The organism is Priestia megaterium (assembly GCF_009497655.1).
Taxonomy (GTDB): domain Bacteria; phylum Bacillota; class Bacilli; order Bacillales; family Bacillaceae_H; genus Priestia; species Priestia zanthoxyli.
This window is the reverse complement of sequence record NZ_CP023317.1, coordinates 1,509,906-1,625,248: the sequence shown is the minus strand read 5'-3', so window position 1 is coordinate 1,625,248 and position 115,343 is coordinate 1,509,906. Positions and strand designations below refer to the sequence as shown.

Sequence of the window (115,343 nt, the reverse complement as noted above, 5' to 3'; positions counted from 1 at the left end):
CCTCAGCTTTAATAATAAAACGATGTTGTTCTACGTCGAAAAACCCTTGAGACTGTATAATTTGATGGATATTATACAATCCGCCGATATGTGTTTCTATATCAAAATTAGGAACTTGCCAAGGAATTGCATTTAGATAAAAAACTAGCGCCCCGATATCATAAAATCTCTGCACAGGAAACTCTTCCTTGCAAAAGATGATGTTAAAAGAACTTTGTTGGAGCTCTTCTATTGCTTTCTTTAAATTCCAATTACAAAACTCTTTATTTATCGGAACCCCTATACATTCATTGATTCGTGAACAGTCTGACCCTCCCACTTGCTGAGTGAAAAACGTGCCTCCCTTAGACAAAATCCTTCTCACTTCAGAAGCACAAAAAGCTTCGTGCTGGTTCAAAATTAAATCAAATGTACCATCTTTAAACGGTAGATTCTCGTTTTCAGTTCGTTCAACAACTGTGACACCAAATGGCTCTAACCGTTTTTTAGCGATTGGAACGTTAGGTTTGTATCCTTCGGTAGCATACATAACGCGAGGAAAAGGTTGTAACAAAGATAAAAACTCTCCTCCTCCTGTTCCCATATCTAAAGCAGCATTAGAGTTTTGAATAAGGCGAAAAGCTTCACTTCCATATGACCACGAAAGCATATCACTATCCATACGACCAGTACGAGTAATAATAGAAAAATCCCATCCAGTAAAATCAACATTTGTATTGTTTACAGCCTTTAAAAAATGTTTGTCCGTTACCATGTTAAAATCCTCCTTTTAATAATCAGTCAGCATTAATCATCTATCCTAAACTAGTAAAAGGCGGGCCACGAACATACAGGCAGCGTTGTTATGTTTCATGTGCTAACGTATTCACACTAACCGCTCCTTTATTAAAATTACGTATGATTCATTTGTTTGTCCATTCATATGTAATATCGGGTAGTTTCTCTTCGTTTTCACATCCTCTTTTTATAATACTGAAGCCGTGTTTCTCGTAAAACCTTTGGGCGTTTTTATTTCGTTCAAATGTACGTAATATTAATTTTCCATTTGATTCTGTCTTGGCTCTTTCGAGTAAAAGCTGTCCAATTCCTCCTCTTTGATAATTTACATCAACGTACAGCTGGCTAATTTCGTCAGCCTTATAAGCAACCATTCCTACTATTTGTTCATCTATTAACGCTAATTCAACTTTATAGTGTGCTGACAATATATGATTTAAAAAATAAACATGACGGTCAAAACTGTGCATTTCCTTTTGTCCAATCGCTTTTTCTTTACTATCTCTCCACATTTTTACCGTTGCCTCAGCAAATTGAGGATGATAGTGAACAATATCAACATTAAGGTGGGCCATATATTCTCCTCCCTTATCTTTCATCGTGCTATACGTATTTTTAATAACGTAATAACGATGTCTAGATATTCCCTGCATGTAGTTGAAGCCTGTCAAAATCTTGTTTTAATAAAGAATATATATACAAATCGTCAAATTTCCCACACGTAAATTCATAGCTTCTTAATAAGCCTTCTTTTATAAAACCGTGTTTTTTTATTAATTTTTGTGAAGCAGCATTAGCAGGCTCTATCAAAGCTTCGATTCTCCGCAAATTAAAATGTGTAAACCCATATTTTATGACCGCGCCCAATGCCTCATTAGCAATTCCATTTCCCCAGTAGTCTCTGGCTAATTCATAACCAATTTCCGTACGGTAATGGTCATGAACTCGATTAAGAAACCCGCAGCTGCCAATAATGTCGTCTTGTTCTTTAAGAGTAATGCCCCATCTTATTCCAGATTCTTTGTTTAAGATTGATTTATACCATGAAATCTCATTTAAAGCATCTTCAACCGCTGTAAAAGGCTCTAAACCGTAGTGCTTCATTACTTCTTTATCGGATAGGTATTTTAAAATATTGCTTGCGTCTTCTGCTACAATTTCCCTTAGTACAAGTCTTTTTGTTTTAATTATGGGAAAATGATGTGACACCTGTAATTCCCTCCTCTTATCCATTCATTAACTGGACGGATCTTTTCTCACAGCTTTATCTAATTTAAATAACGGTTAGTAAAAAAGTTCTTTTATTATTAGTGAATTCCTTTTTTAGTCATAAATATTTGTCGAAAAACAAGCAAAAAAGCACGCGATTCTTCATTTCTAAATCAGAACCGTCATTTATTTTGTATTTGTTCGTTTTAAAAATTAAAGGAATAAAAGGTAGAAATGAAGAATTCTTCACCAACTAGTCTAAATGAAAAGAATAAGGAGAACGATATGAAACTGTATGGGGATTTTGAAAAAGAAGATTGGCTAAACGTATTAAAGCTATCAGAAAAAGAGCTGCCTAATGCATTCATTATTCATGGTGAGTGGGGATTTGAAGATAATATAAGCTTATGGAAAGAGATTTTATCTACTGATGTTCATATGCCTAAATGGAACACGGTAATAGGTAAGTTCAAAAACAGAAATATAGGATTTGCGAATGTGTATGGCAGTCCGATGGCGTCAAACATCGTACATCAATTTGCTGGCAGCGGAACCGACTTATTTATTCAAACGGGATATTTTGGAGGCTTATCTTCCACTGTACAATATGGAGATATCTTAATTGTATCTGCAGCACAAATGCAAGACGGCGTATCACACTGGTATTTACCAGAACAAACGCTTGTAGAAGCTGACAAAGAGTTAGTGGAAACCGCCTGTAGGTATTGTGAACAAAAAGGCTACAGCTATATAAAAGGACATGTGGTTAGTATGGGTGCCATGCTTATTGAGACGCATGATATGGTAAAAGAATGGTCGCTTGCAGATTTTCTCGGGGTGGATATGGAAACAGCTACCACTTTAGCTATTGCTCATAAATTCAACAAACGCGCCGTGGGCTTATTAAATTTATCAGACCACCTTCTTCACGGCGATACTCTTTATTCGTATACAAAGGACAGAGAGTTAATAGAAAGTGAAACTGATAAAGCCATTCGCGATGTGGCTCTTTATTTGAGTAGTAAATTCTAATAGCGTGCTGTCTTATAAAAAATTTTGTATTATTGATATGAGTAAAATCTATTTGGAGTAGAATGCTCAGTTATACTATTGTTTTTAGAAGTATAGCTTTATATGACTCTGAAGAAATGGGGTAGACTAAAAAAGATAACCACTTATAAAAGCGATTATCTTCTGGCTGCTTGAAAGTATAAAAATGAATCTTATAATAAATATACGAATTTTTCTGCACTGTAAATGCGACAGTCATTGTGAATTAAGAAGCATGCAGCACCTTCTGCTCCTTTTTTCCTTTTTCTTTAATTAGTAAGACACCTAACAACCCCATCATTGAAAACAAAATGGGAATCATAAAAGCATAATGATAGCCCACGTGCAGCGAGCGTTCAGGGAATAAATCAAGGACATTTCCGAAAATACTAGGCAATAATACGGCGCTTAAAAAGCCTCCCATATTAGCAAAACCTGATACAACTCCTACTTCTTTTACTGAAAAAGATTGGCGTACTACGGCAAATGTCAAAGCGCTTGCGCCGTTTCCAAATCCGATGATAAAAAGTAAAATAACGACTAGCATGAATGAAGGTTTCACTCCCGTTAATAATAATCCTGTCCAGCTAAGCACCACAATAAGATGGACGAGTGAATAGATTTTTTTAATGGAGTTTAACCTGCTTGATATCCAGCTAATTAAAGGTCCGCCAATCATAGCGCCAAACAAACCATACATAATAAGCTGACTTGCATCAGCGCGAGATAAATGAAACACATTCATGCCATAAGGAACTCCCCAAGAGCCAATAAAACCTACATATGTACCTACTACACCAAAATGACAAAGAAATGTTGCCCATGCTTGACGAGTCGTCATTACCCTTTTTAGGATCGCCCATACGCTTTCTTGAGTCTTAACAGAGGCTTTATTTGCTTTAGCATCATCTACAAATAATCGTTTAGGTTTTACGACTAAAACGACATAAAGCAAATAAGATACCGCGATTAAAACTAGACCTATACTAAGAAAAGGAACTCTCCAGCCTGAAAGTGAAATCCACATAGATAAAGGTACAGTAGCTGATAATGAACCTACACTTCCTACCAGCCCAATTAAACCTAACAGCTTTACAAACTCATTTCCCTTGAACCACTGACTTAAAATTAACACTAAATTGACAAAAATCATGGAGTCTCCGGTACCGACTAGCAAACGAGAGAAAATTAACACATATTCGTTGGGAGATGTGCTGTAGATAAGGCTTCCTATTCCGGTTAAAAGCGATCCGATGATAAGAAATCGATTTGGACCGTACCGGTCAGAAAGTAAACCAACAGGAATCTGAAGGCCTGCATAGGCTAAAAATTGTATACTCGTCATCAATCCTATAACGGATGCTGAAACGTGAAAATCTTTCATTAACTGCTCGGTAATAAGTCCAGGGGCTGTTCGTTGACTGACAATCAAATAATACGCTAATAAAGCGGTTCCAAAAACCACCCATCTATAACTACTTTCCTGCTTGTTCATTTTGATAGATCCTCTCATGTATAATTTTTTCTGCGTAGAAATGCTGGTGGAAAACGTTTAAGAGATGAAGATATTGATAGAATGAAGGTCTGTTTGATAAATAGGTCGCTATTGCGGACAGCTCTTCTTTTTATCCTTGTTTTTCCTTTCTATTATAATTTTAAGTTTTTAAAGGTTATTTTTCAATGAGGTATGGACTTTTAAAATATATCCTTTACTATTTCCCTTTCACTATTAGGCATCCAAGTTAGAGTTCTTCTTGTCATTTTTGGTTATAAAGCAATTTAATAAGAACCCATAAAGAACCTATATCACCCGTGTTTTTTTCAAAAGACCTCTTTTTTCACAGCTTTTCAGCTGTTTAATAAGTTGGTATAAAACTTGCATGTTCATCTATGAACACTTACTAAAGGAGGAGAACTTTATGAAAAAAGTTAAACGCAAGAAAAGTATTAAAAAGCAGGTCATTACTGGTGCTGTTCTCGCAGCATCTCTTTTACTGCCCATTTCAGCTTCTGCTGCATCTGCACCTTATACACTTTATCAAGTCGGAAGTACTGCAGACAAAGCGACTAGTACAAGCTTTGGACAAGTCTATATGGGTGGAAGCATCGATGTAGATGAAGCGTTCAAATGGATGATTCAAAAGGCAAACGGCGGAGATTTCTTAGTTATAAGAGCGACGGGTACTGATGCCTATAACTCTTATATCTACGACCTAGCAAAAAGCATAGGTAAGCCTCTTAACTCTGTTAGCACAATTGTCGTCGATGATTTAATAAGAGCAGGTTCAGACTCTTCTTTAATAGATAAGATTAACAAAGCAGAAGGCATCTTTTTTGCTGGAGGCAATCAAGCTGATTATGTAGATTTTTTAGAAGGGTCTCCCGCTCTTACAGCATTAAATAATCGTATTAATCAAGGCATTCCTTTTGGAGGAACAAGTGCTGGTACTATGATTCAAGGGGATCACATTTACGACTCTATCTCAGCAGGCTCTACAACTTTAGATTCTAAAACAGCGCTAAACAATCCTTATAGTTCTCTTATTTCCTTTACAGATTATTTGATTCAAACACCTCATAACAACAACATTCAAACAGACACCCATTTTGAACAACGAGATAGAATGGGACGCTTTTTAACCTTTCTTGCACGTAATATTAAAGATGGAGAAGAAACTGGAACAAGCGCAAAAGGGATTGCTGTTAATGAACAGTCAGCACTGTTGGTAGAAAAAGATGGTTCAGCTAAGGTCGTAACACAGCGGGGCTCTACAAATGCAGCTGTTTATCTAGCTAAAACGAATATGGCTCCTACCACTTGTGCAAGCGGCCAGCCGCTGACGTTTAATAATATTTCTATCTATAAATTATTTAATGGCAGCACTTTTAATCTTTCCACTTGGACAGGTTCTGGAGGATTAGCTTATACTTTAAACGTAAACAGCGGTGTTATTACTTCTTCTACAGGAAAAGTTTACGGCGGAAATCAGCCGTAAACGGTAAATGAATAAGAAAAGGGAAGCTTGATCAGTAAAGTTTCCCTTCCTTACGCACATCAAGGATTGATTAAATGCTGTTTTGTTTTTAAATGATATAGATAATGCAGTCCTTTTTCTGTTATTTTTGTTCCTGCTCTGCCTCTGCGTTTTATAATATACTCTTTTTCTTCTAGTAGATCCAAACGATTTCTCACCTGCTGTTCTGTAAGAGTAAAGCCTTTTAAATGCTGCGTAATCCACTTTCTGCTTGCTGCTTTTCCTGTATCATTACACTGTTTTATCGTTTCTAACAGGGCACGATTTTCTTGAAGTTCGATTAAGTCAACCGATTCATTTTCAACTTCATACAAAGAATGATCTTCTTTTTGACTACTAAGCCTATACTCTACGTCTTTTGCTTTCACTTCGTTGTCATCGCAGACGGTAAGTAAATACTCAATTACGCCTTTTAATTCTCTTATATTTCCTAACCATTCATGTTCGATAAGCAGCTTCATCGCTTCTGGATGGATATGCGTCCACGTTTTCGATTTGGACATAAAATGATGAATCAGTAAAGGAATATCGGTTCTTCTATATCTTAAAGGAGGAATCGTTAAAGATAATACATGTAAACGATAGTACAGATCTTCTCGAAACAGACCTTCTTTCATTTTATGTAGTAAATTATTGTGAGTGGCTGCTATGATTCTTACATTAATCGGAATGACTCTTGTACCTCCTACCCGCCTAATTTCTTTTTCTTGAAGCACCCTTAAAAGCTGAGTTTGTAAACGCGGGCTGATATCACCAATTTCATCTAGAAAGATTGTACCTTTATCAGCGCTCTCAAACAGCCCTTTTTTGCCGCCTTTCTGCGCTCCTGTAAAGCTGGCTTCTTCGTACCCAAACAGCTCACTTTCTAGTAATGTATCGGTCATGGCACTGCAATTTACGGCAAGAAACGGTCCATTTTTACGTGTAGAATGATTGTGGATAGCCTGAGCAAACAGCTCTTTTCCTGTACCGGTTTCTCCTTGAATCAAAATAGGATACTCAGTGGCAGCCATTTTCCGGGAAATTTCAATCGTTTTAAGCAAAGCTGGGTGTTCTCCTATAATATCTTGATAGTTATACTTAGCAGAAAATCCGTTTTTTCTAAGTTCTGACTGCGCTTTTCCTTCTATTTCAACAGCTTGATTAACACTTTTAAACGTTGCTACAGTAGTATTGCTTTTCTCAATCATCGACTTATAGATAACCATTTCGTACCCATTTATGTTAAAGTACTGACTTTTCTCATCGGACGATATAATAAACTCCACAAGGCCTTTGTTAGAAATTACGCTTTGAATCTCATGATCTATAGCATCGGAAGAAGCTAGCTGGAACAGTGATTCTAACCTTTTATTGAATAACGTAATTTTTCTATTAAAATCCACGGCAAGAATACCATCTTCTACTACGTTTACAATACTCTTTACATGAAGGTGAAGTTCTTTCATTTTCCCTTCTGCTTCTATTAGTTTTTTTTGCAGCACAATGATGTTTCGCAAATAGCGATCCCAAATAATTGAATGATTAGACTGATTAAAACCGAATGATTTTATAAGTTCAAAAATGGTCGCCATGTCAAAAAGTCTAACGCCTATATCAATTACATGCTTTACGTATGGGGGACACAAGTGAACCTCACCTGGAGAAACTGCAATTTCAACACCTTCGTAATAGGTCTTTTGCTTTTTAAAAGGGATAAACTGAACATGATTAATGCCTACTTGATAAAGAGATTCTATTAATTTAAGAGTTTCTTTATCGTCATCATTTACAATTAATACTTTTGTATGGGCAGGGATTTTCAGTAATTCATTTATATGCTTATGATGAATTGTTCTATTTCCTACAATTTCATGTGCATGCTGAACGTCTAATCTGTTCTTCATTTCATGATATATACTCTCTGATGAATAAAGAACAACATCTCCATCAATTTTTCTTGGTAATTCTTCATCAATTGCAAAGCATTCAATAAAAATATAATCGCCTAGCAACTCTTTTAATTGATTGTGTAAAATGATTCTAGTTTGCTTGCTTCCTGTTATTAAAACTAATTTCTTTTTCATCGTATGGACACCTTTCTACAGGCCTTTAACTTGACTTGCCTTCAGAGATTAGTCTTGGAATACTATACCTATCATTTTATACTTTGCTGTGCATTTCATCTAGCGGACGTTTGTCCCTTTTGTAAATAAAAATAAGTAGAAAAAAGCGCCTCCACTTTAATGGGTGGAGGCACGATATGCTAAAGTGCTAGATGCATTGAATTACTTTTTTCTCATTTAATGTCTACGTTTATTGGTTTGATATCTAAGGCTACTTTCACAATAGAGTAATCGTCTTTTTGACCGTCGGTATAAGCCCAATAGCCATTGCTTTCAGGGCTTTTTCTGAAGGTAAGCTCAAAACCTTTGCCTTGGTTAAACGCATAGCTCTTTATTTCTTTGCTCTGAGCGTTATCGATAAGATCGCAAGCTAAAAATTTCCTTAATACACCGTGCGGAGAGAAAAGACCCGTGTTTGGCCCAACCTTTTCACTGTAGTATTCATTTTTTCTAGTAGATGTTTTAGCTGGGTTTATGACGATTTCTTTTGTTGTGATATTTACTTTATCACCTGGCGTAATACAAGAGATAAGAATATTTTTGTAATCACTCGGAAATTTGTCATTTGCCTGTACCTTTGCTAAGTCAACTAGCGTAATACCGCCTCTTCCAACAACTTCTATTTGTTTTTCTTTATTGTTTACCACCATAGCAGTATCTTCATCGATGCCGTAAGAAAGCTGATTTTTATTTCCTTTTTCATATGCTGTTGCAATAAGGCGTCCCAGTCTTGCTTTGTTGTCAAAATGCTGATCTACCAGACCGTATTGAAAAAAACCAAGGCCTTTTTCCAAATAAGCAGGACCGCCTTCTTGCTGAGTCATATCATCGTATGTGTCTGTAAATCCGTACGAAAGAGCTCCGTAGCTATCTCCGCCAGCGAGCATAGTATTACTCATAATCGCCGCTCCGGCACTCGTACCGCCAAGTACTGCCCCGTTTTTATACGTATGCCATATGGCTTGTAAAACTTTTGAGTCCGAACCATTTTCATTCCGCAACGAGCCCGTAATCAAGGTTTGATCTCCTCCTACAAACCAAATGCCTGTTAGCCCTTTAACTTTTTGCGCTAGTTTATCACTGTTCATATTTGTTTTCCAAGTCAACTCATCTTCAGAAGTTCCTTTAAAGTCGTGGTTTGAAATAGGTAAAATCTCTATATTTTCTGCCTTCACTCCGTATTTAACTAAATCACTTTTAAACTGATTAGAGGAGTCGAACTTAGTACTCGCTGCAGGAACAATCCCTATTTTGGCCTGCTTTCCTCCTGCAAGAGTAATAAACTTGCTATACACGCTTGAATTACTGCTTCCAAGCGCTCCTCCTGCAATTAAGAGGTTACCTTTAATCTCGTCGTATACAGGACTTTCAGGTGAAGAAAAAGTAGGTTTTTTATACGTTAAACTAGTTTTTTTATCCGGTTGAAATTTGACGGTTTTAGGTGTAATGTCCATTCTTACATTTACAATGGAATAATCATCTTTTTGTCCATCAGTATACCGCCAGTAGCCGTTTGTGTCATTATCCTTTTGGAAAGCAATTTCGTATCCAGACCCTTTACTGTCATAAACATAGCTGTTAGCAGATTTCATTGATTTATTATCAACGAAAGAATATGATAAATAAGCCTTTAATCTTCCATACGGTGTAAAAACACCCGTAGCAGGCAGTGCGTTAAAGGAATAATATTCAAACCCCTTCGTTTCTACTTTATCGTTTGGAAATTCAAATGATTTTAAATGATAGTTAATTTTATCTCCAGGAGATAAGTAACTGACTTTTATGTTCTCTAAGCCTGAACGCACTTTTTGCTTAGATATAAGCTTAGCTTGGCTCATATCTAATACAGCTACTCCGCTTCTTCCAACGACTTCAACCTTTTGATCTTTATTGTTAACGACCATAGCAGTATCTTCGTCTACACCGTATGCAAAGTTTTTTTCTTTGTCGCGTTCAGCATTATACGCAGCTACTGCAAGTCGCCCAAGTCGTGCTCGTTCATCCATATGCTGATCAATTATGCCGTGTTGGAAAAATCCCAACCCTTTTTGAACTGATAGAGGCTCGTATTCTTTCTTATTGTGTTGGTTTTCGTTTACATGTTTATTTTCCTTGTTTCCTATACTTTCTTTTAAAGCTCCTAGACTGTCTCCTCCTGTAATCATGACGTCACTCATAATTGCAGCTCCTGCACTTGTACCTCCGATAACTGCTCCCTTACGATATATATCCCAGATAGCTTTTAACGCTTCAGAATCGTTTCCATTATTTTGACGAAGGGAATCCACAATTTTTGTTTGGTCTCCTCCAACAAACCAAACTGCCGTTAGTCCTTTAATCGTACGGGATAACTTCTTGTCGTTCACTTGATTCTTCCAAGTCGATTCATCTTTTTGTGTGTCAGAAAAATCGTGATTGGAAACGGGAAGAATTTGAATAGAATCTGAGTTTACTCCGTATTTCACGAGGTCTTTCTTAAACTTTTCAGAAGACTGCAGCGTTGTGCTAGCAGCTGGAATAATCCCTACCTTGGCTTTTTCTTTTCCCCCAGCAAGCAAGAGAAATTTTTCATATATATCTTGATTGGATGTTCCTACACCTCCGCCTGCAATAACAAGGCTGCCTTTAATGCCTTCAGTATTTTCTTGTGCTTTTGCAAGCAGGGGTGTACTCAACGAAGAAAGTAATGTAAAGCTGATGAGACATGAAACCAGTTTCTTTTTCATTTGAAAGATCCTTTCCACGCAAATTTTAATACCCTTCTCTAATTAGCTCGTATCCTTTCCGCGATACTTTTGATAAATGATATCTAAAACCTGTTATTCAAACGTTCCTTTCACAACAGGGACACCGTCTTTTACCATTACTTTACCTTGAGCAAAAACCGTTTTAATTGTTAGCGTCTCTTTGTCTAAAAGGACTAAATCTGCATCTTTTCCGGGTTGAATATGCCCTTTATTGGACAGTTTTAATACTTTGGCAGGATTAGAAGTAATGACTTGAAGAGCTGTTTCTAACGGTACTGATTCCTCTAATACTGCATCTCGTACTTCTTGAAATAAAGAAGACACTTTTCCAACTTGAAGACCTTTATAATCTCCGTTATCATCAAAAAACGGCAGGCTCGCGTTTCCATCGGATGAAAACGTAATGCTGTCAATCGCCACTTTCTCTTCCAGCATGATGCGTAACCCTTTGCTGCACTTAACTTCGCCTTCTTCTAAAAAGTGAGGGATCGTACTAGTCGTAAAATCTACGTAGCCGCCTCGCTTTGCAAATTGAGTTCCTTCTTTAAACAGCTCTTCATTTCTATTAATATGTGTAGGGTGAAACTGACGAATTGGCAGGTCTGTTTTATCTACGATTTGATTCAATAAAGATAATTTTCGTTCTCCGTCTCCTACGTGAATCTCTAATATTCCGGCTTTCCCTGATAAAATCCCTCCATTGCGGGCAGCGGAAGCCACCTTCACCAGTTCTTCAAATGTCGGTTCAGAAGAGCGGTGGTCGGAAATGGCAATTTCACCTACTCCGATAATTTTATCAATTAAAATAAGATCTTCTTCAATGCTATTAGTTAACGTTTTTACCGGTATTTGATAGGAACCTGTGTGAATGAAGCAGCTGATCCCTTCTTCTTCTAACCCTCTTGCTTTGGCCAGAAGGTTTTCCATTCTTCTTGTTGTACCGTCTGTTCCAAGTACACCTACAATAGTTGTAACACCGGCAGTCGTTGCATCGGTTAACATTAGTTCAGGAGTGCGTGTTTTATATCCACCTTCTCCTCCTCCGCCAATAATATGAACATGTGAGTCAATGAAGCCTGGAGCTATAATGTGATTAGCGGCATCTACAACACCAATAGGAATGGACGTATTTACATGATCAATACAATCTTTTATAAGGATGATTTTGCTGTCTGCAAGCAATATATCTTTTTTTCCTAAGTGCTGTGGTGCATATACTTCTGCGTTTTTGATTAAGGTTAACAACATCTATTCCTCCTAGTAAGCTCAACTTACAAATTACATTTTTCTATCTCTTAAAATGGTCCGTAATTGATAAAATAAGCAATCACAACGGCTATTAGACCAATCACATATTGAATAAGGACTAGCGGAAGCACCCATTTCGCCCACTTTGTCCATGAAATCCCCGCAATTGCTAAACCAGCCATCAACGTTCCAGCCGTCGGGAAAATAATGTTTCCGATGCCGTCTGCAAAAGAAAAAGATAATACTGCCGTTTGTCGCGTAATATCAAGCAAATCTGCAAGAGGCGTCATGATTGGCATCGTCAGCATCGCATGACCCGTTCCAGATGCTAAAATAAGATGAATCAGCGCTTGGAAGTTGTAGATTCCGATGACGCTTAAATATCCCGGAATATGTTGAATCGCTCCAGATACTTGATGAAGCATAGGGTCTACAATATGACCTTCATTTAAAACAACAAGAACTGCGCGAGAAACTCCGATAACAAGCGCTCCTCCAACTAGCGCTGCTGCCCCGTTTGTAAACGACTTAACCGTATTTTCAACAGAGAGCCTTCCAATAATCCCAATCACCACTGTCAAAATCACAAACAGAGAGGCAATTTCAGTAATGTACCACTTATACTTAATAACGCCAAAAGCAAGAATTACATAGTTAACAAGAAATGCTGCCATAATCCATTTATGCTTTCTAGTTAACTTCGCATCAGAATTTAAAAGTTTATGTGCATTAGTTATGCTGTATTTTCCGTATGTTCCTATAGAAGGACTTCTTTTCACTTTCATCGCATATCGGTAGACAAACCATACTGAAACAGCATAAACAACTACGAATAAGATGAGACGAAAGCCCATTCCAGAAAACATAGGAAGCTCTGCTACTCCTTGTGCAACACCTACTGTAAATGGATTCATAACGGCCGTAGTAAAACCAGCCGATGCGCCAATTAAAACAATAGCAGTCCCTGTTAATGCATCGAATCCAAGAGCAAGTGCCAGCGGAATTAAAAGAGGAATATAAGCTAGCGTTTCTTCCGCCATCCCCATTAAAGAACCGCCTACCGCAAAAAATAGCATCATAACAGGAATTAATAATTTTTCTCTAGTAGCAAGCTTTTTAGCCATCGTTGTAATCAATACATCTACTGTCCCCGTAGCGCTTAGTACACCAAAGAAACCGCCGATAATTAATACAAAAAAGATAATGTCGGCTCCTTCTACCATTCCTGTATGTATCGCTTTGACCATATCAAAGAATCCAACAGGTGTAGAACCAATCCATTTAAACGACTGAGGATCTACCGTTGTTCGTCCGTCTACTTCTACACGTGCGTATTCTCCGGCTGGCAAGATATACGTTAAAATAGTAGCAATCACAAGAAAGCCTAACAATAAAGCAAAAACGTTTATTTTTCTCTCTTTTTTCCGTACCTGATTTAATGAACTCATTTCCTTTTGCGGTTCACTCATTCTTCTTCTCCCCTTCATTGTGAAATAGTAACTTTAAACAGACATCTCGTTCTTTAAAAGCAGCTTCCTTATCTGCAGCTACACATTGCTCCTTTCTCTTGTGTTCTTCACATATAGTACAAGCAATTTTCGTGCCAACGTATAACCGTTTAATTTTCTGAATTATGATATAATTAAAATGTGTTTTAGGTGTTAATTGGGTGTTTTTTAAAATTTAATAACGCCAATTAAGAAGCTAGTTGATAGAAAATCTGGAGCATGAAACCATTAGCTAGTTCTTTTTTTAAAAAGCAGCAAAACGAAAGATAAAAGAATTTAATCTATAGACATAAAAAAATACTACACTCAAATGGCTGGCTGAAAAACATGCGGATCGTAAACTTACAGAAGTGGCTGCTACAGTAGAACACGCACTTTATCAAACGCTCCAAGATGAAGTGAAAACGAAAGATTTAGGCGGACATGTCTCTACATCGGAGTTTACAGAAGCTATTTTAGAGAAAATAAAATCCACGCAAAATTAACAGCAATTTATCCATTCTATAGAGGTGATCATAATGAAAAAAAGAAAGATTATTATGGACTGTGATCCAGGTCATGATGATGCCATTGCAATTATTTTAGCTGCCGCACGACCGGAATTAGATATTTTAGCGATTACAACTGTTTCAGGAAACGCAGAAATTGAAAAAACGACGGTGAATGCTTTGAAAGTGTGTGACTTGGTATCGTTACATAACGTGATTGTTTCAAAAGGAGCAAGCGAACCAATGAATGATGCGCAGACGTGAAAACGCGCCTAGTATACACGGAGATTCAGGATTAGACGGTCGTGAGTTCCCGGCTCTCTCTCGCAGCTGGAGCGAAGAACACGGAGTAGATACTATTATACGAATGGTCAAAGAGTCAGAAGATCCCGTTACGCTTTTGCCTACCGGTCCTTTAACGAACATTGCCTTAGCTTTAATGAAAGCTCCAGAAATTAAAGAAAACATTGGAGAGATTATCCTTATGGGCGGTGGAACCTTCGGGAACTGGACGCCAACGGCTGAGTTTAATATTTGGGCAGACCCAGAAGCGGCTAAAAAAGTGTTCGATAGCGGCATCCCACTCGTAGTAATGGGGTTAGATATTACGCATCAAGCCGTTGCAACAGATGACGTTATTAACCAAGTCATGAACATCGATAATAACGTAGCAAAAAAGGTCGGGGAATTATTAGCATTTTTTAAATCTGCCTATAAAGAAACCTTTGGATTTAATGGCCCTCCTGTTCACGATGTATTGACCGTCGCTTATTGTGTAGCTCCAGAACTATTTACGCTAAAAGAAGTTAATATTGTAGTAGAAACACGCGGAGAATACACGTCTGGAACAACTTCAGTTGATTTGCTTGGAGTCACAGGGAGGAAACCCAATGCTAAATTCGGTTTAACTCTTGATGTAGACGGATTTTGGAATTTAATGATTGAGGCTCTCAAAACATATTCAGCTTCGTAATGTTCATCTAGAAGATAAATTTTATAGAGGCAGCACCAGAACGTCGAGTTCACAACTTGCTGGTGCTGTCTTACGTTTATTCATACTATCTAGCTGTTTTTTTCGCTTTTTGATTGAGCATTAAAGTAATGATTGAAGCAACAATCACACCTGTAATCAAGCAGTTGGATATATCTTTATAAATTACTCCCATTACTGTCCCGCCTATAACACCTACACTAATGAGTGAAATCCGTTCTCTTTGGTTCATAATTTATCCCTCCATCTTTTTTAACAAAATATTTAATTTATGAAGAGCAAACTGCAGGTCTATTTGCTCTTCTTCATTTAATTTGGAGATATTTGTATTGAAATTACTATAAATCCCTCTCCATTTTTCTTCTTGAATATTTTTTCCTTTAGACGTTAATGAGACTAAAACTGCACGCTTATCTCGCGGATCAGGCATTTTGATTAAATATCCTTCATTTTCTAATTCACTGATAACATTCGTTAACTGTTGTTTGGCAATATTTAATCCATTACTAATTTCCTTAATATTCAAATCTCTTTTTTTCATATACATGAATTCAACTACGTGATTTTGTAAATGTGTTAATTTCACTTCATTCTTGTTTAAGTTCTTGAAGTTTTCAAATAAAACCGGTATTAAAGCGATATATTCCTTAGCCAGTTTTTCCTCCATAAGATACTCACCTTCTTTAGTAAATATATTATTACTAATTTTAAATAAAAACAATATAAATAGTTGATTTTAGTAAAAATATATTTACTAAAACCCATACACACTTCTAAAGTTATGTTATCTCGCTCTAAAAAAAAGTTTATTAATCCTATGTAAGCAGCTATTTAACGATAAAAAAAGCAAGGAAGTATACTCCCTTACTTTCTGTTTACAACTCCCGTTAAAAAATTCAAAAATACATGTACGCCTGCTTTTACAGTTATTTCTCTTACATCACGCAGCGGATCTAGACAAACGATATCCATTGCTTGAACAAGCGGATGACTCCCAGCCGTGTATACCGCTTCAAACAATTCCTCCGTTCTCATTCCCCCTGTGGTTCCTGCTGGAACTCCAGGTGCGTAAGCAATATCTAACACGTCCATATCAACGGTTAAATAGATCATGTCTACTTCTTTGCTCAGCTGTTTTAGTACTTCTTTCACCGTATGAGTTACTCCCGCTTTTCTTGCTTGCAGTAGCGTTACATAATGAACGCCTTTGCTATCCGCATATTCCTTTAACGATTTTGAGTTGTAAAACCCGTGAAGCCCAATATTCCATACATGAGTTGCATCAATTGTGTTGCTTTCAATTAAATTTCGTATGGGTGTTCCGTTAGAAGGGCCATTGTCTTCTAAGCTTCGTAAGTCAAAGTGCGTATCAAACTGTAAAATTCCTATTTTCTGTTCGGGATGTGACTCTTTCCATCCTTTTACTAACATAGCTGTAATGGAGTGGTCTCCTCCGAGCATAACAGGCAGCGCATGCGGATGACATTTCCGCATAGACATCATCGCTTCTTTTATATACTGATGAGACTTCTCTATATCCGTTACGTGCTGTTTGACGTCACCTAAATCCAACACTGACAAGGAAGTCAAATCCGTATCATACTCAATATGATACGGATTAAAGGATTTCCAGATTTTCCTCATGGCCATTGGCGTCTCACTGGCTCCAGAAGCGCTAATGGAGGATCTTGAAAGAGGCACGCCCAAAACCGTAATATCTATCGATGTAAAGTCGACTTTGCACCCATCTTCAACTGTCTGAATCCAATCACTTACTTTTGGGTCAGAAGTACTTTGACGCTGCCAGCAAAAAGGCGGTCGATCAAGCTGTGGGTACGGATAGTTCATGTAAAACACCGCCTTCAACCACAACTTTCCCATCTTTTAATACCGTGTCTACAAGATTTACGGCATAGTTATACTGCAGCGTTTGGTAATTGGGCGCATCAAATAGCACTAAATCGGCTTTTTTACCTACTTCAATACTTCCGATTTGATCCCCTTTGCCAATGGCATGAGCCGCGTTGATCGTACAGGCTGTTAAAACTTCTGCGGGCGTCATTTTCATCGTTAAACAAGCTAAATTCATAATAAACGGCAGCGATTCCGTAGGAGAAGACCCTGGGTTTCGATCTGTAGACAAAGCAACCGGTACCCCTGCTTCGATCATTTTTCTAGCACGCGCCGGCTCTTCCATTAAAAAGAATGCAGTACCCGGCAATAGAACGGCTATAACTCCGCTTTCAGCCATTTGCTTAATTCCTTGATCCGATGCTTTTAATAAATGATCCGCAGACACAGCTCCCACTTTAGCCGCTAATTCTGCCCCGCCAAAAGACACAATTTCATCGGCGTGGATTTTAGGTTTTAGTCCGTATGCTTTTCCAGCTTGTAAAATACGCTCTGACTGTTCAACTGTAAACACACCTTCTTCACAAAATACATCACAAAACTCCGCTAGCTCTTCTTTTGCAACAATTGGTATCATTTCTTCGATAACAAAACGAACAAACTCATCTTCCTTTCCTTTGTACTCAGCTGGCACCGCATGAGCTCCCATAAAGGTTGAAACAACATCTACTGGATGCTGTTCATTCAGTTTCTTCGCTACTTTTAATTGTTTGATTTCATCTTTAAGATTTAAACCGTACCCGCTTTTGGCTTCGACAGTTGTAACTCCGTACTGCAGAAATTTATTTAAACGTTTTGTAGATTGCTTGATTAGCTCCTCTTCTGTTGCTTGTCGTGTACTAACGGTTGTTTGTAAAATTCCTCCTCCCGCTTTTAATATATCAATATACTTTGCCCCGTTTAAGCGCATTTCTAATTCTTTTTCACGACTGCCGCCAAACACAAGGTGAGTGTGGGGATCAATTAACCCAGGCGTTACGATTTTTCCTTCGGCATCAATTATATTAATAGGTTCATGGATATGCTCAAGGTATTCCCGCGCTTTGACGTCAGGCCCAACAAATACAATTTTTCCATTTTTAACGAGTACGCTGCCATTTTCAATGATTCCTAGATCTGACATTTCTTCCTCTCGTCTAGGCTGACTTCCACCTTTAACCGTAATGACTTGTTCAGCGCATTTGATATACGTAATAGTCATACGTATCCCTCCTTTTTTATTCATGTAACGCGGGAATTTGTATCCCTTTTTCTTTTGCAGTTTGAATGGCCTTATCATAGCCGGCGTCTACATGACGAACAACACCCATGCCAGGATCTGTTGTTAAAACACGTTCTAGACGTTTAGCGGCATCTTCCGTCCCGTCTGCTACTACAACCATTCCAGCGTGCAGAGAATACCCCATACCTACTCCTCCTCCGTGGTGAACGGATACCCAGCTTGCGCCTGCTGCCGTATTGACTAATGCATTTAAAATAGGCCAGTCTGCTACTGCATCACTGCCATCTTTCATTGCTTCAGTTTCACGATTTGGCGAAGCCACGGAACCGGCATCTAGATGATCTCTGCCAATAACGATAGGCGCTGACAGCTCTCCGTTTGCTACCATGTCATTAATAATTTTTCCAAAGCGCGCTCTTTCTCCGTAGCCTAGCCAGCAAATACGAGCCGGCAATCCTTGAAACTCAATTTTTTCTCTCGCCATTTTAATCCAGTTGCAAAGATGCGTATTATCCGAAAACTCACGTAAAATGACTTCATCTGTTTTATAAATATCTTCTGGGTTTCCTGACAAAGCGACCCACCTGAACGGTCCTTTTCCTTCACAGAACTGCGGACGGATGTACGCTGGGACAAATCCCGGGAAATCAAATGCATTCGCGACACCTTCATCGAGCGCCACTTGGCGAATATTATTGCCATAGTCAAAAGCAACCGCGCCTTTTCTTTGCATCTCTAACATGGCTTGAACGTGAATAGCCATACTTGCTTTTGATTGTTTTATATATTCATTTGGATTTGTATTCCGCAATTTTTCTCCTTCTGCTAAGCTGACTCCAATCGGCAAATATCCGTTAAGCGGATCATGTGCCGATGTTTGATCTGTCACAATATCTGGGATAAATCCTCGCTTTATCATTTCAGGCAAAATCTCGGCTGCATTTCCAACTAATCCAATGGACAGCGCTTTGCCCAATCTTTTTGCATCTTCAGCTAACGTGATTGCATCAGCTACACTTTCGACTACCGTATCGCAATACTTTGTTTCGATACGTTTTTCAATACGCGTGCGATCAACATCAATTCCAATGACAACGCCGCCTGCCATCGTAACGGCTAACGGTTGTGCACCTCCCATTCCTCCTAATCCAGCTGTTAACGTAATGGTTCCTTTCAAAGTTCCGTTAAAATGCTGGTTGGCACACTCAGCAAATGTTTCATACGTTCCTTGAACAATGCCTTGGCTTCCGATATAAATCCAGCTTCCTGCAGTCATTTGCCCGTACATCATTAACCCTTTTTTATCGAGCTCATGGAACGTCTCCCAATTCGCAAAAGCAGGAACAAGATTTGAATTTGCTAATAAAACACGCGGCGCATCACTGTGCGTTTTAAAAACCGCAACCGGCTTGCCGGACTGTATGAGAAGCGTTTCATCTTCTTCTAATTCTTTTAACGTATCTACAATACGATCGAACGCCTCCCAGTTACGGGCTGCTTTTCCGATCCCTCCGTATACGACTAACTTTTCCGGATGCTCTGCTACTTCGGAATCTAAATTGTTTAGAAGCATGCGAAGAGCGGCTTCTTGTACCCAGCCTTTTGTCGTTAGTTCTGTTCCACGAGGTGCTTTTATTCCACTTTGTTTTGTCTCCATTTCGTTTTCCTCCTCTATAAAAATGAAAAACTGTTAAACTAACTTTTTATTACAGTGCTAGTTCATAATTCGTATCTTGCACAAAAGTTTTGAAATCAGCTGCTAACGCCTCAATATCACGTGAGAAAATTCGATCTTTCATAATGGTTGGTACGGTTTTTCTAATTCTTGAATAAATTTTTCTTGTTTCTGAAGCAAGTTTATCCACTCCTTGAATATCGGCTGCTTGAGCCGCACAAATTGCTTCGATTGATAGAACTCTTCTTGTATTTTGGATAATTTGATAAGCATGACGTGCAGCAGTCGTTCCCATGCTGACATGGTCTTCTTGATTCGCTGAAGATGGGATAGAATCAACACTTGATGGATGCGCTAATACTTTATTTTCGGAAACTAATGAAGCCGCAGCGTATTGAGTAATCATGAGCCCGGACTCTAGACCTGGATCTGCACTTAAAAATGCGGGCAGCCCGCTAAGCTGAGGGTTTACTATTCGTTCAATGCGCCGTTCAGAAATATTCCCAAGCTCCGCCATTGCAATTCCTAGAAAATCCATAGCAAACGCAATGGGCTGCCCGTGAAAATTCCCTCCAGAAATTACTTTGCCGCTGTCAGCAAAGATGAGCGGGTTATCAGTTGCTGAATTAATCTCAATTAACAGCTTTTCTTTTACATAATTTAAAACTTGATAAATAGCACCATGAACTTGAGGAATGCAGCGCAGTGAATAAGCATCTTGCACTCTTATTTGACCTTGAGAAGTAGTTAATTGACTGCCTTCTAAGTACGAAAGAATTCGGGCAGCTACCTGCTGTTGTTCCGGGTAAGGTCTTACTGCATGTGACTCAGGCATGAATGCTTCTACAATACCTTGCAGACCTTCTAATGTCAGTGCTGCAATTCCGTCAGCAAGATCAGCGAGCTTTTGAGCTTCAAGGTACGAAACTACTCCTACAGCCGTCATTGCCTGAGTGCCGTTGATCAAAGCTAGCCCTTCTTTTGCCTGTAATTGTATAGGTTCAAGCCCTGCTAGCTTTAAAGCATCTTCTCCTTGCATTCGCTGACCATTATATACAGCTTCTCCTTCTCCAACTAGCAGCAGCGCTAGATGTGATAACGGGGCTAAGTCACCGCTAGCTCCAAGCGAACCTTGACTCGGGATAACCGGTACTACGTTTTGATTTAAGCAATCGATAAGAAGCTGCAAGGTTTCCAGTCGTATTCCGGAATACCCTTTAGCTAATGCGTTCGCTCGTAAAAGCAGCATGACTCTGCTTACTTCTAACGAAAATGGCTCTCCTAGTCCGCAGGCATGACTGCGAATCAGGTTAATCTGCAGATCAGCTAAGTCTGTTTTTGAAATAACCATATCACTAAACTTTCCAAATCCCGTATTCACTCCGTAAATTACGTTGTTGTTCGTAATGCTCTCTTCAACTAACGTTCTGCTTTTTTGTATATGTTCAACTGCGTGATCGCTAATTTTCACGGAGTATCCTTGGTAAATAACTTTGTAAATTTGGTCGAACGTCAGTGAATTTCCATCAATTTGAATAAACATCATACCCGCTCCCTTGTTAAACTGTAGACTGCCTTTTCTTTTTGAACACAAAAAGGGGCTATATCAAAGAGGAAATAAGCTCCTTTTGATATAGCCCCCTATAAACCAACCTACTTACACTATGGGCTTTTATTAATAATCAGTATTTCACTTATACATACAATCGCTAAATGACTAAATCACTATACACTTTAAGCTGTACAACTTAAAGCAACTAGGGTACCTACACTAAGTATTACGCTGAATTAATCATTTGTCAATTATTATTTAAGAAAATTTTAAATAATCTGAAATAAAATCGTTATTTCTTATAGCAGCGATGATTCACGGCTGCACAATTTTATTTTTTAAACGTTATCGGACGTTCATGTCGCTTGGGTGCGGACCTTTGCGGCGGTTGCTGTTTAATCCATTAATCTCTGCCATATCATCAGCAGTAAGTTCAAAATCAAACACGTTAAAGTTTTCTTCTATTCTAGACGGTGTAACTGACTTAGGAATGACAATTGTGTTGTTCTGTAAGTGCCAGCGCAATACAACTTGAGCCGGAGTTTTGCTATGTACTTCAGCAATTTTTTGAATAACCTCGTCTTGTAACACTTCTCCTCCTTGATCAAGAGGGCTCCATGCTTCCACGAAAATATTATGTTTGGCGCAAAACTCTTTTAATTCATTTTGAGCAAGATACGGATGGCACTCAATTTGGTTTAAAACAGGCGTTACGTCACATTCATTTAACAAGCGCTCCAAATGCTCAATTTCAAAGTTGCAGACGCCAATTGCTTTTACTTTGCCATCGTGATAAAGCTTTTCTAATGCTTTATACGTCTCCACATACTCATCATATTGAGGAGTAGGCCAGTGAATCAAATATAAATCCACATAATCAAGTCCTAATCGTTCTAGGCTTTCATCAAACGCACGTAGTGCATTTTCATAGCCTTGGTCGCTGTTCCAAACTTTTGTTGTAATAAACAGCTCTTCCCGAGGAACAGAAGATTCTTTAATCGCTTGACCTACTCCTTCTTCATTTTTATAAATCATAGCTGTGTCGATAGAGGTATATCCAACTTCAATTGCTTTTGACACTGCAGCTGCTGCTTTGTTATCTTCTACTTGCCATACGCCAAATCCAAGCTGAGGCATTTTTAAGCCGTTGTTTAATGTGACAATATTCATTTTACATGTCTCCTTTTTTGTTAAAAAGTTCAAAGTTTTAATGATGGTGCCAGCCGATCAGCATAGCAACCTGGCCCATTATAATGCCGACTGGGATTCCTACAATCATGGCTCCAAATCGAAATTTAAAAGACCATGCCCGCGGTACAAGGGAAAACAAATAAATCATACTCATCGTTGCCATGCATGTACTGCTAAAGAAACTGACGATAGTGTGTAAATTTGGCATTCCTTCTCCTCATTTCACTAGAACATTTGCGCCTTTTCAATTTCATCATTTATCTTTTGTTCTAATGCCTATGTTTTCGCAGCCGACATAGTTACATTCGTCAAAGGGTTCCGTAATCCTGCTTCAATCAGCTAAAAATACTTTACCTACGTAACTTTTTTAATTAAAACGAATATGTGCTTTTAACTGAGAAGTTGTGTATAATTTCCGTATATACAAAATAATAAGAATTTTTTATTTCAAAGAGAAACTGTACATCCTCTGTAAGGCAATCATACATATTTGCAAGAGTTAACGAAAGGAATGGATATAAAAATGGCGATTGAAAGAGTAAAAGCATATTTTAAACAATATGGCATGGAGAATCGAATTATTGAAATGGATGAGTCCAGTGCTACTGTAGAACTGGCAGCGCAAGCTTTAAAATGTGAGCCGCAACGGATCGCAAAAAGTCTTTCTTTTAACGCAGAAGGAACCGTTCTATTAATTGTGGCAGCAGGAGATGCGAAAATTGATAATCGAAAATATAAAGAAGAGTTCGGAACCAAAGCAAAAATGCTTGGAGCAAGTGAAGTAGAAACGCTGATTGGTCATGCCGTAGGCGGAGTATGCCCATTTGCCGTTAATGAAGGTGTTCACGTGTATCTAGATGAATCTCTGAAACGTTTTGTTACCGTTTTCCCTGCCTGTGGAAGTGGAAATAGTGCAATTGAATTAACAATACCCGAACTAGAAGAATTTTCGAAATGCTTAAAATGGGTTGATGTGTGCAAAGGATGGAATGAATAACTTAGGTAAATTAAGGTACAGATATACATAAAATAAATCAATCAGTACGCCAATAAGCTGAAACAGTTTTTTGTTTCAGCTCATTGGCGTACCTAAACGAATTTATGAAACAGCTTAACCCAACCTAGGTAAGAAACCCCTAAGAGAAATACAAAAAGAAATAGTAAAGGAATGTTCCTAGGGATAAAAAGCCAGCCGTCTAACGTATTCCACAGAAATTCACTTTTATTTGCTTTTCTCATCATTTTCACCTCAAGCAGATTTACTATTTTGTATTCAAAAATTCTTTTACATAGTTATATACAGTATCTTCAACTTATGACCTTTTTTCAAGAAAAACGTGCACGAAAAATGGACTGAATCTGAATCTTCTTAATGTATACCTGTTATGTACTCATTCATCGTCTTAGTTTCATCTGTAAAAAAGAAGAAGCCTACATGTTTAGATGCAGGCTTCTTCTCGTTGATTCAGTCTTTCCTTTGTTTGCCTAGTCAGGCCCTTTCGTTACGTATATCGGTTCATAACCAAAGTGCCTTGCGTGAGATACGGATATCTACTTTCAATTTGCGGTAATACATTTGCTGAAGTCGCTGTTAAGCCTTTCAAAACTAATCAGTCCCTTCAAACGCTAAGTATTTAACCTTTCACAACAACCATTTGCATGATAGCTGCTGTACTATATGTGTACCCCGTATTTATATAGTAAAACCTAAAAAAACAATTTTTTATTACATGTAATTTTCTAGACTTTATAGCAAAGAAAAGTTAGATAGTATAGGTGAAAGAAGCACGACAGCCATTAGCGCTCTACTGTTCAGATTCACGCATTCAAAGAAAAAATCTGAACTTGAAATTCAAAAAATTATTTAATGTATGGTTTCATCAATTTTTTGAAATGCATCTTCAAGTGAAGTATATCCATTTGTTTCTCCTTCGTTACCTTGAAGAGTCCATTCTTGCTTTTCGACTGCTAATTTTCCGTCTTTATCTTTTAGATAAGGTCTGTTAACCATAAACACATGATCATTCTTTTTTACTGTGTAGCCAAGATAATAGTGATTACCTTCTCCTTCCTCTTCATATACGGAGACGCCTTGAAGGTTATATTTGTTTAAAATGTCATCCATATGATGAGTCAGTTCACTTACAATCGCTTCTCTTCCTACATATTCCACATTTCATACCCCTTTTCATTTCGATTTATACTTAGCATTCCCTTGAGCATATTCAATTACACTATCTTTCAAACGTTGTATGAACAAAGCAAGTCGATATAATAGTCATTCATTACATAGTAATAAAAAAGCTACCTCACTATAATGCAACGAAAAAACATTGCTAAGTGAAGTAGCTTTTTTGTTACCGAAATCTACAGAGAAACTTGATTATAGTTCAGTTAAAATAATCGGTTCACCGTTTGTTACAACAATCGTATGTTCACATTGTGCTACAAGACTATTATCAGGTGTAACAAACGTCCAGCCGTCGTCTCCGCGTTCAATGATATGATCAGCCTTCATAGAGATAAACGGCTCTACAGCAATAACAAGACCTTTTTTCAAGAGGGCTTTATCCATTGGATCATAATAGTTTAAAATGTGGTTAGGAGCGTCATGCAAGCTGCGGCCAACACCATGACCCGTTAAGTTTTCAATAACAGCATATCCGTTTTGGTGTGCAAAGTTAGAAACAGCACGACCAATTTGATTTTGTTTTGAACCAGCTTTTACTTTTTTCATAGCTGCCCAAAATGCATCTACTGCAGCTTGACACAGCTTTTCTTTTTCTTCGTCTTGCCCAATAACAAATGAAATACCCGTATCCGAATAATAGCCATCAAGTACTGCGGATACATCCACATTTACTAAATCGCCATCTTTTAATACGCGGTCTCCCGGAATACCGTGAGCCACTTCTTCGTTGACACTAATGCACGTTACACCTGGGAAATTATATTCTTTTTCAGGTGCAGAAATAGCACCGTGTTCATCTAATATTTTTTTACCGATCATATCAAGCTCTTTTGTTGTCATACCTGCTTTTGCTTGTTTTTTCATTTCTTCGCGCGCAAGTGCAACGATACGTCCAATTTTGCGTAAACTTTCTAAATCCTGTTCGTTACCAATAATCATAAAAAAACACTTTCCTTCCTCGAAATATATATCCTATCCGATTTTATCATATTTTTATGAGGATTTTTCAAAAGACCTTTTAAGAACTAAAATGTACGATTAATTAGACTAGTAAGATATTTATCATATGTAAAAATCCTCTTCATTAACCTATGAAATTCAAAAAAGCATGCTACTTCACCGCAGCATACTTTTTTATGTTATATAAAAGCTGCCTTAGTACACGGCAGCTTTCACAATTCCTTAATCCACTGTTTCAAATTTCACTTCATTAAACAAACTAGTAGAATTCCACACGTTCAGCCCAGCATAACCTTCTGAAAAGGTAGGGTCCATTGTATCGATCACCAGCTTGCCATCGAGATAAACTTGAATGTGTTCTCCTTCAGCCATCACTTTTAGATGGTAATCCGTATTTGGTTTTAAATCCAGCTTTCCCCCATCGTCGTAAATAATGAGATCCTTTCCTATTCTGTCTCTAAACGCAATGAGCTTTATTTGATTATTCAGCACATCTACATTCGCAGCATAAGCATTGTTTGCCTGTTCATCCGAACGGAATACTAGCGCTCCTGCTCCTGTAGAATTTGAAACAGAATCGTCTAACACCTTTATTTTTGCCTCATATGTGAAATTTTTTGCTTCTTTTGATGATAAGGTAAAGGAATCTTCTTTGCTTCGTCCTTGTTTTCCGTTAATCGTATCGGCCCATAGTCCGCTAATATTCTTCCATTCAGATAAGTTTGTATCAACAGGACTTTTATTCCAAATAGATTTTAACGGATACATCTTAAGAGAATTTAATTTTACAGCCCCTCCTTTGCTGTAAAGCTTTATTTTATTGCTTGAAAGCGTTGGAAAGAGCTGGTCTGTTATTACTGCAGTGCCGTCATTGCCAAATACTTCTACAGACGACTGGTCTACAAACATATGAAGCTTAACCTTTCCGGCTTTTGGAAGCATGGGAGCAGAGTGTTTGCCTTTCACATTTTCACCAAAATCAAAACTTCCAGAGTTTGTTCGGTCAACAAATAATTGCTGCTTGTTTACGTTATAGCTGACTTTTGTATTTTCGCTGCCTTCTTTTTGAATTTGAAAACCAAATTCTTGTGCATCCGTATTTGAAACATCGAATTCTGCAATAATTTCATATTTGTTTTCCTGTATGCCTGACAGAAGATTTTTGTTTTCAGTAACCATCAGATTCTTCAACACCTTTTTTTCTTGCTTATTGCGAATTGAATCAATTGAAACAGGTATTTGTTTTAAACGAAGCCCTTTTGCTGTGTTGGTGAGTTCTATTTTTCTTGGGATTGACATAGAGCTTCTCCAAGTAGTAGTTGGAGTATTGTTGGCATATTGCCAGTTGCTCATCCAGCCTAGCCAATACTTTTCTCCGTTATCTCCTTCAACACCGCTCCAATCTACAGCAGCATAAAAGTCGGCACCATAATCTGTCCAAAGCACTTCCTCTGGCGGGTTTTCATTTTTAAATGTTTTTCCGTCAAAATCACCAACAAAGTACTGCATACCTGAACCTCCAGCTGCCGCTCCATCATTGATACTGACTTGCAGTACCCATTTTTTCTTCGTTCTGTCTCCATCAACCGGCAGTTCGAGTAAAGTAGGACATTCCCAAATTCCTCCGTTGCTTCCGTGAGTTGAATTCACCCATTCTCCTGACACTGTGTTCCAATCTGAAAGCTCTCCGCCTTCTCTTTGTTTAGCTTCCTCTGGTTCTTTTGCTACACTGTCTACTTTCTCCGGCATTTTTTCTGTATTGAATACATTCACATCATCTAGATTAATATGCCCCCATCCTCCTACAGCTTGATCAACGGCTTTAATGTACAGTACTTCTCCTATATACTTAGAAGCATCCCACACGTAGCGCTGGTACTTTTCATCTGCAAACTTTGTATTCGCTTGACGAATCAATTCTTTATCGTCGGATGCCCGGACTAAGGCTACATAGCGGTTTGTGGGGTCGTTTCCGCCTCCCATTAACAAATTAATTTCACCTGAACCGCTCAATTTAAAATAAGACGAATGTAATTCTCCAGTGGCATTATCGCCATCTTGCTTATCAGAAAAACCCCATAAATGATACTTTCCTTTTTGTTCAAAAAGACCGCTCCAATTTGCGGTTGCATCCGTTACATGATCGTTTGTGAATGCATTTCCCTTTATCGTTTTCCAGCCGGTGAGATCTCCTGTTTCAAAACTTTTATTTTTAATTTCTTTTTCATCTGTATCAATAAACTTTGTCATGTTAACGTCTTGAAACCGGACTGAAGATTGATTAACATGTAGTCCAAACAATCCTTTTGAAAAAGTTTCATCTTTTGCAGTAAGGGTGAAGTTATCGTCTATATGCAAATCAAGTTCATTTCCCGATGCAGTTACTTTTACTTGATGTGATTTGCTCGTATCAATTTTTTCGTTTGTTTCAGCAAGGACAGTTGAAATGCCATTTTGAAGTTTTACTAGTTTGATTGTATCCTTAGAAGCATCTACGCTAGCTATATATCCGTTTTTGGCTTCCGCGTCTGCTCGGAAAAGTAGCGCACCTGAACCATGGTTTTCATCTAAAAATGTCATATTTGACTCGTAAATGAACTGATCTCCCTGTTCTTCACTCATAATATATCCGTCGCTGTTAGATTTACCGATTTTTCCAGCAGCAGTATCATTCCACGTTCCAGTAATAGATTTCCAGTTAGATAGATTGGTTATGAAATTAGATTGATTCGTAAATTTAACATGACGAAAGACAGCTGTGGAATTCCATGCTGTTAATCCAAACTGACCGTTTTCAAAAGATACATCACTGCCTTCTAAAACCTGTTTTCCATTTAGCAGTATCTTAAAGTGGTGACTGTTTGCTTCTACTTTCACGTGATACGCTTGTGACGTATCCAGCCTCATTGGCTTTGAAACAACGGTCGTTACGCTTCCTTTCTCTACTTTGTTAAGTGTTAAGAGGTTCTTTTCAGCATCTAAATTGACGGTATATGCGTTTGTTGCATCTTTATTAGAACGAAAAACAAGGCCTCCTGCACCTTCGCGTCCATTCTTTTCTACAAGCATAATTTCTCCCTCTAGAGTAAAAGATTGACCTTTTTGTTCAGACAAAGTATATGAATAGGCACCGCTTTGACCGTTTGCTTGAATCCCTCCGTCAGATCCAAACTCACTTGCGTATTTCCAATTTTTCAAGTCAGGTGATGTATAAAACATGATTTTATCTTTAGCAGCTAAAGACATCACCCACTGCTTGGTTTGCTCGTGCCAAAACACTTTTGGATCGCGCCAGTCAGGAACTGGGGGATTTGGCATAACAGGATTTCCTTCATATTTGGTCCATGTTCTTCCGCTGTCCGTGCTGTATGCTAGACTTTGAACTTGCCCTTTACTGCCTGAGTGCGTAAAGATAGCTACCATCGCTTCTTTTCCAAATCCTGCGGTATTATTCCAATCGATAACGGCACTTCCTGAAAAGATCTCTCCGTTCTCATCTGGCGAAAGAGCAACCGGAAGGTGTTTCCATTTCACTAAGTCTGTACTAACTGCATGCCCCCAGTGCATAGGTCCCCAGGTGGTACCGTAAGGATAATACTGATAAAAAAGGTGGTACTCCCCGTTATAATAGACCATTCCATTTGGATCGTTCATCCAGTTCGCTTCTGGAGAAAAATGAAATTGATTCCGATATTTTTCTTGATAATACCCTGTATTATCAGCTAATACAGGGTATACAGAAAACATGCTTATGGAACAAGCGACTCCAATCATCAATAACTTTTTGACGGTTCTTTTCATCTTTCTTTCCTCCTTTATTGGCATTACTGGCTATGCAAAACATGTTCACCAGCGGATGCTAGAAGAATAGATGACTCCTCTTATTTATCAGCCTAAAAAGCCGATCCAATAACCTCCTATACCGATTAAGAAAATACCGAAAATAATAAGCAGCGGATTTGTACCTTTTCGAAGCATCCATGCTACTAATAAAGTTAGCGCTAAAGGAAGCAGTCCCGGTAAAATACTGTCGAGTACGTCTTGCACGGTTTTCACGACAACTTTACCAGAATCATCTTTGATCCTAGAAACAACCACTGGTATATTAATAGTGGTCCATTTCGAAACCAATGCTCCCATTACGAAGAGTCCTAAAATGGATGCACCTTCCGTCAGTTTTTGAATTCGATTGCCTACTAAATCTTTTAAAATTTCTGTTCCTTTTAAATAACCATATTTTAATCCATAATATTTTGTACTTAATCGAATGGCATTAATTAAGATGAAAAACAGCAGTGGCCCGGCAATATTCCCGCCTAACGCAAGAGATGCGCCTAGTGCCGCAAGAACTGGTCGCAGCGTTCCCCAGAAAATAGGGTCTCCTACGCCAGCAAGCGGTCCCATTAATCCAATTTTCATTCCGCTGATGGCTTTTTCATCAAAATCTTTTTTATTTGCCATTTCTTCTTCCATTGCTGCCGTGACGCCGAATATAGGTGCGGAAATCCATGGATGTGTATTGAACCATTCTAAATGTCGCTTTAATGCTGCATTTCGCTGTGCCCCTGGTCCGTATAAACGTTTAATTGCTGGAATCATAACATAACAGTAGCCCATTGCCTGAACACGCTCAAAGTTAAATGAACCGAGTAAAAAATTCGAGCGAATAAACATGCTAAAGATGTCTTTTTTCGTTAATCTTTTTTCATTTTCCATCTCTATCCCTCCCTTAAGTTCGCCGTTTAGGCATCTAAATCATCATCGTCATCATCATATACTTGTTCGCTCCCTGTAGCTGCTGGAACGCCTGCCGGCTGCATTTGATTTCGCTGCTGCATTACTTGCTGATAAAGAAGGGCTAAACAAAGACCTAACGCCCCAAATCCTACCAGGTTAAACCCTGTAAATGCCGCTAATAAGAACCCGATATAGAAAAAAGGTTTTAAATGAGGAATGTTCATCATATTGATAACCATGGCATACCCTACGACCACGATAATGCCTCCCCCAATTTGCAGACCTTTTGTAATAACTTCCGGAATATTTCCGAGGAAAGTTTGCACGGCGCTTACGCTGATTAATGTAACAATTAACGTTGGAATCATAACGCGGAGAGCCTGAAAACCCATAGCAGTAATATGCATAATTTCAATTCCTTTAAAGTTCCCTTCTTCCGCGTACTTATCAGCTCGATGAATTAAAAATACTGTGATGGTACGAACAAAAATGGTGAGTACTTGCCCTGCAGCTGCTAAAGCTATAGCTACCGCAATGCCTTCACCAATCCCCTGACCAGCTGTGATAACCAAAATAGTTGAAATAACAGAAGCAATAGCCGTATCAGGTGCCATCGCCAATCCAACATTCATCCATCCAAGAGCCATTAATTCCAGCGTTCCGCCTAAAATAATGCCCGTTTTTAAATCTCCAAGCACCAAGCCTACTAACGTGCAGGCAATGAGAGGACGATGGGATTGCCCTTCGTCCAATACGCTTGCGATGCCAGTTACCGCTGCAATGACTAATAATAAAATAATTTGTATGGAAGACATAAACTCATCTCCTTATTTGATTTTTGTTTCATTTCTCAGTAGTTGAATAAAATTTTCGCTAGAATCTGAGGGTAATTGGCGCAGCTCAAGCTTTACGCCTAGTTCCTGCAGTTTCTCAAAAGCATCGATATCTTTTTCGGTAACGCTTACAGATTTTGTGATTTGTTTTCGGTCATTAGCAAAACGCATGCCGCCTACGTTTACTGTCTCGATAGGCACTCCAGCTTGAACAAGAGCTACAATATCTGCAGGACTTTCAAACAGCAGCATGGCTGTTGTATCCTGATAACGAGGGCTGTGAAATGCTTTTGTCATTTTAGAAATTGAGACAGCACTTGCTTTTACATTCGAAGGAGCCACAGAAAGAATAAGCGTTTTTCGCATTTCATCCGCTGCCACCTCATCTGAAACAATGATAATTCGATCTGCTGCATTTGTTTTGATCCATCTTGTTAATACCTGCCCGTGAATAAAGCGGTCATCAATTCTTGCTAAAACGATTTTCATAATAATCCATCCTCTCCGATTTGGTTTGCTTGCTGGACTTTCTCCAAATGTTCACTGCACACTTGAAAACTTTCTTCATTCACTTGCTTTAATCTCCCTAGCATCTCTTTTAATGTAACGTGTTCCCTCATGGCTAACACTTCTAATAACATAGGCAAGTTAACTCCGGATACCATATCCGCTGTTTTGTTTTTAAGGATATAGGGAGTAGCCGCATTGTAAGGTGTACCTCCAAAAATATCGACTAGAAAAAGCACTTCATTTTCTAAGGGCATTTCCTCTAATGCTTGCTTATATTTTGCTTCAAGCGTTTGGATACCCTCTCCTTTTAGAAAAGGTACGGCTACTACGTGATTCTCTTCACCAAATATCATTTTGGAAGACCCTTCTAATGCTGGTGCGAAATCACCATGCCCACTAATAATGACTGAAATCATGTACACTTGCTCCTCTCTTTTACGTTCTACACTTATTTATTGCAAGTATCGTGCCAACAAAGAGTATTAAGCGCTTTCATTTATTTTTCAATACCTTTTTCTTTGTTGTTGATACAGGTTTCTTAAAATAAATAAACCTGTATCAAAACGTCATGCGTTTTAATACAGGTTTTTCTGTTATTTAAAAAATGGGATAAAAAAAGAAACTAGCGGCATATAAATTAAACTAGTTTCTTGGGATTATCATATGATTTTTACATTTCATCCGCAAAAATGGTGGCAATAAATAATTTTTCATCTCTTGTTAAGGTAAGTTTAAGCTTTTTTTCGACGGCTTGTAATGTTTTTTCCGTTTTTTGATAAATATTTTCTAACTGAGGAGTGATTTCTTCATCCTCCGGAAAAGCAAGAGGTTCGTTTTTTATCATTCTTTCTAAAGCAAAGGCTGTATGCATCACAATTCGAATCATAACGGTGTTGCTTAATTTCATTTCTAACTCATCTTGTACGTGATTTAACCACTCTAACAGAATTTCACTTATGAGATACGGATTAATAAATAGAAGGTACTTTCGTAAGTTTTCTTCGCAAAGTTCACGCACTACAATATTCCCTTCAGTCTTCTCCTCATCATAGCGTATCGTTTCTTTTGTAATTGCCTGTTGAAGTATTCGCTCTCCCTGCCCTTCAATAAGGACTTCTAGTGATACATGAGGCGCATCAATCTTAGGGTTTTTGGTACCTGCTGTTGCGACAATTTCATATTCTTTTTGAATTTCCCGAATGTTTGCTGCTAATTTAATAGAAGAAACGGTTAGAATTTTAATAGGCTCTTGAGATACTTTCCGTGAAATAATCGTTAAGATTTTTTCTAATTGTTTTGCTGTACCGCTTCCTGTTGTACAAATAGAAACAAGGGCTTTCTTTTTCCCAAACACATGCTGCTGCTTATCTATAAATTCCATAAAGTCTTTTTGCACCGAATCAAATATGGCATATAAATTTAAGTCTAAATAATTTACTTTTCTAACGGTGTCTAACACCATAGACGTCGTCACGTTGCTGATTGTTTTAATCTTAGTCCCTGTTTTTTGTTCTAACTTGCTTTCTAACATGGCAAGCGAGCCCATGTCTACAAGCATTAATACGCCTTCTCCTTCATCTACTTTCTTAATTCCCTGGATTAATCTATCTACAATTTCGACTGGAGATACCGTCAAAGGCACATCAATAGCTATAATAGGAGTACTTCCTAAAAGCTCCGTAGCCACTTCTACCATAGAAGTTGCCGTGCTGTTTCCATGTGCAGCAACCACAATCCCCACTCGCTTATTTTCTTCTAACGTTCGAATGGATTGAATAACCATTGTGAGATAAATAACTTCTATTTCTGGCACGACAATGTTAAACCACTTTTCAATTCGATTTTTAAAAAGCAGGGCTACCGCATATTCTTTTGGATACGTTTCGCGAATTTCATCTATCTCCTTTGTATTTAATACGTCTACTTGTTTTTTTCGCTTTAAAAAGGATTCCATATGCATACTCAAAAAATGAATAAATCTGCGATCAAATTTACAGTTCAATTCTTTTTCTGCTAAATGTTTTAATTCTTTTGTAAGCTGAATTACGTCGTCTTCTACGAATTTCATTAAATTAGAACTCTGGCCATTTTTTTGATTAAAAAAGCTCCGAACATTCAAATGAATGTCAGTAAGAATATATTGATTGATGTCTTCTTGAGATAAACCTTCTTTTGTTAAAACATCTACTTTTTCTTCTATTAACTGATATAAATTAAATGATACGTCTTCCTCTATTTTTATTTCTTGGCTCTCCATAGCCGGAGAAATGATCGTTTTGAGATTTACATATTCAGAAATTTTTCTGCTGCGCTCCATATTTTTACTATTTGAAATCCAATCTCGTTTAATATCATCAGGCAAATCTCTCACTGTAAGTTCCACCATATGTTTACTATCAAGGTTATTTAAAAATCCGTGTGCGCACACGAGCTGTACATTGGACTTTAACTGCCCTACATTCCCGAATTTTTCAGTGTGGATTAAAGCATTTAATACATCAATGTGGACACTTAGCTTTTTATTAATTCGTTTAGCTTCTTGTTCTAAAAGAAACGTTGTGAGACGAATCTTTTCTTTGAGAGATCGCTCTTCTAATGACGGAATATGGATAGTCATCGGAATTCTTCTTAAGAAAGTTTGCAGTAAGGCTGAACCGGGATTTTCAGTTGTAGCACAAATAATTAATACTTTAGACATTCGCTTATGATCTGTTTCCCCTAGACGATTGTACGTACCTTGATCAATGAGGTAAAAAAGCATTTCTTGACCTTCAGGAGGAAGCCGGTGTATTTCATCCATAAAGAGAATGCCTTCATTTGCTTGTTCTACTAAACCTACTTTACTTTCAGTTGCTCCAGTGAAACTCCCTTGCTTATGACCAAATAACTGAGAAAGAAGTAATTGAGGATTATGGTAATAATCAGCGCAGTTAAAGGTAATGAACGGGGCCCCTGTTTTTAACCTCTCTGAATATATAGCAAATTGATAGATTCGTTTTGCAAAAAGAGATTTGCCTGATCCCGTGGGACCTAATAGCAGCATATGTAACCCATTGGGCGGGTAAAGAACAGCAGCTTTTGCTTGAGAAATCGATTTTTTCAAACTGCCTGTGGCTCCAATCATTAATTCAAAAGGATTAGCAGAAAGTGCTTCTTCTTTTCCCCCATTAGATAGCTGCTCTAGTTTTTCCACTTCCATCTTATTCGTATCCCACTTTTGACGAAAAATGGTTTCGACAATCTCTAGCGGAGCGTAGCGAACGGGGAACATTTTAATTTTAATTACTTTTTGCATGCGGACAAGTTTGTTCAGTTCAAGACTTACATTAGATCTCTCTAAATCTAATTGTTCAGCAATTTCAATCGCTGAGCTTCCTTGTTTATGTAAAAGTTCCACTTCTGTAAACTCCTGAAAATTACTCAACAGCTGATTGTATACCTTATCAATTCGTTTCATTAGAAGCACCTTCTTTATTTTCAGTTCACGATCGGAAGTTTCTCTTTCAAAGAAATGAGACATTCCCTACTACTACAAGTTATTTCACCTATAAGTACCATCATGTCATACTAATCTATGAAAGCGTTTCAAGCCATTATATGTAAATATATTAAGTTAGTCAACCTTGCATGTCAACCGGTTTCATTCTTAAAGTTATAGTCTGTCTGAATGTTTCATTTTCTTTGAATAACTGTGAATCTGTATATACTACTTTTTCATTTTACTTAGCACTGCAGTTACAGCATATTTTTGCTTACATAATAAAACGAAAGAAAACAGCAGCAGTTGTCGCCATTCTCTTTCGTTTTTAAAAATTATTTATCTGCAGTTAATTGTCCTTGTTGTAAAATACTATTTTTCACAACAGCTGTTTTTGATCCTTTAATACTTAACAAGAAGCTAGGAGCAAACGTAGAGTGTTCCTCTGAATAGAAGCCTCTGTTTGTCATGTAACTTGTAATCACGACATTGTCTCCTTTAACTTGTGGAACTGCAAAATGTGAATACGTGAACGTTTTGTCATTAGGATCGAGGTTCATATGTAAAACAAGTCCTGTATCATTTAGCGGTTTGTATTTTCCTGTCAGCGTATTTGATACGTATCCTAGCATATATACGTCATCTTGGCCGATACCATCAATGGTCATTTTAGACCCGCGAGAATCTGTGAATAAGTACCATTTTCCATCTTTCTTGAATACATTTGCGCGTTCAATTTCATCTGTTACCGTGTTTGAGGTAATCAGTGGATCCATTACTTTTTTTAAGGTATAGTCGTTATTTAGTTCTACAATGCCTAATGCGCCGTTTGCTAAAGAGGCTTTCTTTTTATTAGAACTCTGCAGTAATTTCTCTTTTTCTGATTGGAAAAATGGATTGTTTCCACCGTAGTAAGCTCGATTGTAAAGAGAATCCTCCCCTTGATAACCATCTTCAGTTCCTGTGTTTGCTTCAAACACAAGGTATTTATGCCCTTTATCTTCTACATAGTGAGGATCTCTCAACGTATGATTATCTTCTGAACCATATGCGCCTTCGTCGATAAACTGCTGAATATTTTGATATTTTTTACCATCACCATCAAAAATGGATTTATGATCTTCAACACCTTCAATTTTTAACGTATCTGCACTTGGCTGAGATACATTTACTTGAGCTGTTGTTAAAGTTTGTTTTCCATAGTTTGCACCTGAAAAATTAGTATAGAATAAGCGTACTTTTCCGTCTGATGTTAAAGTAGCAGATCCTGACCATTCTTGTGTTTGTTTTTTCAAATGAGGGTCATTCGGTACAAATTTATCACTGTCTTTGAACACTCTTCCTGCATTTTTCCAACTGTCAATCGACTCTTCACCTATTTTTTTATAAAACACATAAATAGATGTATCATCCGCATCTTTAGGATTGCCTGCTAGCGCAAATACAACTTGGTAACCATGGTAGTTGGCTACTGTTCCGTCAGCATTTTGCAGAGGCCAGCTGTCCCATACGTCTAAGTCAATTAAATTACCCGATTTATCATACCCTTTTGCAGAGGCAATATTTTTGATTGTTGCTTTATCAAAAGCTGGAACTTTAAACTGTTCGCTTTTTTGCTGCTGAGGAATTTTCAGCATGTTATCACGTGTAATATGAGAAACTCTATAATTATTATTTGTATCTTTATGATTGCTTTCAGCTGCCCATGTTTGAGATCCAGCACCTACTAACATAGCTGCAGCAAAAGATAATGCTGTTGTTCGCTTTGCGATTTTCTTAATGTTCATCTGTTTTCTCCCTTTTGTATCATACTTTTTCTTGTGTTACTCACAAGTGATCCATTTTCTATGTATCGAGAAGTCATATCCATCTGGTGAAATAACAGAACCGGTTCCATTACCTTTCCAAGATTACTTGCATAATATTGAAAAGTCAAATAGGTAAAATGGAGTGATCATACCCTTTTTTATCCCTTTGTTTTTTTAATTTAGTTATAAAGTCTTAAATCTTTAACTTTTTAATTAAATCGGCAAATTCATCATCATATTTAACCTACTATTCTTTTATAAGCTTTTCTACAGCTGTTAAAGTACCCAAGCTTCAAGAAAATATCGTTAATGTATTTTTTGTGAAATAGTGGAATAATTTATTATATAATAGTTTCTACTGGTAATAATAAGAGACAAAAGAATTAGGTAATCTCTTTTTATTTTGATTCTTTTATACTGTTAAATTTTATGCAGCTCTTCCCAAGGAATCGCTATCATTTCAATTAATCAATCATACATTTTTCAGGAAATCAAAAAGAGCTCTTTATAAAGAGCTCTTTTTGATTTCATTTATGCTGTCTTTAAATAGCTGTTCTTATCTAAATAAATCAAGTGCCGCAGTACGTTTGATAAGGCTGATTAGACGGAGCAGACGGTGTACAATACTCTAACTGATCCGGCGATTCATATGGGCTAGAAAGCACTTCTAGAAGATTTTCCATAACGCTGTAGTCTCCTTTTTGTGCTGCATCTAGCGCTGCTTCTACTCGGTGATTTCGAGGAATGACAGCGGGATTGTTATGTTTCATAAGCTCTTCCGACTCTGCTTTAGATTGTTTTTGTCTGCCTAGTCTTTTCTGCCATAACTCCTGCCACTGTGCAAATTCTTCGCTTTCAAACAGGTCACTCTTTCCTAGCTTATTGAAAGTTAATGCACGAAATGTATTTGTATAGTCAGCTTTATAGGTTTTCATCATGGTAAGAAGCTCTTGGAATAATGCTTCATCTTCTTTTTCTTCGTTAAAAAGTCCAAGTTTAGCCTGCATACCCGCCAGCCAGTTTTCTCGATAGAATTTTGGAAATTCCGTCACGGCGTTTTGTGCTATTTCAACTGCTTTTTCTATATCTTGATCCAACAGAGGTAATAAAGCTTCAGCAAACCTCGCAAGATTCCACCCTGTAATGCCTGGTTGATTTTGATATGCATAGCGCCCTTGTACATCAATTGAACTAAATACAGTTTCTGGATCATAGGTATCCATAAATGCACATGGCCCATAATCAATTGTTTCTCCGCTAATTGTCATATTATCCGTATTCATGACGCCATGAATAAAACCAATAAGCTGCCATTTAGCAACTAGGGTAGCGTGACGCTTAATCACTTCTTGAAGCAATGATAAATATTTTTTTTCATTCTTTTCTATGTGGGAAAAGTGACGTTCTAATGCATAGTCAGCTAAAGCTTGAAGGTTTTCGACTGTTCCCCATTTTGCAGCAAATTGAAATGTGCCAAAACGAAGGTGACTGGAAGCTACACGCGTCAAAATCGCCCCCGGCAGTTCTTTTTCGCGAACAATGGATTCGCCTGTTGTTACGACTGCCAGGCTCCGAGTAGTCGGAACACCAAGGGCCTGCATCGCCTCACTAATCATATACTCACGCAGCATAGGTCCCAGAGCTGCACGACCGTCTCCACCCCGGGAATACGGAGTTCGGCCTGAGCCTTTAAGCTGAAGATCCACTCGTTCACCCGAAGGCGTAACTTGCTCCCCTATCAGCATAGCCCGTCCGTCTCCTAGCATGTTAAAGTGGCCAAATTGATGTCCTGCATAAGCCTGTGCAAGTGGGAAAGCACCTTTTGGAACACTGTTTCCAGCCAAAATGCTAACTCCTTCTTGGCTTTGCAGCTGTTCTTTTTGTAACCCTAAAGATGCGGCTAAAGAGTCGTTAAATTTGACTATTTTAGGTGAACTCACTGGATTAGGATCAAGAGGCGTAAAAAAAATGTTTGGTAACTCCGCATAGCTATTACGTAAATTCCATCCTGTTTCTTTTTGATTAGTCATCGTATCTCCTTTTCTTCTTGTGTCTTAAAACATAACTCTTTTCTTTACTGATCGTGGTTTTATAAGTGCAGCAGCCCTGCTCTATCCTGCTTTCTTTTGGGCATCTTAGAGCAGGACAGTTTCTCTTTCATTCATTATCTCTTTTACTATTATATCGTATTTGCTCGTACTTTTAATCTAAAGTGCCTTATCCATTTATATACCGCCACTTTGTTGACGAGCTATTAAATGCTCAAAAAAGAAGAAGTATTAATATACTTCTTCCTCTGTATTTTACCCCCAAATATCTTTTAAATTCCAATACGTTAACTCTTTTACGATTACGTCTCCTCCTTCAGTAAATAACTCAATTCCAAGCCTGCTTTCTTTTGGATAAATGCGGCTTGTCATGGTAGCTTGTCCTTCGTTTGCAAATACTTCGATGGAAGAACGATCCACAAATATTCGTAAAGCTAGTGTCTCACCTGCTTGCAACGCTACTTTCCTCACTCCATCTTCTTTTCCCGAGTGAGTACAGTCAAGCACTAGCTTTTGCTCATTAAGGTTATAACACATAAGCGTTTCATCATTGTTTATTCCACAAATTTTTATTCCTACTGATGAAGCTTGGCAGTCCGCTAAATCAAATACAGCTTGTATCTCTAGCAAATCTTCATTTACTTCTACTACATAGCTTTCAGAAAGAGCTTTATTGGTTAGCATATTATATTGAGTTTTCCGAAGTGATGTCAGCTCTTGGACGGGGTTCATTAACACTTTATCCTCTCTTAAAGTTAGTTCTCTCGGAAGCGTTAGCGCACCGCACCATCCATCCTCTTTCGTTGGCATATTAGCTTCCCACATGTCCATCCACCCGATTGCAATTCGTCTTCCTTTATCATCTAAAAGCGTTTGAACAGCATAAAAATCGTGGCCGTGATCTAATTCAATAAATGACCCATGATGAAAAGTATTGGTTTCATAACTATACTCTCCAACTAAATATCCCGTTTGGAAAAGGTTGTGATAGGAATCACCTTTTGCTTCTATCCCTTGAGGAGAAATCATTAACACATGCTTTCCGTCTAACTCAAAGAAGTCCGGACACTCCCACATATATCCTAGATCTCCATCGCTTTTAGCAAGGACGCCAACATATTCCCATTTTCGTAAATTTGAAGACCGGTATAAAATAACGCGTCCCTCTTGTTTCTTTGTTGAGTTTCCTAGAATCATATACCAGAAATCCTCGTGCTTCCATACTTTAGGGTCTCGAAAATGATGAGAACTATCTGCTGGCGGCTCCGCAATAACTGGGTTGACCTCTGCTTTTTCAAAGGTAATGCCGTCTTTACTAACAGCTATATTTTGGTTTTGAAAAAAAGTATCCAGCTCTTTGTCTATATAATTATGTCCTGTATAAATTAGCGTAAGCTCTCCTTCGTTATCCACGGCACTTCCAGAAAAACATCCATCTTTATCAAATGTATCTCCAGGAGCTAAAGCAATCGGTAAATGCTGCCAATGAACAAGATCTTTGCTTTTGACATGTCCCCAATGCATCGGTCCCCAATTCTCGTCATAAGGATGATGTTGATAAAAAACATGATATCCTCCTTTATACTGAACCAACCCATTCGGATCATTAATCCAGTTCGCTGGCGCCATAATATGATACCCTAACCGATATTGATGATTTACCTTTTTCTCTGCTTCATTTAATGAACGTTGAGCTTGCTCGATTTTATTTATCGTTAACATCATCATATCCCCCTATATAATCTGCGTGTTTTCTTGTACATCTTTTCTTATAAACTTATGTTTTTTAGAGTTTAGTAGTGTAAACATGGAAATAACGTTAAATACCAAAACCATACCTCCCATAATTAAATAGGTACGGGAAAAGCCTACGCTATCATATAATCCTCCCGCTATGGGTGAAAGAACTGAAGCACCTATTTGTGAAGCGAATTGGAATCCAACCAAATAAAGGATAGAAGATAGGCGCGTGTCAAAGTTAGCTGCCAAATATTTAAAGATGGCAATGAGCATAATAGGAAGTTCTAATGCATGAATAAGCTTCATCGAAGATATTCCAATTGGACCAACCACAAGTCCTGACCCAATAATACGAAATCCCATTAGAAATCCTGCTAAAATCAAACTATTTTTTGCACCGATCTTATTTACAATAAACGGTGCTGCGAACATCATTCCGGCTTCTAAAAATACTTGAAACGAATTTAAGTAGCCAAATACTTGATTACCTATCGATTCAGTAGGAAACAAAGATGCGTAATAGATAGGAAATTGCTGATCGTATACCCCATACACGCACGTAACGCCAACAACATAAATCATAAAAAACCAAAATTCCTTCAATAAGAATAAATTACCTACATCTCTCAGCGTGACGGATTCAGCTTTTTCCATTTCATAGCTGCTCATTTCTACCTTCACAGAAAAAATAATAGCCACTAGGATAACCGCTGAAACGGATGCCACCCAAAAATTAATATGAGGATTAATGTTAAATAGTTGTCCTGCAAAGAATGTAGCTGCAGCCCAGCCTAATGACCCCCACATTCTAGATTTCCCGTACTCAAATTTATATTTTCGGCTGACTTTCTCTATGTATGTTTCAATCGCTCCGATGCCCGCCAAAAACGCTACTCCTAAATATAAGCCTCCAATAATAGCTCCTATCAACACATTGTATTGAAGTAAGGGCCCATAAACAAAAATATAAAATGGTCCTACAAACACTAAAAGACAGCTAATAAAAAATAAAATGTGCTTCTTTAAACCTATCCTGTCAGATATATATCCGTACAAAGGCTGCATACACAATGCAAAGATAGCGTTTACAGAAAAGATTAAGCCTGTAGCTGATCCGTTCAACTTAATCTCTTGCCCTAACCAGATAGAAAATAAAGAGTAGCTCGACGACCACGTAAAAAAGAAGAAGAAAAAATATGCACTCAGCTTCCAATATAAACTTTTTGAACTTTTCATTTTAGTTACCCCTTTAGCTTAAGATATAAAATCTTTTATCTAACAAAATGAAAGCACTTTCAACTTGATTTTATGTCAACCGGTTTCATATGTCAACCGGTTTCACATTTTATATTGCAAAAAGCTTGTATTAGGCGTAAAAGTGGGCTTTGTGGTATGTTTAAGTTGTTCAATAAACCGTTTACAATCCTTACATAGATTTTTATGTATCAAAATAAAACGTAGCGACTGGAAAGCTGCTCGCTTGATTGCATTTATTTTAAGGCTTTTCCACAGCAGATATATACTATAAAAGCAAGGTTTTGGAGAAATTAGGAGGAAACTAGATGAAAGCCAAAATTAGTGATGTAGCAAAAATTGCAGGTGTTTCACCGACTACAGTTTCTCGTGTATTAAATAACCGTGGTTACATAAGCAAAGAAACGCGAGAAAATGTCTATAAAGCAATGAAAGAAATTAATTATTTCCCAAATGATATTGCGCGTTCATTATTTAATAAGCGAACAAATTTAATCGGGATGATTGTCCCGCAAACGAGCAACCCTTTTTTCGGAGAGTTAGCCTTTCATATTGAAAGTATATGTGCTTCCCTTAACTACAAAGTACTTCTTTGTAACAGTCTGAATCGCATTGATAAAGAAAAAAAATATGTAGAAATGCTTATCAGAAATCAGGTAGACGGTGTTATTGCCGTTACTTATAATAGAGGTATTTTTGATTCCGAAAGTCAAAGCCTTCCTGTAGTAGCAGTCGATCATTATTTATCAAAAGATATTCCTACCGTATCTTCTGATAACTATTCTGGAGGAGAACAAGCCACGGAATTGCTTATTTCAAAAGATTGTAAGCATATTATTCATATTAACGGTCCCCTTAAACTTGAAACTCCAGCTAACTTAAGAAGGAAAGCATATGAAAACGTGATGAAACAGTACGGAAAACAGCCTATCACGTATGAGATTTCAAATACCTTTGACCGCAACATTCAGCGAGAAACTATTTCTAAGGTTTTTGAAGAACATCCGGAAGTAGACGGTATTTTTGCAAGCGATGACTTACTTGCAGCTTTAGTAGTTGCTGAAGCACAAAAAAGAGGAAAATGCATCCCAAAAGATTTAAAAATCGTGGGCTATGATGGAACAGAAGCCAGTCAGACTTTGTTACCTGGCCTAACTACAATTCAACAGCCAATCGAATCGATTGCTCAAACAGCCATTGATATTTTACTAAAAGAAATTGAAGGAGAATTTAGTAATGTCCCCCGTGAAATCTGTCTTCCTGTTAAGCTTCTAGAAGGGCAAACGACGTAAAAATATGTTTTTTATAAAATAAATATCAGTTTGTTGCATATTCTTCTTCCTTTATTCACACCTTAACGTTACAGAAAGGAGTTGAATACAATGGCAAACAATAAAAGCAGCAATAATAATGAATTATTAGTATACGGAGCTGAACAAGCAATCGATCAAATGAAATATGAAATCGCTAGCGAGTTCGGAGTAAATTTAGGAGCTGACACTACTGCACGTGCAAACGGATCAGTAGGCGGCGAAATCACAAAACGTCTTGTACAATTAGCTGAGCAACAACTTGGCGGCGGACGTTTCTAAGACAATTTCATACACACCATGACTTAAGGAAGAATGGATATCCATTCTTCCTTTTCATATATTTAATTTCCATCTTTATATAAAAATTATTATTGCTCATCTTCTTTACTGACTGATTTTGTTTTTCCTTTCTTTAGTACAGCACTGATTCCTAAACAACAGACAGCTGCTATCCATCCGGAGATGAGAAAATAAACAGAAGTATTTGCAAAGAGTGTACCTATTAAAATAAACAGGCCTCCGAGAATAATAAAAAAGACGTGACCTTCACCAATTTTTTTCACCTTCATCACCTCTCCCCTACCTGCGTATACAAACTAATGTTCAGATACAAAAGAAACTTCTTGATAAACAAGAAGTTTTCTTACGTCCGTTTCTTTTTCAATAAAAAATAAAGGTGTTTTCTTTTTATTTATTCAACAAAACCACTCAATATTCTTCTCAATTACGTGCTATTTAATAATTTCTTCTGTTTTATACTCTTTCATAAATACATCAATAACATCTCCTGCTTCCTCGTTCTCCTCCTGCATTTGAACGAGTATTTCGTTTTGTGCATTTAATGACATTTTTTCTTATGTCTTTTATTTAAGCAAAACAAAAAAACGGCTTTTATCAGCCGTTTTTTTGTTTTGCTTTTCGATTATGAAAAAGCATATTTATTTCTTTATTTGACCGTTCTCTGTATCAGGTATCATACGTTTATTGATTCCGAATGCGTAAAAACTAATGACAACGAGAGCGAGGAAAATAACCCCTACAATAAGTGAAATACGCGTTTCATCATTAAACCACATGCCTACGAGCACCATTAGTAGAAAAGCAATGGTTACATAGTTCGTTACAGGCGCAAAAGGCATTTTGAAAGGATGACTATCCATTTCAGCACCTTTAGCTTTACGGAAACGAATTTGGCTGATAAGAATAATGAACCAAGGAATCATTCCAGGAAGCACGCTAGCACTGTATACATAAACAAATACATTAGGTGGAGCGATGTAGTTTAAAATAACACCAATTACTAATCCAATCATAACAGCGAGCGTACTGTAAATTGGAACGCCGTTGCGAGAAATTTTTGTAAAGAATTTAGGTGCTTGACCGTTTACACCGAGCGTATAAAGCATGCGTCCTGCACTAAAGATTCCGCTATTACAGCCTGACATCGCTGCCGTAATGACTACAAAGTTAATGATACCTGCAGCTGCCGTAACACCAACTTTAGCAAATGTAGATACAAATGGACTTCCTAAAGAATCTAACTCATTCCAAGGATATACCGTCACGATGACGAAAATAGCGCCAATATAAAAAATTAAAATGCGCCAGATGATGCTTTGAATTGCGCTTGTTAACGTTTTTTTAGGATCCTTTGCTTCACCAGCTGTAATCCCAATTAGCTCGACTCCTTGATAAGCTGCAATAACAAGAGATAGCGCGAAGAAAAAGCCTGACCATCCCCCTGCAAAGAAGCCTCCGTGTGCCCAAAGATTTGATAACCCGATTGCGTCTCCATCATTTCCAAATCCAAAGAAAATTAATCCAAGTCCCGCGATAATCATTAAAATAATTGTTACAATTTTAATCATCGCAAACCAAAATTCAAACTCTCCAAATGATTTCACTGAAACTAAGTTTGCTGTGCCTAAAATCAACATGGCGATAATACCAGGCACCCAAGCTGGTAAATGAGGGAACCAGTAATGCATATATGCTCCTACCGCTATAATTTCGGACATCCCTACGATTACAAATTGAAACCAGTTACTCCAAGCAGCCATATAACCTGCTAATGGATGAATATATTTGTGGCCAAATGTAGCGAATGAACCTGTGCTTGGTTCCATGTACAGCATTTCGCCCATAGCACGCATAATAAAGAAAATAAACATTCCGCAAATTGCGTAAGCAAGCAATACCGATGGACCTGTCCATTGAATCGTGCTTGCTGATCCCATAAATAATCCAACGCCAATTGTTCCACCAAGCGCGATCATTTGAATGTGACGAGATTCTAAGCCTCTTTTTAACTCTTTGTCTGCCATTCCATTTCCTCCTCCTAAACTTGTTATAGCTCTGTTAGGAAAGATACTTTCTGTTTCTGATGGAACAGCTGTCGTTTTTAAATCATTCCATTTTTACCTAGTACCTTTACAACTAAACTATTTTTTCTATTTTTAGCTATTCGACTGTATAATTACTTATTTTATAATAATAAATTTTCCTCAGAAATACAATTGTTTTTTTCAGAAAAACACTTAAGTAAACCATTTACCTCTGTCAAATCAGTCATTTTCGTAAAATAGTTTTTTATTTCAGTATAATTAAAATTTTATGAATATTAAAATAAATATAGTCTCAGCTTGGATGCTGGAACACTCTCTTTCACAAGGATAACGAAATGAAACCATTACTTAATCGAATAAATTCCTTTTTTCTACTTTTACGTTTTTTCTTTCTTTTCTTAGGGAAAGTATCCATAGAAAATAGAGATGAGGAGGGATTTTTCATGTGGCAAGCTGCGATGTGGGGCGGAATTTCAGGATCAGCTGTCCTTCTTGGTGCTTTGGCAGCAGTTTTTTTGCCTATCGGCAAAAAGATAATTGGTTATATTATGGCTTTTGGGACGGGTGTATTAATTGGAGCATCTACCTATGAGCTGCTTGGAGACTCGGTTCATAGCGGCGGGTTAAAAGCTACTTCTCTTGGGTTCCTTGCGGGGGCTGTCGTTTTTACTTTTTTAGACTATCTAATTTCACGTCAAGGAGCGAATAAAAGAAAGAGGTCTACAAAACAAATGGCCGCGAATAGTTCTGGAATTGCTATATTTATAGGAACCGTCATGGATGCAATCCCAGAGTCCATTATGATTGGAGCTAGCTTAATTGAAAAAGCAACCGTTAGCTGGCTTCTTGTTATCGCTATTTTTATAAGTAATATTCCTGAAGGACTGTCCAGTACGACCGGTCTAGTAAAAAGCGGATTCTCTAAGAGGAAAATTTTTTTACTATGGGCAGCTGTTTTGTTCATTTCAGCTTTTAGTTCATGGACAGGCTTTGTTTTTTTAGATCATGCATCTGAGACACTTATGGCTGCTATTGCTGCTTTTGCCGGCGGTGGTATTATTGCTATGGTAGGTTCTACAATGATGCCAGAGGCCTATGAAGAAGGAGGTTCTATTACAGGATTGATTGCTGCACTTGGATTACTTGCTTCATTGATACTGGATCATTTTTCTTAATCGTCTTCATACTACTTTTATCGTTTCCAAGTAGAAAACAGAAAGCCTTCTACTTGGAGATATTTATCTCAAGCACATTATGATAAATGTGTCTTCTTAATAAATAAAATCGTAGTTCTCTCTTATTTCCTGAGTAAAAGCTTTCCAATCCGTAGCTTCAAATTCCGCATCCCGTGCTTTTAACTCTTTTTCCATTCCTTGAATCTCTTGAACAGCTTCTATTGTTCTTTCACTTCCTGGCCCTACTCTCCAAATTAATTCTTTGTATTCTTTAATTTTATCCATTAGATAACCTGTCTCTAATTCTTTATATTTAGACATATTAGCTGACTCCTTTTACTTCATTCTTTCTTCTAAGATATCATATTTCTCCTTTATGGATAAGCCTCTCCTCTGACGTTTCTTTAACCTCAAAGATAGGAAATACAACAACAAAAAAGCAAGCACAAGTGCTTGCTTTCACTATTATTAAGGCAGTGGTTCAACCGCTACGTTCCCTACCGTTACAGCTTCTGTATATGCGTTCGTACTGCTTTGGCGTAAACGGAGATTAGCACTCCCCGCTGCACTTGGATTTAGTTGGACATTTACAACCTTTTCTCCATTTCCATCTGCGTCCGTTGTAATTGAAAAATTGCTGCTGTATCCATAGGATGACGGCCAGCTTCCATCTGCGTTTTGGACTTTAGCAATTTGAGTTCCCGATCCGTTATATACACCTAGATTAAACGTGCTGTACGCAGTGTTAGCTGAAAGCCCGCTTACCTTTACGCGTATTTGGAATACGCCGCTCGTTGGTAAAATGGCTTGATGTTCAAATGTGTAAGCACTAGCAGTTGGTGGTTGCGTAGTTCCACCTTTATAACCATATGAACCAGATGCAAAAGTTGACGTATCGTACCATTTATACCCTGCTGTAGGTGCTGACCATGGTTCTGGCTGAGGCTCAGTGGACTGACTTGGCGTTTCCGACGAAAGTAATGCTGTAGCTTGATCCAATTGAAGTCCTGATACTTGATTCAAAGAAATATAGCTTTCTTGCTTCGCTAACCAATTGACCATATTTACAAGCAGTGTAGAATCGTCTTGTTCCTTAAATCCGTCATATGTGGTTTTAGAAGATCCTGTATCTTCTCGTTTATATTTTGGTGTAGCATCTTCAACCGGTGAAGAATCTCCTATAAAAGCAGCTTTACCTGCCCCTACTTTTGAAACAGCAGCAAAAGGACCTTCTGCTCTTCCCCCTCCGTTATACACTCCTTGATCTACAGCATTTGACCATTTTGCCGTTGTCTTAGGAAGATACACAATTCCTTTTGCTTTGTTTGGGTCCGTAATTGCAACCGTAGAACCAGCATGCATAGCAACGGTGGAAACACCTAGCGTAATACCGAATGCTTGAGAAGGAGATACAATATCATTGGCTGTCACATCACCAATGGCATTATAGCGAAAGCGAACACCAAAGTTACTTGCTAACCAGTCAGAACTTGTTACGTTTTGCATTGCCTCAGAGTTTGCTTCTTCCGTTGTCATGCCTTTTGCTGGGTTTGTCCATGCTCCACGACGGTACCCGTTAAAAACTTCTGAAGAATCCCAGCGGTTTTTGTTTCGGTCTGCATTGTAATGATCAGCAATAAAGAAGACGCTTCCCCCGTTCTGAACATATTGTAAAAGGGCAGCTTGTTCAGAAGATTTATACGGAATATTTGCTTCTGGCACAACAAACACACTATAACCGCTAAGGTCACTGTATGTAATCGGCGTAGATTTCCGCAGCTCTTTTACATCAAACCCGCTGCCAGCCAGCCCTTTCCCAAAATCAGAAAAACCTCCGTCAATAACCCAATCTGCTGTACCCGCCGTTTGACCATGGGTATTATCAAACAAGATTTTTTTACCATTGTTTTCATTTACAACAGAAGCTTTAATTTCTGGTGCAGGGTCAGCAGCGCTTTCTGCTGATGCTGGATGAGTAGTAAAAGGCAGTGAGATAGATAAAGCTGTACACATTGTCAAAACGGCATAACCTACGCGATTATATTTTTTCCGCATATAAAATGCTCCCCTCAAATTTTTGCAACGCTTGTCTTTTCAAGAGGATTATAGCAGGTTCATTTATGATTTTTTTAAATTTATTGTAAATAATATATATTTTTTCAAAAAAGGTTCTTTATACCTTATATTTGTCGAGACATTCCCTTTTAAATATGCCCATGATTATATGTAAAATTTGTTAACGATAACGACTTGAATATTCGAGAATACTGCGCAGCATTTGACGTGTACTCTTTGATTCGTTTGCGCGTTCTTTATATTCAAGAGGACGACTAGGCGTTGACTTATTTTCTTCTTTATACTGAGAATTTTTGTGTTCTGACACGTTTTTTCACTTCCCTATCTCTATTTTATCCAGAGCAGCTCAAAGCTGCTCTTTTGTCTGTCACTCTTTTATTTGTTATGACGACTTGCTTTTGCTTTTTGAAGCTCATCTGTATGAATATCGTTTGATAAAATATTTTTATTCACATTATCAACAGAAGCTGCTGCACTGCTGCTGACTCCTTGGTTTGTGCTTTTATTTTGTTTACTCATTTCATCCACCTCCATGTATAACGTCTATATTTTATGGAGTTATAAAAAGAAAATAAGAGGTAGTATTAGGAAAATGACTTTCTTTTCTTTTTGCTTGCATCCTCATATTGAATAAAAATAAAATCTCCATATTTAACAGAATGCACCAGAAATAAATGTTCATACTAAGAGTAGAAATTCTGCATATTCATTTTGAAAATATAGGAGGAACTAAGTGTGAGTATAAATAGAAACACACTATCCATTTTTGCTTTAGGGGGCATTAATGAAATAGGAAAAAATATGTATGCCGTTCAATATGATGATGACATCATTGTAATTGACTGTGGCTCTAAATTCCCTGACGAAAGTTTATTAGGAATTGATTTGATCATACCTGATATTACATACTTGCAAGAGAACCGAGAAAAAGTTCGAGCACTGGTTGTTACGCATGGTCATGAAGATCATATCGGAGGTATTCCTTATCTTCTAAAACAGTTAAGCCTCCCCATTTATGCAACAAGCCTTACACTCGGATTAATCGATATTAAACTGCAGGAACATCAATTATCTGCTGAGACGGAGCTTATTGAAATCAACGAAGAGTCAGAAATTACATTAGGCAATATTCCGCTTTCTTTTTTTAAAACGAATCACAGCATTCCAGATTGCCTTGGAATTGTCTTTCATACGCCTGAAGGAGCTGTTGTACATACGGGAGATTTTAAGTTTGATTTAACTCCTGTTAACGACCAATATCCAGATCTTCATAAAATGGCGAAAATCGGCAGTGAAGGTGTACTGGCTTTAATATCAGAAAGTACAAATGCTGAACGCCCCGGATTTACACCTTCAGAAAAGCTAGTTGGCAAACATATAGAAGAAGCTTTTCGTAAAGCAAAGCGAAAAGTGATTATTTCTACTTTCGCCTCGAATGTTAACCGCGTACAGCAAATTGTCGATGCAGCGATTAAAACGAACAGAAAGCTTGCGCTGCTAGGAAGAAGCATGGTTAACGTTGTATCAGTTGCCTTAGAGAAAGGATATTTAACCATTCCTGAAGGGATGCTGATTGAACCTTATGAAGTACATTCACTTGCGCCTGAACAAGTCGCTATTCTCTGCACTGGAAGCCAAGGCGAGCCGATGGCCGCTCTATCTAGATTAGCCAGCGGAAATCATCGACAAGTAGAGATTCTTCCTGAAGACACGGTCATTTTATCAGCAGGGCCTATTCCTGGCAATGAACGTAATATCTCTCGTATTGTCGACAGTCTTTTCATACTCGGGGCTCATGTGATTTACGGTTCAGGAAGCGCAACAGGCATGCACGTATCAGGACATGGCTATCAAGAAGAGCTAAAATTAATGGCTACATTGATGAAGCCAAAGTATTTTATCCCCATTCACGGTGAGTTTCGAATGCTTCATCACCACAGCTTATTAGCAGAATCCGTAGGGGTGGAAAAAGCGAACATTTTTATTATAAATAACGGTGATATTGTCGACATCAAGGGCGGAACAGCTGTTCAAACAAGAAAAATCTCTGCAGGCAATGTATATGTAGATGGGTTTGGCATTGGGGATGTTGGAAATGCGGTTTTACGTGACCGCAAACAGCTTTCAGAAGATGGCATGCTGGTTATTGTGATTACTTTAAATAAAACGGAAGGAAAAATTGTGTCGGGTCCAGATACAATTTCGCGAGGTTTTGTTTATACAAGAGACTCAGAGCAGCTATTAAAAGACGTTAATCGACAAGTGACTAAAATTGTAAATCAATTGCAAAAAGCGCACGTTCACCAATGGAACATCATGAAAAAAGAAATTAAGACCACCCTTGGACAGTTCTTATATAACCAAACGAAAAGAAGACCTATGATTCTTCCCATCATTATTGAAGTTTAATCCCTCCAGCAAAAACTGCCTTAGTCCCCACTAAGGCAGTTTTTCCCTTATAAATCCGAAGCTTAACCTAAAGTTAGAAGTTGCCTTCTGTAGTTTATGAATAGGCACTGCTTTTATATGTATGGTTAAAAGTGTTAGGTGTATTTCTTCTTTTTTACCCCATTCTATAAGAGAGATATTTCACCGCAAATATCTTGTGAAAGTATCCTATCCTTGAGGTGATTATGATGAATGATAAAAATCATGTAGATCAGCATTCAGAACTATTCCGCCACAACTGGACGAGACCGAAGCGTTCAAAGTCCCAAGTAAATGGACATACAGAGATGTCTCAAACGAACATCATCTTGCGAAGTAATGCAAAAGCTCATCGTTGGTAAGGATACACTTCAACAAAAAAAAGACGCGAACGCGTCTTTTTTTGTTATTGGCCGTCTGCCCCGCTTTGAGTTATCTTGCGAATATGACCATCTTCATAATTATTTTCTCGTAGCGCTTTTGCTTTGTCATCTACTACTTGTTTTTGATCTACTTGTGAAGAAGGAGTCTGCTTGTTTTTTGGCATGATCATAACCACCTTTTATTTTGTAATTGTACAACGTGCATAGTGTCCCTCATAAAGATTAAATATATGTTAACTAGCGGCTTCTTCTTCTTTCCACTTATGGCGCAGTTTTAAAATAACAAGGCTTATAACAATTAAAAAGCCTAAGCTTGCAAAGAAACCTGGTCTGCTTGCAGATTCTAACAGCGTACCGCTTACTGCTAGCAGGATTAATAAGAGGCCAACAGCTTGTTTTACTTTATCCCAAACGGTTTGTTTAATTAAGCGATGAAACGAAATTAAAATAAAAAACCAGTTATAAATCAGCATCAGTCCAGCTGCTGTTGTAATGTACTCATAAATTTTCCCGGGCAATAGCAAGGAAAGGACAATAGAAATAACTAATCCCGCTGTTGTTAAAAGTAAAGCCGGTAAAGGAAACTGCAGCTTTTTCTGTTTTTGTTTTGAAAACAATGCAGGAGCATCTCCATCTTCTGAAAGAGTGACAATCATTGTTGTTACGGAAAAAAAAGACGCTGACATCGTTGAGAAACCCGCAATAATCATTGCTCCATTAAAAACATGAGGAAAAAATGGAAGATGATATGTTTCTAAAGCCTTTATAAATGGACTTTGATTTCCATGGAAATCATGAAATGGCACAATTAAAATAGCTAAACTCAGTGAAACAATATAAATAATTCCAAGAAGAATAAGCATACTTCTTCCCGCTTTCGGTGCGTCTTCTTTTTTTTCTAAACGAACCGTCATGATTCCCATGACTTCGATGCCGCCGAAAGCATAAAAGGCATAAAGCAAAGCGCCCCATAAACCTAAAAATCCATGAGGAAATACTTCACTTATCGTTCGCGGCACTCCTTGTTTTGCACCTTCGTCAAGAAATCCAAATAAAGCGAGACTAGCTAATACAATAAACATTAAAATAGCAGCCACTTTTGTGACAGCAAATACATTTTCCATTCGTTCAAAGCCTTTTGTCCCGATTAATACAACACTAATGCCTAAAACAGCATAAATAGAGGCAAAGACCCACAGTGGAATATCTTCAAACCAAAAACGTGTAAAAAGAGATAAAGCCGTGAGCTGACTCCCCATGATCAGCATCTCTGAACTCCAGTACACCCATCCGCTGCTAAATCCTGCCCATCTTCCATAAGCTTTTTTAGCATAGGAGCGAAACGAACCTTTTTGAGGATCTTGAGCACTCATTTTAGCAAGCGCCTCAAATACAATAAATGTGCATACTCCTGCTAGTAAAAAAGCAATTAAAACAGAGGGCCCGGCTGCTTTTATGGCAATACTTGATCCTAAAAAATAGCCTGTGCCGATTATGCATCCTACTCCGATTAAAGACAGCTGCCACCATTTTAATTTCCCTTCAACTTGACTTCCGCAGCCTATTTTCTTTTTCACTCTATCACTCCTCACACTTCGATGTAGTGTGTGATAGTTTGAAAAATTTATGCGTAAAAAGAAGCATCTTTTCTATTATTTTTCAACGTACTGAAAACACTTTAGATTCAGCACTTCTTTTAGCCTAATTGCTGTGCGGCTTGCCAGCCGAAATATAGGCCAAACCCTATTAAAGATAACCCCGATACAACGGACACGGCAGTTAAAAACGTCGCAGCTAAGTATCGTCGAAACGTGCTTGCTAAAGCTGCCATCGCAATATCCCAGGCCAGAATTCCCGTAAAAATAGCGCAGCTATATAAGATAAGCTGTTCAGTTTCATATGTATTAGCCGTTTTTGCTAAAACAGAGCCATAAATGCCAAGCCAAAAGAGAATTGTAAGCGGATTCGTTAATGACAGCAAAAAACCTGAGAAAAAACACTTTAACACAGAATCACCGTTTGTTTTTCTATGCTGTGTAATCCTCCCTGCACCCATTAGCCCCTCAACACCTGTATAAATTAATACAAAGCACCCAAACGAAAAAAGAAACGTTTTCATAAAATCGCTACTTAAAAAATGAACGGATCCAAAATAAACTACAAGCATATAAAGAGCGTCAACCGATGTTGCTCCTATACCTAAGAACCAAGCATGCAAAAAACCACTTTTAATTCCTTTATCAAGCTGAGCTGCATTGATTGGACCGATTGGCGCAGCTAATGATAGCCCTAATAATACATAGCTGAAAAAAGCCCCCACATACATCCACCCTCTATCACTTCTAAGATTTTATAAATTGAACTATGATAAATCTATGCAACCTGCTTAGCTTGTACTACGTAATTTTTATTTTATTTCTAAATCCTTTTGTATAGCTACGAAGAACCAGCGCATGTTAACTGTAAATACTATACAGAAGGGTGAGAAGCATGAATTCATACACTCATATTAAAGAAGCATTACAATTAGCTGAACAGGCTGTTTGTCAAGGGCAGATGAATTTGGATGCAGCCAATTTTCAAAAAGCTCAAATGCAGTTGAATATGGTTCAGCAGCAAATTAATGAACAAAAAGAAGCGGCGTCTGGTGATAAAGAATTAAAACGAATGGAAGAACACTTAAGACATTTACGCGAAGCACAGCAAGCTATTCAGCAAAATTTTTAATAAGAGTAATAAACATAACTGTTTTCTCACTTCCAGATAAACAAATCTGAAAAAGCTCTAAGAACACACTGCGTTCTTAGAGCTTTTAATCCTTTATCCTAAAAAAAGAAAGGAGAAAAACTCCCTTCTTTTTTTACATTAATTATACTTTTGCCGGAACTTTAACGCCCATGATCGCTTTTGGCTCTAGATATTCTTCAATACCAAATGCTCCCCACTCGCGTCCAATACCAGATTGTTTGAATCCGCCGAATGGCGCAGCTCTGTCTTGCTCGGCATCGTTAACGATGATTTGACCAGCTCTAATGTTTTTAGCAACATAGTCAAGTGTTTCTTGGTCTTTTCCGACCGCATAGCCTGCAAGTCCATAAACTGTATCATTTGCAATTTCAAGAGCTTGCTCTAGATCATCATACGTAATAATAGTTGTTACAGGTCCGAAGATTTCTTCTTGTGCAATAACCATATCATTTGAAACGTCAGTAAAGACTGTCGGTTTAACAAAGTACCCTGTCTCTAAGCCGTCCGGTTTGCCCGTTCCGCCAGTAAGAAGCTTTGCACCTTCATCCATTCCTTTTTGAATATAATCCTGTACGCGATCCCACTGTTTTTCCGCTACGAGCGGTCCAGTTACGTTGTCTTTATCTAACGGATCACCAACTGGGAATGATGGTAGAACTTTCTTCACTGCTTCTTCAAATTTTTCTTTCATAGAGGCAGGAATGATAATGCGCGTTGCTGCCGTACATACTTGCCCTGTATTCATTGCAATGTGTGAAACTGCTATTTTAGCCGCTTCTTCTACATCCGCATCCTCTAATACAACTAGCGGTGATTTCCCGCCTAGCTCAAGGGCTACTTTTTTGATTGTTTTAGCAGCGTTTTGCATAATTTTCTCGCCTACAGCACCTGATCCTGTAAATGATACAAAATCAATGTCCGGGTGAGAACTAATACCGTCACCGATTGTGCTTCCCGTTCCGTTTACAAGGTTAAAGGCACCTTTTGGTACACCAGCTTCATCAATGATTTCTGCTAATATCATCGCTGCATACGGTGTAAGTTCTGATGGTTTTAATACCATTGGACTTCCTGCTGCGATAGCTCCTGCAATTTTAGTAGACGTTTGATTTGTTGGGAAGTTCCATGGTGTAATAAGTCCGCTTACTCCAATAGACTCTTTTACAACCTTGTAGCTTCCATGATCTTTTTCAAATGTGTAATCTTCAAGCGCATTAGCTGCTTCTTTAAAGTGGCTAAGTCCCATTTCATAGTGCACTTCTTCTGAAATTTTTAAAGGAGCGCCAAGCTCTTCAGTCATAACTTCAATAAGCTCCTGTTTACGCTTTTCATATCCTTTTGCAATATTGCGAAGCATTTTAATTCGCTCTTCTTTTGTTGTTCTTGAAAATGTGGGAAGGGCTGCTTTAGCTGCTGCCACGGCTTTATCTAGATCTTCTTTTGTACCTAAGCTAATTTTACCAATTGATTTTTCAGTAGCAGGATTGATCACATCTGACGTTTCGCTTCCTGTTGATTCAACCCATTCTCCGTTAATAAAGTGTTTTAAATTTGTACGCATTGATTTGATCTCTCCTTTTAGTTTGTTAATTATTGAACTATGTCATCTAGTTTTTATCTACCCGCCTGTCTGCTTCTCAAACACCACTGGTATTATTTTTTGTTTCTTCCACAGCCTTATCCCTTTTCCAATCGGCTTTTTGCAGCTGAAATTTTTTTCCTCTGCAGCTTTTTAGTTCTTTATAACAAACAGAGATTGAGTCATAACGAAATCAATCCCATCTAAAGATAAACAAATGGGATAAAGGACTTAGTATGGGTTATTTGTTATTCCGCTGTTGATTTCCCTGCAAGCCTTTTCTTTCTGCGTGCGGTCGATTAGCCTCCTCATCGCTTACGCTTCTGCTTGGTCTCACTAAATGAAACTCATATTCACCATAACCACAAAAAAATCCGAACGAGTTTGATTCTCCATCAAGAATCTCGATTACTCGTTCGGATCTTCCTTCAACTAAAACACTTTTGTTCCAGCTTCTTTTTATTAACGTACTTCTTGTAAACGATGTACTGCTCTGCTTTCAATTAACGGTTCTGTTTGCTGTCTGTATTGTTGATAGTGAGGTGTTTCAATGTGAGCTTCAACATCTTCTTTGCTTTTCCATTTCTCATAAAAAACAAATGTGCCTGCTTTGTCTGTATCCTGGTGGAGAATGTATTGAATACATCCTTTTTCTTCTCTTGATGGTTCAATAACTTTTACTAACTCTGATCGAAGCTCTTCTTCTTTTCCTGGCTTGGCTTGTAAAATGGCGTTAATAATAACTTCTGACATCATTTTTCCTCATTTCTTTTAAAAAATAGTCTCCATAAAAAGCTTCCCTCTTTTTGTATTCATTACACTGACCATCATATTTTTTGTATGATGATGGATCTCTCTAGTCCAAAACAGCAAAACATACACATTATCTACGGCGGTCTTTGTTGATGCTGTTAATAAAAAAGCCTGTAGTCCTACAGGCTTTTTTACATCTTAGTTTAATAATTGTTTCACGACTGCTTTTGCTACACTGATTGTTGACTGAGGATTTTGACCTGTTATTAGGTTGCCATCTGCTTGTACATTATCGGTCCAGTTTGGAGCAGTTACTACATTTGCACCAAGTTCACGCAGGCGTGTTTCCAAAAGAAACGGCATGAAGCGGTCTAATGTTGTTTCACGTTCTTCATCATCTGTAAACGCAGCGACATCTTTTCCTTCCACCAACGGCTTTTCATCTGATAATGTAACACCTACTAAGCCTGCGGGTCCATGGCATACAGCGGCTACTACTTTGTCTCCTTCGTATAGTTCACGAATTAAAGCATGAAGCGTTTGATTATCTGGCAGATCAAACATTGTGCCATGACCGCCTGGTAAGAAAACAGCATCAAATTTAGCACTGTCTGTAATTGTATCAAGTTTTAGGGTATTCTCTAGATGCTTAGCTGTATTTAAGATTTCTTGAGAAGTCTCTCCTTCAAGGCTGCGAGCATCCACCGGCGCTTTTCCTCCTAGAGGACTTGCTACAGTAATCGTAAATCCAGCTTTTTCAAACTCTACGTACGCTTCACCAAATTCAGAAAGCCAAAGGCCTGTTGGATGATTTTCTTTCATTTTGTCAGCCGTTGTTACGACCATTAATATATGTTTAGACATAGTAACGTCCTCCTGTAAATAAAGATAGTATTTTCTGTTTCCGCCTTACACATCATATTGTAAGAGAGGAATTACTATAATACAAATTAGAAAATAGCTGCTTATCCATAAATATTTTTATAGATACTGTGGACGTCTTTGTTAATAAAGCATCTGTGAAAGAAACAATCATCTAACACCTGAACTTATTTTTTATACACTCAAAAAAACCGCCCTTTTGAGTAAGCGCGGTTTTTTCCAGAAAAGCATAGAATCTATTTTTTATGTTAAAGAGCAGATTGAGCGTTCATTTGTTTCACGTTCTTTTCTCCCGTTTTTTTAAGACTCATCATAAAAATAAACGAAATACAGTACAGCCCCGCCAAGTACGTCATCGCTACCGTCATATCATAGCTTTGCAAAAGATAGCCGACAAGAATGGGTGACAACCCTCCGAGCGCTCTCCCGAAGTTAAAAATAGTGTTCGTTGCAGTACTGCGAACTTCTACCGAATAGTGACTGCTGATCAAGGCTCCGTATCCTGCGAACATTCCGTTTGAGAAAAATCCGACAACAGCTCCTCCTATAAGCAGCCCTGCACTTCCTTCGGCATACGAGTATAAAAATACCGCACACGCTGAAGCGAGAAGAAAAATTCCAAAAGTACGCTTCGAACCAAAACGATCCATAAATTGACCAAATGTTAGCATGCCTATAATCATTCCAACGGCTGTACTGATTGTCCAAAGAGCTGAACTTGAAACAGAGAGTCCTTGTGATTGCTGAAGCATAGACGGAAGCCATATCATGAGTCCGTTATAGCCTGCAATTTGAACGGTAGCCATCACTGCCAGAGAAATAGTCGTCATCGCCGTCTTAGGCGTAGCAAATAGTTGACGTAGCTTGCCATTATTTTTAACAACGGCTGTTTTCTCTTTTTGAGCTTTTAACCACTCAGGAGATTCGTTTAAATTTTTTCGTACGATAAAAGCAAAAATGACGGGGATAATTCCGACAAAAAACAGCGCTCTCCATCCGAAAATCGGCAGGATCAGAGAACTTAAAAGCGCCGCAAGAATAACTCCAAATTGTGCGCCAATACTAACATAAGATGAAGCTCTTCCTTGCTTATGTTTCGGCCACGCTTCTGCAACAAGAGCCATACCGATTCCGTACTCTCCTCCAGCCCCAATTCCGGCAATAAATCGTGAAGCATACACTTGTTCAACATTTGCTGCAAAACCTGTTAATGCCGTTCCGACTGCAAATAGAAGAACCGTGTAGGTAAAAACCCGCACTCTTCCAAATTTATCTGCTAAAATTCCGAAGATGACTCCGCCTATCAGCATTCCTATATTCGTAATAGAAGAAATAAGTCCACCCGTTGCTAAATCAATGTGAAATTCAGCGATAATCATTGACATAGCAAACGAGATAAACATAATGTCCATCCCTTCTAACGTCAAACCTGCTACTGATGCTACAACTGTCTTGTTACGATAATTCATGTTGTTCCACCCTCCACTGTATTCTTTCTGTATCAACGCTCTTTCTTTTTTGAAGGAATGGATAAAATAACATATGTCCATTCTCTTTTGAAGCCTCTCTGGACTTCGTTTAAAAGAGGTACGTAACGCATAAAAGCCCTTTTGTCGCAGAGGGCAAAAGGGCACAGATAGGCATAGAAGCAGTAAATAAGTGATCCGTCCTTTTCGGCCTCTCTGGACCGTCTTAAAGGCAATTATTATATTAATCATTATGTTAACACGCCGCACAAAAGCTTTCAATAAGAAAAATATCTTTTTTAAAGCAGCTATGTGCATCTCTCACTTTTTACGTTCATACTATTTTGTCCATTATTTTTAAATATGGTTAAAACCAAAACCTAACGTATCATGTTCAAAGCCTTTTTTCGGTGCACCTATCGTTCCATACACACAAACGCTAATCCATTCCTCGCTTGATCCTGAGAACTCAATTTTTCCGCGCACAATTGAAAATGTGAGTCCTACCGTCCGTAAAATATCACCTAGCTGCAGCGTTCCTCGACTAACTCCTTGAATAGCTTCAAGTATAGCATGATAAAGAGCGTGGACTTCCCGGTACGACTGGGCATTAATAATATTGTTTGTCTTGGCGCTCGTTTCAATTGCGGCCACAACTTTAGACAGCTCCATCGCTCCGACTTTTCCAACTGTATAGCTATATCCTCTCTCATTGATTTCCTTTTCAATACCTTCAGCTAGTTCCGTATTATGTAAAAGAACGAGTAAAGATGTTAATCTTCCCATTGAAAAATCATTAACTTGTTGAAATTTATTGTTCAACTGTCATTCCCTCCCTTCTATCCCCTTATTATTTTAACAGACGGTACCTAAAAGGGTGCTGATTATTCAGCGAACGAGCGCTCACTTAAAGGGTCAGAGAATCTATGTGTACTGTCCACCACTGTTACGAAGTAGAACTTGCAACAAGTAACTCACCTTTTAGTAAGCGCTTACTTTATTGTCAAGGAAGAAATCATTTTTCTCTACTTACGTTAAGACAAGCTGTGATTCAACTTTTAACTTTCCCAGCATCTCTCTCGTCATTTTTTCTAGGTTATATTCTGCTTTAAATCCCCACTCTTCTTTCGCACAGCTGGAATCTATATGGTTGGGCCAGCTTTCAGCAATTGCTTGTCGAACAGGATCTACTTGGTAGTTCAGCACAAATTCCGGAATTGTTTTTCTGATTTCAGCTGCCATTTGTTCTGGATCAAAGCTCATGGCAGAAACGTTAAATGAATTTCGATGCTTCAGCTTAGAACCGTCTGCTTCCATTAGTTGGATGACAGCGTTTAGTGCGTCAGGCATATACATCATATCCATATAGGTTCCTTTGTCGATATAAGACGTATAGCGCTTATGTTTAACGGCTTCATAATAAATTTCAACAGCGTAGTCCGTTGTCCCTCCACCTGGAGGCGTTACGTATGAAATTAAGCCTGGAAAACGTAGCCCTCGTGTATCTACTCCGAATTTATGGTGATAGTAATCGCAAAGTAATTCACCCGCTACTTTATTAACACCATACATCGTGGTAGGACGTTGAATTGTATCCTGCGGCGTCCAGTCTTTTGGAGTCGTTGGACCAAATGCACCAATTGAACTTGGAGTAAAAAATTGGCACTTCAGCTCACGAGCTACTTCGAGCGCGTTTACTAATCCGCCCATATTTAGATTCCAAGCTAGAAGCGGCTTTTGCTCGGCTGTCGCTGATAACAGCGCAGCCAAGTGAATAACCGTATCGACTTTATGCTTTTCGGCGATCGTAAATAACGCAGTCTGATCCGTTACGTCTAAAATCTCGAATGGACCTGAAGTCACAACATCGCTCGTCGTCTTGCGAATATCAGTGGCAATAATATTTTCTGAACCATATATCTCTCTCATTTTCATTGTTAATTCAGAACCGATTTGTCCTAGAGACCCCGTTATTAATACTTTTTTCATCTCAATATCCTCCTCATGTACTGCTTAGATTCAACGTTTAGATTAATTTCATTTCCTTGCCTACTTTTTTGTAGATACGAAGTGCTTCATCTAACATTTCTTTTGTATGAGCAGCCGTTGGCATATTGCGAACGCGTCCTGTTCCTCTTGGAACGGTAGGGAAAACAATTGATTTAGCGTATACCCCTTCTTCTATTAATCTCTCACTAAAAATCTGCGTTTGATTTTCATCTCCTATAATGCACGGAGTAATAGGTGTTTCACTTTCGCCGGTATCAAAGCCCAGCTCTTTTAATCCTTGCTTTAAATAACGGCTGTTTTCCCACATTTGATCCTGCAGCTCTGTACTTGTGCTTAGAATTTCAATCGCTTTAATACATGCAGCAGCCGTGCCTGGTGTAATAGCAGTCGAGAATAAAAACGGGCGGCTTCGTACTTTCAACCAGTCAATTAAGTCTTTTTTTCCAGCTACGTATCCGCCTACAGCTCCAATCGCTTTTGACAATGTTCCAATTTGGAAGTCTACTTTTTCAGATAAGCCAAAATGTTTGACTGTCCCCATACCGTTACCTAATACGCCCGATCCGTGAGCATCATCTACGTATGTGATTAAATCAAATTCCTGTGCGATTTCTACAATTTCCGGAAGCTTAGCAATGTCTCCATCCATTGAGAATACACCGTCGGTAATTACCATTATTTTATTATAGGCACCGGACTTTTGTGCTTCGCCTGCTTTTGCACGGAGATCTTCCATATCCGAATGTTTGTAAGGAATAATTTTTGCTTTTGATAGCCGACACCCGTCAATAATTGAAGCGTGATTCAGCTCATCTGATAAAATCGCGTCATGTTTATCCATAACTGCAGAGATGGCTGCCATATTGCAGTTAAAGCCAGATTGGTAAGCTATAGCTGCTTCCGTATGCTTAAACTCGGCAAGCTTTTCCTCTAGCTTAATATGAATATCTAGAGTTCCATTAATCGTTCGGACAGCTCCAGCTCCCACCCCGTATTTTTCAGTGGCTTCGTTGGACGCGTTAATAAGCCTTTCGTCTGTAGCAAGCCCCAAATAGTTGTTGGATGATAAATTAATTAATTGTTTTCCATCAATTTGAATCAAAGGTCCATTTGGTCCCTCTACTGGATTAATGACGTTGTATAGCCCTTTATCTTTTAAATCTTCTAAATTATTATTCAAGAATTCTTTTAAACGTCTGCTTGTCATCTTCCATACCCCCTCATTGTTGTTCAACACGTCTTATAAACTTCTCTTTTCCCCATTAAAAGATTAATCTAAGCACTTGTAGTATATGAATTAAAAATCAAGTGTATTCCTGAGAAAGACAAATGTTTCTTTTGTAAGCGCTTAAAAATCAATACTTATAGAATTTATAATAATCAACAACCAAGTAAATGTCCATACTAAAAAAACAAAAAATAAGAAATTTTCGGCAATAATAAAAATCCGTCCTTCTGTTAACGATTTTTCCCGAACGTTATTAGACAATATCTTTTTTCTTTTCTCTCTTTGATAATTCTTTTAGAAAAGAGACTAATGCATAACTAATTCAACAGCTAAAAGCACCTACATTCACCTACCAATAAAAAAATCCGAACGAGTTTGGTCCTTACTCAAACTCGTTCGGATTGTCCTTCAATTAAACTACTTTTGTAACAGTCTCTTCCGTTACTTTTGCACAGATATGTTCTTTATTTTTTTATGGCCGTTTTTTACTAATAAGCATGAGACAGCAAAGCTTAGTAAAGCAGCTAAAAACGTTCCACTGTAAATAATGTGAACACCTGATGCAAGAATTTCATGCAGCTTTGACAGTTCTTCTGACGGTACTCCGCCTGTCTCAAACGAAGCATTTAAATTTTCTTGCCCTAATTTCTTTGCCTGTGAAAGCGTCACTAAGTTAAAGATTGTACCAAACACTGCGGAACCTAGCGTTTGACTAAATGTATTTGTAAACGTATTAAGAGCCACCGCTACTCCTCTTTTGCTAGCTGGGACTGCTGATTGAATAACTAACATAAAGATAGGCGTAATAATCCCCATTCCTAACCCAAGAACCCCAACGGCTACATAAATTAAAAATACGGGTGAGTGCGTGGAGACTAAAAACAGCATAAAACATGCCGTACTTACGATTGCCGTTCCTAGCGTAAGGATGGAGTGCGTTTTAAGACGCCCTACTAAATTCCCTGAAAGCAGTGAACCAATTGTCCAGCATACTGGCATGGGCATTAACACAAAACCGGCAGCGGTTGCACTTTTTCCCATCACTCCTTGGCTCCAAATTGGAAGGTAAACCGTAATACTAATAACTACTGACCCGACAAGAAGTGTTAATAAGTTTATAACAGATACACTTCGAATAGAAAACAGCTCAAGCGGAATAAGAGGTTCCGGCGATTTCTTTTCGATATAAATAAAGCCCATGAATGTCAGAACAGCTAGAACAAATAATCCTATAATGATCGGATCTCCCCAGTTTTGATGCTGACTTCCGGTTAAAAGCGCGTATAAAAATGCAATGGTTCCAACTGAAAACGTCACCGCTCCAATGTAATCGATATAGCGTTTTTCTTTTACCACTTCTTCTTTATAGTTTACTAGAAGAACAATAAAAGCCATTAGTCCAAACGGTATATTTAAAAAGAAAATATAGCGCCAAGACAGCGTATCGACTAAAAATCCCCCAAGAAGAGGACCGAGAACTCCAGCAACTCCCCAAACTGCGCTAATCCAACCTTGGGCTTTGGCTCTTTCTTTTGCTTCTTCATACAAGTCGCCAATAATAATCATTGTAAGGGGCATAACGACCCCGGCGCCTAGCCCTTGGATTGCTCTGTAGACAATTAATTGTTGCATCGAAAAGCTAAGCCCGCAAAGTATAGATCCGATTAAGAAAATAATAATTCCAACAAGCATAACTTTTTTGCGGCCGAATAAATCCGCTAACTTTCCGTATATAGGTGTAGATACAGCGGTTGTCAGCATATAAATGGCATATACCCAGCTAACTAGCTCAATACCCGACAAATCACTTGTAATTCTTGGAACAGCCGTACTGACAATGGTTCCTTCCATTGCAGCTAAAACAGTGACAAGCAGCAGCGCTGTCATGATTCGTTTCCTCATCTCTTTCTCTCCTTGCAACTGCGGGCATACCATCGTTTTTTTTACAGAAGATAAAAGCGGTTTCAATATACTTATACCCTTTTAGCCTTTATATGTATGTGATGCTCCGCATATAGTTACTGCCATATGCAGCCAAATAATTATTTTACTATAAAATTTTTCAAAGCGATAGAGAATTTCAAAAATATGACTTTCCTCTCATTTATAAAAACATGCGTACATGATGTTTTATTTCTTTTTCAAACCACAAAAAGCATCCCGTAACAGGTGTTACGGGATGCTTTTTACGTATTTTGTATGATTAACTTAGTCGGGGATCTTTTAATAAACGTTCCATTTCTTCCATATGATTTGTTTCATCTGCAATCATATCCTCAAGTTTGACAACAAGCTCTGTTAATCCTAACTCTTCTGCTTGTTTTTTACGCTCTTCGTAGCGCTGGATCGTTTCTTTTTCAGCCTTGCTCGCTTCTTTAAGCATTTCCGTCACGTTTGAGACGTGCTTCACCTCAGCTGGCTTTGTTGTTGGCTCACCGCCAAGGTTTTTGATTTTTTCTGATAAATAAAGGGCATGCCCTTGCTCGTCAGGAATTTCTCCTTCAAAGAAAGGTTTTAAAATTTGATATTCTAGGCCAGTTACTGTAGACGCATAGTAAGTGTACTGAATAACCGCCGAATATTCACCCGCTAAATCGGTATTAAGTCCCTCTATTAGTTGTCTCATTTTCTCTTCCATTTGAATAAACACCCTTTCATTTACTGTTAGTAGGCATATACCCTTTTTAACGAGTCCTAAACCATAATAAGGTGATATTCTGCTCCCTTTTTTAAAAATAGGGAATTTACTGACTGGAACGAAAACGTTTGATTTCTATGTTCTTAAAGAAAGACGTTCCTCCTTGGGAAAAAAGTGTAATTCCTTGGTCGTTGTGACGAGGAAACACCTCGCTAGAATGTACGGTTTTTCCATCATCAATAAAGACTTCAATACTTGTTTTATCTACCAATATCTTCAAATGAACATTTTTCTTGCCTGCATCAAAGTAATCGCGGCTTTCCACATATTTTTTGCTTTGATCAGGCTGATTACTATAGCTTCTATTCACATATGAGACGTTATCTTTTGCAAAAACCCCGACATCAATGTGCCGCTTTTGATCTGCGGACTCTCGAAGTCGTAAGCCTACATTTTCTGCATCTGACCATGAAATATCTGTATCAAGCTGATAAGCTTCACCTTTTATCTTTAACTTTTTCTCTCCGTTTACTTCTACTTGCTTGAGAGAATTTGTTGAATCAGTTAGCTGATTTAATTCTTCGACAGGCTTTGATAACAGGCTGTACTGATCATCGTCTTGTTTTGAAAGCGTAATTTCACGGGTTACTGAATCGAATCCGTTAAACCCATCTTTCATCGTTGGTGTCTTATCTGGATAATCCCAGTTGTTCATCCATGCAAAAGCGTAGCGTTTTTCTAAAGAATCCTCATTTTTACCGTCTTTAAACGTGACTGCTCCGTACCAATCAAAACCATGATCTAGCCATTGCGGCTCATCCATATCGGGAGTGAATGTTGTTCCATCGTAATTTCCTGTCCAATAAGCATAGGTGTTTGGCTTTCCGCTTTCTTTTCCATTTGCACTTGTCCCGAGAACCCACTTAACTGTCCCGTCATCCGCCTTCATTTGAAAAAGATCTGGACATTCTGTAATGCCAATATCTTTAGTGACAAATCCTCCCGTATACGTCCAATCCTTTAGATTAGAAGATTCATAAAATCCGATTTTTTCACCTTCTGACATGACGAGAACCCACTTATCATGTTCATTATCCCATATGACTTTGGGATCTCGAAAATCTTTGGTGCCTGGATTAGGCATGATAGGATTTTTGCTATATGATTTAAAGGTTTTTCCTCTATCGGTGCTATACCATAAATACTGTTCTTGCTTTTGTCCATCAGCAGAAGGCTGGGTCATAATCGCTACAATTGCGCCTTTACCAAAACCTGCTGTGTTCTCTTTATCTTCTATAACGGATCCGGACCATATATCGCCATTTTTATTTGTATACTTTGGAATAGCTACTCCTTTATCTTTCCAATGAACCAAATCTTTAGACGTTGCATGTCGCCATTCCGTCCCGTTCCCTTTAGGGTAATCATGATTGTATAAGTAATAGTAATGATACTCTCCGTCAAAATAAATGGGCTTTTGAGGATCATTTTTCCATTTATCAGGCGTGCTAAAATGATACACCGGGCGATAAGTGGATTCACTTTTATTTCCTTTGTCTTTTCCTCGATCTTTTGTATCCTCTTTTTTGGATACGCCTGCTATAATGAGTCCGGCTATTACAACTAAAAGAACGGCAAGCGTTATCCATTTATAAGCACCTTTTTTCTTCAAACAAACCCCGCCTTTCTCTTTTTTGTCTACATCGAATAAAACAAAAGAAAATGGTGATTACAATCACCATTTTCTTTTGTTGCTATTGCAAAGGGCTTAGTCTTCATCCACTGTTAACTGACCTTGTTCAAGAACGCTATCTTTTACAACAGATGTTTTTGAACCGTCAATATTTACTAAGAAGCTTGGTGCAAATGTAGAGTGGTTGTCTTCATAAAAGCCTCTGTTTGTCATGTAGCTTGTAATAACAACATTATTACCTTTTGTTTGCGGTACGGCAAAGTGAGAATACGTAAATGTTTTATCATTAGGATCTAAATCCATATGAAGAACTAATCCCGTATCATTTAAAGGCTTATATTTTCCTGTTAACGTATTTGAAACATAGCCTAGCATATACACATCATCTTGTCCGATTCCATCAATCGTCATTTTAGATCCGCGAGAATCAGTGAACAAGTACCATTTTCCATCTTTTTTGAAAATGTTTGCACGTTCAATTTCGTCTGTAACTGTATTTGATGTGATAAGCGGCTTCATTACTTTTTTGAGCGTATAGTCATCATTTAACTCAATAATGCCCAAAGCCCCGTTTGCTAAAGAAGCTTTTTCTTTATTAGATCCTTCAAGAAGCTTTTTCTTTTCAGATTGGAAGAAAGGATTGTTTCCTCCGTAGTATGCTCTGTTATATAGAGAGTCTTCGCCTTGATAGCCATCTTCTGTTCCAGTGTTAGCTTCGAAAACAAGGTACTTATGTCCATTGTCTTCTATGTAATGAGGATCTCTTAGCGTATGGTTATCCCCTGTGTCATAACCGCCTTCATCAATAAACTGCTGAACCGTTTGATAAATCTTTCCGTCACCATCAAAGATTGACTTGTAATCTTCTACTCCGTCAACTTTTAACGTATTATCGTTTGGCTGAGACATGTTCACTTGAGCTGTCGTTAACGTTTGTTTTCCGTATTGTTTACCTGAATAATCCGTGTAGAATAAACGAACTTTACCATCTTTCGTTAATGTGGCAGAACCAGACCATTCTTGTGTTTGATTTTTAAGGTGCGGGTCATTCGGAACGAATTTATCGCTGTCTTTAAACACTCTTCCAGCGTTTTTCCAGCTGTCAATCGATTTGTCTCCAGCTTTTTTATAGAAAAGATAAACAGACGTGTCATTCGAATCTTTTGGATCACCTGCTAGGGCAAACACAATTTGATATCCATGATAAGTCGCCACTGTTCCGTCAGCATTTTGTAATGGCCAGCTGTCCCATACATCTAAGTCAATTGTATTTCCCGATGCATCTTTTCCCTTAGCAGAAGCAATGTTTTTAATAGTTGATTCGTCAAAAGCAGGAACTTTAAACTGATCACTGTTTTGCTGCTGTGGAATTTTCACCATATTATCGCGAGTAATATGCGAAATTCCGTAGCTGTTATTAAAGTCTTTGCTGTCGTTTCCTTTAGCAAATGTTTGGTATCCTCCGCCTACTAGTAGGGCTGCAGCCAATGTAGCAGCAGTTGTATGCTTAGCAACTCGTTTCATTTTCATATGTTTTCTCCTTTTGGGTTAGTAAAGAATATAAATTTATTAATTCAATTAGCTATTAAAAATCCGAAAACAGAACCGGTTCCGTTCAACCAAAAGATTACTTGGATAAATGACGAAAGTCAAACGTGCCAAATGTAGCTATTTCTCATTTTCATCTTTTTCATTGAGCTGTAACTAGGACCAAAGTTTACGTGCAAGAGACTTTTTATGTAACCGTTTTTCAAAAAAAGGGTACGACTTTTTTTACATTCCAAACTACGTTTTCCAGCCGTTGCGTTTTATACTCTTTACACGATTAAATACTCTATCTTTCTAGCATTGAAAGCGCTATTCCTTTTTTTATGCTTTCCAATCATTTTGTTTTCATCAATATCTTGAAAAATCAGTACTCTTTTTTATTATTCGGACATGAAAACGTTCTATTTTTTTTCCTTTCTGGAGATTAGGATGATGCTAATAAAGGTCTAAAGTATGTTTTCTGAAAAAAATATTCCTTCTTTTTACCTACATATTTTTATCTTTTTTAATGCATCATACGCCATCCCTTCTTATAAAAGAGGGAGCGTATGATGCATCTTTTTAATATTAAGAGTCTAAGCCAGTTGCTTTTCCTTCACGGCTGGAATCAGCTGCTCCAAATAAACGGCCGTTTTCTTTATCAATTTGAATACCTTGAACATTTCCGATTGGGAATGGCTCATCTCCAAAATTAAACCCCATGGCTTCTAGCTCTCCTTTGGCATTCATATCCACTCCGGCTTCCCAACCGATAAGTGATCCTGTACTATTAAAAATTCTTGGTTCTTCAATCGCTTCTTTTATATCCATTCCATAGTCTAAGACATTCATAAGCGTTTGGAACACAGAGCCTACAATGGTTGGTCCGCCCGGAGACCCTAAAGTGAGTACAGGTTCACTGTCTTTAAAAACGATGGTTGGGCTTTTACAGCTAACCGGACGCTTTCCTGCATCCGCTTGGTTTAGCCCTCCAGGAATAGCATCAAAATCAGTAAGCTCGTTGTTGAGTAAAAATCCATGGTCTTTAACCATAATTCCTGTACCAAAAGGATGTTCCACAGTTGATGTACAAGCGACAATATTGCCCCAGCGGTCAACTACCGTGAAGTGAGTTGTTTCACTAAGCTCACGTTCAGGTTCATAAGGCTGACGCACAACGTTCACTTTTTGGCCTTTCTCATAATCCCACGGGTTGCCAAAATCAACTTTCTCATTTTTATGCTTCCAATTAATTAATTTTTGACGTTCCTTTATATATTCGTCATTTAAAAGCCCTTTTAATGGAATGTCACTGTAGGCTGGATCTCCAGAGAATGCAATTTTATCTGAAAATGCAATGCGCATAGCTTCTGCAAACAAATAATACTTTTCCCACGATTTCACGTCGTACTGAGACACATCGAAGTTCTCTAATAGCTTTAAAATTTGCAGCACCGTAGCTCCTCCTGCACTAGGCATGTTGGAAGAAGCAATTCGGTATCCTTTATAATCTCCCCACACGGGTTCATCAATCTTAATCTGGTATTCTTTCAAATCTGACAGTTCCATAAAACCGCCGTGCTCTTTTATCGTTGAAATAATGGCTTCTGCAATTTCACCTTCATAAAAAGCCTCGATACCTTTTTCTTGAAGAATGCGGAATGTTTTAGCAAGATCTTTTTTATTAATCATATCTCCTTCTTGCATAGGCTTGCCGTTTGGAGAATATAGCTGCTTAGCATGTTCTCCTAGTCGATAGGCATATGTTTTTAAAATATCTCCAAGCACCCAGTTTGTTTCCACACCCGCTTCTGCTGCTTTGGCAGCCGGTTCAATTAATTCAGCAAGGGGTTTTGTTCCATACTCTTTACGAGCTGCTTCCATCGCCTTTAAAATCCCTGGAATTCCAATTGCCGTTGCATGAGTAGAACGCTTTCTAAACGGAATAACTTCTTTATTTTCATCAAGAAACATTTCAGGATAAGCTGCTTTAGGAGCCTGAGAATGTCCGTCAAAAATTTTAGTTGTTTTGCTTTCATTGTGGTATACCATAAAAAAGCCGCTGCCTCCAATACCGGTCATCATCGGTTCTCCAACGTTGAGCCCAAACTGAACGGCAATTGCTGCATCAATTGCATTACCTCCAGCTCTTAGTACCTGTTCTCCGGCGTCGGTTGCAATTGGATGGGCACTGGCTACCATTCCTGTTTTTCCAACGGCTGTTTCTCTTCTATATGAACTCTTTCCTGAACGAGATAAACTTTTGCCATTAATCATCTTTTACGACCTCCTAGTTACTTACTTTATCTGGGATATTGGTAAAATACCCTATTGCTTTTGGGATAAAACTGTTTAAATTTGTATTGATTACTTTACCTAGACCGATATCCCTAGCGTATTTTAAGCCCTTTGAAATCTATAAAACAGAAAAAGCGCCAAACCGTTTTATTTAAAGAACAGGGTTGGCGCTTTTTGCGTTTTCTAACGTTTATACACTTTTATACTTGTACCGAAGCTACTTCATTATTTACATTCAGCAGGGTATAAAGCTCTTGAAGCCTTCCTATTTCATAGGTTGAATTCCAATTTGTATCATTCTTTTTTTCCTGAGGATTAAACCAGCACGTATCAATACCGGCTAGCTGCCCGCCTTGAATGTCTGCACTCAAAGAATCTCCAACAATTAATGTTTCATGTACGGACAGCTCTTTTATACGTGAAAAAACATAATCAAAATATTCCTTCATAGGTTTTTGAAAGCCCGTATCTTCTGAAACAAATACTTCTTTAAAATAAGGATATAGACCTGAGTCCTGAAGGCGCTTATATTGAGTAGCCGATACGCCATTTGTAACAACATATAATTCATAGTGACAGCTCAGTTTTTTAATTACCTCAATTGCTCCGTCAATTAGCTGATGGCCATTGTTCAAATACGTTCGGTACTCTGCTTCAAGCAGCTTTCCGTCTTTCTCTATTCCATATTCTTTACATAGAGTAGAAAAGCGAGTATTTACAACTTGCTCACGGCTTATTTTATTTTCTTCAAAAGCTGTCCATAACCCCTGGTTTATCAAACTATAACGTTTTTTGCTTTCATCAGTCAGCGGAATATTGTGGTTAGCAAAAAGAAGCTGTAAAGCCTGCTCTTCGGCTGCGTTAAAATCTAAAAGCGTATTATCAATGTCAAATAGAAGCGTTCTGTATGTTTTCATTCTTCTCTCTCCCCTTCAACTAATCTATTGCTTTTTCTACTCGTATATATTGTCGTTTGCTAGACAGCTCAGTTTTTCTTTATCTTTGAGAATAATAGAGCCTTTCTGTTTTTCAATAACTCCTTGCGCTACAAATTTCTGAAGAACACGATTTAAATGCCGGTAAGTCGTTCCGATTAAATTGGCTATATCTTTTAGGCTTTCTGTTTTTTGATCCATAACCAAATGTGATTCTTCACAAAAAATAGAGAGCAAGTAGCTAGCCAGCCGCACTTCAACTGGGTACATTAAATTAAAGCTGAGCGAGTTCGATTTTGCGCAAAACTTTTTTGTGAGCATTTCCAGTAAAAACGTCAGCAGCTGTGGATCATCGCTCGCATGCTGTTTTAATTGTTTGTATGGTATACCAATTACAACTAAAGGTGAAACGGCTTCAACCGTATTCATAATATCAACATCCTGTACATACTCAATATCGCCTATCACTTCAAGGGGCTGTTTAAAGGAAAGAACAAGCGTCTTGCCTTCGGGCGATATGGTATAAACTTTAACCTTGCCTTTCACCAGTATGTACAAACAATGAGACGCATCTCCTTGAGAACAAAGACGTTCTCCTGCCTCCACATCATACAGTGACAAATGCGGTAGTAAGTCTTTCTTGAAAACTGACTCTAATTTATAAGTATTTATATACTCCAGCAGTTGTTTCTCACTCGTAATTTCCCTCATGTTTTCCTCTCCATCATAACGGTTTCTTTTTATTAAACAATAACACTTCCCAAAATAAAAAGGACATATGTCCCGAATAAAATTTTAATTTTTACGTTATGTTCATAGATCCCTTTCAAAAGAAATATATACACAAAAAAGACTCTAGCTCGTTGGCTTAGAGTCTTTTTGTTAAACGCTCTTGTTCTTTCTGGCGTATCCAACGTAAATAAAGACGCCAATCAGCATCCAGCCGATTGAGTACATCCACGTTACCATTGATAAGTTAAACATAAGAAAGATACAGCAAAGAATAGCAAGAATCGGAATGAATGGCACAAAAGGTACTTTGAAACCGCGCTTTAAATTAGGCTGAGTTTTTCGCAGAGCCAAAATTGAAAATGAAACGGCAGCAAACGTAACAATCGCTAGCATATTTGCTAAATCCGCCAGCTGTTTTAAATCAACAAAACCAGCTACGATCGCGCCTAACGCCCCCACAAGCCATGTAGATATGACAGGCTCGCTATTTTTTCGGTTCACTTTCGCAAAAAGAGACGGCAATAATCCATCATGGCTCATTGACATCAGTATGCGGGGCACAACAAACAAATAAGCAAACACGACGGCCATTATACCAATAACTGCTCCTATAGATACAATAAGCGCTGCCCATTCTTGTCCAACGCTATTGAGCGCATATGATAACGCATCGCCCACGTTTAGCTCTTTATAAGGAACCATCCCTGTTAATACTAATCCAATGACTACGTAAATGACTGCACAAACACTCAGTGCAATCAAAATACCTAGCGGCAAGTTTCTTTGCGGATTTTTCACTTCTTCTGCCGAAGTAGAAATGGCATCAAATCCGTTATAAGCGAAAAAGACGGAAGCTGCGCCTGCAAAGATCCCTTTCACACCAAAAGGAGTAAATGGGTGCCAGTTATTTGTATGAATAAAAAAGACGCCGACGGCTACAAATAAAAGAACAATACCTATCTTGATTAAAACCATTAAGTTATTTATTTTTTTACTTTCTTTTACCCCTCTTGTTAATAAAAACGACATGCACAGCACAATAAATACTGCCGGAAGGTTAATGATACCTCCGTCGCTCGGTATGGCGGTTAACGATTCAGGAAGTCTAATACCAAACTCAGTAAGCACATTATTTATGTAAGAAGACCATCCGCCTGCTACAGACGCTAAAGACACCGTATAGCATCCTACAATGGACCACCCTATTAAATGCGCTACAAATTTTCCTAATGAAACATATATGTATGTATATGCGCCTCCTGAACTTGGAACAGCTGAACCAAATTCTGCATAGCACAACGCAACAAGAATACAGGCTATTGCAGAAATAATAAATGAAACGGAGACCGAGGGCCCTGCATCCCTGGCGGCAACTAGTCCTGCTATAACCAGAACTCCTGTCCCAATGGTTGCTCCTACTCCCATCAAAATAACATCAAATAACCCTAGTGTCTTAGTTGATTCTTTTGCTGCATTTTCCTCTAACAGCTTATTAACATCTTTTTTTGCAAACAGATTACTCATGATGACTAACCTCTCTTCATCTCATTACGAATGACTACTTTATAGTGGTAGATCTTTCTATATATGTAACAGTGAATTATTTTACTACATTTAATTTTCTGTGTAAAATAATTTAGTCTTTGAACTTTTTAATGATTAAAATAAAATCACTAATAATGTTTTCTATCACACCATTATGATGTACCCGAACAGACTAAAAACATGCGTTAACACCTTTCTCAAAATTAGCTTCATTCATAATTGCTTTTGTACTATACTAAAGAAAAACTTCATAGGAGCAACGTAAAAGATGAACTTATTTTATTTTCTAAAGGGGTTAGTGATCGGTTTTTCCGTTGCTGCTCCCGTCGGTCCCATTGGTATTTTATGCATCAATCGCACGTTATCTAAAGGGCGATTACACGGGTTTGTATCCGGGCTGGGAGCAGCTACAGCAGATGCTCTTTATGGATGCATCGCTGCGTTTGGCCTAACGTTCATTACAACCTTTTTATTAACCCAAAAGATTTGGCTTCAGCTGATTGGGGGATTATTTTTATGCTATTTAGGTGTACAAACTTTTCGTTCTCAGCCTGCAGAGCACGCTGCTGCTGCTAAAGGAGAAGGGTTGCTTCGTTCGTATACATCCGTTCTCTTTTTAACGGTTACGAATCCAATGACGATCTTATTTTTTATTGGCGTGTTTTCTGGTGTAGGCATTAGTAAATCAGCATTTGATGTTGCTTCTGCGCTGACAATGGTTGCAGGCGTATTTTTAGGATCGGCCTGCTGGTGGCTTTCGCTCAGTTTTGCTATTAGTCTTGCCCGGTCGAAGTTTACGAATAACAGCTTGATCTGGGTAAATCGTATTTCGGGAGCGGTGGTACTGACTTTCGGGATATTTGCGTTATACAAGTTGCTATAAAAAGTCACTTGTCTCCTTTTCTGGGGACAAGTGACTTTTTTAATAGAAAAGAATAATCTTAAAAAATACCCTAAACGCTGTGTTTTCTGTATAATAGATAAATAGAAAAACAGAAAAAGTATAAAAAATGCTTGAAAACTACATACTCAATCAATAGTCTTCAAACATAATAAGGGGAAATAAAGCATGACCATTCTTCTCGTAGATGACAATCAAGTCAATCTATTTGTGATTGAAAAAATTCTAAAAGGCGCTGGCTACGATAACTGTGTGTCTCTTACGTCTGCCCATGCGCTTTTTGACTATCTTAACCTGGACGATGAGAACTCAAAAACGAATTCGGTCGATTTGATTTTACTTGATATTATGATGCCCGAAATTGATGGAATCGAAGCCTGCAGGCGAATTCAACAGGTAGAACGCTTAAAACATATTCCAATTATCTTTGTCACAGCCCTAGAAGACAGCAGCAAATTAGTAGAAGCTCTAGACGCTGGCGGAACAGATTACGTCACAAAGCCGATTAATAAAGTGGAACTGCTGGCTCGTATGCGGGTAGCCTTACGCCTTAAAGCAGAAATTGACTGGCACACGGAACATGAAAAGAAAATTCAAACTGAGTTAGATTTAGCTACGCACGTACAGCAAAACTTACTCAGCCCCCCTTTACGAGAGAAAGATATTCAAATGGAAGTTTCATATTATCCTTCTTTTAAATTAGCGGGTGATATGTACTATTGGCACAAAATTGACGAGCACCGGTACGGTATTATTCTTTTTGATATGATGGGGCACGGCATCTCTGCCTCGCTTGTTTGTATGTTTATTTCGTCTGTGCTCAGAGAAGCTATCAAGTCCCTCATAGACCCTGAGCAGGTTATTACAGAGTTGAATCGCTACATGGAATTATTGCACAGCGAAAAAGATGAAATTCCTTACTATTTCACTGCTATTTATTTAGTGATTGATACGGAAGCTAAGACAGTAGAATATGTGAATGCCGGGCACCCAGAAGGTTATATGTTAGTGGATGAACATACGCTCGTTCCTCTTCAACGAGGAAGCTGCCCTGTAGGGTTTTTTGAAGAAATGGACGTTCAGAAATCTGTTGTCAGCTTTGAGAACGATGTGCAAATTTTGCTATTTACAGACGGAGCTCTTGAATCGATGGGCCCTTGCGAAAATGAATCTGCTCTTCGTCTTCAACAACTTACTGAACAAAAATGGACAAATCCGCAGGCATTTATGAATGAAATTTTCTCAGAAGAACAAAAGTTAAATCAGCCTGATGACATGTGCGTGCTTATGATTCAAGCACAAGCATAATAAAAAAGACCTCACAATGAGGTCTTTTTTTATTGCTTTTGATAGATGCGCTCGTTCCCTGCAAACTCAATATAAGAAGCTGCTCCCTCAGCAAAGCGAAGCGTTTCTTTATCGCCAAGCCCAAGAAACCCTTTTACACACAGGCTTTCTGAAAATAAATTATACACTTGATTTTGCAGCTGAGCTGTAAAATAAATAAGGACGTTTCGGCAAATGATGACGTGAAATTCATTAAATGACTGATCCGTGACTAAATTATGCTGAGCAAAGATAATATTTTTTAACAGCGACGGATGAAAATATGCATAGTGATGATCCGTTTGATAATATTCCGAGAAGGCATTCTTTCCCCCGGCTTGAATATAATTTTTTGTATATGACTTCATTTTACGTAAAGAAAAGGCGCCTTGTTTTGCTTTTTCTAATACATCTTCGTTCATATCGGTTGCGTAAATGACCGTTTTATCCATTAACCCTTCTTCTTCTAAAAGAATCGCCATAGAAAATACCTCTTCGCCCGTTGCACAGCCAGCGTGCCAAATGCGAATTTCCGGATAATCCTTTAATACCGGAATCACTTTTGTGCGAAATGCTTTAAAAAAGCTTGGATCGCGAAACATCTCTGTTACATTTATTGAAAAATCATTTAAAAGCTGATTCATAAATTCTTCTTCGTGAATCGCTTTTTCTAACAATCGAGACACGGTTGGAATACGTTCAATTTTCATTCGATTATAGACTCGGCGACAAATAGAAGATTTAGCGTACTGTCTGAAATCGAATCCCGTTAATCGATAAATAGCCGTCAGCAGTAAATCGATCTCTAAATCTGTTTTTTTATTCATAACTAAGTCTTCACTTAAATCTAGGTGCTTCATATCCATTTATGTTTCATACCCCGCTTAATTTACTAGCCATACACGCATAACGGAGAACAGCTGATTTAAATCTAAAGGTTTACTGATATAATCTGAAGCTCCAGCTTCCAAGCATTTTTCACGATCGTTTTTCATCGCTTTAGCGGTTAATGCAATAATAGGCAAATCAACGAGCTTTAGCTCTCCTCTAATTTTCTGCATGGCTTCATATCCATCCATTTGCGGCATCATAATATCCATTAAAATGAGATCAAATGGTTCACTATTTTCCATCATTTCAAGACACTCTATTCCGTTATGAGCTGTCATAATGGTCATACCTTGTTTAGCTAGCGCAGTTTTTAAGGCAAAGATGTTGCGCTGGTCATCATCTACGATGAGCACTCGCTTATCTTGAAACACATTTTCACCATCTTGCAGTGAAGATTCAACTGGTTGTACAGGATGATCAATTTCAGTTATTTCTGCTTCAGGTTCAGCTTCTTCTACAGATACCGCTACTTCTTCATATGCAAAATTCACTTTTTCATAGTCAATAAGACCATTAGAGAGGCTAGGAAGGTATAGCGTAAACGTACTTCCTTTTCCTACTTCACTGCTTAGAGAAATCCAGCCGCCCAATAATTTTGCAAACTCACTGCAAATAGATAAGCCAAGTCCCGTTCCTCCGTACTTGCGGACCGTAGCTCCATCTGCCTGCTGAAACGCTTCAAAGATAAGCTGATGCTTTTCTTTTGGTATACCAATCCCTGTATCAGCTACAGCTATTTCTAGCCAGCAATCCGTATCAACTGTACGCATAGCTGTTGTAAGACGATGGTCAGCTACTCGTTGAATGGATACTGTGACAGATCCCGATTCTGTAAATTTAAATGCATTTGATAAAAGATTTTTCACAATTTGCTGGAATCTCTTTTCATCTGTGTGAATGATGTCCGGTACATCTTGTGCTTTATTAATTTTCAATTGTACGTTTTTCTGTTCAGCAACGTGGCTGAAATTACGTTCGATTTGATCTGGAAGCTCACTCATATTCATCTCAGCTAGTAAAATATCTAGTTTTCCAGACTCTACTTTTGATAAATCCAAGATATCGTTGATTAACGCGAGCAAGTCTTTTCCTGAAGAATGAATAATACGAGCGTATTCTTCTTCATCTTCAGATAGCGTTTTAGCTGCGTTTTCCTCAAGCATTTCAGACAGAATAAGAATGCTGTTAAGTGGTGTTCGAAGCTCATGCGACATATTAGCAAGAAATTCAGATTTATATTGAGAATTCAACTCCAGCTGATGCGCTTTTTCTTCTAAATCTTCTTTTGCAGCCTCTAATTCAAACGATTTTTCTTCTGCGTCTTTTGTTCTTTCTTCTAGCTGTTCATTAATCATACGCAGCTCTTCAGACTGCATTTGCAGTTCTTCTGATTGTGTTTGAAGTTCTTCAGACTGAGCTTGGAGCTCTTCTGTCATCGCCTGAGATTCTTTTAATAGACGAGCAATTTCCATACGTCTAATTACGCCATTGATAGTGAGACCAAACGTTTCAATCACTTGACTAATAAGTTCTTGCTCTAAAACTGTAAACTCGTGCAGCGATGCAAGCTCGATAACAGCAATTACTTCATCTTCAAACAAGACGGGTACAATAAAAATACTCTTAGGTTTTACGTCTCCTAATCCTGAAGTAATGAGCTGGTACGTGTCAGGTACATCGTTTATGACAAAGGTTCTTTTCTCTAAAGCAGCTTGTCCAATGAGCCCTTCGCCTATCAAAAAGCTCTCTCTTCCCGCGTCGCCTTTTCTATCTGCAAAAGCAGCTTGTTTGACGAATAAGTTTCCTTTATCATTTTCCTCTCGAACATAAAATGCTCCGAAAGAAGCTTGTGTCATTTCTGAAACCGTAAAGAGAAATTTTTCCGCAAGCTTGTCTACAGATGCTATGCCTTGGTACATCGTTACAGCATGAGCAATGTTCGTTTGAAGCCAGTTTCGCTCTTCAATATTTTCTAACAACGCGTTCGTGGCTAGCCCTAAATCTTTAATTTCATCATTAGATCGAACTTTAATTCTTCCTTTTAGCTCGCCTTTTGAAGCCGTAATTCGTTTGATCGTTTGCGTAACTTCTTTAATCGTATTCACAATAGAATTAGACAACACAATAGCGATAGCAAGTGAAATAAGCGTAACGAATAACAGCAAACCGTAAAGTCCAATTTTAATTTTTTGATTTTTCTCGTCTAACTCTGTTGCTCTTGTTTCAGTCGATTTTTTCTCTACATTTCTAAAAGAAGTAAACTGGCTGCGTATATCGTCCATATACTGGCGCCCAGGATCTTTCTCAAAAAATTGCTGAAGCTCTTTTGTATTATTTTCTTTTTTTAATGCAATGGTCGGTTCACCAGCAGCTTCAATCCAGTCTTGAATACTTCCTTTAATCTTCTCCAGTTTCTCCTGCTGATTTGGATTATTATTTAGAAGCTGATACAGCGCATTATAATCTTTTTCCCAACTTGTTGCTGCACTGTTATAAGGTTCTAAGTAACTCGCTTCTCCTGTAATAATATAGCCTCTTTGTCCGGTTTCCATATCAAGCAGGTGCTTTTCAATTCGATTGGTCAGATCATGGACTTCAATATCATGATCAATGATAAAATTTCGCTCTTTTTGCAAAGATGAAATTTGACTGTTTAAAACAATAAATGCAATAAATAAACAGACAATAACAATTAAATATCCAATAATAATTTTGGATTTGATGCCAAACCTCATTTTCTTTTCCATAATGTTCCTACTTTCATTCTAGATATTCTTCTAGAAGCATTCGAAAAACATGTTTATTTTTGCCGCTGGACAATTTCACTTTCAGTACACACTCTCCACTCCATCTTCCTTTGCTTGATAAGGCTTCTCTCTTTTTCCTATCAAGTCAACATTCCTATTATACACTCTATTTTTGTACAGAAGAATATTTATTGTGCAAGAGGTGAAGATTAATTCCCCAATTAGAAATTGACGTTTTAAAACGCCATATAAAGATAAGCCCATGCCTGTACAGGCATGGGCTTATCTCATAATATATTTGTACACAATAAGGTAATGAAAAGTAATTTATGCTTTGGGGAATCACATAAATTATGACAACATAGGTATAAATACTTATATGCAAAATGCAAAGCATTCATTAATTGAATTGTACTTGGATAGTAGAAAACATTGCCACTTTTTTTAATTTAAATATATTTTTTAAACTTACATATCTACTTGCTGTACTTTTTATCTCGAGCTCTTTAACATTGCCAAAATCTCTGCGGAGCTCGCAACTCTTTTATTTTGAATCGTTTCAGCAAGATGTGATACTTTATAAAGTGTTTCCATGCTTTCAATCGGATATTTCCCAGCTGCTGTTTCAGCAGAAAGCATCACTGCATTCGTGCCGTCCAGTACTGCCTGAAACACATCCGTCACCTCGGCTCTTGTAGGAATTGCGCTGCTCACCATTGATTGAAGCATTTGTGTCGCGGTGATCACATATTTATCGTGCAAGCTGCATTCATGAATTAATATTTTTTGGAGCAAAGGAATCCATTCATACGGTAGCTCTACCCCTAAATCTCCTCGTGCAATCATAATTCCATCGCCTTCTTCACATATTTGCTTGAAATTTTCTATAGCTTCCATTGTTTCCACTTTCGCAATCAGCTTTGGTGCATTTAGATGTTTTAAATGGATAAAATCTTTAATGTCTTTTAAATGTTCAGGGGTTCTTACGAACGAACAAGCAAGAAAATCTACTTTTTCTTTCAATAAGAATACGATGTCTTTTTTGTCTTTTTCAGTAATGGCCGGCAAACCGACGCGAGCACCTGGCAAATTCACGCCTTTATGAGACGAAATAGATCCGCCCTTTTTTACCTTTGTGACAAGTGTATCTTCTTCTACTCCTTCAACAGCCAGTTCTACTTGACCGTCATTGATTAAGATTTTGCTTCCTGTTTGAACATCCTTCACGATACCCTTATAGTCAACGCTGGCTCCTTTTTCATTTCCTGACATCTGCTCTGTATATAAAATAAAAGATGCGCCTTCTTTTAACACTATTTCTTTTGACTTTATCACTCCAAGTCTAATTTTAGGACCTTGTAAATCTCCTAAAATTTGAATAGAGGAATTTAAAGATCTTAACGTATCTATAATTGTTTTATGACTTTCATGCGACCCATGAGATAAATTCAGCCGAGCAATTGTCATTCCTTTTTCCAACAGTCTCTCTAGTACATCTTTCTTATTACTAACAGGTCCGATTGTACAGATTCTATCGATTGCCACTGCCTTTCACCATCCTTTTAATGTAGGATGCCCATTTCCATAAAAGAGATAAGCTTTATACAAAAATAGGTATATCACCACAAAAAAATGCCTCTTAGTCAATAACTTGCCTAAGAGACAGCCTTTTTATTACTTTACCCAGCTTTCCGTCACTTTCTTATTTTTAGAAATCCAGTTTTTCACGCCTTTTGTTTCGTCTTTTGCACTGTTAATTTCTGATTCTAATGATGCCAATTGATCAGCGCTAATCGAAAAATCTTTAAGCCACTTTGCTGCTTCTGGATAATCTTCCTTAAAAGCTTTTTTACTGATTGACTGTATTTTCTCAGGTCCAGTTGGATTCATCGTATTTTTGGGATCTTTTAAGTATCTGAGATTATACTTTTCAAAAGCCCAGTGCGGGCGCCATAACGTAACAACAATAGGTTCTTTATTAGCAATGGCTTTATCCAATTCCGATAGCATCGCAGCTGTACTGCTCTCTACTAAATTCCAGTCTGTTAACCCATAGCTGGGCATGGCATGGTCTTTCGTAAGACCATTGATTCCAGATCCCGGTTCAATGCTAATAATCTTTCCGTTAAACTCCCCTTTCTTATTTTTTAAATCACCTATCGACTGCGCGTCTACATAGTCGGGAACGGCTAATCCGCTGTCTGCTTGATCGTACCAAGTGCCGAGAACGTCTACTTGTTTTCCGAATCTTTTCATGTAAGAACTATGGGTAGTAGGCATCCATACATCCAAAAATAAATCAATATTTCCTTGAGCAACTCCTGAGAAAAGCGGGGCTACGTCACTTTGAACTGCTTTAACTTTATAGCCTTTTTCCTCTAATAATTCCTTCCATAAAAACGTAACGGCTACGGCTTCGTCCCATGGTATGTACCCAATTGTAATTTCTTTTTTAGTCGTCGTGCCGCTTGCCGTATTGCTATTTCCGCATGCAGAGACAAGCAGCATGACGACGATTGTTAGCATAATAAAAGAAATTTTTTTTGAATGTTTCATCTAATCCCACCTTTATCCATTTTATTTGCTTGATTGAATATCTTGGCTTTTTCGAGTAGAAAGATGCGTTAAACGATCTAAGATAACGGCAATAATAACAACCGCAATCCCACCGATAAACCCTAAGCCTACATCCAGCATACTGATGCTTCGTAATACCTCTGCACCTAGGCCTCCCGCACCGACCATGGAAGAAATAACAACCATCGAAAGTGATAGCATAATAACTTGGTTTACACCCGACATAATCATAGGCAAAGCGAGCGGCAGCTGGACTTTAATTAATTTTTGCCATTCTGTCGCTCCAAAAGCTTCCGCTGCTTCTAAAGTGGTGTGCGGAACTTGCTGAAGCCCAAGCAGCGTCAGACGAACGGCAGGCGGCATTGCGAAAATAAACGTAGCAATAAGAGCTGTAACATTCCCTAATCCAAATAAAAGTACGGAAGGAATTAAGTAAACAAAAGCAGGCATCGTTTGCATAATATCAAGAATAGGCTTTATGACTGCCCCCACTTTGTTAAAGCGGTGTGATAATATGCCTAAAGGAACGCCGAATAAAAGTGAGATAATCGTAGAAGCTAAAACGAGAGATAAGGTCAGCATTGATGCTTCCCATAAATCCAAGCTAATAATAAGAAGTAACCCAAAACACGTAAATGCAGCTATCTTCCAATCTGTCAACCATAGCGCTAATAGAACAAAAACAAGGACAGTTACTAGCGGAGGAGAGGCTGTCAATGCCCATTCAAGGCTGCTGATTAAACTGGTCATTATCTGGTTGATTCCAGTAAATACACCTGAAAAACTATCAATCATGTAATCAACAAATGAATTTGCCCATTTATCTAAAGGAATACGAGGAATCATCGCAGCATTCACCATCATATTTATCGAACCTCCACTTGATATGATTTAACTTCTTGCTGCTCGGTCACTGCAATACGTTCAGTGAGATTTGCAATAAGAGTGCTCGGGGAAATCATACCTTGTAGGCGATGATGATTATCAACAATTACTACAGGCGAATGACTGTCTGTAAATAGAGGAATCATTTCTTGTAAAGACATATCAGGATTGACGCAATGCGGCTGTGTCAATGCTTTTCCTTTTAAATCATGCTTATGAGCTTCAATAAGCTCCATCACTGTATAGATGCTCATCATACCTAATAAGCGGTCAGAACTATCAAGAACAAAAATCGTAGATAAATGATTGGTTCTCATTCTTCTTAATATAACTTGTGGTGATTCATACTCATAGGCAGCCGTTTCTACCGGAATAACAGCGTCTTTAGCAAGGCGGATTTTGCCGTAATTAACGTCTTGAACAAGCAGTTTTACATAATCGGTTGCGGGTTGACTTAAAATATCTTCAGCCGTTCCAAGCTGTACAATCTCTCCGTCTTTCATTACGGCAGCCCGGTGCCCTAAAGTTAATGCTTCATCTAGATCATGCGTTACAAAGATAACTGTTTTTTGTACTTCTCCTTGAATATCAAGAAATAGCTTTTGCATATCTCTTCGAATAAGAGGATCTAACGCCGAAAAAGGCTCATCCATCAGCAAAATCTCTTGTTCAGAAGCAAGGGCTCTCGCTAATCCAACCCGCTGCTGCATACCTCCTGATAATTCATAAATTCTTTTATAAGCTTGTCCATTTAACCCCACCATTTCAAGCGCCTCTTTCCCTCGCTTTTCCCTTTCGCTTGCTGATACGCCTTGAATTTCTAGACCGAACGTAATATTGTCAATTACGGTGCGGTTTGGAAGAAGGCCTACATTTTGGAATACCATTCCAATTTTATTTCTTCGTACTTGCTGAAGCTGTCTTTTTGGCATATGAGAAATATCTGTATTTTCTAGATATACCGTCCCTTCTGTTGGTTCTATAAGTCCGTTCAAACATCGAAGTAAAGTAGATTTACCGCTTCCTGATAATCCAATTAACACAAAGGTTTCTCCCTTTTTCACTTCGAAATGAGCATTGTAAATAGCAACGGTTGTCTTAGTAGCTTGTTCGACTTCATATTTACTTTGTCCAGACTCTCTCAGCTTAAGAGCCTGTTCTTTTTGACGGCCAAACACTTTTGAAACATCGGTAACGCGGATAATGGGTTCTGTTAGTTTAGAGCTTGTACTCAATTTATTTCCCCCTTATTTTTAAAGTAGATTGTTAGAGATGGTCTGGCACACCGAGATAATGTGCCAGACCGCTTCTATTTACTATTCGACCTTCATACCGATTGCTTCTAATACATAATTGTAAAAATGCGAAACGTGCTGTTCGATAGGTACTAAAATCCCTCCTTCTTTATAAGATTTTGAGCTCATATTTTCTTGACACCACTCACACGCTTCAAAATCTTGTAAATTAACGCGGTGAAATAATTCCACGGCATCTTTTGGGTCAAAATCAGGCTTAGCCATTTCTTCCGGGTCGAATAACCATTCGCAAATTACTTTGGACTTTTCTGCACTGATTGGAATAATACGATGAATAATAACGTGATCCGGTGTTAAGTTGATAAATACAAGCGGCAGAACGGTAATGCCAAAATACGTGCGGTCATCTTCAGGAAGCAACCCTTTTAACATAGGACGGCTTCCTTTCCCGCTAATTGAAAAACCTTCTAACTCATTGCCAAACTTAGCTCCACCGCCTACTGAATTTTGAGTGCCGACTCCCGAACGAAATTCAGGGAGCGTTGCCGTAAGCTCAGGGTGAATAGAGGAACAGTGATAACATTCTTGAAAGTTTTCTACAATAAGCTTCCAGTTTGCCTCGACTTCGTACTCTTCACGATGAGCGGATTTTAAATTTTGAATTTCATACCTAGCAAACGTATAAAGCTCTCCAAAACGATCAAAAATTTGTGCGTCTAGCTGATATTCAACAGATATCGGATTGTCTGATAAATTAACCCAAACCATGCCGTGCCACACTTCAATGTGAACGGATGTTAGTCCGTAACTTTCGTTATGCACGAGTTCTTCTCGACAGTGGCTTGTGTTAGGAACACCTACTAAATCACCATCTAAGCTATAGCTCCACGAATGATACGGACAGCGAATGACCCCTGCTTTACCGGATGCTTGGCTGCACAGCTTAGCTCCTCGATGCCGACATACGTTTAAAAATCCTCGCAGTATATGGTCTTTTCCTCTAGTAATTAAAATATTTTCGCCTTCAACTCTCGTTGTAATATATTGTCCTGGTTCTGCTATTTCGTATTCAAATGCAACTAAACTCCATGATTTAGAAAATATATGATCTTTTTCTAACTTAAAAATGTCCGAAGATGTATACAGCTCTCCTTTCAACGTGGGCTCAAGTCTCCCATTATCATTTACTAAACCATGTTCCATAACCATCTGCTATTCCTCCTTCGCTTCTTTAGAAACATTTAAATAGAACCATTCGCAAGAGCTGACGACGATTTATACTATTTTGTTCGCCGCAAATCGCTGCGGAGCAAACAAATCAATTGGGTGATTGGTTTTTCCCTCTGTCACTAAATCTGCTAAAATCTCTCCTACTACGCTTGCAAACTTAAAACCATGTCCGGAAAATCCCGCTGCAATTGCTACTTGAGGATATTCAGGATGCAGCGAAATGACAAAATGTTCATCTGGTGTATTGGTATACATGCACGTTTTCCCTTGTAAAAACCGACCGTTGAGCTGCGGAAGACCTTGAGCTAGATAGTGCCGCATCATGTTCACTTCATCTTCATATATATTTCGATCAATCGTTTCCGGCGTACACGCCGTTCCTTTTCGGAAAAACGCCACTTTTGCTCCTTCAGCCTTTAATCCAAAAGAAGGGAAACCATACAACTGTACATAATCATCTGCTTCCCAAATATAAATCGGCTGTTTTCCCACTGAAAAAACGTCTATTCCTTGTGTTGGTTCAAAAAACATTTGCACATGACGCTCTACTTGTAAGCTAACACCTAATTCCCGTAATAAATCGGGTGCCCAGGCGCCTGCAGAAATAATGATTTTTCCAGCTTCATATATTCCATTAGCTGTTACAACACGCACGCCTTCACCAGAAGGATGGGCTTCCCACGACACCACTTCTTCAAAAAAATGAAGCTCAGCTCCGTATTTTTCTGCTTGAAGAAGGTGAGTATATACGCTTGCTTCCGGCCTAACGAATCCAGCTTTTTCTTCATATAGAGCAACCGTAGCAGGTGAAGGTGTAAATACCGGAAACCGTTTGTAAATATCCTTTGCTTCTAGAATCTCATACGCAAGATTCCACTGTTTAGAGCTTTCGATGCTTCCAGAAACCGTCAAGCTATCAGGAGGTCCCATCATAAGTCCACCGGTAACCGTAAGAATTTCTTGACCGCTTTCTCTTTCAATTTCATTCCACAATTCGTAGGCGCGAAGCAACAATGGAACATAAGCAGGGTCTTCAAAATACGACTGCCGAATAATTCTAGAACCGCCGTGACTCGATCCTAGATCATGAGCAGGACCGTATTGTTCTAACCCCAATACCCGCTGCCCTTTTTTGGCGAGCTGATAAGCAGCCGTACTCCCCATAGCTCCTAATCCGATAATAATGACATCATAATGTGTTGACATCTGCATTTCTCCTGCCTTTCGATTGATCAATTAAACTACCGCTGGGGAGTGTGTCATCATTGCTGCTTTATAACGCTGACCAAAGTATTCAACTTCTAAAACCATTTCTTCATGTACAGCTTGAGATAATAAGGTGTGTACAATTCCTTTGCCTAAGCTGTATGAATAGCCAGCACTTGTCACAAATCCGAGGGCCGTTTCTCCATAAAAGACCGGTTCATATCCCATTACTATCGCTGAAGGATCATCTAATACGAGCGTCGCTAATACTGTTTCAGAATCTTTTCGCTGACGATCAAGCAATGCCTCTTTTCCAATAAAAACTGGTTTTGTTAAATCAACCATTTCATGAAGGTCGACTTCATATGGATGATGTTCGCTCCAAAAGTCTTTCCCGCTTTTTAACGAAAAAGATTCAATTCGAAGGTTTTCAAGAGCTCGGTCTCCCCCAGCAATCAGCTGATAAGGCTGTCCTTCTTCCATTAATAAATCCCATAAATTCAGACCTTGATCGGAAGTCGTAATTAATTCCCAGCTCTCCATTCCCCCGCAGGAATCACGCAGAGCAAGGACTGAAACATTTTCGATAAACAGCGTTTTCGCTTGCCCTTCAATCCAAGTGTTGCCAAGGTCTGAGCGTTGAACCATGGACTTCATTACTCCTGTAGCTTTAGGGCCAATTAATGCTAAACTGCATGTCCCTGACGTTACATCTTGAAAAACAACTTGATCGCTGTGTGGCACGTGTTTTTGAATCCAGCTTGCTTCTACAGCTCCCGTACAAACAATCAAGAAAGTGGATATATTTTTGCGAATAACCGTTATTTGATCTTTTATGCCGCCTCGCTCATGCAACATACACGTGCGTATGCTTTGACCTACTGCAATGTCTATATTTCCTGTCGTTAGCTTCTGTAAAAACTGGAGAGCTCCTTCTCCTTTAATTTCTAACCTTTTCTTTGCTGCCGTTGTATCGTAAAGAGCTGCGTGCTGACGAGTATGCAAATGTTCAGCTTCAATAATTGGTGACCAATGTTCAGCAGCCCATCCATTTCTTATTACCATCATCTTTTCATAAGTAGATATAAGCGGATAGTTAGCTTCATACCACTGGGGCTGCTCCCATCCTGCTTTTTCATTAAAATAAGCTTTCAGTTCTTGTTGACGCATATAAAATGGACTCACGCGCATGTTTCGCGATACTTTTCGCTGCATAAATGGATGGTGAATACTATAAACCTCTTCATACTCTTCAATAGACCGCTGTTTGTAATAAGCAGGGCTGCATGCATACGTATCGAAACGATTAATGTCGCATAGCTCTAAATCCACAGTCGGCGCACCATTCATCATCCATTCAGCCATTTGTTTTGCGACACCTGCAGAGTGCGTTACCCATATAGCTTCTGCTACCCAAAATCCCTGTACCGTTTGTGATTCACCAAGCAGCGGCATACCATCGGGCGTGAATGAAAAAATGCCGTTCATTCCTTTTTTTATTCCCGTTTGTTTTAATGCCGGAATTAACTCTATTGAATCTTCCCACGGTTTTTCAAAATCTTTTGGTGTAAAAGGTTTAACAGAAGGCATTTCTTTTGTTTCTCCGTATTTTGTAATATCACTGAGTTCGACTGGAAACGGCTCATGCTGATATGATCCAATCCCAAGCCCTTTTTCTACTTGACGAAAATAAATTGAATTATCTTGATCTCGAATAAGAGGAGTGGCGGCTTCTTCCGTTTCTCCGTTCAACTCAAGTAAATCATTTGTAAACACATATTGATGAGCCATTGGCTGAAGAGGGATCGTTACACCGACCATTTCTCCGATGCGAGGTCCCCAAAATCCAGCACAGCATACGATTACATCTGCTTCGAATTTCCCGACACTTGTGTACACTGCTTTTACTTGACCCTTTGTCACTTCAATATCCGTCACTTCTGTATGACCGTAAAACTCTACTCCGCACTCTTTAGAAAAACGAATCATTTTATCAACGGCATGCAAAGGTTTAGCAATACCGTCTGACGGAACATAGAGACCTCCGCAAATACGATCAGGACAAATCAACGAATTTTTTTCCGCGCATTCCTGCGGTGAAAGAAGAAAAGCTTCGATTCCCCATGAGCTGGCAACACCAGCCTTTCTCTTTAGATCTTCTAATCGCTCTGGTGTACGGGCAACTTCTAAACTGCCGACAGGATAAAACGAGCGCTGTTCATCTGTACTCAACTCTTTAAAGGTCTCGACTGTTTGAGAAGCTAGTGTTGTCAGGATTTTTGAAAAGCTAAGCTGAAATACAAGCCCCGGAGCGTGAGAGGTAGATCCTCCTGTTTCTAGCAAAGGGCCTTGCTCAATCACTGTTATGTTTCGTTGCCCCATTTTACTTAAATAGTAGGCAATGCTGCACCCGACAATTCCAGCTCCTATCACTACTATTTTCTTATGTTTCATCACTTCATATCTCCCTCCTTTTTTGGTTTGAAGGTGTTAAATATTGTCGATAGTTAATTATATTTTTAATTTTCTTAATTTTCAAAGTATTTTGTTAAAAAGTGTGACATAGATTTTTTTTGCACTTTCTTCCGCTAATGTTCGGATAACGCTTTCTTAACTTTAAAATCCCAGAAAAATCGCTGTTTTTTTCTCTCGAATAACGAATTTTAAAGAAACTATCTATCTGTCAAAATGACACTTATCAATGAATGGTTATACCAAAAATGACGGAAAGAAGATAGCTAAAATAACTTAGCTATCTTCTTTTTAAACCATTTACCGATTAATTAATTTTGAAGGCTTAAATACTTTTGCTTATTTTTAGACCAAAGTTGCTTGTTTGACTACTTTTTTCATTTCTTCTGCAACGTTTCTTTTGTCTTTTTCACTTGTAATCCCCCCGCCTACAATCACAAGATCCGGCTGTGACTGCACGACTTCAGGAAGTGTATTCAGTTTAATACCTCCTGCCACCGCTGTTTTTGCATTTTTCACAACTCGTTTAATCGTTTGAAGCTGCTCAAACGGAGTCTCTCCTTCAGCTTGAAGATCATACCCTGTGTGTACACAAATATAGTCAACACCGAGTGCATCGACTTCTTTTGCACGTTGTTCAAGGTTTTTTACATTAATCATATCGACAAGAATTTGTGTTCCTTGTTTTTTGGCCTCTTCTACAGCGCCTTTTATAGTCGAATCGTTAGTAGCGCCAAGTATGGTAATAATACTAGCACCCGCTTCAGAAGCTTTCATGACTTCATAAGCACCTGCATCCATAATTTTTAAATCAGCTAATACCTTTAAAGACGGAAATGCTTCCTTGATTTCTTTGACTGCTTTTAGCCCTTCGTTAATCACAACCGGAGTACCAATTTCTACAATATCGATATACTCTTGAACCTCCTGCACTACTTCTTTTGCCTCTGAAATATTTACAAGATCCAATGCTAATTGAAGTTCCATACCTGCTTCACTCCTTCATTAAATGGGGTTGCCTAGCATGAATTCATTGTAAAACCGTTACTTTCAAAAAAAAAGTAGGCACTTTTAAAACATATAGTCACTAAAAATATACTATGGATGCTTCGGTGTATCTTATCACTTGTATTTATTTTAGAAAATTCTGAATAATAAAGGCGTTTTTGTAACCTTCTCAAGAAAAGATTTTATCCCATATGTGTGGAGTTATTCATTTCAGGTTCTATAAAGGTTTCCATATAATTTTTTCCCCACTCGTCCATGCTTTCAAGAATGGGCATCAAGCTTCTCCCGTGCTCAGTCAAGGAATATTCAACTTTTGGAGGTACAACCGGATAGACTTTTCGGTGAACGATTTGATCTTCTTCTAATTCTCGCAGCTGACTTACTAACATTCGCTGAGTAATTCCCGGCATCATAGATTTTAACTCACCAAATCGCTTTGTTCCTTCTTTTCCTAGATGCCACATAATCAACATTTTCCACTTGCCTCCAATAATCGTCAACGTTAATTCCTTTTCACAGTTAAACGTTTTGCTAAAAAGTCTGCTCAATCCTTTTTCCTCCCTTTTTATGCGTAATAGTATAGTTTTAGACACTATATGAAAATAAAGTGTCTACTTATAAAGGAAAATTGTACCTGCTATACTGTAATCTGTAAAGATGGTAAAAGACTATATTCACTGCAATAGACCGTTAAAATAAAGGAGGAGATCAATTGGACAGCGTAGCTCGTTCACGTGATAATTGTCTCAAGTCTCATTTACCACAAGCGTTAGAAGTGGATTCCATGACCTTTATCTTATTTGGAGCAACAGGAGATTTAGCTAAAAGAAAAATTTTTCCTGCGTTATATAATTTATTTTTAGATAAAAAGCTGCCTTCTTCCTTTTCTATTGTTGGTACGGGTAGAAGCAACTGGTCTAATGATGCCTTTCAAATATATGTAGGAGAATCCGTAAAGACTTTTTCAAGGCGCTTTAGCCAAGGTGAATCCAAGATAAAAGAATTTCTTAAGACAGTTCGCTATCATAAAATGGATGTTACCAACAGTGATGGATATGACCAGTTGCTGCATGCTATTCAAGAAGGTGAAGCAGAATTAAATATTCCTGAAAATCGTCTTTTCTATTTATCAGTGGCTCCTGAATTTGTAGACGTTATTGCTTCAAATATAAATAGCGGCGGATTAGGATCTACAAAAGGCTGGAAACGTCTTATTATCGAAAAGCCTTTCGGACACGATTTACAATCTGCTCAAGTGTTAAATCAAAAGCTTACTGAAACGTTCAATGAAGAAGAGATTTATCGTATCGACCACTATCTGGGAAAACCAATGATTCAAAATTTGGAGGCTCTAGCAGCTGCAAACCCTATTTTACAAGCACTATGGAATCATCACTACGTTGCAAATGTCCAAATTACAGCTAGTGAAACAGTTGGTGTAGAAGAAAGAGCGCCTTACTATGATCAGTCCGGTGCAATTAGGGATATGTTCCAAAACCATATGCTTCAAATGCTTATGATGACTGCCATGCAGCTGCCAAAGACACTTAACATCGCAAAGACTCGCCAACAAAAGATAAAAATTATGAAAAGCCTTCGCCCTCTACAAAAAGAGGTTATCCATTCGAACGTCATAAGAGGTCAATACGAAGCGGGAAAAATCCAAAATCGTTCCGTTATAGGATATAAAGAAGAGCCCGGCATCAATGCTGCTTCCGTCAATGACACATTTATAGCAGTCCGGGTATGGATTGATCATGAGCTTTGGAAAGGAGTGCCTTTCTATCTTCGCACGGGAAAAAGAATGAGTAAAAAATGCACGCGTATCGTCATTGAATTTAAACATCCTTTAAAGGAGGTTTATACAGCCGATGAAATCATTCCTAACCTTTTAGTTGTCGAAATCAGCCCAAATGAAGGTATTTCGCTGCAATTAAACAGCAAAAATCCTTTGAATGGCAATAAAATCGAACCTATTTTTATCAATTTCTCCACAAATCAAAAAGAAGTACCAGAAGCTTATGAACTGCTGTTATTTGATGCTCTACAGGGAGACTCCACATTTTTTGCTCATTGGGAAGAAGTTGAATTATCTTGGAAATGGGTGCAGCCTATTTTAGAAGCTTTTAACAATGAGGGCTTTCCTCTTCATTTTTACTCTGCTGGTACAATGGGACCAACAGCTTCAAAGCATTTGTTAGAAGAAGATGGGTTTAAGTGGTGGTAGTTTTATAATTACCCTAGATTATTTCTAATCTATAAAAAGAGATTGAGACATAACTAAAACAATGGAAAGATCCGAATGATACATTGTTCGGACCTTCCTTTAACTAAAACATTCGTGTTCCATCCTCTTTTTGTACATGTTTCAAATAACTTCACCTGGCTAAATCTATGTCACTTAAAAAATTAAATCTTCGTATCTTCTTTATTTAATATCAGCCATTTGATTTTTCGATCTCGCTCTTTTCTTTCTTGTTCATCAACCAAATCATATTTCTTCAGCAAATGAAACATCTCGTTTAATGTTGTTTGCGAAGGGTTTCGCACGAGAAACTCATGAAATAATGAACGAATATCTTCTGGCAGCCACTGTGACTGCGCGTTAAACTTCTGCTGTACATCTTCTACCGAGTGGTCTAAATTACATTTACCCATACCTTTTCCTCCCCTTTTATGTAACTGTTTTGCATTTTTTAGTCTTCTTTTCGTTTAAACGTATTTGGCATCACCACTGCCACAACTTCTCCAGTCGCAACAACGATATCATTCGCGTATACTTCTGTTTTAACTTTCCATTTCTTCGGGTGAATTTCTTCAACCGTTCCTATCGCTTTTAGTACTTCACCCTGTGGCGTTGGTTTTTTAAAATCTACGTGGAGAGAACCGGTAACAAACCGCGGCGGCTCTGCTGAATCTCCTATTTCGCAGCCATTTTTACGGTATAGAGCAAGAGATGCAGAGCCTGTTCCATGACAATCAATCAGTGATGCAAGAAGTCCGCCATATACAAATCCTGGTATAGCTGTATGTTCAGGCTTAGGTGTATAAAGGGTAATTGTTTTTTCTCCTAGCCATCCTGTCCGAAAATGATAGCCGTCTTGATTTAATCGGCCGCAGCCGTAACACCATGCAAAATCATCCGGATATTCGTCTTGAATCGCTTTTACTACTTTTTCCATGGTTCACCACTCCTTTTTTCGGAATATTTTAACACATTTTCTCTTACAATCGTTAGAACTAAACGGACTATTTTCAAGCTTACATAACTAAAAATCTTAGAAGAAAAGCCTCACTTAAAAAATAAGTGAGGCCTTATCGTTAAAATTCTTCATAGACAGCGGGGTCTTGATTATTAAGTCTTCCATCTTCGCGGTTCAATTTTGAAAGAATATTCATCTCCGTTTCATCTAAAGAAAATGAAAAAATCGATATGTTTTCAAGCTGCCGCTTGCGAGATGACGATTTTGGGATTGAAATGGCGCCTAGCTGATAATGCCATCGCAAAATCACTTGTGAAACTGTCTTATTATGACGGTCTGCAATTTGTTTAATTGTTTCATTTTCTAAAACAGCACTCGCTCGTCCTAGTGGACTCCAAGATTCAATTTGAATATTTTTCTCTTGATACCAATTTCGATATTGATGTTGATTAAAAAAAGGATGCAGTTCTATTTGATTGATGCTTGGTAAAATGCCGGTCTCTTTTTCCAAGCGCTCAATATGCTCGGGAAGAAAATTACAAACACCAATTGAACGAATCAAGCCCCAGCGCTTCGCATCAATCAGTGCTTGCCAAGCTTCTACATAATGATCTTGTTTAGGATTAGGCCAATGAATAAGATACAAATCGTAATAGTCTAAATTCGCCCGATATAAAGATTCTTGAATGGTAGGAATTGCTTTGTCATACGTATGGTATCGCCCTGGGAGTTTAGAGGTAACAAATAGTTCTTGTCTAGAAACCGGTGTTTTTCGGAGAGCTTGCCCCACAGTGCCTTCATTTTCGTAATTATAAGCAGTATCGATTAAACGATACCCTACATCAATCGCACTCGTTATAGCGTTGACTCCTTCATTTCCGTTAAGCTTGTATGTACCAAAACCTATAGCAGGCAAGGTTACCCCGTCATTAAGGGTTATTTCAGGAATTACTTTACTCATTATTATCCACTCCTTTCGATCATGCCCTAAGGTTAGCATATATTATCCAATACTTGAATAAATTTGCATCACTCCTTTTCACAAAGGAGTGATGCTTTTAAAACAATCCAAAAAGCGATTACGGAGAAACCTCCGTTTTAAACTCGTTAACTTCGCACTTTTCTGCTTCTTTCTTGTTTTTAGTTAACGTAAAGAAAGCTACAAAACCTAAAAGCGCCGTACTAAATAAGATAGCAGCCATCGGAATCGCTGTTGTTTCGTTAATCCCTACTAAAGGAGAAACAATTGATCCTAAAGTTAATGGAAGCATACCTAACACGGCACTCGCACTCCCTGCTCTATGTCCTTGATTTTTCATTGCCAATGTCACCGAGCCTGTGATCGTCATTCCTATAGAGATCATGTAAATAAAAATGGGAATAACAATCGTAGCAAGCGGTCCTTTAAGCATAGTCATGATAAGAAGTACGCTAGTAGCACTTACAGCCGTAATCACGGCAATGCGAAGCAGGCTTCTTTCATGGATAATTCCGCTAAAGCGCCCAATAATAAAGCTTCCAGTCACAATAGCCAAGCCGTTAATACCAAACAAAATGCTAAAAACTTGCGGAGAAACATGGTATATCCCTTGATAGACAAATGGAGTGCCTGATACATAAGCAAAGCTTCCTCCATGGACCAGTCCGATAATTAGGGCATACCCAATAAAAGAACGGTCTTGTAATAAACTGCCCATTGTGCGAACAGAATGACCAATTGAACTTGGTGTTCTATTTTCAATGGGCAAAGTTTCTTTTAAACGCATTGAGATTGTTAAAACAATTAAAAGACCTATTAAACTTAAAAACAAGAAAATAGTATGCCAGCTTGCAAAAGGAAGAAGTAAAATAGCACCTCCGGCCATTGGTGCTATCATTGGTGCAAAGGCATTGATAACCATTAACAGAGCAAAAAACTTCGTAAGTTCTCTTCCGCTAAAGACGTCTCTGACAATGGCGCGAGAAAGAACAACTCCTGCCGAAGCCGTAAACCCCTGCAAAAAGCGTGCGATAACTAAAGCCGTGATAGTAGGAGCCAGTGCACAGAGCAATGACGATAACATAAATAAAGAGATGGAGATGAGTAAAGGTCCTTTTCGTCCCTTTGCATCACTGATTGGACCAATCACGATTTGACCAACGGCAAGTCCTAGTAAACACGATGTTAAGCTAAGCTGTACAAGTGAAGCTCGCGCATCTAAATGATCAGCAATAGCAGGAAAACTTGGCAAATACATATCGATATTAAGCGGACCTAATATCGCAAGCGTGCTGAGAAGAAACGCTAATCCTAGACGTTTTTTTCCAGTTGGATTATGAAGCATAATAGCAGAGCACCTTCCTTACTTAAATATTGTATTTTCACAGATAACCTCTAGTCTATTGAAAGGCACCCCTTCTGTCTAGGACATTTGTCTAGAGATGCAGATAAAGTTCCACTGGCAAAGAAGGAGGTATGAGTAACTACAACTACATACGGTTAACATAAAAAACAGCGCTTGAAATTCCTCCAAGCGCTGTTTTTTTATATACTATCTAATGCCTGCTGTAAATCTCTCATAATATCTTCCCAAGCTTCCAGCCCAACTGATAAACGAAGAAGTTCATTTGAGATGCCCATTTCTTTTCGAGCTTCTTCCGGCACAACTGCATGCGTCATCGAGGCAGGATGCTGAATAAGTGTTTCAGCATCGCCAAGACTCACCGCGATGGAAATGAGCTTAAGCTGATTCACCACTTTTACGGTTTCTTTATAACCGCCTTCCACTTCAAAAGAGAGAAGCCCCCCTCCTTTTTTCATTTGCTTTTTCATGAGAGAATAAGCAGTGCTGTTTTTATCCCCTGGATAATAAACGGCTTTTACCTTGGGATGGAGACTTAATTGTTTTGCGATATGTTCAGCATTCTCACAGTGGCGATCCATTCGAACGGCCAGTGTTTTTAAGCCTCGGAGTAACAGCCACGCATCAAATGGTGAAAGAATACCTCCAATATCTTTTTGCGTCGTTTTGCGCAGTACGGAAATAACCTCTTTGTCCCCTACTACAATTCCTGCCACAACATCTCCGTGTCCACCAATAAATTTAGTTGCGCTATGAATAACTAAGTCGCATCCAAGCTTCAGCGGCTGCTGCAAATAAGGAGTTGAAAAGGTATTGTCTACTACCACGGGAATTCCTTTTTGTTTGGCGATACAAGTCACTAACTCTAAATCTACTAAAGTCATAGTCGGGTTAATCGGTGTTTCAATATAAATACATGCTGTATCTTCTTTGATAGCAGCAAGAATTTCTTCCTCAGTTTCCAAGTTGGAAAAAGAATGATGGATTTGATATTTTTCCTCAAGCATTTCCAGTAAACCAAACGTGCATCCATACACTCCTTTAGAACATAAAATATGATCGCCTGCTTTTGTAAGTCCAATTAATACAGCCGATACTGCAGCCATTCCTGATCCAAATGCCAAAGCGGCTTCGCCTTCTTCAAGCTGTGCCATACGCTCTTCTAAAATGGTGACCGTCGGATTAGATAACCGAGAATATACATAACCATTTTCTTCTCCGCTAAATCGGTTTGCACCTTGTTCTAGAGATGAAAATGTAAATGTAGACGTTTGATAAATAGGTGGAGCTAAACTATCAAAATGATGTTTTGATTCGTACCCTGCGTGAATGGCTTTTGTTTCAAACTGATATTTCTTTTTTTCGTTCATACGGCTTCCCCCTTATGCAAACAAGCGCTGTGTCATTTTTAAAAATGTAAGCGTTTTCTTTTATTATATTTCTCTTTTCTTTTTTCGTTCCCTGCCTATCTATGTAGATAATTCCACCGTAGAGAAGGAAGCGACATGCACACTGCACCTCGCTTTACTTCATCATTTGTTTAATTAGTATTGAATTACGCTTTTTAAATACTTCATTATGAGAAGAAACCATAGCTGTCTTAGCAGCAGAGGGGTGAACGAATTGTTTTGCTTTGTTTACGGCATTAGCAGCATCTTGAAAAGCGCCGGTAATCAAATGGACTTTTCCTTCGTGCATGAGAATATCTCCAGCTGCATATACACCTTCTACAGACGTTTCGCTTGCTGCATTACCTGCAACGTAATAGTCATCAATGGTTTTGATATGTAGTTCGCTGTTTTTTAACAGCTCTGTATCTCTTTTATAACCGTGATTAATGATAACTTCTTCAATCGATAAATAAGAAACCTCACCGGTTTGATGATTAGTCAGCTCAACTTTTTCAATAAATTCATGCGTCGCATCAGCCACTAATTTTGTAATAGATGTGTTAAGCAGACACCGAGCCGAACTGTTTATTAATTGTCTTACTTGTGCTTCATGACCGTTTAGTTCACTGTTTCGGTACGTAATATATACCTTTTTAGCAACGGGCTCTAGCTCATTTGCCCAATCAATGGCTGAATTGCCTCCCCCGGAAACAATCACCGTTTTATTTTTAAAATGCTGCAGAGATTTAACCGTATAGTTTAAGTTTGATATTTCAAATCGTTCTGCTCCTTCAATTTTGAGCTTTTGCGGATTTAAAATACCTCCTCCAACAGCAAGGATAATGGTCTTAGAGTAATGATGTTCACCTGAAGAACCCGTCAGCTGGAAAATACCATCTTTCAAGCGAGAAATGGATTCAATCTTCTCATCTAAAACAACAGTCGGATCAAACGTCAGCCCTTGTTCCACAAGCTGTTCAATAAGCTTCGCACCGGAAATAGGCGTTTGGCCCCCTACATCCCAAATCATTTTTTCAGGATAAACGTGAAGTTTTCCGCCTAGTTTTGGCTGATATTCAATCAGCTTTGTTTTCATTTCCCTTAGCCCGCTATAAAAGGCAGAATAAAGGCCAGCCGGTCCCCCGCCTATAATTGTCACATCAAAAAGTTCATTGTGTATCATGCACGTTCACTCCTTGTAATCAATTGTCATTGATTATCATTCTCATTTAAATATACATCTTCTTCAACGTTTTGACAATAAAAATAACTATTGACATCCGGAAACGTTCGAATTATAGTATGTAAAGTAAACGATACTGATAATCATTATCAAGTATTTGTTGTATTAAATGTAAACGGAGGGTCAGATATGGTTCGCCTATATACAGAGAAATTACATATTAGTTATGGTGAACGTCTAATAGTAAAGAATTTAAGCGTTAACATTCCAGACAAAAAGATTACTACAATTATTGGTTCAAACGGATGCGGCAAATCAACGCTTTTGAAAGCCATTACCCGCATTATTTCTCATCAATCCGGTTCCGTTATTTTAGACGGCGAAAACATTTCAACAGAACATACAAAAGCACTCGCTAAAAAAATGGCTATTCTCCCTCAAACCCCTGAAAGTGCTAAAGGCTTAACGGTGGGAGAACTTGTATCTTATGGGCGATTTCCCTATCAAAAGGGGTTTGGGCGTCTATCAAAAGAAGATTATCAAACGATTGACTGGGCTCTTGAAGTAACCGGAACAAAAGATTACAAGTTTCGTCCTGTAGATTCTCTTTCAGGCGGTCAGCGCCAGCGAGTGTGGATTGCGATGGCTTTAGCTCAAGAAACCGATATTATATTTCTTGATGAGCCGACTACCTACTTGGATATGGCTCATCAGTTAGAAGTGCTTGAGCTGCTTCAAAAATTAAACAAAGAGCAGGGACGTACAGTTGTAATGGTGCTTCATGATCTAAATCAAGCCGCTCGCTTTGCGGATTATATTATCGCTTTAAAAGATGGTGAAATTGTCAAAGCCGGAAAATGTGAAGAAGTCATTACGCAGGACGTTCTAAAAAAAGTGTTTCATATCGACGCTGAAATTGGACGAGATCCGAGAACAAATAAACCAATGTGCATCACGTATAACTTATTAAGAGGAGATAACTAAATGAAAAAATTATTGCTTCCATTCATGCTTATATTCGTATTACTTATTAGTGCCTGCAGCAGCGGTTCAACTGAAAGCAAAAATGATTCTAGCAAAAACAGCGAATCCAAGACGATCACATATCAATCTGAAGACGGCCCTGTAAAAGTTCCGGCTAATCCGAAACGTGTTGTTGTGTTAGGTTCCTATGCAGGTAACGTACTTTCTTTAGGTGTTAACATTGTCGGAGTAGACTCATGGTCTAAAATGAATCCCCGCTTTGAAAAGAAATTAAAAGGCGTGGAAGAAGTATCAGACGAAAATTTAGAAAAGATCATTGAATTAAAGCCTGACTTAATTATTGGCTTATCTACTACAAAAAATATTGATAAATTGAAAAAAATTGCCCCTACTGTCACGTATACATACGATAAAGTAGATTACCTTACTCAGCATGTAGAAATTGGAAAGCTATTAAATAAAGAAAAAGAAGCACAATCATGGGTAGACGACTTTAAAAAGCGTGCGGCAAAAGCTGGTTCTGATATCAAAGCTAAAATTGGCGAAGATAGCACGGTTTCAGTTATTGAGAACTTTGACAAGCAGCTTTATGTGTTTGGGGATAACTGGGGACGCGGAACGGAGATTCTTTATCAAGAAATGAAATTAAAAATGCCGGAGAAAGTAAAGAAAATGGCTTTGAAAGATGGATACTATGCGATTTCGCCAGAAGTTCTTCCTGAATATGCCGGAGATTATTTAATCTTTAGCAAAAACCAAGATGGAGATACATCATTTGAGAAAACAGATACGTACAAAAATATTCCTGCTGTAAAGAATAATCACGTATTTGAAGCAAATGCAAAAGAATTTTATTTTAATGATCCAATCACATTAGATTATCAACTAGATTTCTTTACTCAAAAATTTCTTGGCAAGTAATTCATTCAAGAGGAATTCTTTTTAGAATTCCTCTTACTTTGTTTTACTAAATTTATTCTTACATGAAAAGATGGGTGTGTTATGAAAAAAGACAATCAGCGTTTCGTTCCTTTTTTATACAAATTAATAGGTATGCTGCTCGTATTCATCATAATGTTTGTTTCTTCAATGGTTTTTGGCGCTGCTGACATATCGATAAAAGATGTATGGCTAGCACTTTCATCAAGCAGTGTAAACGAACAGATTTCGATCATCAGAGATATTCGTTTACCTCGTGAAATCGCCGCTGTTTTTGTGGGGGCTGCTTTATCAGTATCAGGGGCTATTATGCAAGGTATGACAAGAAACCCACTTGCAGATCCAGGACTTTTAGGGTTAACGTCTGGCGCAAATGCGGCTTTAGCTGTAACAATTGCCTTGATCCCTGCTATAAATTATTTGGGTATTACGATTGCTTGCTTTATAGGAGCCGGGGTTGGCGCAATCCTAGTGTTTGGGATTGCTGCTCTAAAAAGAGGAGGATTTTCTCCGCTTCGAATTGTACTAGCGGGAGCTGCCGTTTCAGCATTTCTTTATGCCATTGGAGAAGGCGTTGGTATTTATTTCAAAATTTCAAAAGATATATCGATGTGGACTGCTGGGGGAATGGTAGGCACTTCTTGGGAACAGCTTCAAATCATTGTTCCTTTTATCCTCGGCGGTATATTCATTGCCCTTTTGCTTTCTCGGCAGCTTACTATTCTGAGTTTAAATGAAGAAGTGGCTGTAGGATTGGGCCAGCAAACGACAAAAGTCAAAACCATTTTATTTGTCGTCATGATTCTTCTTGCGGGTGCTTCTGTTGCGCTAGTGGGAAACATGGTGTTTATCGGCTTGATGATTCCTCATATTGTACGAGGAATTGTAGGAACTGACTATCGTTATATTATCCCTATGTCCGCTATCACTGGCGCAGCGTTTATGCTGCTCGCTGATACATTGGCTCGAACGGTCAGTGCTCCTTATGAAACACCGATAGCAGCAATTGTATCGATGATTGGTTTACCTTTCTTTTTAGTCATTGTTCGTAAAGGAGGAAAAGCATTCTCATGATTCACCCAGCGCTTATTAGAAAACAACGAATAATTATGATGCTGCTCACTGTTTTGATTCTTGGAACGGTTGTGATAGGAATGGGGCTCGGTGATGCACCCCTTCCTTACAATAAAGTGTTTCCTACTCTTTTTGGCAAAGGGAATTTTACAGATGAGTTCGTCCTTTTTTCAATTCGACTTCCGCGGATTATCATTACGCTTCTAGCAGGAATGGCTCTAGCTTTATCAGGAGCTATCTTACAAGGTGTTACGCGCAATGATTTAGCGGAACCTGGGATTATAGGAATTAATTCAGGAGCAGGAGCCGCAATTGCTGTGTTCTTTTTATTTTTCCCAATTGAAGCGGGCTCTTTCGTTTATGCCCTTCCGCTAGTAGGCTTTATCGGCGCCTTGTTGACAGCTGGTCTTATCTATCTTTGTGCATATAGTAAAAGCCAAGGACTGCAGCCTGTAAAGTTGATTTTAACAGGCGTAGGTTTTTCAATGGCTCTTTCTGGAATGATGGTGGTGATTATGTCATCAGCTGATCGGGTTAAAGTTGATTTTATTGCTAAATGGATTGCAGGGAGCATCTGGGGGACAGACTGGACTTTTATATGGGCTCTTCTACCTTGGCTTCTTGTCTTGATTCCTTTTATATTGTACAAAGCAAACTCATTAAACATTTTTAATTTAAATGAAGCTGCAGCTATTGGAGTCGGAATTTCTCTGGAGAAAGAACGTGTAACATTGCTTTTAGCCGCGGTGGCATTAGCGGCAGCCGCGGTTTCAGTGACGGGCGGCGTGGCTTTTATTGGACTTCTTGCTCCTCATATTGCTAAAGGCTTAGTAGGACCGAGAAGTCAGCTTTTTATTCCCGTTGCTATTCTACTTGGCGGCTGGCTTTTGCTGATTGCTGATACTATAGGACATAACATTGCAAATCCTAACGGCGTACCAGCAGGAATTATCGCGGCCGTAATAGGTGCTCCTTATTTTGTTTATTTGCTTTTGAAAAAATAATAAGCAGACGCGCTTTTTTCAGAAAGCGCGTCTAGTTATTATTTTTTTTGTCTTTCATCTGCAGCGTTCGCTCTAGCCTGTGCTTCTAAATCGTCTTGGTCTGCTAATTCACGCGAAAACTCTTCGTCCACTCCATCTGCTTTAGATGCAGGATAATCTGCTACCTTTTTTAATTGTTTCTTCAACTCTTTTTCATTCATAATGAACACTCCTTTATTCTAGACTGTTATTAGTATGCGTTTGTCGTTTCTGCACTATGTGGAGAAAGAAGGAATTTTACCAATAAGACCGAAAGCATACGTAATAAGAAAAAGAAAGGACGTTTTATATGATCATCATTATTACGCTCTCTATTATCATTGTATTTGTTATTTTACTGCTGTGCGTAGTTACCACCTCAAAAGCTTATGATTATAAACATACCGTAGATCCGCTTACAAAAAAACAACACGAAAAAAAGTAGGTGCGCTCGTTTCACACCTACTTTTTTTATTAGCCCTGCAGTGATTTTAAATCATGATCGTTCAATTGAAATGCTTGCTTAATTTTGTCTTCTAAGTTTTTTGTTACTCTTCTCTTCCCAACTTCAACCAGGGCGATTAAAGAAAAACTGCAGTTCACTGCTTGAGCGAAGTTTCGCTGATTCATATTGTAGTTTTTTCGAATGTTTTTTACCATCTCTTTATCCATTTACACTCACTCCGCATAACTCAATATACTTTTTTTATTCCTCTTCAAGTCACATGTTCATCTAGCTGCCGACAGAGCGTAAGAAATTGCTGCTGCTCTTCTTCTTTATAGCATGCAAACAGTTTTTCAACCCTTTGCTGCATGTCTTTCTCAGCCGCTTGAATCACTTGTTTTCCCTTGTTCGTAAGCTCAACCATAACTTTACGCCGATCTTCTTTTGAATGGTAGCGCTCCACAAGATTCAGTTCATACAAACGTGTAATTGATGCTGTGATAACGCTTGGACTCGCCTTCATTTCGTCTGCCACTTTGGTCACAGGCATTGTACGTGCACGTTCAACAATCAGTAAAATATGATATTGAAAAGGGGTAATTCTGTAATACTGTAAAAGGCTTTTTACATTTGTCATTACTTTTTTGTTTAAAGATATTGAAATTCTTTGAATTTCTTCACCAAATATCAATGGATCCATCCACCTCACCGCCCCTTTCTCTCCAACATGTTTTATGATGAACTTTTGATTCTATAGCACTTTATGAATTTATACTTTTTGGAGCTGGAAGCATACGAATATCTTCCTCTTGAGCTTTTGATTTCTTTTCTTCGACTACTTTATCTTTACGTACGTCACGAAGGAAGAAACTTAAAATTAAACCGATAACAGAAATCGCTGTTGCCCAGTAAAAGGCATCGTTAATACCTTGAATCGTACCTTGCTGCGTCATTTTTCCAGATAAAATCGTCAGCGCTTGCTGCTGAGCTTGATCTTGTGATAAATGCAAAGTAGCAGCTACTTTTTGTACAAATAAATGAAAGCTATTCATAAAGAATGGATCAGACGTATTCATGGAACTGCTGATTTCATTTACATGATACGTTGTACGGTTTGTAAAAATGGTCGTCATTAAACTAATACCAATTGAACCACTTACTTGACGAAGCGTATTAGACATTGACGTTCCGTGACTGCTTAGTCGCTGCGGAAGCTGATTTAAACCCGCTGTCATAATTGGCATCATTAACAGTGACATACCGAACGAGCGGATAATATAAATCGCTAAAATATGATTAAATGGTGTATCCATCGTCAGCTTCGTAAATTCAAACGTTGAAATAGATGTAATGAGCATACCAACGATTGCTAGCGGACGAGGTCCCACTTTATCAAACAATGTACCTGAAATCGGGGACATAACCAGCATAACAAGTGCGCCAGGAAGCAACAGCAGTCCTGAATCAAAAGCAGAATATCCGCGGATATTTTGCAAGTAAATTGGAAGCAAGAACATACCTGCGTACATACTGATTGTAATCGCAATACTAATAATATTTGATAGTGAAAAAATATTATATTTAAACACGCGCATATCCAATAGCGGCTTTTCAGATTTAATTTGTTGAAGAACAAATATAATTAAAAGAACTGCCCCGCCAATGATTGTAGAAAGAACAACTGAATCCGTCCAGCCGTCATTTCCAGCTTCACTAAATCCGTAAAGCAATAATCCCATACCTGCAAGTGATGTCACAACCGAAGGCATGTGAACTTTTACATCCTTTGGAGGCTGAATGTCTTTTAATTGAAAGAAAGCAATAATTAATACAATCGCACCTAATGGCACCATGCCGTTAAAAAGGATGTGCCAATCATAGTTTTGAATAACCCATCCAGATAATGTTGGACCAATAGCCGGTGCGAACATCATGGCTAATCCAAAAATACCCATCCCTTTTCCTCGCATGTGAGGAGGGAAAATAAACACAATAATGGTCATAACAAGAGGCGATAAGACACCTCCGCCAATAGCTTGAATTAAACGGCCGGTAAGCATAATCGAAAATGTAGGTGCAATTCCGCAAATCAATGACCCTACTGTAAAACAAACCATTGCAAATAAGAACAAGCGACGCACACCAAATCGTTCAATTAAAAAAGCTGAAAGCGGAATTAACGCCCCGTTCACAAGCATATATCCAGTTAACAACCACTGAGCTGTATTTGCGGTTACGCCAAACTCAGTAATTAAATGCGGGATGGCTACGTTTAGTAACGTTTGATTTAATATTGCAAGAAACAAACCAAGCATTAAAACAATCAATAGCGGAATATGCTTTTTGATGGATCCATCACTTGTGTTTTCTATACTGGCTGTCATCATATTTCCTCCCTTCTTGAACTGTTGTAGTAAGAATTAGTCTTTTGAAATTTTTACTTCAGCGTTCATTCCTGGTAGCACATGCTCTGAATAATTGGAAATAGAGATTTTTACAGGAACCGTTTGAGATACTTTTGTGTAGTTTCCATCTGAGCTTGAGTTCGATGTTAAAGCTGAAAGTGAATTAGTTGCATATCCCACTTCTTCAACTTTACCGTCAATTTTTGTACCACTGTCTCCATCTACTGTTACATCTACATCGTCGCCCTCTTTAATATCCTTAAGCTGATCCTCTTTGATATTCGCTACGATAAATAGATCTTTCATATCTACTTCGGTTGCAATTTGCTGTCCAGCTTGAACCATTTGATTTTCTTTTACATTTGTTTGAATAATTTTTCCATCTGCTGGTACTGTAGCAGCTACAGAGCCTTTTTCAGCTTGAATCTTAGCAATTTCAGCATCTTTTGATACATCATTTCCTTCTTCCACTGTCCAGCTTGCTACCTTACCTGCTGCAGGTGCAACTACGTTGTATACATCTCCAGATACTTTAGCGTTATCCGTTGTAATATAGTTCGATTTTTGAACGTAATAATATCCTCCTCCAATTAATAAAGCTAAAATAACGATGATTCCAATAAAATTTGTTACCATTAAGCGACTTCTAGACATTCATTACTCCTCCTTAATACTTCACTAATGAAATTACTTTTTTATATAGCTTTTTCATAAAGATATTATCTCCATCTATTAGGAGATATGTTTCTTTATAATCATCTATTTGGTTAACCACCTAAATAACTTTATCATAAAGATATTTTTTCGTAAAGATATTAATTTAAAAATAATAACGATGGTTAAAGATAATCATTGCCATCCTTTACAATTGTTTCATTTTATTTTAGAGTTAGTTTATATATGTCCGTAGTGTACAAGGAGATGGAAGCTAGCATGGATAACAATGTAGAATCAAAAATTGAGCACCTTTACCAAATTAACACATCTTTTTTTCAATATATGCGACATTTAGTCGAAGAAACATTAAAAACACAGCCTTATCACTTAACACCCACTAAGTTTTATATCTTAAACTACATTGCCAGCGGTACAAAGTATATGGTGGCAGATATTTCAAATAAACTTCACTTAACCTCGGGCGCTACAACTAGCTTATTAAATCAATTGGAAGAAGAATCTCTCATTCAGCGCGTGCGAGACGAAAAAGACCGGAGAGTCGTGTGGGTTTCATTGACCGATGAATCCAAACAGCTTGTTTCAATGATTACAGAGAAGCGAAATGTATTTTTAAAAGATATGCTAGCAGCTCTAACTGTAGAAGAACAAGAAGAATATTTTCGCTTGTTAAATAAAATGGATGCCCTTTTGAGCGATAAATATGGATTTTCTTATTAGGATACCTAAAGGAGCTCCGTTTCGAATAGAAACGGAGCTCCTTTTTTATTTTAGAAAGCCGAATTCATTAATGTAGCTGCTTTGTCAGGAAAATCGATAAAAAGATTTCGATTGCCTTGCAATTCAAAAATTGCTGCATTGCGATGTTTTTCATAAAGTGAAACGGTAAATTCTTCATGCCATTTTAGTAAAAGAGGAAGATCTACTCGTGAAGAGTCAATTTTATTATGATAGCGAATTAAAAAATAAAGCGTAGCTCGAGCGACAATTCCTTTTCCATATTCGGGTTCAAACTTACCTTTTTCTGATTTGCCGCACCCTTCTTTCACATCTGATTGCTTAACTTCCGGTGTATAATCCGGGAAGTCAATATAAGAGGAATTACCTCTTCGGCTGTTACAAGAAGGTTCACACGCAAACAAATGATGCAAATCGCCTCTCATAGGCTCTTGTTTTCCAAACCAAGATTGCGGGACAACGTGCTCACAGTTTAGCAGTATATCATTGCTTGAAACAGATGAGTGACTAAGCGACTGAAGTGCATCAATATCTTGCTGTATCGCTTCTAACGGATCCATACCTTTCCCTGAATACAGACTCTTCAGCTCTCCATTCTCCTGTAGATCCACCCATGGATATACATATTTATGCGGCGAATAACTCAGCAAATGCTGATGCGTTTCCGTTAACAAAGCTTGCATGGCTTCTCTTTCAAAGAGAGTACCTCGATAATAAAGATTTTTACTCTCTTCATCCGTCTTTTCATCATAATAGCTTCGTTTGTTTACGTATTCGTGATAAAGGGCTTTTGCCTGCTGTTTTTCCACCATTAATATATCTAAACTGCTTTTCATCCCATCACCTCTGAAGTCATTTGACGTTGAATTTCACGCAATAGCTTTTCAACAATGGTCAAGTGCACAAACCCGTTTCCTACTTCTCTTGGTGATTCATTTAATGGAAGTGTTCTTCTGATTAACTGTGCGTAAAGCTCTGGTTCTGTAAGTTCTCTTCCAAACGTTTCATTTGAAAGAACTTTTATCAATGCCAAAGCTCCCGCCACGTGAGGCGTGGCCATAGAAGTTCCGCTCAGTGCGGCATACTTTCCATTCAAGTAGGTTGATATGATCTTCTCCCCCGGAGCCACTACGTCCACTTCATTGTTTGAGTTGGAAAATATCGAAGAACGTTTCTTTAGATCAACCGCTCCTACGCTAATCACTTCATTATATGAGCCTGGGTATGCAAACTCATCTGTGGAGCTTTCTCCATCTCCTTCATTTCCCGCTGCGCAGACAACTAAAATATTCTGATCAACAGCATCCTGAATCGCTTCATGTAGCTCAGGCACATTGGCCGGACCTCCAAGTGACATTGAAATGATATCTACTTTTTGCTGAATGGCGTAGGTAATACCTTCGATAATCCACTCATATTGACCTGAACCATTCCCATCAAGTACTTTCAGGATAAGTAAATTCACCTCCGGCGCCACTCCTACAACACCATTTCCATTATGAGCTGCTGCAATTGTGCCTGCTACGTGAGTACCATGACCATTATAGTCTTGATAAACATCAGGATTTTGCTGATCATCGTGCGTAAAATTTCTTCCTCCAATAATTCGTTCCTGCAAATCTGGGTGTGTAACCTCACAGCCAGTATCCAAAACCGCTACGGTTATTCCCCGTCCCTTTGTTTGCTTCCATACTTCCTCTGCTCCAATTAGAGCGACTCCTTCTGGGACTTCATTAAATTGATTCAATTGTTCAACTACTTGAAATGGGATAATGCGCACTTTGTTCTTCATTTAGATTCCCCCTGCAGGATTAAATGGAAGCTAGTTCATGGTGGGATCACTTTTAATCGCTTATTTTTGGAGTTCACTCATCGAGGTTTGTTGCTTCTAAACTTATTATAACACAAAAATAGAACACACGTTTGTATTTTTGTAATTTTTTTTAAAATAAACAAAAAGCAGAAGCGAAATTTCCGCCTCTGCTTTTTGTTTATTGTTGGTTTTTAGAGGAATCAGGAACGGCACATTGACCATCTGCACAAAAGGCCTCATCTGCGCCTTCTGGAGAAAGACTCTTCAAAGTGGGAGTCGGATTTTCTTCTTCCCATACTTGTTGGAGAGCCCCTACAAATGTCTCGACTGGCTGTGCACCTGAAATCGCATATTTTTGATTAATAACAAAATACGGAACACCGCTAATGCCATATTGCTGAGCCGTTGCTTCATCACTGCGCACTTCATTTGCGTATGCGTTTTTATCTGCAAGAATTTGACGTGCTTCTTCTCGGTCAAGACCTGCATCTTCAGCAAGAGCAATCAGCGTCTCTTCTTCACCTAGATGTTTTGATTCAGTAAAATATGCATATAAGAGTTTTTCTGTAATAGCTGCTTCTTTCCCTTGAGCTTTTGCAAATTTTGCTAAACGATGAGCGTCAAATGTATTAGTTGGCTTCATGTCGTCAAAATTAAAGGATAATCCTACACCAGCTGCCTGCTGTCCGATCCCTTCATTTGCTTGCTTTGCTTGTTCAATGGTCATTCCATATTTAGCAGCAAGAGCTTCATTAATCGTTTTACCAGTATTAACTGAAGCATTTGGATCTAGCTCAAAGCTTTTAAATTCAACCTGCACGTCATCTTTGTGTGCAAACTGCTGAAGCGCTTGCTCTAATCGACGCTTTCCAATATAACAAAAAGGACAGACAAAATCTGACCAAACTTCTATTTTCATCGTGACACCTCTTCAATTCAAGATAATTCTTATCGTAGCATACCTTTGAAGAAATTCCATCATAACTTGCTCAAACAAAGCAAAAACACCGTGTTGATTTACATACTAAGTGTATTGAATCAGCACCGTGTTTTTATCTCACTTATTTTAAATTCATTGCTTTTAAAAGAGCATCATGTAAATACGTATTTTCATATTAGCTAATCAATACTTGGTGGAACTTCAAGCCAGCCTTTTTTAATCATAATTTCCGTCGCTTCGCTTGCATATTGAAACGCATCTTCTCCTATCAGCATCATTTTAGCCACAATATCTCTTCGAAAACTAAATGCTGCTCCAAATGCCTGACTTCCAATACTAAAATTACTTAGTAAAATATCGCATGTCAGCATCAAACGATCAGAAAAAGCAGGCGTTTCAGAAGTCGTGATGCTTCCTGTTGAGGCAACAGAAGGTGAAATATCGTCTTGTATAATTATTTCTTCTAGACGCGTAATAATCTTTTTACTGAGCTCTTTTCCTTTCAAAAAATGCTTTTTGACTTCGGTATCTTTAGCCGTTTGAGAAAAAGCCTTCATTAACTTCATCCCCACAATGTTTGTTTCGACCCCGTGATAAAGCTGAGCTAGCTCTATCGTATTTAATACTCTTTTATCCGCAAATACATTTAAGCCGCTCAAATATTTTCTGTCAGAAACAAACTCAACGGTGGTTGGCATCGGAATATAGGGTGGACGTGATAAAATCCCTTTTTTCAGTAAATACTGCGTACAGGAATCATAACAATGTTGCGTAATCTTTGTTAAATCTTGATAAAATTTCACCACATCTTCTCTGTAGGCCTTACCTAAACTTAATGTATACATCCCCATACTAATTTCTTTAATAACACGAAGAAACATAATATCAAATCCATTAGTAAATAGTTTTGGAGCCTGTATGTTTACGTCTTGAGATGAAAGCCCGGTTGGCACTACGGCTCCTTCTTTTTCAAATATTGTTTTTATCTTTCGTATGTATATAATAAGCTGCTCACGCAAATCTGTCATAATTGTTTTAGCATCTTCATCGTCTGCATGTTCAATCATATAATCCAACAAGCAAATGATTAACGTTTTCTGCTGATATGTCATCCACAGCGTTCCAATTTCACTTGAGGTAATACTAGGTTTGTCAGGCACTGTTACTTTCCTCCGCTTCTTGAGCTTTGTTGAGTGCTTTTATCGCTCAAAAGAGAACATACTCATTGTACGTTTACTTACCATTATGCTATCCAACATTCTTTTTTTTATTTAACCCGCTGATCTATAGTTTTTGAGCAACAAAAAAACAGCTCCGCACTTACAGAACTGTTTTTTATCTTAAGCACGAAACGAGTACTCAACACCTGTTAAGTCCTCAGATACGCTCCATAGTTTTTCCGCTACGTCCGGTTTAAATAAAACGTCTCCCATCATATCTTTTACAGGATATCCTTTTTTAGCATCTTTTCCGTCTGGCCCAATATATGTACCGCCTTCTATTGATTCAGTGGCTGCATAAAGAGTAGGCAGCGCGCCCATTTCTGCAGATTGACTAAATAGCTTGACTAAAAATTTCAACAAGCCGTTTGGTTCTTTTCCTGAACCGCGTGATAATAGGTTTGTATTTGAAATACCCGGATGTACAGCGGCACTAATTGTCGTTGATCCGGCTGCTTCTAAGCGAATTTGCAATTCTTTGGCAAACAATAGGTTGGCGAGTTTGCTTTGTCTATAGAACTTCATTGGACTGTAGCCTTTTTCTCCGTCGAGATTATCAAAATAGATTTCTCCAGAATTAGCGGCTATACTGCTTACCGTTACGACACGTGAATGTGGAGTGGCCGTTAGTAAAGGAAGCAGCAAGCCCGTAAGTGCAAAATGTCCTAAATGATTACAGCCAAACTGCAGTTCAAATCCGTCTTTCGTTTTGCTGTGAGGCGGCACCATCACGCCTGCATTATTAATGAGAAGATCCAAAGACGAGTATTGTTGAAGAAATTGATTGGCAAAATGCCGAATAGAGCTCAAGTCACTAAGATCTAATGACATAATAGTCACTTTAGCATTTCCGTTATCCGCTTTAATTCTTTTCTTAGCTTCTTTCCCTTTTGCTTCATTACGCACAGCAAGAATGATTTCTGCTCCGCGAGCTGCTAGAGCCTTTGCAGCTTCAAACCCAATACCGCTGTTTCCTCCCGTTATAAGGGCAGTTTTCCCCGTTAGATCAGGCATTCGTTCAGCTGTCCATTTTGTTTTCATATAAAGTTCTCCCTTTCAGCTATAGCTGCTTTTCTAGAATTTACGCGTCTCGGTCACATACGTTTTTAGAAATTAAAGTATGTATAAATTATAATGTTTTCAAAACAAAAGGGACAAGCTTTTTAAAAGCTTGTCCTTTTTATATGTTTATGTGGTTCGCGGCGAATCGTAGCGCCCAAACCAGTCGTACCTGTTTGTGGATATCCATTTGTATAGCGGACTAAACGCTTTTTTCATTAATGGTAAATGCAGAAGCACGCCGATTGGACATGTAAGAGGCAAAACAGCTAAAAGCCGTCTGACCGTTTCAAATCCTGCTAATACTTCCCCTTTTTTGGTGACCATATGAATTTGATCATATAAGTCTCTTCCTTCTTCTTTTAAGTAGCTATACTCCGTTCGCTCAATGTATTGAACTGGAATCCACTGGATTTGGTTCGTCCAGTCCAGCGCTTTAATTATTTTTTTTACGTTGTAACATAAAGGACATTCCGCATCAAAAAATACTTTGTGCTTCATTGTTTCCACCTTTCTTCCCTTATTTCTTTTTCCTTAGTTTATAAATACCCTTTTCTCATTTTTAATAACCATCATTAAGAGGTACTTCTTGTGCAGCCTGGCTTTAAAGCGAACATTTTTTGTGGAGTTTCTTTTGTGAAGCCGCGAAAGAAGATAGGATTTTTTTATAAAATATCACTTTTTTGGTTTAAAGCGCTAAAAACATGTTAGAATAGATTTCATATTGATTTGAAGCACTAGATGCACGCATTTAGTCGCATACTAAAAAGAACTGAATAAATCCAATGATAAAAGGTAAAGGTAATGTCTTCATAAACTTATCATGGAAGTAGGTTTATAAATAACGATGAAAAAAGGAGGGCTGGGTGATTGCTTTTATCCATTTCATATAAGCTTTTTTACGTAAGGATGTGTAAACGATGAAAAATAAGTACATGCTGTCAGCTTCAGGTATGTATATTAACTATTTTCTACTTGGCATGGTCAATATCATGCTTGCATCAAATATGTCATTTTTGACAAAACAATTAAATACCGACGGTGCTGGAATCAGCTATATCATTTCTGCTATCGGAATTGGAAAATTGCTTTCATATTCTCTATCAGGCATCTTGTCTGATAAAGTCGGACGAAAACCTTTGATTATTGTTTCGTCTCTGACGATGGCTATTTTCTTAATTGGCATTCCATTATCGCCAAATTATCAAACAGCCTTTATCTTTGCCATTATTGCTGGTATTGCAAACTCTGCTATGGACGCTGGAACATACCCTGCTTTGATTGAAGTTTTTCCTAAATCTTCAGGTTCAGCCAGTGTTCTTGTAAAAGCATTTATATCAGCTGGAGCAGCGCTTCTGCCGTTTATGATTGCCTTTTTTGCGGATCGTGATTTGTTTTATGGGTATGCTTTTTTCCTTCCCGCTCTTATTTATTTACTAAATATGATCTTTATGTTCAAACTGCCTTTTCCCAATCATAAACGCGAACAGAATACAGTTCAACAGCAAAGTACAGAAGAGAATAAATTTCTCTCTCCTCCTAACATGAAACAAGAAGGAATCGCTCTTATTGTGATTGGATTTACTTCTACAGCTCTGTTTACAGTGGCTCAAATTTGGCTTCCTACTTATGGTCAACAAGTATTAGATATGGCTGAAAGCAGCTCGGTTCGCCTTTTAAGCTACTACAGCATCGGAGCTTTAATCTCTGTTTTAGTATTAGCCGTATTATTAAGCAAAGTGCTTCGTCCTGTAACGGTTATTCTCGTTTACCCGATGATTACCCTTATCGCTGTACTTACGCTTCTATTTGTTAAAGTACCTGCTATTGCAATTGCAGCTGCTTTTTTCATGGGATTTTCTACGGCTGGGGTCTTTCAATTAGCGATTACCGTTATGACCGAGCTTTTCTGGAACAAAAAAGGAACGGTTACAGGAATTGTAGCGACCGCTGCTGGATTAGCTGCAATTTTATTGCCTTTAGCAACAGGGCTCATGTCTAAAACGGGACATATTTCAATTATCTTTATCTTTGATGCGATGCTTTCAGTAGTAGGTATGGCGGCGGCGGCTTTTGTTAATTACCGCTACCGCAAAATTTTAAATAAAAAGCCCCGCGAACAAATTCAAGAAACAGCCTCATAAAAAAGAGGCTGGGGCAAAAGTATTTTAGAGAAAGTAAAAAAAACGAACCATTAATGAATGGTTCGTTTTTTGTTATGGTGAACGTATGTGTCATTTCTTTATGTCCTTCTAGCAGTTGATTGGAGGGCAAGGCGAAGACTCCTGCGGGGAAAGTGGAACAGATGAGACCCCGCAAGGAGGCTCATCGGCCATCCGCGGAAAGCGAAGACTTGCACGGAAATCAACTGCGGTGTCACAAGCAGTGCAGCTCATGCATACTATTTGTTTGTCTTTAGATTAGATTAATTTGGTAATATCTCAACCTCTTCTTAACTTTTCAGCTCACTTCCTCAGCTGATTTTTGCTTCATCAATAGAAACATTACACCTGAAATAACCGCAAAAACAGCTAAAATGTAAAAAGTAGAAGGCAACGGAATCACGCTAACTAGTGACCCCATAGCTAAGCTGCTGACAACTGCTGAAGTTTGTATAGCTGTCATATATGCCGTCGTGGCTAGTCCAATTTGACGCGGGGCCAGTGACTGAGCATACACCATGCCAGCTCCCATTGTAGCGGATAGAATGAAAGCATAAAATACTTGAAGCGCAATCAATCCACTCAGCGGTAAATGAAGGCTTGTTAAAACAAAATAAAGCACTTGGCAAGCTATGCCGATAACAAAGAAGCGTTTGACTCCGATTTTATCAGAAAAATAGCCTCCTAACGGCATAAATATTAGTTCAAAAACAGACGTAACGGTAAAAAGAATTCCTACAATCGAAACGGATTGCTTTAACGTATCCGTTATATACAGCGGCAAATACATAGAACGTCCGGAATCACCCGCAAAAATGAAAAGAGCCGCTACGAATACAGCTATTAATACAGAAGGTATACCAGCTGGCGCTTTTGAAGATGCATGTGCTGAAGGTTGAGGCATACTGTCTTCTTTAAGCGCAAAAAGAACCCACACTAAAGTTGCCAGCGATAACAACCCTGATAGTAAAAATAAAAGAGTATACCCTCCGTGGTCAATGATTAAAGCTCCGAGCATCGGTCCGAAAATATAGCCTTGTGAAAATGCCATTCGCACAGTACCGGTAATCGTACCTGCCTGCGATTTACTTTCTTCCTTTTTAACAATAAAATCATTCAGCAGAGCAAAGAAAAAAGAAAACGCATTAAACCCTCCTATAGCAAGTAAAATGAGTGCTATTGTATAAGAATGCGTAAACGCTAAGGGAACTCTTGAAATGGTTCCAAT

At 38.3% G+C, this 115,343-nt stretch carries 101 protein-coding genes and 1 pseudogene (2 of these 102 cut by a window edge); 21 read left to right on the top strand and 81 right to left on the bottom strand.

The window, feature by feature from the left end; genetic code table 11:
• The 3 genes from CEQ83_RS08075 to CEQ83_RS08065 form a co-directional block, all read right to left on the bottom strand.
• Positions 1-754 carry the 5' portion of a class I SAM-dependent methyltransferase gene (locus tag CEQ83_RS08075; protein ID WP_099330795.1) on the bottom strand. The gene continues 11 nt to the left of window position 1, outside the view, so 754 of the gene's 765 nt are visible here — the first part of the coding sequence; its start codon is at positions 752-754; the stop codon falls past the left edge of the window.
• A 148-nt stretch (positions 755-902) separates the two neighbouring features.
• A complete protein-coding gene (locus CEQ83_RS08070) occupies positions 903-1,352 on the bottom strand; it encodes a GNAT family N-acetyltransferase (protein ID WP_028413911.1) in 450 nt (149 codons plus the stop codon).
• Positions 1,353-1,413: 61 nt separating this feature from the next.
• Positions 1,414-1,986, bottom strand: a complete 573-nt coding sequence (locus CEQ83_RS08065; protein WP_099330794.1) for a GNAT family N-acetyltransferase — start codon at positions 1,984-1,986, stop codon at positions 1,414-1,416.
• A gap of 285 nt (positions 1,987-2,271) precedes the next feature.
• Between CEQ83_RS08065 and CEQ83_RS08060 the strand changes: the two genes are divergently transcribed.
• A complete protein-coding gene (locus CEQ83_RS08060) occupies positions 2,272-3,018 on the top strand; it encodes a phosphorylase family protein (protein WP_099000023.1) in 747 nt (248 codons plus the stop codon).
• Positions 3,019-3,262: 244 nt separating this feature from the next.
• Here CEQ83_RS08060 and CEQ83_RS08055 read toward each other — a convergent pair whose 3' ends face one another.
• Entirely contained in the window at positions 3,263-4,531 is a 1,269-nt protein-coding gene (locus tag CEQ83_RS08055) for an MFS transporter (protein ID WP_028413914.1), read from the bottom strand.
• 424 nt (positions 4,532-4,955) lie between these two features.
• On the opposite strand from CEQ83_RS08055, the gene CEQ83_RS08050 reads away from it, so the two are divergent.
• The gene (locus CEQ83_RS08050; RefSeq protein WP_155017162.1) at positions 4,956-6,032 is read left to right on the top strand and encodes a cyanophycinase; all 1,077 of its coding nucleotides are present in this window, start codon (positions 4,956-4,958) and stop codon (positions 6,030-6,032) included.
• A 59-nt stretch (positions 6,033-6,091) separates the two neighbouring features.
• Here CEQ83_RS08050 and CEQ83_RS08045 read toward each other — a convergent pair whose 3' ends face one another.
• From CEQ83_RS08045 to CEQ83_RS08030, 4 genes are all read right to left on the bottom strand, one after another.
• On the bottom strand, positions 6,092-8,137 hold the full coding sequence (locus CEQ83_RS08045; protein WP_099330793.1) for a sigma 54-interacting transcriptional regulator: 2,046 nt from the start codon (positions 8,135-8,137) through the stop codon (positions 6,092-6,094).
• A gap of 212 nt (positions 8,138-8,349) precedes the next feature.
• On the bottom strand, positions 8,350-10,902 hold the full coding sequence (locus CEQ83_RS08040; protein ID WP_155017161.1) for a cyanophycinase: 2,553 nt from the start codon (positions 10,900-10,902) through the stop codon (positions 8,350-8,352).
• Between the two features lie 93 nt (positions 10,903-10,995).
• Positions 10,996-12,168 (bottom strand): beta-aspartyl-peptidase, encoded by a 1,173-nt coding sequence (gene iadA / locus CEQ83_RS08035; protein WP_155017575.1) that lies wholly within the window; start codon positions 12,166-12,168, stop codon positions 10,996-10,998.
• A 50-nt stretch (positions 12,169-12,218) separates the two neighbouring features.
• Complete coding sequence (locus CEQ83_RS08030) at positions 12,219-13,640, bottom strand: YfcC family protein (protein WP_154991506.1); 1,422 nt, start codon at positions 13,638-13,640, stop codon at positions 12,219-12,221.
• 557 nt (positions 13,641-14,197) lie between these two features.
• Between CEQ83_RS08030 and CEQ83_RS08020 the strand changes: the two are divergent.
• Positions 14,198-15,140: pseudogene (locus CEQ83_RS08020) on the top strand (nucleoside hydrolase).
• Positions 15,141-15,225: 85 nt separating this feature from the next.
• Here CEQ83_RS08020 and CEQ83_RS26995 read toward each other — a convergent pair.
• The 8 genes from CEQ83_RS26995 to CEQ83_RS07985 form a co-directional block, all read right to left on the bottom strand.
• Positions 15,226-15,390: a hypothetical protein gene (locus CEQ83_RS26995; protein ID WP_165573357.1), complete on the bottom strand. Its 165-nt coding sequence runs from the start codon at positions 15,388-15,390 to the stop codon at positions 15,226-15,228.
• Between the two features lie 3 nt (positions 15,391-15,393).
• Positions 15,394-15,825, bottom strand: a complete 432-nt coding sequence (locus CEQ83_RS08015; RefSeq protein WP_033578526.1) for a MarR family winged helix-turn-helix transcriptional regulator — start codon at positions 15,823-15,825, stop codon at positions 15,394-15,396.
• 197 nt (positions 15,826-16,022) lie between these two features.
• The gene (hutG, locus tag CEQ83_RS08010) at positions 16,023-17,006 is read right to left on the bottom strand and encodes a formimidoylglutamase (protein ID WP_154991508.1); all 984 of its coding nucleotides are present in this window, start codon (positions 17,004-17,006) and stop codon (positions 16,023-16,025) included.
• On the bottom strand, positions 16,981-18,270 hold the full coding sequence (gene hutI, locus CEQ83_RS08005; protein ID WP_155017160.1) for an imidazolonepropionase: 1,290 nt from the start codon (positions 18,268-18,270) through the stop codon (positions 16,981-16,983). Before hutI ends, hutG begins: the two co-directional genes overlap by 26 nt.
• A gap of 16 nt (positions 18,271-18,286) precedes the next feature.
• A complete protein-coding gene (gene hutU / locus CEQ83_RS08000) occupies positions 18,287-19,948 on the bottom strand; it encodes a urocanate hydratase (RefSeq protein WP_154972749.1) in 1,662 nt (553 codons plus the stop codon).
• A gap of 49 nt (positions 19,949-19,997) precedes the next feature.
• Entirely contained in the window at positions 19,998-21,509 is a 1,512-nt protein-coding gene (gene hutH, locus CEQ83_RS07995; protein WP_154972748.1) for a histidine ammonia-lyase, read from the bottom strand.
• A gap of 354 nt (positions 21,510-21,863) precedes the next feature.
• On the bottom strand, positions 21,864-22,688 hold the full coding sequence (locus CEQ83_RS07990; protein WP_028413925.1) for an aldo/keto reductase: 825 nt from the start codon (positions 22,686-22,688) through the stop codon (positions 21,864-21,866).
• A gap of 37 nt (positions 22,689-22,725) precedes the next feature.
• On the bottom strand, positions 22,726-22,917 hold the full coding sequence (locus CEQ83_RS07985) for a hypothetical protein (RefSeq protein WP_033578521.1): 192 nt from the start codon (positions 22,915-22,917) through the stop codon (positions 22,726-22,728).
• A 315-nt stretch (positions 22,918-23,232) separates the two neighbouring features.
• Between CEQ83_RS07985 and CEQ83_RS07980 the strand changes: the two genes are divergently transcribed.
• Positions 23,233-23,706 (top strand): YbaK/EbsC family protein, encoded by a 474-nt coding sequence (locus CEQ83_RS07980; protein ID WP_034267780.1) that lies wholly within the window; start codon positions 23,233-23,235, stop codon positions 23,704-23,706.
• An 867-nt stretch (positions 23,707-24,573) separates the two neighbouring features.
• On the opposite strand, the gene CEQ83_RS07975 is transcribed toward CEQ83_RS07980, so the two are convergent.
• The 12 genes from CEQ83_RS07975 to CEQ83_RS07920 all read right to left on the bottom strand — a co-directional run bounded on the left by CEQ83_RS07975 (position 24,574) and on the right by CEQ83_RS07920 (position 42,250).
• A complete protein-coding gene (locus CEQ83_RS07975; RefSeq protein WP_028413927.1) occupies positions 24,574-24,882 on the bottom strand; it encodes a DUF5634 family protein in 309 nt (102 codons plus the stop codon).
• 210 nt (positions 24,883-25,092) lie between these two features.
• A complete protein-coding gene (map, locus tag CEQ83_RS07970; protein WP_014460782.1) occupies positions 25,093-25,839 on the bottom strand; it encodes a type I methionyl aminopeptidase in 747 nt (248 codons plus the stop codon).
• A 243-nt stretch (positions 25,840-26,082) separates the two neighbouring features.
• Positions 26,083-29,661 (bottom strand): glycoside hydrolase family 32 protein, encoded by a 3,579-nt coding sequence (locus CEQ83_RS27730; protein ID WP_155017159.1) that lies wholly within the window; start codon positions 29,659-29,661, stop codon positions 26,083-26,085.
• An 87-nt stretch (positions 29,662-29,748) separates the two neighbouring features.
• Positions 29,749-30,576, bottom strand: a complete 828-nt coding sequence (locus CEQ83_RS07960) for a mannose/fructose/sorbose PTS transporter subunit IID (protein WP_013056298.1) — start codon at positions 30,574-30,576, stop codon at positions 29,749-29,751.
• A 26-nt stretch (positions 30,577-30,602) separates the two neighbouring features.
• Positions 30,603-31,412, bottom strand: coding sequence for a PTS mannose/fructose/sorbose transporter subunit IIC (locus CEQ83_RS07955; protein WP_028408130.1), 810 nt, complete (start codon positions 31,410-31,412; stop codon positions 30,603-30,605).
• Between the two features lie 12 nt (positions 31,413-31,424).
• Positions 31,425-31,919, bottom strand: coding sequence for a PTS sugar transporter subunit IIB (locus CEQ83_RS07950; protein ID WP_028413929.1), 495 nt, complete (start codon positions 31,917-31,919; stop codon positions 31,425-31,427).
• On the bottom strand, positions 31,916-32,356 hold the full coding sequence (locus CEQ83_RS07945; RefSeq protein WP_028413930.1) for a mannose/fructose/sorbose PTS transporter subunit IIA: 441 nt from the start codon (positions 32,354-32,356) through the stop codon (positions 31,916-31,918). The genes CEQ83_RS07950 and CEQ83_RS07945 overlap by 4 nt, the downstream gene beginning before the upstream one ends.
• 254 nt (positions 32,357-32,610) lie before the next feature.
• Positions 32,611-35,397 carry a sigma-54-dependent transcriptional regulator gene (locus tag CEQ83_RS07940; protein ID WP_154991511.1) on the bottom strand — a complete coding sequence of 929 codons (2,787 nt, stop codon included), beginning with the start codon at positions 35,395-35,397 and terminating at the stop codon, positions 32,611-32,613.
• A 356-nt stretch (positions 35,398-35,753) separates the two neighbouring features.
• Complete coding sequence (locus tag CEQ83_RS07935) at positions 35,754-37,205, bottom strand: glycoside hydrolase family 68 protein (protein ID WP_028413932.1); 1,452 nt, start codon at positions 37,203-37,205, stop codon at positions 35,754-35,756.
• 590 nt (positions 37,206-37,795) lie between these two features.
• On the bottom strand, positions 37,796-39,256 hold the full coding sequence (locus CEQ83_RS07930) for a protein adenylyltransferase SelO (RefSeq protein WP_154991512.1): 1,461 nt from the start codon (positions 39,254-39,256) through the stop codon (positions 37,796-37,798).
• A 273-nt stretch (positions 39,257-39,529) separates the two neighbouring features.
• Positions 39,530-40,987 (bottom strand): glycoside hydrolase family 32 protein, encoded by a 1,458-nt coding sequence (locus CEQ83_RS07925; RefSeq protein ID WP_186807938.1) that lies wholly within the window; start codon positions 40,985-40,987, stop codon positions 39,530-39,532.
• Positions 40,988-41,008: 21 nt separating this feature from the next.
• On the bottom strand, positions 41,009-42,250 hold the full coding sequence (locus tag CEQ83_RS07920; RefSeq protein ID WP_028413935.1) for an MFS transporter: 1,242 nt from the start codon (positions 42,248-42,250) through the stop codon (positions 41,009-41,011).
• 326 nt (positions 42,251-42,576) lie between these two features.
• Between CEQ83_RS07920 and CEQ83_RS07915 the strand changes: the two genes are divergently transcribed.
• Positions 42,577-43,560: a LacI family DNA-binding transcriptional regulator gene (locus CEQ83_RS07915; RefSeq protein ID WP_028413936.1), complete on the top strand. Its 984-nt coding sequence runs from the start codon at positions 42,577-42,579 to the stop codon at positions 43,558-43,560.
• 90 nt (positions 43,561-43,650) lie between these two features.
• Positions 43,651-43,860, top strand: coding sequence for an alpha/beta-type small acid-soluble spore protein (locus tag CEQ83_RS07910; protein ID WP_013058452.1), 210 nt, complete (start codon positions 43,651-43,653; stop codon positions 43,858-43,860).
• Between the two features lie 89 nt (positions 43,861-43,949).
• Here the strand turns inward: CEQ83_RS07910 and CEQ83_RS07905 are convergent, their stop codons facing one another.
• Together CEQ83_RS07905 and CEQ83_RS07900 are read right to left on the bottom strand one after the other, a co-directional pair.
• The gene (locus CEQ83_RS07905) at positions 43,950-44,150 is read right to left on the bottom strand and encodes a hypothetical protein (protein WP_028413937.1); all 201 of its coding nucleotides are present in this window, start codon (positions 44,148-44,150) and stop codon (positions 43,950-43,952) included.
• Positions 44,151-44,519: 369 nt separating this feature from the next.
• Entirely contained in the window at positions 44,520-45,905 is a 1,386-nt protein-coding gene (locus CEQ83_RS07900; protein WP_033578512.1) for an amino acid permease, read from the bottom strand.
• Positions 45,906-46,369: 464 nt separating this feature from the next.
• Here CEQ83_RS07900 and CEQ83_RS07895 point away from each other — a divergent pair, with 464 nt between their 5' ends.
• Entirely contained in the window at positions 46,370-47,101 is a 732-nt protein-coding gene (locus CEQ83_RS07895) for a ZIP family metal transporter (RefSeq protein ID WP_033578511.1), read from the top strand.
• Positions 47,102-47,197: 96 nt separating this feature from the next.
• Here the strand turns inward: CEQ83_RS07895 and CEQ83_RS07890 are convergent, their stop codons facing one another.
• From CEQ83_RS07890 to CEQ83_RS26990, 4 genes are all read right to left on the bottom strand, one after another.
• Positions 47,198-47,422, bottom strand: a complete 225-nt coding sequence (locus CEQ83_RS07890) for a hypothetical protein (protein ID WP_028413940.1) — start codon at positions 47,420-47,422, stop codon at positions 47,198-47,200.
• A 147-nt stretch (positions 47,423-47,569) separates the two neighbouring features.
• Positions 47,570-49,156 (bottom strand): type 1 glutamine amidotransferase family protein, encoded by a 1,587-nt coding sequence (locus CEQ83_RS07885; RefSeq protein ID WP_049163765.1) that lies wholly within the window; start codon positions 49,154-49,156, stop codon positions 47,570-47,572.
• 181 nt (positions 49,157-49,337) lie between these two features.
• Positions 49,338-49,484, bottom strand: coding sequence for a hypothetical protein (locus CEQ83_RS07880; RefSeq protein ID WP_155017158.1), 147 nt, complete (start codon positions 49,482-49,484; stop codon positions 49,338-49,340).
• Between the two features lie 68 nt (positions 49,485-49,552).
• Positions 49,553-49,696: a hypothetical protein gene (locus CEQ83_RS26990; RefSeq protein WP_165573353.1), complete on the bottom strand. Its 144-nt coding sequence runs from the start codon at positions 49,694-49,696 to the stop codon at positions 49,553-49,555.
• Positions 49,697-49,912: 216 nt separating this feature from the next.
• Between CEQ83_RS26990 and CEQ83_RS07875 the strand changes: the two genes are divergently transcribed.
• A complete protein-coding gene (locus tag CEQ83_RS07875; protein ID WP_154991514.1) occupies positions 49,913-51,586 on the top strand; it encodes a ribonuclease J in 1,674 nt (557 codons plus the stop codon).
• A 227-nt stretch (positions 51,587-51,813) separates the two neighbouring features.
• Positions 51,814-51,966 (top strand): YpzG family protein, encoded by a 153-nt coding sequence (locus CEQ83_RS07870; protein ID WP_014460817.1) that lies wholly within the window; start codon positions 51,814-51,816, stop codon positions 51,964-51,966.
• A gap of 44 nt (positions 51,967-52,010) precedes the next feature.
• On the opposite strand, the gene CEQ83_RS26985 is transcribed toward CEQ83_RS07870, so the two are convergent.
• From CEQ83_RS26985 to CEQ83_RS07860, 3 genes are all read right to left on the bottom strand, one after another.
• Entirely contained in the window at positions 52,011-52,151 is a 141-nt protein-coding gene (locus CEQ83_RS26985; RefSeq protein ID WP_013082476.1) for a hypothetical protein, read from the bottom strand.
• A gap of 69 nt (positions 52,152-52,220) precedes the next feature.
• Positions 52,221-53,564 carry an amino acid permease gene (locus CEQ83_RS07865; RefSeq protein ID WP_028413943.1) on the bottom strand — a complete coding sequence of 448 codons (1,344 nt, stop codon included), beginning with the start codon at positions 53,562-53,564 and terminating at the stop codon, positions 52,221-52,223.
• A gap of 119 nt (positions 53,565-53,683) precedes the next feature.
• Positions 53,684-54,307, bottom strand: coding sequence for a LysE family transporter (locus CEQ83_RS07860; protein ID WP_080754396.1), 624 nt, complete (start codon positions 54,305-54,307; stop codon positions 53,684-53,686).
• Positions 54,308-54,477: 170 nt separating this feature from the next.
• On the opposite strand from CEQ83_RS07860, the gene CEQ83_RS07855 reads away from it, so the two are divergent.
• Complete coding sequence (locus CEQ83_RS07855) at positions 54,478-54,714, top strand: hypothetical protein (RefSeq protein ID WP_098627160.1); 237 nt, start codon at positions 54,478-54,480, stop codon at positions 54,712-54,714.
• Between the two features lie 142 nt (positions 54,715-54,856).
• Here CEQ83_RS07855 and CEQ83_RS07850 read toward each other — a convergent pair whose 3' ends face one another.
• From CEQ83_RS07850 to CEQ83_RS07775, 15 genes are all read right to left on the bottom strand, one after another.
• A complete protein-coding gene (locus tag CEQ83_RS07850; protein WP_034266655.1) occupies positions 54,857-56,296 on the bottom strand; it encodes an aldehyde dehydrogenase family protein in 1,440 nt (479 codons plus the stop codon).
• 480 nt (positions 56,297-56,776) lie between these two features.
• Positions 56,777-57,067, bottom strand: coding sequence for a putative quinol monooxygenase (locus CEQ83_RS07845; RefSeq protein ID WP_098627159.1), 291 nt, complete (start codon positions 57,065-57,067; stop codon positions 56,777-56,779).
• A gap of 198 nt (positions 57,068-57,265) precedes the next feature.
• Complete coding sequence (locus CEQ83_RS07840) at positions 57,266-57,931, bottom strand: type 1 glutamine amidotransferase domain-containing protein (protein ID WP_028413948.1); 666 nt, start codon at positions 57,929-57,931, stop codon at positions 57,266-57,268.
• Between the two features lie 266 nt (positions 57,932-58,197).
• Positions 58,198-59,418 (bottom strand): MFS transporter, encoded by a 1,221-nt coding sequence (locus CEQ83_RS07835; protein WP_049163753.1) that lies wholly within the window; start codon positions 59,416-59,418, stop codon positions 58,198-58,200.
• Positions 59,419-59,772: 354 nt separating this feature from the next.
• Complete coding sequence (gene hutP, locus CEQ83_RS07830; protein WP_154991515.1) at positions 59,773-60,237, bottom strand: histidine utilization transcription antiterminator HutP; 465 nt, start codon at positions 60,235-60,237, stop codon at positions 59,773-59,775.
• A gap of 207 nt (positions 60,238-60,444) precedes the next feature.
• Complete coding sequence (locus CEQ83_RS07825) at positions 60,445-61,404, bottom strand: L-threonine 3-dehydrogenase (protein ID WP_034266646.1); 960 nt, start codon at positions 61,402-61,404, stop codon at positions 60,445-60,447.
• A 37-nt stretch (positions 61,405-61,441) separates the two neighbouring features.
• The gene (locus CEQ83_RS07820; RefSeq protein WP_047751322.1) at positions 61,442-62,632 is read right to left on the bottom strand and encodes a glycine C-acetyltransferase; all 1,191 of its coding nucleotides are present in this window, start codon (positions 62,630-62,632) and stop codon (positions 61,442-61,444) included.
• A 462-nt stretch (positions 62,633-63,094) separates the two neighbouring features.
• Positions 63,095-64,555: an MDR family MFS transporter gene (locus CEQ83_RS07815; protein WP_154991516.1), complete on the bottom strand. Its 1,461-nt coding sequence runs from the start codon at positions 64,553-64,555 to the stop codon at positions 63,095-63,097.
• A 301-nt stretch (positions 64,556-64,856) separates the two neighbouring features.
• Positions 64,857-65,291 (bottom strand): ferritin-like domain-containing protein, encoded by a 435-nt coding sequence (locus tag CEQ83_RS07810; protein WP_013056263.1) that lies wholly within the window; start codon positions 65,289-65,291, stop codon positions 64,857-64,859.
• Between the two features lie 106 nt (positions 65,292-65,397).
• Entirely contained in the window at positions 65,398-66,963 is a 1,566-nt protein-coding gene (locus CEQ83_RS07805) for a glycoside hydrolase family 32 protein (protein ID WP_154991517.1), read from the bottom strand.
• Positions 66,964-67,059: 96 nt separating this feature from the next.
• Positions 67,060-68,514 (bottom strand): glycoside hydrolase family 68 protein, encoded by a 1,455-nt coding sequence (locus tag CEQ83_RS07800; RefSeq protein ID WP_028413955.1) that lies wholly within the window; start codon positions 68,512-68,514, stop codon positions 67,060-67,062.
• Between the two features lie 585 nt (positions 68,515-69,099).
• Complete coding sequence (gene ggt, locus CEQ83_RS07790) at positions 69,100-70,788, bottom strand: gamma-glutamyltransferase (protein ID WP_033578497.1); 1,689 nt, start codon at positions 70,786-70,788, stop codon at positions 69,100-69,102.
• A 221-nt stretch (positions 70,789-71,009) separates the two neighbouring features.
• Positions 71,010-71,726 carry a YjjG family noncanonical pyrimidine nucleotidase gene (locus tag CEQ83_RS07785; protein WP_033578496.1) on the bottom strand — a complete coding sequence of 239 codons (717 nt, stop codon included), beginning with the start codon at positions 71,724-71,726 and terminating at the stop codon, positions 71,010-71,012.
• Between the two features lie 36 nt (positions 71,727-71,762).
• A complete protein-coding gene (locus CEQ83_RS07780) occupies positions 71,763-72,455 on the bottom strand; it encodes a Crp/Fnr family transcriptional regulator (RefSeq protein WP_154991518.1) in 693 nt (230 codons plus the stop codon).
• A gap of 171 nt (positions 72,456-72,626) precedes the next feature.
• Positions 72,627-74,000, bottom strand: a complete 1,374-nt coding sequence (locus CEQ83_RS07775) for an amino acid permease (protein WP_155017156.1) — start codon at positions 73,998-74,000, stop codon at positions 72,627-72,629.
• Between the two features lie 289 nt (positions 74,001-74,289).
• On the opposite strand from CEQ83_RS07775, the gene CEQ83_RS07770 reads away from it, so the two are divergent.
• Both CEQ83_RS07770 and CEQ83_RS07765 read left to right on the top strand, forming a co-directional pair.
• Entirely contained in the window at positions 74,290-74,904 is a 615-nt protein-coding gene (locus CEQ83_RS07770) for a LysE family translocator (RefSeq protein ID WP_028413960.1), read from the top strand.
• A gap of 186 nt (positions 74,905-75,090) precedes the next feature.
• Entirely contained in the window at positions 75,091-76,230 is a 1,140-nt protein-coding gene (locus tag CEQ83_RS07765) for a SpoIIE family protein phosphatase (RefSeq protein ID WP_028413961.1), read from the top strand.
• A 29-nt stretch (positions 76,231-76,259) separates the two neighbouring features.
• On the opposite strand, the gene CEQ83_RS07760 is transcribed toward CEQ83_RS07765, so the two are convergent.
• The 11 genes from CEQ83_RS07760 to CEQ83_RS07710 form a co-directional block, all read right to left on the bottom strand.
• A complete protein-coding gene (locus CEQ83_RS07760; RefSeq protein WP_028413962.1) occupies positions 76,260-77,114 on the bottom strand; it encodes a CheR family methyltransferase in 855 nt (284 codons plus the stop codon).
• An 18-nt stretch (positions 77,115-77,132) separates the two neighbouring features.
• Complete coding sequence (locus CEQ83_RS07755; protein WP_034266623.1) at positions 77,133-79,886, bottom strand: CHASE3 domain-containing protein; 2,754 nt, start codon at positions 79,884-79,886, stop codon at positions 77,133-77,135.
• Between the two features lie 492 nt (positions 79,887-80,378).
• On the bottom strand, positions 80,379-81,431 hold the full coding sequence (locus tag CEQ83_RS07750; RefSeq protein ID WP_034266621.1) for a pyruvate kinase: 1,053 nt from the start codon (positions 81,429-81,431) through the stop codon (positions 80,379-80,381).
• Positions 81,432-81,560: 129 nt separating this feature from the next.
• On the bottom strand, positions 81,561-82,442 hold the full coding sequence (locus CEQ83_RS07745) for a glycine betaine ABC transporter substrate-binding protein (protein ID WP_028413965.1): 882 nt from the start codon (positions 82,440-82,442) through the stop codon (positions 81,561-81,563).
• Between the two features lie 21 nt (positions 82,443-82,463).
• Positions 82,464-83,327, bottom strand: coding sequence for an ABC transporter permease (locus tag CEQ83_RS07740; RefSeq protein ID WP_028413966.1), 864 nt, complete (start codon positions 83,325-83,327; stop codon positions 82,464-82,466).
• Positions 83,328-83,329: 2 nt separating this feature from the next.
• Entirely contained in the window at positions 83,330-84,583 is a 1,254-nt protein-coding gene (locus CEQ83_RS07735; RefSeq protein WP_028413967.1) for a quaternary amine ABC transporter ATP-binding protein, read from the bottom strand.
• An 81-nt stretch (positions 84,584-84,664) separates the two neighbouring features.
• The gene (locus tag CEQ83_RS07730) at positions 84,665-85,813 is read right to left on the bottom strand and encodes an aromatic ring-hydroxylating oxygenase subunit alpha (protein ID WP_047751332.1); all 1,149 of its coding nucleotides are present in this window, start codon (positions 85,811-85,813) and stop codon (positions 84,665-84,667) included.
• 66 nt (positions 85,814-85,879) lie between these two features.
• Complete coding sequence (gene solA, locus CEQ83_RS07725; RefSeq protein ID WP_028413969.1) at positions 85,880-87,040, bottom strand: N-methyl-L-tryptophan oxidase; 1,161 nt, start codon at positions 87,038-87,040, stop codon at positions 85,880-85,882.
• 30 nt (positions 87,041-87,070) lie between these two features.
• Positions 87,071-89,494 carry a GcvT family protein gene (locus CEQ83_RS07720; RefSeq protein ID WP_034266638.1) on the bottom strand — a complete coding sequence of 808 codons (2,424 nt, stop codon included), beginning with the start codon at positions 89,492-89,494 and terminating at the stop codon, positions 87,071-87,073.
• Between the two features lie 363 nt (positions 89,495-89,857).
• Complete coding sequence (gene hxlA, locus CEQ83_RS07715; RefSeq protein WP_034266616.1) at positions 89,858-90,499, bottom strand: 3-hexulose-6-phosphate synthase; 642 nt, start codon at positions 90,497-90,499, stop codon at positions 89,858-89,860.
• Positions 90,500-90,702: 203 nt separating this feature from the next.
• Entirely contained in the window at positions 90,703-91,068 is a 366-nt protein-coding gene (locus CEQ83_RS07710; RefSeq protein ID WP_014460848.1) for a winged helix-turn-helix transcriptional regulator, read from the bottom strand.
• A gap of 164 nt (positions 91,069-91,232) precedes the next feature.
• Here CEQ83_RS07710 and zwf point away from each other — a divergent pair, with 164 nt between their 5' ends.
• Positions 91,233-92,747, top strand: a complete 1,515-nt coding sequence (gene zwf, locus CEQ83_RS07705) for a glucose-6-phosphate dehydrogenase (RefSeq protein ID WP_080974242.1) — start codon at positions 91,233-91,235, stop codon at positions 92,745-92,747.
• Between the two features lie 182 nt (positions 92,748-92,929).
• Here the strand turns inward: zwf and CEQ83_RS07700 are convergent, their stop codons facing one another.
• The 6 genes from CEQ83_RS07700 to CEQ83_RS07675 form a co-directional block, all read right to left on the bottom strand.
• A complete protein-coding gene (locus CEQ83_RS07700) occupies positions 92,930-93,178 on the bottom strand; it encodes a hypothetical protein (RefSeq protein ID WP_049163732.1) in 249 nt (82 codons plus the stop codon).
• 38 nt (positions 93,179-93,216) lie between these two features.
• On the bottom strand, positions 93,217-93,702 hold the full coding sequence (locus CEQ83_RS07695; protein WP_034266606.1) for a PaaI family thioesterase: 486 nt from the start codon (positions 93,700-93,702) through the stop codon (positions 93,217-93,219).
• 139 nt (positions 93,703-93,841) lie between these two features.
• Positions 93,842-94,684, bottom strand: a complete 843-nt coding sequence (locus tag CEQ83_RS07690) for an aldo/keto reductase (protein WP_049163729.1) — start codon at positions 94,682-94,684, stop codon at positions 93,842-93,844.
• Positions 94,685-94,802: 118 nt separating this feature from the next.
• Positions 94,803-96,047, bottom strand: coding sequence for a Bcr/CflA family efflux MFS transporter (locus CEQ83_RS07685; RefSeq protein ID WP_028413975.1), 1,245 nt, complete (start codon positions 96,045-96,047; stop codon positions 94,803-94,805).
• A 200-nt stretch (positions 96,048-96,247) separates the two neighbouring features.
• Positions 96,248-97,435 (bottom strand): methionine gamma-lyase, encoded by a 1,188-nt coding sequence (megL, locus tag CEQ83_RS07680; RefSeq protein WP_033578482.1) that lies wholly within the window; start codon positions 97,433-97,435, stop codon positions 96,248-96,250.
• Positions 97,436-97,589: 154 nt separating this feature from the next.
• Positions 97,590-98,639, bottom strand: a complete 1,050-nt coding sequence (locus tag CEQ83_RS07675; RefSeq protein ID WP_155017155.1) for an NAD(P)/FAD-dependent oxidoreductase — start codon at positions 98,637-98,639, stop codon at positions 97,590-97,592.
• Positions 98,640-98,828: 189 nt separating this feature from the next.
• Between CEQ83_RS07675 and CEQ83_RS07670 the strand changes: the two genes are divergently transcribed.
• The 4 genes from CEQ83_RS07670 (at position 98,829) to CEQ83_RS07655 (ending at position 102,640) form a co-directional block, all read left to right on the top strand.
• Positions 98,829-99,623, top strand: coding sequence for an ABC transporter ATP-binding protein (locus CEQ83_RS07670; protein WP_014460855.1), 795 nt, complete (start codon positions 98,829-98,831; stop codon positions 99,621-99,623).
• Entirely contained in the window at positions 99,624-100,544 is a 921-nt protein-coding gene (locus CEQ83_RS07665) for an iron-hydroxamate ABC transporter substrate-binding protein (RefSeq protein WP_028413979.1), read from the top strand.
• Positions 100,545-100,625: 81 nt separating this feature from the next.
• Entirely contained in the window at positions 100,626-101,636 is a 1,011-nt protein-coding gene (locus CEQ83_RS07660; protein WP_155017154.1) for a FecCD family ABC transporter permease, read from the top strand.
• Positions 101,633-102,640, top strand: coding sequence for a FecCD family ABC transporter permease (locus tag CEQ83_RS07655; protein ID WP_155017153.1), 1,008 nt, complete (start codon positions 101,633-101,635; stop codon positions 102,638-102,640). The genes CEQ83_RS07660 and CEQ83_RS07655 overlap by 4 nt, the downstream gene beginning before the upstream one ends.
• A gap of 38 nt (positions 102,641-102,678) precedes the next feature.
• Here the strand turns inward: CEQ83_RS07655 and CEQ83_RS07650 are convergent, their stop codons facing one another.
• Positions 102,679-102,840: a YfhD family protein gene (locus CEQ83_RS07650; RefSeq protein ID WP_074894520.1), complete on the bottom strand. Its 162-nt coding sequence runs from the start codon at positions 102,838-102,840 to the stop codon at positions 102,679-102,681.
• A gap of 128 nt (positions 102,841-102,968) precedes the next feature.
• Here CEQ83_RS07650 and ytzI point away from each other — a divergent pair, with 128 nt between their 5' ends.
• Complete coding sequence (gene ytzI, locus CEQ83_RS07645) at positions 102,969-103,103, top strand: YtzI protein (protein ID WP_080754395.1); 135 nt, start codon at positions 102,969-102,971, stop codon at positions 103,101-103,103.
• Positions 103,104-103,132: 29 nt separating this feature from the next.
• Here ytzI and CEQ83_RS07640 read toward each other — a convergent pair whose 3' ends face one another.
• The 4 genes from CEQ83_RS07640 to CEQ83_RS07625 all read right to left on the bottom strand — a co-directional run bounded on the left by CEQ83_RS07640 (position 103,133) and on the right by CEQ83_RS07625 (position 106,162).
• Positions 103,133-103,330, bottom strand: coding sequence for a helix-turn-helix domain-containing protein (locus CEQ83_RS07640; RefSeq protein ID WP_028413982.1), 198 nt, complete (start codon positions 103,328-103,330; stop codon positions 103,133-103,135).
• 44 nt (positions 103,331-103,374) lie between these two features.
• On the bottom strand, positions 103,375-103,803 hold the full coding sequence (locus CEQ83_RS07635) for a MarR family winged helix-turn-helix transcriptional regulator (RefSeq protein ID WP_047751338.1): 429 nt from the start codon (positions 103,801-103,803) through the stop codon (positions 103,375-103,377).
• Between the two features lie 61 nt (positions 103,804-103,864).
• Complete coding sequence (locus CEQ83_RS07630; protein WP_098113440.1) at positions 103,865-105,490, bottom strand: DHA2 family efflux MFS transporter permease subunit; 1,626 nt, start codon at positions 105,488-105,490, stop codon at positions 103,865-103,867.
• A 33-nt stretch (positions 105,491-105,523) separates the two neighbouring features.
• Entirely contained in the window at positions 105,524-106,162 is a 639-nt protein-coding gene (locus CEQ83_RS07625; protein ID WP_099000061.1) for a biotin/lipoyl-containing protein, read from the bottom strand.
• Positions 106,163-106,441: 279 nt separating this feature from the next.
• Between CEQ83_RS07625 and CEQ83_RS07620 the strand changes: the two genes are divergently transcribed.
• A complete protein-coding gene (locus CEQ83_RS07620; RefSeq protein ID WP_033578476.1) occupies positions 106,442-106,903 on the top strand; it encodes a MarR family winged helix-turn-helix transcriptional regulator in 462 nt (153 codons plus the stop codon).
• A gap of 50 nt (positions 106,904-106,953) precedes the next feature.
• On the opposite strand, the gene CEQ83_RS07615 is transcribed toward CEQ83_RS07620, so the two are convergent.
• The 6 genes from CEQ83_RS07615 to CEQ83_RS07590 form a co-directional block, all read right to left on the bottom strand.
• Positions 106,954-107,757 (bottom strand): endonuclease I family protein, encoded by an 804-nt coding sequence (locus tag CEQ83_RS07615; RefSeq protein ID WP_155017152.1) that lies wholly within the window; start codon positions 107,755-107,757, stop codon positions 106,954-106,956.
• Complete coding sequence (locus CEQ83_RS07610; RefSeq protein WP_155017151.1) at positions 107,754-108,713, bottom strand: S8 family peptidase; 960 nt, start codon at positions 108,711-108,713, stop codon at positions 107,754-107,756. The genes CEQ83_RS07615 and CEQ83_RS07610 overlap by 4 nt, the downstream gene beginning before the upstream one ends.
• Positions 108,714-108,912: 199 nt before the next feature.
• Positions 108,913-109,653: a DsbA family oxidoreductase gene (locus CEQ83_RS07605; protein ID WP_155017150.1), complete on the bottom strand. Its 741-nt coding sequence runs from the start codon at positions 109,651-109,653 to the stop codon at positions 108,913-108,915.
• Between the two features lie 200 nt (positions 109,654-109,853).
• On the bottom strand, positions 109,854-110,834 hold the full coding sequence (locus CEQ83_RS07600; RefSeq protein WP_098113442.1) for a DUF3231 family protein: 981 nt from the start codon (positions 110,832-110,834) through the stop codon (positions 109,854-109,856).
• A 180-nt stretch (positions 110,835-111,014) separates the two neighbouring features.
• The gene (locus tag CEQ83_RS07595) at positions 111,015-111,935 is read right to left on the bottom strand and encodes an oxidoreductase (protein ID WP_034266589.1); all 921 of its coding nucleotides are present in this window, start codon (positions 111,933-111,935) and stop codon (positions 111,015-111,017) included.
• A gap of 147 nt (positions 111,936-112,082) precedes the next feature.
• Entirely contained in the window at positions 112,083-112,454 is a 372-nt protein-coding gene (locus CEQ83_RS07590) for a thiol-disulfide oxidoreductase DCC family protein (protein ID WP_028413991.1), read from the bottom strand.
• A 419-nt stretch (positions 112,455-112,873) separates the two neighbouring features.
• On the opposite strand from CEQ83_RS07590, the gene CEQ83_RS07585 reads away from it, so the two are divergent.
• Positions 112,874-114,097 (top strand): MFS transporter, encoded by a 1,224-nt coding sequence (locus CEQ83_RS07585; RefSeq protein WP_098113443.1) that lies wholly within the window; start codon positions 112,874-112,876, stop codon positions 114,095-114,097.
• A 115-nt stretch (positions 114,098-114,212) separates the two neighbouring features.
• Positions 114,213-114,377 carry a hypothetical protein gene (locus CEQ83_RS26980; protein WP_165573342.1) on the top strand — a complete coding sequence of 55 codons (165 nt, stop codon included), beginning with the start codon at positions 114,213-114,215 and terminating at the stop codon, positions 114,375-114,377.
• A gap of 36 nt (positions 114,378-114,413) precedes the next feature.
• On the opposite strand, the gene CEQ83_RS07580 is transcribed toward CEQ83_RS26980, so the two are convergent.
• Positions 114,414-115,343 carry the 3' portion of an MFS transporter gene (locus CEQ83_RS07580; RefSeq protein WP_155017149.1) on the bottom strand. 282 nt of this gene lie beyond the right edge of the window, so 930 of the gene's 1,212 nt are visible here — the last part of the coding sequence; its start codon lies off the right edge, out of view — the gene reads right to left on this strand; the stop codon is at positions 114,414-114,416.

What these genes read in the sequence shown, in the direction of transcription:
- CEQ83_RS07815 (WP_154991516.1), bottom strand. Translation starts at nt 64,555, where the DNA reads ATGAGGAAACGAATCATGACAGCGCTGCTGCTTGTCACTGTTTTAGCT.
- CEQ83_RS07585 (WP_098113443.1), top strand. Translation starts at nt 112,874, where the DNA reads ATGAAAAATAAGTACATGCTGTCAGCTTCAGGTATGTATATTAACTAT.
- hxlA (WP_034266616.1), bottom strand. Translation starts at nt 90,499, where the DNA reads ATGGAACTTCAATTAGCATTGGATCTTGTAAATATTTCAGAGGCAAAA.
- CEQ83_RS08015 (WP_033578526.1), bottom strand. Translation starts at nt 15,825, where the DNA reads ATGGAGGAAAAACTGGCTAAGGAATATATCGCTTTAATACCGGTTTTA.
- hutI (WP_155017160.1), bottom strand. Translation starts at nt 18,270, where the DNA reads ATGACTATTACGTATATCAAATGCGCTGAACAAGTCATTACGGTTAAA.
- CEQ83_RS07665 (WP_028413979.1), top strand. Translation starts at nt 99,624, where the DNA reads ATGAAAAAATTATTGCTTCCATTCATGCTTATATTCGTATTACTTATT.
- CEQ83_RS07595 (WP_034266589.1), bottom strand. Translation starts at nt 111,935, where the DNA reads ATGAAAACAAAATGGACAGCTGAACGAATGCCTGATCTAACGGGGAAA.
- CEQ83_RS07890 (WP_028413940.1), bottom strand. Translation starts at nt 47,422, where the DNA reads ATGTCTAAATATAAAGAATTAGAGACAGGTTATCTAATGGATAAAATT.
- CEQ83_RS07930 (WP_154991512.1), bottom strand. Translation starts at nt 39,256, where the DNA reads ATGACTAATCAAAAAGAAACAGGATGGAATTTACGTAATAGCTATGCG.
- CEQ83_RS07630 (WP_098113440.1), bottom strand. Translation starts at nt 105,490, where the DNA reads ATGATGACAGCCAGTATAGAAAACACAAGTGATGGATCCATCAAAAAG.
- hutH (WP_154972748.1), bottom strand. Translation starts at nt 21,509, where the DNA reads ATGTTTATTCAAATTGATGGAAATTCACTGACGTTCGACCAAATTTAC.
- CEQ83_RS26990 (WP_165573353.1), bottom strand. Translation starts at nt 49,696, where the DNA reads ATGAGTAAACAAAATAAAAGCACAAACCAAGGAGTCAGCAGCAGTGCA.
- CEQ83_RS07690 (WP_049163729.1), bottom strand. Translation starts at nt 94,684, where the DNA reads ATGAGTAAAGTAATTCCTGAAATAACCCTTAATGACGGGGTAACCTTG.
- CEQ83_RS07845 (WP_098627159.1), bottom strand. Translation starts at nt 57,067, where the DNA reads ATGTCAGAAGTTATTATTAACGCCATTTTACAAGCCAAGCCAGGAAAA.
- CEQ83_RS07960 (WP_013056298.1), bottom strand. Translation starts at nt 30,576, where the DNA reads ATGGAAAATGAAAAAAGATTAACGAAAAAAGACATCTTTAGCATGTTT.
- CEQ83_RS07620 (WP_033578476.1), top strand. Translation starts at nt 106,442, where the DNA reads ATGGATAACAATGTAGAATCAAAAATTGAGCACCTTTACCAAATTAAC.
- CEQ83_RS07920 (WP_028413935.1), bottom strand. Translation starts at nt 42,250, where the DNA reads ATGAAAAGTTCAAAAAGTTTATATTGGAAGCTGAGTGCATATTTTTTC.
- ytzI (WP_080754395.1), top strand. Translation starts at nt 102,969, where the DNA reads ATGATCATCATTATTACGCTCTCTATTATCATTGTATTTGTTATTTTA.
- CEQ83_RS07745 (WP_028413965.1), bottom strand. Translation starts at nt 82,442, where the DNA reads ATGAAACATTCAAAAAAAATTTCTTTTATTATGCTAACAATCGTCGTC.
- CEQ83_RS07915 (WP_028413936.1), top strand. Translation starts at nt 42,577, where the DNA reads ATGAAAGCCAAAATTAGTGATGTAGCAAAAATTGCAGGTGTTTCACCG.
- CEQ83_RS07885 (WP_049163765.1), bottom strand. Translation starts at nt 49,156, where the DNA reads ATGCGGAAAAAATATAATCGCGTAGGTTATGCCGTTTTGACAATGTGT.
- CEQ83_RS07855 (WP_098627160.1), top strand. Translation starts at nt 54,478, where the DNA reads ATGAATTCATACACTCATATTAAAGAAGCATTACAATTAGCTGAACAG.
- CEQ83_RS07730 (WP_047751332.1), bottom strand. Translation starts at nt 85,813, where the DNA reads ATGGTTATGGAACATGGTTTAGTAAATGATAATGGGAGACTTGAGCCC.
- CEQ83_RS07720 (WP_034266638.1), bottom strand. Translation starts at nt 89,494, where the DNA reads ATGAAACATAAGAAAATAGTAGTGATAGGAGCTGGAATTGTCGGGTGC.
- CEQ83_RS26995 (WP_165573357.1), bottom strand. Translation starts at nt 15,390, where the DNA reads ATGAACCAAAGAGAACGGATTTCACTCATTAGTGTAGGTGTTATAGGC.
- CEQ83_RS07755 (WP_034266623.1), bottom strand. Translation starts at nt 79,886, where the DNA reads ATGGAAAAGAAAATGAGGTTTGGCATCAAATCCAAAATTATTATTGGA.
- CEQ83_RS08070 (WP_028413911.1), bottom strand. Translation starts at nt 1,352, where the DNA reads ATGGCCCACCTTAATGTTGATATTGTTCACTATCATCCTCAATTTGCT.
- hutG (WP_154991508.1), bottom strand. Translation starts at nt 17,006, where the DNA reads ATGAACTATCCGTACCCACAGCTTGATCGACCGCCTTTTTGCTGGCAG.
- CEQ83_RS08045 (WP_099330793.1), bottom strand. Translation starts at nt 8,137, where the DNA reads ATGAAAAAGAAATTAGTTTTAATAACAGGAAGCAAGCAAACTAGAATC.
- CEQ83_RS07605 (WP_155017150.1), bottom strand. Translation starts at nt 109,653, where the DNA reads ATGAAAATAGAAGTTTGGTCAGATTTTGTCTGTCCTTTTTGTTATATT.
- CEQ83_RS07950 (WP_028413929.1), bottom strand. Translation starts at nt 31,919, where the DNA reads ATGAAAATCGTTTTAGCAAGAATTGATGACCGCTTTATTCACGGGCAG.
- CEQ83_RS07695 (WP_034266606.1), bottom strand. Translation starts at nt 93,702, where the DNA reads ATGGAAAAAGTAGTAAAAGCGATTCAAGACGAATATCCGGATGATTTT.
- CEQ83_RS07650 (WP_074894520.1), bottom strand. Translation starts at nt 102,840, where the DNA reads ATGAATGAAAAAGAGTTGAAGAAACAATTAAAAAAGGTAGCAGATTAT.
- CEQ83_RS07850 (WP_034266655.1), bottom strand. Translation starts at nt 56,296, where the DNA reads ATGCGTACAAATTTAAAACACTTTATTAACGGAGAATGGGTTGAATCA.
- CEQ83_RS07895 (WP_033578511.1), top strand. Translation starts at nt 46,370, where the DNA reads ATGTGGCAAGCTGCGATGTGGGGCGGAATTTCAGGATCAGCTGTCCTT.
- CEQ83_RS07810 (WP_013056263.1), bottom strand. Translation starts at nt 65,291, where the DNA reads ATGGAAGAGAAAATGAGACAACTAATAGAGGGACTTAATACCGATTTA.
- CEQ83_RS07760 (WP_028413962.1), bottom strand. Translation starts at nt 77,114, where the DNA reads ATGGATATGAAGCACCTAGATTTAAGTGAAGACTTAGTTATGAATAAA.
- CEQ83_RS07655 (WP_155017153.1), top strand. Translation starts at nt 101,633, where the DNA reads ATGATTCACCCAGCGCTTATTAGAAAACAACGAATAATTATGATGCTG.
- CEQ83_RS07615 (WP_155017152.1), bottom strand. Translation starts at nt 107,757, where the DNA reads ATGAAAAGCAGTTTAGATATATTAATGGTGGAAAAACAGCAGGCAAAA.
- CEQ83_RS07835 (WP_049163753.1), bottom strand. Translation starts at nt 59,418, where the DNA reads ATGAATTATCGTAACAAGACAGTTGTAGCATCAGTAGCAGGTTTGACG.
- CEQ83_RS07940 (WP_154991511.1), bottom strand. Translation starts at nt 35,397, where the DNA reads ATGAAACGAATTGATAAGGTATACAATCAGCTGTTGAGTAATTTTCAG.
- CEQ83_RS07780 (WP_154991518.1), bottom strand. Translation starts at nt 72,455, where the DNA reads ATGAGGGAAATTACGAGTGAGAAACAACTGCTGGAGTATATAAATACT.
- CEQ83_RS07700 (WP_049163732.1), bottom strand. Translation starts at nt 93,178, where the DNA reads ATGGGTAAATGTAATTTAGACCACTCGGTAGAAGATGTACAGCAGAAG.
- ggt (WP_033578497.1), bottom strand. Translation starts at nt 70,788, where the DNA reads ATGATTAATGGCAAAAGTTTATCTCGTTCAGGAAAGAGTTCATATAGA.
- CEQ83_RS07590 (WP_028413991.1), bottom strand. Translation starts at nt 112,454, where the DNA reads ATGAAGCACAAAGTATTTTTTGATGCGGAATGTCCTTTATGTTACAAC.
- CEQ83_RS26985 (WP_013082476.1), bottom strand. Translation starts at nt 52,151, where the DNA reads ATGCCAAAAAACAAGCAGACTCCTTCTTCACAAGTAGATCAAAAACAA.
- CEQ83_RS07775 (WP_155017156.1), bottom strand. Translation starts at nt 74,000, where the DNA reads ATGAGTAATCTGTTTGCAAAAAAAGATGTTAATAAGCTGTTAGAGGAA.
- CEQ83_RS07635 (WP_047751338.1), bottom strand. Translation starts at nt 103,803, where the DNA reads ATGGATCCATTGATATTTGGTGAAGAAATTCAAAGAATTTCAATATCT.
- CEQ83_RS07825 (WP_034266646.1), bottom strand. Translation starts at nt 61,404, where the DNA reads ATGAAAAAAGTATTAATAACGGGGTCTCTAGGACAAATCGGTTCTGAA.
- CEQ83_RS07935 (WP_028413932.1), bottom strand. Translation starts at nt 37,205, where the DNA reads ATGAACATTAAGAAAATCGCAAAGCGAACAACAGCATTATCTTTTGCT.
- CEQ83_RS07910 (WP_013058452.1), top strand. Translation starts at nt 43,651, where the DNA reads ATGGCAAACAATAAAAGCAGCAATAATAATGAATTATTAGTATACGGA.
- solA (WP_028413969.1), bottom strand. Translation starts at nt 87,040, where the DNA reads ATGTCAACACATTATGATGTCATTATTATCGGATTAGGAGCTATGGGG.
- CEQ83_RS08030 (WP_154991506.1), bottom strand. Translation starts at nt 13,640, where the DNA reads ATGAGTGAACCGCAAAAGGAAATGAGTTCATTAAATCAGGTACGGAAA.
- CEQ83_RS07985 (WP_033578521.1), bottom strand. Translation starts at nt 22,917, where the DNA reads ATGCCAAATTTACACACTATCGTCAGTTTCTTTAGCAGTACATGCATG.
- CEQ83_RS07625 (WP_099000061.1), bottom strand. Translation starts at nt 106,162, where the DNA reads ATGTCTAGAAGTCGCTTAATGGTAACAAATTTTATTGGAATCATCGTT.
- CEQ83_RS07765 (WP_028413961.1), top strand. Translation starts at nt 75,091, where the DNA reads ATGACCATTCTTCTCGTAGATGACAATCAAGTCAATCTATTTGTGATT.
- CEQ83_RS07670 (WP_014460855.1), top strand. Translation starts at nt 98,829, where the DNA reads ATGGTTCGCCTATATACAGAGAAATTACATATTAGTTATGGTGAACGT.
- megL (WP_033578482.1), bottom strand. Translation starts at nt 97,435, where the DNA reads ATGAACGAAAAAAAGAAATATCAGTTTGAAACAAAAGCCATTCACGCA.
- CEQ83_RS07990 (WP_028413925.1), bottom strand. Translation starts at nt 22,688, where the DNA reads ATGAATATTGTCACATTAAACAACGGCTTAAAAATGCCTCAGCTTGGA.
- CEQ83_RS07640 (WP_028413982.1), bottom strand. Translation starts at nt 103,330, where the DNA reads ATGGATAAAGAGATGGTAAAAAACATTCGAAAAAACTACAATATGAAT.
- CEQ83_RS07800 (WP_028413955.1), bottom strand. Translation starts at nt 68,514, where the DNA reads ATGAAAATGAAACGAGTTGCTAAGCATACAACTGCTGCTACATTGGCT.
- CEQ83_RS08055 (WP_028413914.1), bottom strand. Translation starts at nt 4,531, where the DNA reads ATGAACAAGCAGGAAAGTAGTTATAGATGGGTGGTTTTTGGAACCGCT.
- CEQ83_RS07820 (WP_047751322.1), bottom strand. Translation starts at nt 62,632, where the DNA reads ATGACAAGCAGACGTTTAAAAGAATTCTTGAATAATAATTTAGAAGAT.
- CEQ83_RS08060 (WP_099000023.1), top strand. Translation starts at nt 2,272, where the DNA reads ATGAAACTGTATGGGGATTTTGAAAAAGAAGATTGGCTAAACGTATTA.
- CEQ83_RS07685 (WP_028413975.1), bottom strand. Translation starts at nt 96,047, where the DNA reads ATGCTTCATAATCCAACTGGAAAAAAACGTCTAGGATTAGCGTTTCTT.
- CEQ83_RS07610 (WP_155017151.1), bottom strand. Translation starts at nt 108,713, where the DNA reads ATGAAGAACAAAGTGCGCATTATCCCATTTCAAGTAGTTGAACAATTG.
- CEQ83_RS07770 (WP_028413960.1), top strand. Translation starts at nt 74,290, where the DNA reads ATGAACTTATTTTATTTTCTAAAGGGGTTAGTGATCGGTTTTTCCGTT.
- map (WP_014460782.1), bottom strand. Translation starts at nt 25,839, where the DNA reads ATGATTATTGGTAACGAACAGGATTTAGAAAGTTTACGCAAAATTGGA.
- CEQ83_RS27730 (WP_155017159.1), bottom strand. Translation starts at nt 29,661, where the DNA reads ATGAAAAGAACCGTCAAAAAGTTATTGATGATTGGAGTCGCTTGTTCC.
- CEQ83_RS07660 (WP_155017154.1), top strand. Translation starts at nt 100,626, where the DNA reads ATGAAAAAAGACAATCAGCGTTTCGTTCCTTTTTTATACAAATTAATA.
- hutU (WP_154972749.1), bottom strand. Translation starts at nt 19,948, where the DNA reads ATGGAGACAAAACAAAGTGGAATAAAAGCACCTCGTGGAACAGAACTA.
- CEQ83_RS07740 (WP_028413966.1), bottom strand. Translation starts at nt 83,327, where the DNA reads ATGATGGTGAATGCTGCGATGATTCCTCGTATTCCTTTAGATAAATGG.
- CEQ83_RS07675 (WP_155017155.1), bottom strand. Translation starts at nt 98,639, where the DNA reads ATGATACACAATGAACTTTTTGATGTGACAATTATAGGCGGGGGACCG.
- CEQ83_RS08040 (WP_155017161.1), bottom strand. Translation starts at nt 10,902, where the DNA reads ATGAAAAAGAAACTGGTTTCATGTCTCATCAGCTTTACATTACTTTCT.
- CEQ83_RS07945 (WP_028413930.1), bottom strand. Translation starts at nt 32,356, where the DNA reads ATGATTTCAGTCATTATTAGTGGGCATGGTGATTTCGCACCAGCATTA.
- CEQ83_RS07980 (WP_034267780.1), top strand. Translation starts at nt 23,233, where the DNA reads ATGGCGATTGAAAGAGTAAAAGCATATTTTAAACAATATGGCATGGAG.
- CEQ83_RS08050 (WP_155017162.1), top strand. Translation starts at nt 4,956, where the DNA reads ATGAAAAAAGTTAAACGCAAGAAAAGTATTAAAAAGCAGGTCATTACT.
- CEQ83_RS07840 (WP_028413948.1), bottom strand. Translation starts at nt 57,931, where the DNA reads ATGTCTAAACATATATTAATGGTCGTAACAACGGCTGACAAAATGAAA.
- CEQ83_RS07785 (WP_033578496.1), bottom strand. Translation starts at nt 71,726, where the DNA reads ATGAAAACATACAGAACGCTTCTATTTGACATTGATAATACGCTTTTA.
- CEQ83_RS07870 (WP_014460817.1), top strand. Translation starts at nt 51,814, where the DNA reads ATGAATGATAAAAATCATGTAGATCAGCATTCAGAACTATTCCGCCAC.
- CEQ83_RS07905 (WP_028413937.1), bottom strand. Translation starts at nt 44,150, where the DNA reads ATGAAGGTGAAAAAAATTGGTGAAGGTCACGTCTTTTTTATTATTCTC.
- CEQ83_RS07955 (WP_028408130.1), bottom strand. Translation starts at nt 31,412, where the DNA reads ATGTCTTCCATACAAATTATTTTATTATTAGTCATTGCAGCGGTAACT.
- CEQ83_RS07900 (WP_033578512.1), bottom strand. Translation starts at nt 45,905, where the DNA reads ATGGCAGACAAAGAGTTAAAAAGAGGCTTAGAATCTCGTCACATTCAA.